This is a genomic window from Sulfitobacter sp. M39 (genome assembly GCF_021735935.1).
GTDB lineage: Bacteria > Pseudomonadota > Alphaproteobacteria > Rhodobacterales > Rhodobacteraceae > Sulfitobacter.
On record NZ_WMDZ01000001.1, the window covers coordinates 2836906 to 2947345 of the forward strand.

Genomic DNA, 110440 nt, shown 5'->3' on the forward strand with positions numbered 1-110440 from the left:
TGTGCCCCGGGCCCTTCCAAATGGATTAAATCCCGGGGGGCCCGTAAGGGCGGGGCAGCGCCCCAAACCACGCCTCAAAACAAGGCCCCGCTCGCATCTCTGCGGCGGGGCTTTTGCGTATTTAATCGTAACAGCAACGCCCGTCAGACGTAGCCGCGCCACCACAGAAATGTGATGAACGCCACCGCAACGCAAATCAGGTTGAACGCCACGCTGGCCGCAAGACCAAGCCAGCGGTCCTTGCGCCGTTCGGCCACGTCGATCCCGGCAAGATGGTCCATCACGCGGTCATAGGCGGTCTGCACCGTCGCGCCCTCGAGCCTGCGTGCCATCTTGGGGTTGCGCGCCATAAACGCCGCCTGTGCAAAGACCCTGCCCTCACGCCGCACCCGCGCGGGCAGACGTCGCCCTGCGCGCGCCAGCGCATGAGAGACATCGCGCCCCTGCACACCCAGCTTTGCCTGCAAGCCGCGCTGCATGTCACGTGCCTTGGTCTCTAGGTCTTTTTGATCCAGCATATTTCAACCCTAAACGGTCTGGCACATCGACTGCAATGGCCCTACATCTTGGGCATGTTGAATTACACTGAATATGGCACCAAAGGCGACGCGCCTGCCCTGCTGATCGTGCACGGACTTTTCGGGTCAGGCCGCAATTGGGGCGTGATCGCCAAACGGATGTCCGACCAGCGCCGCGTGGTGACCGTCGATATGCGCAACCACGGGGACAGCCCGCGCGCGCAGACGCAAAGCTACCCCGAGATGGCCGCCGATCTGGCAGAGGTCATCACCCATCTTGGCGCGCCAATGGATGTCTGCGGGCATTCGATGGGCGGTAAGGCGGCGATGATGCTGGCGCTGAACCATCCCGAACTGGTGAACCGTCTGGTGGTCGCCGATATCGCTCCTGTCGCTTATGGCCACAGCCAGCAAGAGTTTATCGATGCGATGCGCAGGGTTGATCTGGGCACGCTCACCCGCCGCTCTGACGCCTCTGACCAATTGGCGGCTGCGGGGGTCGAGCCTGCGTTGCAAAGCTTTTTCACCCAGTCTCTGGATGTGCCCAACAAGACCTGGAAGCTGAACCTTGATGTGCTTGAGGCAGAGATGTCCAAGATCGTCGGCTGGCCCGATGGGGTCGATGGGCAATACGAGAGGGAGGTGCTGTTCCTGTCCGGCGGCAACTCCACCTATGTCAAACCCGAAGACCGCCCCGTGATCAAGGCGCTGTTCCCGCAGGCGCGCTTTGCCAAGCTGCCGGACACGGGCCATTGGCTGCATGCAGAAAAGCCGCGCGACTTTGAGGCGTCTTTGCGGGCCTTCCTGACGCTCGGGTAAGGCAAAGCGGCACCGCATCGGGCGGTGCTGCGCCCCTGCCACATGGGTGTTGCCTGAAAACACGCCCCATATCCCGACATGCCCCCTTGCACCTCTCCCCCCAAGGCCTATAACGCGGAGAATTTGCAAACATCCGGGGGCCTGAGCCATGCCAAAAAGAACCGATATCCAGTCGATCATGATCATTGGAGCGGGGCCCATTGTCATCGGTCAGGCGTGCGAGTTCGACTACTCCGGCGCGCAGGCCTGTAAGGCCCTGAAAGAGGAAGGCTACCGCGTCATCCTCGTGAACTCCAACCCTGCGACGATCATGACCGATCCGGGGCTGGCGGATGCCACCTACATCGAACCCATCACCCCTGAAATCGTCGCCAAGATCATCGAGAAAGAGCGCCCCGATGCGCTGCTGCCAACGATGGGCGGGCAGACCGGTCTGAACACCTCGCTCGCGCTCGAAGAGATGGGCGTGCTGGAGAAATTCAACGTCGAGATGATCGGCGCGAAACGCGAAGCCATTGAAATGGCAGAAGATCGCAAGCTCTTCCGCGAGGCGATGGACCGTTTGGGCATCGAAAACCCCAAGGCAACCATCGTCACCGCGCCCGTTGCGGCCAGCGGTAAGAAAGACCTTGCGGCGGGCGTTCAGCTTGCGCTCGACGCGCTGGAATATGTCGGCCTGCCGGCGATCATTCGCCCCGCCTTCACCATGGGCGGCACCGGCGGCGGCGTGGCTTATAACCGCGACGATTACGAATTCTACTGCCGTTCGGGGATGGACGCATCGCCGATGGGGCAGATCCTGATCGATGAAAGCCTGCTTGGCTGGAAAGAGTTCGAGATGGAGGTGGTGCGCGACACCGCCGACAACGCGATCATTGTCTGCTCGATCGAGAACGTCGACCCGATGGGCGTGCACACGGGCGATTCGATCACCGTGGCCCCTGCCCTGACGCTGACCGACAAAGAATACCAGATCATGCGCAACCACTCGATCGCCGTGCTGCGTGAAATCGGCGTGGAAACAGGCGGATCGAACGTGCAGTGGGCCGTGAACCCCGAAGATGGCCGCATGGTCGTGATCGAGATGAACCCGCGTGTATCGCGCTCCTCTGCGTTGGCGTCCAAGGCGACGGGTTTCCCCATCGCCAAGATCGCGGCCAAGCTGGCGGTGGGCTTTACCCTTGACGAGCTGGACAACGACATCACCGGTGTGACGCCTGCGTCCTTCGAGCCGACAATCGATTATGTCGTCACCAAGATCCCGAAATTCGCGTTCGAGAAATTCCCCGGCTCCGAACCCTATCTGACGACCGCGATGAAGTCTGTCGGCGAAGCGATGGCGATTGGCCGCACGATCCACGAGTCGCTGCAAAAGGCGCTGGCATCAATGGAATCCGGGCTGACCGGTTTTGACGAAATCGACATCCCCGGTCTGGACAGTGACCTGCCCGCCGACGCGCCACAGAGCGAAGCCGCGCTGATTGCCGCAATCAGCAAGCAAACCCCCGACCGGATGCGTACCATTGCTCAGGCGATGCGTCACGGTATGTCCGATGTGGATATCCACGGTGTGACCATGTTCGACCCGTGGTTCCTTGCCCGCATCCGCGAGATCGTTGACGCCGAAGCGCAGGTCCGCAAAGACGGGCTGCCGCTGACCGAAGACGGGATGCGCAAGCTCAAGATGATGGGCTTTACCGATGCGCGCCTTGGCACGCTGACCGGTCGCGACGAAGACAACGTGCGCCGCGCGCGTCTGAACCTTGGCGTCAAAGCCGTGTTCAAACGGATCGACACATGCGCCGCCGAATTCGAAGCGCAAACGCCCTATATGTATTCTACCTACGAGGCACCCGCCTTTGACGAGGTTGAATGCGAAGCCCGCCCCAGCGACCGTCAGAAAGTCGTCATTCTGGGCGGCGGACCGAACCGGATCGGCCAAGGGATCGAATTTGACTATTGCTGCTGTCACGCCTGCTATGCGCTAACCGACGCGGGCTACGAGACGATCATGGTCAACTGTAACCCCGAAACCGTCTCGACCGACTATGACACCTCGGACCGGCTGTATTTCGAACCCGTCACCTTTGAACACGTGATGGAAATCCTGCGGGTTGAACAGGAAAACGGCACGCTGCACGGCGTCATCGTGCAGTTCGGCGGTCAAACCCCGCTGAAAATCGCGCAAGCGCTGCAAGAGGCGGGCATCCCGATCCTTGGCACCACGCCCGACATGATCGACCTTGCCGAAGACCGCGAACGCTTCCAGCAGCTGGTGCAATCGCTGGGCCTGAAGCAGCCGCATAACGGTATCGCCCACTCCGACGCCGAAGCGCTTGAGATCGCAGCAGACATCGGCTTTCCGCTGGTGATCCGCCCGTCCTACGTTCTGGGCGGTCGCGCGATGGAGATCGTGCGCGATCAGGCCAGCCTTGAACGCTATATCCGCGACGCGGTGGTCGTATCGGGCAAAAGCCCCGTGCTGCTGGATCACTACCTCTCGGGCGCGGTAGAGCTGGACGTTGACGCGCTGTCAGACGGCACGGATGTCCACGTTGCGGGTATCATGCAGCACATCGAAGAGGCCGGTGTTCATTCGGGCGACAGCGCCTGTTCGCTGCCCCCCTATTCGCTGAGCCGCGACATCATTGCCGAGGTCGAAAAACAGACCAAGGCGCTGGCGCTGGCGCTGAACGTTGTGGGCCTGATGAACATCCAGTTCGCGGTCAAGGACGGTGAGATCTACCTGATCGAAGTCAACCCCCGCGCCTCGCGCACCGTGCCCTTTGTCGCCAAAGCGACGGACAGCGCGATTGCGTCGATCGCTGCGCGGATCATGGCGGGCGAAAAGCTTTCGGCCTTCCCGCAACGCGCGCCCTACCGCGACGACGCCGCCTATGACGACGTGCTGCCTTTGGGTGATCCAATGACGCTGGCGGACCCGAATATGCCTTGGTTCTCGGTCAAGGAAGCCGTGTTGCCCTTTGCCCGCTTTCCCGGCGTCGACACGCTGCTTGGGCCGGAAATGCGGTCAACGGGCGAGGTTATGGGCTGGGACCGCGACTTCCCCCGTGCCTTCCTCAAGGCGCAGATGGGCGCGGGCAACCCGCTGCCGCGTAAGGGCTGTGTGTTCTTCTCGATCAAGGATATGGACAAGTCGGATGACATGCTGACCGCCGCGCGTATCCTGCTTGAGCAAGGGTTCACCCTGCGCGCCACCCGTGGCACCGCCGCCTGGCTGACAGAGCATGACATCGCCTGCGAGATCGTGAACAAGGTCTACGAGGGTCGCCCGAACATCACCGACATGATGAAGGACGAAGCGATCCAACTGGTGATGAACACCACCGAAGGCGCGCAGGCGGTCGAGGATAGCAAATCCATCCGCTCTATCGCGCTGTATGACAAGATCCCGTATTTCACCACGGCCGCCGGTGCCTATGCCGCAGCGCTGGCCATCAAGGCGCAAGCCGAAGACGAGATCGGCGTTAAATCGCTTCAGGGCTAAACTGCCCTATATGACCTGCGCCGCACCTATGATGCGTGGCGCAGGTCTTTCCCCATCCTCCCCCTCTCATTGTCCGTCGCCCTTGCATGCCAGCCCCCGCTGGACTTGACCCCGCAGCCGTTTCTTGGCCTACTCGGACAACGCTGAAAAAGGTTTACCCATGTACACACCCGCCATTACTGGTAGCGGCATCTTTACGCCGGAACAGGTCATCACCAACGCCGAGCTGGTCAAGGCGTTCAACGCCTATGCCGATCTGTACAACGCCGAACACGCCGCCGAGATCGACGCTGGGGAATTGCCCGCCAAGGAACACTCCTCGGAGGAGTTCATCGTCAAGGCGTCGGGGATCGAACAGCGCTATGTCATGGATAAGACGGGTATTCTGGACCCCAAAGTGATGCACCCCCTGCTGCGCCAACGGTCCGACGAAGAACCCGGCCTGATGGCCGAGATGGCCCTGGATGCGGCGCAAAAGGCGTTGCAGGCGGCGGGGAAAACCGCGGCTGACGTTGATGCCGTCATCTGCGCGGCGTCGAACCTTGAACGCGCCTATCCGGCGGTGGCGATCGAAATCCAGCAGTTGCTGGATATCAACGGCTTTGCCTTTGACATGAACGTCGCCTGTTCCTCCGCGACCTTCGGCATCCAAGCGGCGGCGGATATGATCCGCTCCGGCTCGATCCGCTCGGCGCTGGTGGTCTGCCCCGAAATATGCTCGGCCCATCTGGAATGGCGCGACCGTGACTGCCACTTTATCTTTGGGGACGTGGCCACCGCCGTGCTGATCGAACGCGCCGAAGACGCAGCCGGTGCTTATTTCGAGATCAAGTCGACCCGTTGCGCGACCGAGTTCTCGAACAACATCCGCAACAACAATGGCTTTTTACGCCGGTCCCGCCCCGATGGCGTCGCGGACCGCCGCGACATGCAGTTCATGCAGAACGGGCGCAAGGTGTTCAAAGAAGTGCTGCCAATGGTTGCCGAACACATCGCGGGCCACATGGCTGACGAAGGCGTTGAGGCCGCTGATCTGAAGCGTCTGTGGCTGCATCAGGCGAATAAATCGATGAATGACTTCATCGGTCGCAAAGTGCTGGGTCGCGTGCCCGAAGCGGGCGAGCAGCCCAATATCTTGCAAGACTACGCCAACACCTCCTCTGCCGGGTCAATCATCGCGTTTTCGAAATACTCCGACGATCTGACCGATGGGGACACCGGGCTGATCTGTTCCTTCGGGGCCGGATATTCCGTGGGTTCTGTGCTGGTGCAGCGCCACGGCTAAGCCCACTGGCACAGAGCCACCTCAACACCTGTGACATGTGGGGCGCGGTCTGCGACAGACGCGCCCCCGCTGCCCTCCCCCCACCTTGAACGCCAAGGACGCCTGACGCTAAAGAGGGCCATGGCAAAGCTTTACTTTCATTATTCGACCATGAACGCGGGCAAATCGACCGTGCTTCTGCAGGCGGCTCATAACTATGTCGAACGCGGCATGGTCCCCTATCTGATGACCGCGAAATTCGACAACCGCGCCGGTCACGGGCGGATCGCATCGCGTATCGGGATCGGGCACGAGGCCGATACTTTCGAGACGGACGAAGACCTTTTGGCGAAGATCGAAAAGCGTTTGGCTGAAGGCCCTTGCGCCTGCATCTTCATCGACGAGGCGCAGTTCCTCAGCCCTGATCAGGTCTGGCAATTGGCCCGTGCGGTGGATGACCTGCGGGTGCCTATCATGTGCTATGGGCTGCGCGTGGACTTCCGTGGTCTGCTCTTCCCCGGCTCTGCGACGCTGCTCGCCCTTGCCGATGAGATGCGCGAGGTTCGCACGATCTGCCACTGCGGCAAGAAGGCGACGATGGTGGTGCGGCAGGATGCCGAAGGCAAAGCGATCCGCGAAGGGGCGCAGGTGCAGATCGGCGGCAACGAGACCTATATCTCATTGTGCCGCCGACATTGGCGCGAGGCCGTGGGCCGTTAAACGAGGTTCGGGGGCGTTTCGCCCGCGACGCCCGCTTTCAAATTCTCGACCGCCATCATCCACATATCCACACGCACCCCCCGGGAGGACGTGCCTAGATGCGGTAATAGTACCACGTTATCCAGATCCCGCAGGGCTTGCGGCACCTCTGGTTCGAACTCATAAACATCCAGCCCTGCGCCGCCGATGGTGCCCGCTTGTAGAGCCTCGATCAAAGCGGCTTCCTCGACGATATTGCCGCGAGCGATGTTGATCAGGAAGGCATGAGGCTGCATCGCCGCCAGCACATCCGCGTTGATCAGATGCTGCGTGTCGTCCCCGCCCGGCACCGCGATAACGACCACATCAACAGCGGCGACCAACTGTTTGAGATCACTGATATGTTCCGCAGGATAGGCGACGCTTTTCGCGCTGCGGCTAAAGTATTTCACATCCATCGAAAAGCCGTAGTGACAGCGCCGCGCGACGGCTTGACCGATCCGACCCATCCCGACGATACCGACAGTCTTGCCCGTCAGATGCATGCCCAAAAGCTGCGAAGGTTCCCATCCGGACCATTGACCTGACCGCACCAGCCGTTCGCCTTCTCCCGCACGCCGTGCGGCCATTAGCATCAGCGTTATGGCGATATCAGCGGTGGCATCGGTCACGGCACCGGGCGTGTTGGAAACCTGAAGCCCCGTCGCCTTTGCCGCTTCGACATCGATGTGGTTATAGCCCACCCCGAAATTGGCAAGCATCTTGCACCGTGGCATGCCGACCTTGCCGAAGACATCCGCGGTAAAGCGGTCGCCCAAGGTGGCCAGCACCCCGTCATAGTCGCGCAGGGCGTCCTGCATCTCGTCCTCGGACAAGGGCGCGCTGTCCTCGCGATAGGTCACGTCAAAGCCTTCCAAGGCCTCGTGCACTTCGGGGGGCGCAGGGCGGGCGATCAGTAGTTTCGTCAATGCAGACGTCCTCCGTTCGGGGTGGGTTGCGTGGGGCGCATCAGCACAATCGCCCCGTCCTCGTCCGGCACCCCAAGCACCAGAACTTCGGACATGAACGGCCCGATCTGACGCGGCGGGAAGTTGACCACCCCCATCACCTGCGTGCCGATCAGCGTCTCGGGCGTGTAATGCACCGTCACCTGGGCCGAGGTTTTACGCTCACCGATCTCGGGACCAAAGTCGATCCACATCTTGATCGCGGGCTTGCGCGCCTCGGGGAAGGGTTCGGCACGGGTGACCGTCCCGACCCTGATGTCGACTTTCATGAAGTCGTCAAAGCTGATCTCAGCCATTCGAAAGCTCGCGCGAACGATCGGCGGCTGCCGCCACAGCGCGTTTGAGCAGGACCGGAAAGCCGTCTTGCTCGTTCATCAGAACGTCCAGCGCGGCCTGTGTGGTCCCATTAGGGCTGGTAACGTTGACGCGCAGCTGGTCCGGGCCTTCGTCCGCGGATTTCGCCAGCGCCCCGGCCCCTGCCACCGTCGCCGTGGCGAGCTTTAGCGCAAGCTCGGGGCTGAGCCCCTGCGCGATCCCGCCCGCGGCCATGGTTTCGATCATGTGGAAGACATAGGCCGGCCCCGAGCCGCTGACCCCTGTGACCGCGTCGATCTGGGATTCCTCCTCCAGCCGGACAACGTCGCCGACGGCGGACAGCAGCTCTTCAGCTTCGTCCATGCCTTTCGCGTCGACGTGGTCGTTGCCGACGATGGCGGTGATGCCCTGGCTAATGGCAGCGGGTGTGTTGGGCATGGCGCGCACGATCGGCGTCTGTTCCCCCAGCGTTTTCTCAAAAGTGGCGATGGTGGTGCCGGCGGCGACGCTGACAAACACCGTCTTGCCGTTGCCCATGGCCTGCAACGTGGGCAGCGCGTCACCCATCATCTGCGGCTTCACCGCCACAAGAACCACAGCGGGCTCCTTGGGCAGATCGACGTTCAACTGCACGCCCTGCTCTTTCAACCAATCAGAGGGTTTCGGATCGATGACATATACCGAAGATGTCGGAAGCCCGCGTGCCAGCCAGCCCGCCAGCATCGCGGATCCCATCTTGCCACAGCCCAGTAGAACCAAACCGTCTTTGGCGATGCGCGTCTCTTTCATATCTGTACCCCTAAATTAACATTCGGGGATACACCTATGCGTGGCCGTACGCCTCTGCAATGGCAACCTGAAGGGCTTGTCGGGGCGTCTGGTCGCCCCAAACCGCCAGTTGCACCGCGGGATAATACCGCTCTGCGTTGCTCACAGCGGCGTTGATCATGGTATCGATCTGCTGCGCAGAGGCATCCTGCCCCCCGGCAAGAACCAGCCCATAGCGATAAACCATCAGCTTTTGTTCCGGCCAATAGGTGAAGGCACCAGTCCAGCATTGATCGTTCACATCGTTGAGCAAGTGATAGAGCACCGGCAGTTTTTCTGCGGGCGGATCCATCTCGAAGGTGCAGACAAGGCGCAGGGTTTCGTCAAAGGGCGACCACGCGAGGGTGATGGAATAGGTCCGCCACTGCCCTTCGACGGCCATCGCGATCTGTTCGTCCGATATACGGTCGAAGTCCCAGTCGTGATACGCCGCAAGATTTTCTACGATGTCGATGGGGTGAATGTCTTCTTCAAGATACTGCTCTGTCAGGGCCATGTGGTCACCTCTTTGGATCCGGGTATTCATATGCGCAGGCACATCAATACATGGGTGCATCTACCATAAATCGCCGAAGCTCTTAGCGACCTATACCAAATATGGTGCGCGCATCGCGGCCCTGAGGCAAGTCTTTTTCTGGGGGTAACCACGAAAGATAGGGGATAACCTCAGTATCTTGTGGATAAAAGCAGCATAACCCCCAATCTATAGGGCGCATGCCACGAAAGACAGCATTCGAAGCGGAGGTGCCACCCCGAAAATGAACACACCCGCCAAAAGGCGGGTGCGGATCACATCGTTCAACGTAGGCCGAGGGTAAGCGCGGCGATCAGCCCTTGCTGTCCATCGCATCAATCCGCGCTTTTAGCGCCTCGTTCTCTTCGCGGGCTTTTTGCGCCATGGCGCGAACCGCGTCGAATTCTTCGCGTGTCACGAAATCACGGTCTGCCAGCCAACGGTCCAGCATTCCCTTCATCGCGGTCTCTGCTTCGGTCTTGGCCCCTTGGGCCACGCCCATGGCATTGGTCATCATCTGCGAGATGTCGTCGAAAATCTTGTTGCGCGTTTGCATGGTCATTCTCTCCTGATCGGCTGTTGCTCACTATATGGTGTGCAAAGCGGGTTCTCGCAAGGTTGACTTCCGTTTGCGGTCAGGCTCAATCAGCGCATGAATGCAATGCTCCCCTTCCCCGACCTGTCGCCCGAGATTTTCTCGTTCACCTTATTTGGCATGACCGTGGCCCTGCGCTGGTATGCGCTGGCCTATATCGTCGGCATCCTCGTTGGCTGGCGCATCGTTGTGCGCGCTGTTGAACGGCCCCGGCTTTGGGCGGGCAATAGCCCCGTCATGACCAAACAGCAGGTCGAGGATCTGCTGTTCTGGGTCATTCTCGGCGTCATTCTGGGCGGGCGTCTGGGATATGTACTGTTCTATCAACCGGGCTATTACCTCAGCAATCCCGCGCAGATCCTGCGGATCTGGGAGGGTGGCATGTCGTTCCACGGCGGCGCGCTTGGGGTGATCTTTGCGGGCATCGCCTATACCAAGCGTCATGGCATCAGCACGATCTCTACCGGTGATGTCGTCTGTCTGGGGCTGGCGCCCGGCCTGTTTCTGGGGCGTCTGGCGAATTTCATCAATGCAGAGCTTTGGGGCCGCCCCACCGATCTGCCCTGGGGCGTGGCCTTTCCCACGGTGGCCGCACAGGACTGCCCAGACATTGCGACGATCTGTGCGCGGCATCCCTCGCAGCTATACGAGGCGCTGCTTGAGGGGCTGATCCTTGGGGCCCTGCTGATCTATCTGGCATGGCGGCGCGGCGGGCTGAAATCCGAGGGGCTGATCGGCGGCGTCTTTCTGGCCGGCTACGGGGCCGCTCGTTTCATCGTCGAATTCGTACGCCAACCTGATGCGCAATTTGTCAGCGCCGACAACCCGCTGGGGCTGGCGTGGCATGTGAACGGCTGGGGGCTGACCATGGGCCAACTGCTGAGCCTGCCGATGATTGCCATCGGGGTGCTCCTGATCTTGCGGGCGACGCGCAAGGCATGACCACACTGCGCGACATTCTACACAGCCGCATCGCGTCCAACGGGCCGATGCGGATCGACGAATATATGGTCACCTGCCTGCTGCACCCGACGCAGGGCTATTACACCACCCGTGACCCCTTTGGCACCCAAGGCGATTTCACCACCGCCCCCGAGATCAGCCAGATGTTCGGAGAGCTGTTGGGCCTGTGTCTCGCGCAAAGCTGGATCGCCCAAGGCGCGCCCTCGGCCTTCACCTTGGCCGAGCTTGGCCCCGGCCGCGGCACCTTGATGGCCGATATCCTGCGCGCGACCCGTAACGTGCCCGGCTTTATCGAGGCGGCGCAAATTACTCTGGTAGAGGCGTCCCCGACGCTGCGCGATGTGCAGGCCAAGACCCTCGCGGGGCATCAGGTCACTTGGTCCGACGGGACCGACGACCTGCCCGACCAGCCGCTTTATCTGGTGGCGAATGAATTTTTCGACGCGCTGCCCATCCGCCAGTTCGTCCGTGGTGAAACATCGTGGCGCGAACGGCAAGTTGGGTTGGCCGACGGCGCGTTGAGCTTTGGGCTGGGGCCCGAACTGCCGCAACCCGCGCTGACCGACCGGCTGGCCGATACCACGCCTGGCGATATGGTCGAGGATTGCACCCAGCTTGCGCCGATCCTCCACCCCGTGTCGGAACGGATCGCGACCCACGGCGGCACCGCGCTGATCGTGGATTATGGCGACTGGCACAGTCTGGGCGAAACCTTGCAGGCGCTGCAAGGGCATGAAAAAGCCGATCCGCTGGCCGCCCCCGGCCAAGCCGATTTGACAGCACACGTCGATTTTGAAAAGCTTGCACTCGCAGCCGCACCGGCCAGCCACACTCGCATCACCCCGCAGGGCGTCTTTCTTGAACGCCTCGGGATCACACAACGCGCACAGTCGCTTGCCAAGGGGATGACCGAGGATGCGCTGAACGTCCATGTCGCCGCACATAGACGCTTGACGCATCCGTCAGAAATGGGAAATTTGTTTAAGGTGATGGGGATTTATCCTCCGCACCACAGCCCGCCCCCAGGATTGGAACCATGACGCTGGAAATACTCACCTCCGATAGTCTTGGCGACGTGCGCCACGGGTTCTTTACGCGCCGCGGCGGTGCCTCCTCTGGCGTGTTTGCCGGGCTGAATTGCGGGGTCGGCAGTTCGGACCAGCGCGAAGTCGTAGAGATCAATCGTGCCCGTGTCGCCGATGCAATGGACGTAGCACCGAACCATCTGGTCGGCGTGCATCAGATTCATTCCGCCACCGTGATCAGCGTCGATGGCCCCCTGAACGAGAAACCCCGCGCCGATGCACTGGTCACCGCGACACCGGGGCTGGCCTTGTCGATCCTGACCGCTGACTGCCAACCTGTGCTGTTCCACGACGCAGAGGCCGGCGTGATCGGGGCGGCGCATGCTGGTTGGCGCGGCGCGCTTGACGGGGTGCTGACCGCCACGGTCCAGGCGATGGAAGGCCTTGGAGCCACACGCGACAATATCACAGCGGTGATCGGCCCCTGCATCAGCCAGCGCGCCTATGAGGTCGGGCCAGAGTTCATCGACGCATTCCTAGCAGAAGATCCGACATTCGCCCGCTATTTCGCAAATGGTGCCGATGACCGGATGCAGTTCGACCTTGCGGGCTTTGGCCTAAACCGCCTGCGCGCGGCGGGTGTGGGCCATGCGGAATGGACGCGCCACTGCACCTATAGCGATGCCGATCGTTTCTATAGCTACCGCCGCAGCACCCACGCGAAAGAGGCTGACTATGGCCGGCTGATCGCGGCGATTGTGCTGTAGTAGCGTGAATTTAGGCAGAAATGCGACAGGCACCTGCCCAAATTTCGCCCCATAACCGGCCGGCAGGCTGTTTGAATGGCGGTGTATTTTCTACCACAGGTCATAAATTCAAGGACATTCAACGTTTTCGAGCGGGTGCCACAAATCGCGCCGAGGCCTTCTCAAATTATCTGTATTTTTTCCCGAAATGCCCAATCGGTGCCCGAAAGCATTTGCATAGTGATCCTCGACGAAAGGGCATTGCCCATAGACAATAGGATACAGAGCATGAAAACCAACGCACGCTTCATCAAATCGGTTATCGACGCTTCCAACAAGGAAGGCGTGAACCTGCCTTGGTCCCGTGGCACACGCCGCGCCGCATTTATCGCGAAACGCGCTGCCCTGACATCCCAGCAAAAAGCCGCCTGAACAGGGTCGGCTTACGGCCTGGGGGATTAACAGGCCAGCTGGTGACCCTGCACGCGACGGGCGGGTGCCCGTCTGCACAGACGGTTTTTGTTACCGATCACAAACACACTATGCGCGCGGGTATCTCTCGCGCGGATTAATCTGGATCGCAGGTGTTTCAGCGGGGGCTAGGCACTTGGGATCGACCAAATAAAGGTCACGTTATGACATTGCATACTGCCCCTGATTTCATCCCCTCCCCTACACATACGGCGCAATCAGCAGCCTCCCGCTCGGTTCTGCGGGAGGCGCGTGCCCGATCCACCGGACGCACCCGCGCGTATGAGATTGCGGTGCTGCGTCAGGACGGCTCCGTCTTTGTGACCGAAGGCTACGCCCCTGCCACACCGTTGTTCGAAGAACCGTTTTCCGCTTTCGCCCACGGCACGTTGATCCGCACGACCCAAGGGGAAGTCCCGGTCGAAGACCTTTGCCCCGGTGACCGGATCGTACAAGCCGACGGGCAGCAAGCCCCGCTTCTTTGGGTTGGATCAAGCAAGTTCGTCCCTGCGGATATCGGCCATCGCACGCCGCTTGTACGGGTCATGGCCGATAGTCTGGGGCTGGCGCGCCCCTCTGGTTTCCTGACCTTCGGCCCCGCTGCGCGCATCCTGCATACGCCACAAAGCCTTCGCGGCGCAGAGCGGACGCGCAAGGTCTTTACCCTGATGCGAGATCTGGTGGACGGGGTGAATATAATCGAAATTCAGCCTCCGACGCCGGTACGGCTGTATCACTTGGGTCTTGCCCGTCATGCCGCGATCAGCGTCAGCGGCTTGGAGATGGAGACATTTCACCCCGGACCGTCGACAATCGCCGCCCTACCGCTACATCAGCGTGACGCGTTTTTATCAATGTTTCCGCATATCAGTGGTGCCAAAGATTTTGGCCCGCTGTGTCACCCCCGTGCGTCAGAACGGTCAGACCCGATCTACGCTGCGCAATAGCCCTTAGGGTTCGCTTTTCAGACGGCTTTCCAGCACATCAAAAGGCACGCCCGGTTCGTCTTTGGCCGGGCGGATCACAAGGCTGGTTTTGACGCTTTCCACATTGGGCGTCGTCAGCAGTTGTCCGGTCAGAAAGCTCTGGAAGCTCGACAGATCGGGGGCGACGCATTTCAGCAGGAAATCCACCTCGCCGTTGAGCATGTGACATTCGCGGACCAGCGGCCAACTGCGGCACTTCTCTTCAAAGGCGGTGAGGTCGGATTCAGCCTGGCTGGCCAGACCGACCATCGCAAAGACCTGTACCTCGAACCCCAGCTCGCGCGCGTTAACATTCGCGTGGTAGCCGCGGATATATCCGCTTTCCTCAAGGGTTCGGACCCGGCGCAGGCACGGCGGTGCAGAGATGCCTACACGTTTGGCCAACTCAACGTTGGTCATGCGCCCGTCCGCCTGCAATTCGGCTAAAATTTTCCGATCAATCGGATCAAGCCGCGTCCCTGCCATAATACCCCCATAGGATTTTCAATTGTTATAGCACCAACATCGTTGGACGCAATAATCTTTCGCCGGTGCGCAATGTTCTGAATTCAAGCAAAAATCAACCGCATTTTCGATGACGGCGATCTTTGCAGGGCGGATATGCAAACTTGGGGTTTAAGGCAACCCGAGGGGCGTCTATATCGGTTGGAACGCAACAAATGATACATTCTGGGGTTCTTTATCATGGCCGAAACTCGCGAAACCAAGCTTTTGATCATCGGCTCCGGCCCTGCTGGATATACTGCCGGTGTCTATGCCAGCCGCGCGATGCTGAACCCGATCCTTGTACAAGGCATCGAACCGGGCGGGCAGTTGACCACCACGACCGAGGTTGAAAACTGGCCCGGCGACAGCGAGGTCCAGGGCCCCGATCTGATGATCCGCATGCAGGACCACGCCAAGGCGATGGGGACCGAGATCATCGGCGACATCATCACCGATCTGGACCTCTCCAGCCGCCCCTTCCACGCCAAGGGCGACAGCGGCACGACCTATGTGGCCGACGCGGTGATCCTTGCAACAGGCGCACGGGCAAAATGGCTGGGGCTTGAGACCGAAGAGAAGTTCAAAGGCTTCGGCGTTTCGGCCTGTGCCACCTGCGACGGCTTCTTCTATCGCAATCAGGAAATCGTGGTCATCGGGGGGGGCAACACCGCCGTGGAAGAAGCGCTGTTCCTGACCAACTTCGCCTCCAAGGTCACCTTGATCCACCGCCGAGACGAGCTGCGCGCCGAGAAGATCCTGATCGACCGACTGATGAAGAACCCCAAGATCGAACCACTGTGGTTCCACCAACTGGATGAGGTCTATGGCACCGATGCGCCACTTGGTGTCGAAGGGGTCAAGGTCAAGCACGTCGAAACCGGCGAAATCACCGATATCCCGTGCAAAGGTGTCTTCGTCGCCATCGGCCACGCGCCCGCGAATGAACTGGTCAAGGATACGCTGGAAACGCATATGGGTGGCTATGTCGTCACCAAGCCGGACAGCACCGAAACCTCTGTCCCCGGGGTATTCGCGGCGGGCGACCTGACCGACCACAAATACCGTCAGGCCGTGACCAGCGCCGGCATGGGCTGCATGGCCGCGCTAGAGGCCGAACGATTCCTTGCAGAGGTTGGCGATGACGAAGGCAAAGACACCTCGCTGCCGCTTGGCTATGGGGCCGAGGTAAAGGACGACGCATAACGTTCGCCTAGGATGGCATTTGCTGGGATAAGATTGCCTTTTCCCAGCAAAAAACACGTCGCTGTCCGTAATTCGCCGCAAAGCGGCTACAAAGGTTGCCTAGCCCAATCGGTGCGGTCTATCAGCCCGAATATTCGAATTTGAACCTAAAATATTGCGAGACGCCCATGCAAACGCCCAACCTTGCTCCAATCCCTGAACTCTATGTCTCTTACGACTCGGCGCAGAAGCTGAAGGTGGAAGCTGGCGACCTGGTCAGCCATGACCTGACGCCGCGCCAGATCTGCGATCTAGAGCTGCTGATGAACGGTGGCTTCAACCCTCTTAAGGGTTTCTTGACCGAAGAAGACTATGACGGTGTTGTCGAAAACATGCGTCTGGCAGATGGGTCGCTGTGGCCGATGCCGATCAACCTTGATGTGTCCGAGAAGTTTGCCGAAGGGCTCGAGATCGGGCAGGACATTGCGCTGCGCGATCAGGAAGGCGTGATTTTGGCGGTCATGACCGTCACCGACCGCTGGGTCCCGAACAAGGCCCGCGAAGCCGAGAAAGTCTTTGGCGCGGACGACAGCGCGCATCCGGCGGTGAACTATCTGCACAACACCGCGGGCAACGTCTATCTGGGCGGCCCTGTGACCGGCATCCAGCAGCCCGTCCACTATGATTTCAAGGCGCGTCGCGACACGCCGAACGAGCTGCGTGCCTATTTCCGCAAGATGGGCTGGCGCAAGGTTGTGGCCTTCCAGACCCGCAACCCCCTGCACCGCGCGCACCAGGAACTGACCTTCCGCGCCGCGCGTGAAGCGCAGGCGAACCTCCTGATCCACCCCGTTGTCGGCCTGACCAAGCCGGGCGATGTGGACCACTTTACCCGCGTGCGCTGCTACGAGGCCGTGCTGAACAAATACCCCGCCGCCACCACCGCGATGAGCCTGCTGAACCTTGCAATGCGCATGGCCGGCCCCCGAGAGGCCGTGTGGCACGGTCTGATCCGCAAGAACCACGGCTGCACCCATTTTATCGTGGGCCGCGACCATGCGGGCCCCGGCAAGAACTCTGCCGGTGAGGATTTCTATGGCCCCTATGACGCACAGGATCTATTCCGCGCCCATGAGGACGAAATGGGCATCGAAATGGTTGACTTCAAACATATGGTTTGGGTCGCCGAGCGCGCGCAATACGAGGCGATTGACGAGATTGAAGACAAGGATGACATCACCATCCTCAACATCTCGGGCACCGAGTTGCGCCGCCGTCTGCAAGAAGGGCTGGAAATCCCCGAATGGTTCTCCTTCCCCGAGGTGGTTGAAGAGCTGCGCCGCACCAAGCCGCCGCGCAACAAGCAGGGCTTTACCGTCTTCTTCACCGGTTTCTCCGGCTCGGGGAAATCGACAATCGCCAATGCTTTGATGGTCAAACTGATGGAGATGGGCGGCCGTCCCGTCACGCTGCTGGATGGCGATATCGTCCGCAAGAACCTGTCGTCGGAACTGGGCTTTAGCAAAGAGCACCGCGATCTGAACATCCGCCGCATCGGCTATGTCGCTTCCGAGATCACCAAGAACGGTGGCATCGCCATCTGCGCGCCGATTGCGCCCTACGCCACCACCCGCCGCGCCGTGCGCGAAGACGTGGAAAGCTTTGGTGCCTTCGTCGAGGTGCATGTCGCCACCTCCATCGAGGAATGCGAACGCCGCGACCGTAAGGGTTTGTACAAGCTGGCCCGTGAAGGTAAAATCAAGGAATTCACAGGGATCTCAGACCCCTATGACGTTCCCGCCGACCCCGAGCTGCGCGTCGAGACAGAAAATGTCGACGTCGACAATTGCGCGCATCAGGTGCTGCTCAAGCTGGAAAGCATGGGGCTGATTAAGGGGTAACCCTTTCACCAAGTCGAACACAGAAAGGCCAGCCTTCATGGGCTGGCCTTTTTCGTGCGTGCTGTTGGACGTCATGCAAAAAAAGGGCCGCATAAACAGCGACCCTTTTTGTTTAATTTTATACCTTAAGACTTAATGCACCATCACCGGTGCATAGTCGTGATCGCGCGCGAGGCTAAAGGCGAGCTTGCGGTCGCCGACCAAGGCCAGCTGCTGCCCTTCGGCGTCGTGCACGGCATATAGCTGCTTCAGCCCTTCCGCCTGCTCGCGCACTTCAAGGGGAAGGTCGGACACGGCGATCATCTTGACGTAGACGGTACGGTCCTGAACATGCGTTTCTTCGTTATGCATTTTATTCCCCTTTTCTGATCTTGATGGTCTGAACGACTTTTTCGGGCTTAGCGCGGGTTAGATCGACGTGAAGCAGGCCGTTTTCAATCAGCGCTTCGCCAACGTCGACACCGTCGGCCAGTACAAATGACCGTTGGAACTGGCGTGCGGCGATCCCACGATGCAAAAAGATTCGGTCTTCTTGCGTGTCGACCTGACGGCCACGGATCACAAGCTGTCTATCCTCAACGGTTATAGAGAGATCTTGTTCCGCAAAACCTGCAACCGCAAGCGTAATGCGGTAGCTATAGTCCGATGTTTGTTCAATGTTGAACGGTGGATAGCCTTCGTTTCCGGCCTTCGCCGTACGTTCCATCACCCGTTCCAACTGCTCGAAACCCAGCATATGCGGGTAGGAAGCCAGCGTTAATTTCGTCATAAGACACGTCCTTCAAGATAAGCGACAGTCAGTCATCCGGCCCCGTATTCGGCGACCTGCATCAAATATGGGGGCCATGGGGGCAGGACGCAAGGGCTATGCCTTTGAATTGCAACCGCCTATATTCGCAGGCCTAGATATAGCAAGAATCAGCCAAACCTATGAATCCTCCCTCCGACCTGTCGATGAAGAATGACGATGTCCTGCGTGTCGAGCTTGAGGTGTTTCGCCGCGAGCATCGCGATCTGGACGATGCCATTCAGGCGCTGGTCGACAAGGGGACGGGCGATCAGCTGACGCTGCAGCGGCTGAAAAAACGCAAGTTGCGCCTGAAAGACCTGATTGCCCAGATCGAAGACCGGCTGACCCCCGATATTACCGCCTGACAGCGCCCGCCAGCGGATTGCCACGCGGGCGATCATGGCTATAGTGCGCGCTTCTTATACGCTCTAGCAAAGGCCCTTTTTCATGGAAAATCCACCTGTCGGCATCATCATGGGCTCGCAGTCCGATTGGGCCACGATGCGCGAGGCAGCGACGCTGCTGGATGAACTTGGCATCGCTTACGAGGCCAAGATCGTATCAGCACACCGCACCCCTGACCGGTTGTGGAATTATGGTAAAACCGCCGCCGACCGTGGCCTTCAGGTGATCATCGCTGGTGCGGGCGGTGCTGCACATTTGCCCGGTATGATGGCGTCGAAGACCCGCGTGCCGGTAATCGGCGTGCCGGTGCAGACCAAAGCGCTGTCGGGTGTGGATTCGCTTTATTCTATCGTGCAGATGCCTCGGGGCTTTCCGGTGGCGACGATGGCGATTGGTGCGGCAGGTGCCGCGAATGCCGCGTTGATGGCGGCGGGCATTCTGGCCCTCCAAGACCCTGCCCTTGCCGCCCGTCTTGACGCTTGGCGCGATGCGCTCAGCGCCTCCATCCCAGAGGAGCCTTCGGATGACTGAAGCATTGAAGACAGGGGCCACCATCGGCATTTTAGGCGGCGGGCAATTGGGGCGCATGCTGGCCGTTGCCGCCGCACGTTTGGGGTTTCGCACGCATATCTTTGAACCCGGTGCCAACCCGCCTGCAGGTGATGTCGCCCATGCGCTGACCACCGCTGGCTATGATGACGTCGACGCGCTGACCGCCTTTGCCAAATCGGTTGATATTGTCACCTTCGAGTTTGAAAACATCCCGACAGATGCGCTGGATGTGATCGAAAACATCACGCCCATCCGTCCCAACCGCGAGGCGCTGCGCACCAGTCAGGACCGTCTGGTGGAGAAACAGTTCCTCGAAGGTTTGGGCCTGACTGTCGCCCCCTTTGCCGATATCGCCAATGCCGCCGATCTGGAGGCCGCGATGACGACCATTGGCGCGCCGTCGATCCTGAAAACCCGTCGCTTCGGCTATGACGGCAAGGGCCAGTCGCGTCTGCGCAGCGCGGATGATGCGGCGGGTGCCTTGGCGGATATGGCTGGTAATCCTGCGGTGCTGGAAGGCTTTGTGAACTTCACCGCCGAAGTGTCCGTGATCGCCGCGCGCAGCCCCTCGGGCGAGGTTGCCTGTTTCGATCCCGGTGAGAATGTGCACCGCGATGGCATCCTGCACACCACCACCGTCCCTGCCCGGCTGAGCGCCGCACAGCGCATGGATGCGGTCCTGCTGGCCGCCAAGATCCTGAATGCACTGGATTATGTCGGCGTGCTGGGGGTCGAGCTTTTCGTCACGCCGCAAGGATTCATCGTCAACGAGATCGCGCCACGGGTGCACAATTCGGGCCATTGGACGCAGAACGGCTGTGCGGTGGACCAGTTCGAACAGCACATCCGTGCCGTGGCGGGATGGCCCTTGGGCGACGGCAGCCGCTATGCAGATGTGGTGATGGAGAACTTGATTGGCGACGATATGGACCGCGTGCCCGAGCTGGCGAAACAGCGCGACACGGCGCTGCATCTGTACGGCAAGGCCGAAGTCAAACCGGGCCGAAAGATGGGCCATGTGAACATCGTCAAACGGCCCAGCTGAAAAGCAACGGTCGCGCGGGTCTAGCCCAGGAACCGCGCGGCAATATCACCGGACATATAGCTGACGCGCCCGCCCGACATCGTCAGGGCCACACGGCGCGTCTGCGCGTCCAGCACTAGCAGATCAGCCCGCTTTCCGGTGGCGATCACGCCCCGATCCAACAGCCCCAGCACCGCCGCAGGCCCTGCCGACACCAAGTGCCACGCCTGCGCCAAGGGCAATACGCCACGATCCGCCAGCATAAAGGCCGCGCGGCGTGGCGACGGGTAATGGTAGTCAGAGGCAAGCGCCCCGCCGATCCCCATCGAAATCAGGTCAAGCGCGGAAACATTACCGTTGTGCGACCCGCCGCGTACCACATTGGGCGACCCCAGCACCACATGATCCCCCGCAGCCGCTGCGGCTTCGGCTGCCTCCAACGTTTCGGGAAACTCGGCGACGCGCACGCCACGATTGCGCCATAGGGCACGCCCTTCGGCGGTGGTATCATCATGGCTGCCCATCTGGATGCCCCGCGCCGCCAGCACCTTGCACAGCCAGTCGAGCGCCCCGGGGACATCTGCGCTTTGGGCGTGCAGGTCTTGCATCATCCGCAGATGGTCGTCCGGATTGCGCCCTGCCTTCAGCGCTTGCCCTACCATGCGTTTGGGCACCTGCCCCTTTGCCAGCCGGTCGTGCGGCAGATGGTCGTTGAACACGACATAGGACAGCCCCCAGTCCTGCATGCGCTGCGGCAGATCGGCGTAGAGGTCCAGCAGATGCGTCTCGAGCCGGAGCTGTCCGCGCAGGTCCGTAACCAACGTATCCGACACCTGCTGGATCGCGCCAAAGACCTGTTCGGCAAATTCATAGCCGCGCAAGCCGCCTTCCCAGCTGATGAACTGCGCCAGCACGGCGGTCGTGATGCCATTGGCGGCCAGCTCTGCCTCGGCGGCGACCAGACCCTCTTGCATGGTTTTCATCGCACCGCGACGGGGGGCGAGATGCCGTTCGAACCCGTCCCCATGCACATCGACGATCCCTGGCAAGATCATGTAACCGTCAAGATCAACGCGCGTGGTTTGCGCCTCATCAGAAATCAGCCCCTGCGCAACCGCCAGCGGACGGGGCTCAAGCGCATCTGCGCCCAAGACGTGCGCCCCCGTAAGTTCAACGTTCAGCATCGTTAGCCTTTTGTCCCGGCAAGCAGGCCCCATCGGGGCAGCCGATTGAATCAAGCACCGCATCCACGAACCCCAACGACCGGTCGAATCTCCCTGTGTCCAGATAGGTCATCGTCTGCGCAATCACCGTCGGGTTCATCATCATGAACGTATGCGTCACCGGCAGCATCAGAAAATCGCGCATCCCGTCGACCCGCGCGGATTGGACGGACACTTTGCCATCATCGCGCCCCGGCAGCAGCGACGAGAAATAGGGGTTCAGCGATTGCGTCCCCGCGATCACGCCCAGATCAAAGGTAACGGTCGGCAAACGCAGTGGGAGGGAGTTTTCACCCGTCCCCATCTGCGCCCCTGCGGGACCGTTCATCCAGTCAAAGGCGGCAAGATCACCCAGCGTGTCCACGACCTCGCTGCCGTGATTGGGCGGGGCCAGCATGACGACGCGGCCGATACGCGCGTCCCCCGTTTCGGCGACCCATTGCCGCAGAAGGATACCGCCCATCGAATGGGTCACAAAATCCACCTTTTCCGTCCCGCAGGCCGCGACTGCGTCGGGTAAGGTGCGGCGGGTCAGCTCTTCAACGGGGGCGGTGGTCGACGGGTAGCCGGGGCGCACCACGGTGTAGCCCTCGGTCTCTAGCGCGGCCTCCATCACGGCAAAGGAGGTCTCTGTCCGGGCGAGCCCGTGCAACAGCACCACGCAACGCCCCTTACCGGCTGTGGAAAGCGACGCTTGCGCCTGGGCCATGCCCGACAGCACGCCAAGCGAGAAAGTGATTGTGACCAGTGTTTTCATAGCTAGGGTCAAATAGACTGAAAACGCCGCATGTGAAATGCTTTGACGCATACACCGCGAGATTGAGGGTAAGATGGCGGAAAATAGCCCGCGTTTGGCGGTTCGTGCCGTGTTGGTCCATGAAGACCGCTTGCTGCTGGTCAACGCCTATCCCGATGGCAAAAGCGACCTGATGTGCGCGCCCGGTGGCGGGGTAGAACGCGGCAGCGCCCTGCCCGACAATCTGATCCGCGAGGTTTTCGAGGAAACCGGCCTGCAGATCGCCGTGGGGGCTCCCTGTCTGGTGAATGAATTCCACGACCCTGAGGGGGACTTCCATCAGGTGGATATCTACTTTCGCTGCACGGTGACCGGCTCTGCCGATATGGACCCCGCGTGGCAGGACGCCGAAAGGATCGTGACCGACCGCCGCTGGGTCACCCCCGACGAGATGCGCGGCCTGCGGGTCAAGCCGGACAGTCTGGCGCAGGTCGCCTTTGGCAACGACCCGATCAGCTACGACCCGCTGGAGCCGATCGTGCGCTGACGGCCAGCCCGATCCCGCCAAGCACCAGCGCAGTGGCAATGATCACCTTTGCGCCCAAAGGCTCTGCCAGCAAAAGCGCACCGGCAAGAATAGCGATGACCGGCACTGACAGTTGCACCACCGCCGCCGTCGCCTGCGCCAGCCTTGGCAGCACCGCATACCACAGCGCGTATCCGAGGCCCGAGGTCACGGCCCCGCAGACCACGCCAAGAGCAATGCCCGTGGGGGTGTAGAATGTCGGCTGCACCAGCAGCAGGATAGCGACCAAGGGCGTACAGATCACAAAGTTCCCCGCGCTGCCTGCCAGCGGGTCAGACGCACCACGGCCAATGATCGTATAGGCGGCCCAGCCGAGCCCTGCGGCGATCATCAACGCGGCACCCAATGGGTCAACCGCCACGCCTTGCGACGGCCAGAGCACCAGCACCAATCCGGCAAAGGCCACCCCCGCCCCTAACAGCTTGCGCGGTGTCGGTGTCACGCCGAACAGCGCACCATGGGCGAACATGGCGATCTGAACCACACCGAACAGGATCAACGCGCCCAAGCCTGCGTCCAGCGTGAGATAGGCGAGCGAGAAACCGATGATATAGATGGCCAGCGTGACCGCCCCCAGCCCCTGTTGACGTCGCAGCAAGGGCACCCGCCCGCCGCGCAGCACGACCAGCAGCGCCAAGAGCACCGCCCCTGACAACACCCGCACAACGGCAAATCCGGTGGGGTCAATATGCCCGCCCGCAATGGCGAAACGGGTCAGAACCGAATTGGCCGCGAAGGCGACCATCACAAGGGCGGTGAGGAAGAAAATACGCATGGCGACTGCTTAGGCTACACTCGCGCGACGTACCACGAAAAAGGGGCGCATCTGGTGATGCGCCCCTTCATTCTGTCAGCACAAGGGCGTGATCGCCCCTGCGGCGTGATTTACATCATGCCGCCCATGCCGCCCATGCCACCCATGTCGGGCATGCCGCCGCCTGCGCCGCCGTCTTTCGACGGTTTGTCGGCAACCATGGCTTCGGTTGTGATCAGCAGACCGGCAACGGATGCCGCGTCTTGCAGAGCTGTACGCACAACTTTGGCAGGGTCGATAACACCGAATTTGAACATGTCGCCATATTCTTCGGTCTGAGCGTTAAAGCCGAACTTCAGGTCGTCGCTTTCGCGGATTTTGCCGGCCACTACGGAACCGTCAACACCAGCGTTTTCAGCGATCTGACGCAGAGGCGCTTCGAGCGCTTTGCGGACGATGCCGATACCAACATTCTGGTCTGCGTTGTCGCCTGTCAGCCCTTCGAGCTTTTTGCCCGCTTGGACCAGTGCAACACCACCACCAACAACGATACCTTCTTGAACAGCAGCACGTGTCGCGTTCAGGGCATCATCAACGCGGTCTTTGCGCTCTTTAACTTCAACTTCGGACATGCCGCCGACGCGGATCACGGCAACACCGCCTGCCAGTTTGGCAACGCGCTCTTGCAGCTTTTCTTTGTCGTAGTCGGATGTGGTTTCTTCGATCTGGTTACGGATCTGAGCAACACGTGCTTCGATCTCTGCCTTCTCGCCAGCGCCGTCAACGATTGTTGTTTCGTCTTTGGTGATGGTGACTTTCTTGGCCGAACCCAGCATGTCCATTGTAACGGACTCGAGCTTCATGCCCAGATCTTCGGAGATCACTTGACCGCCTGTCAGGATTGCAAGGTCTTGCAGCATGGCTTTGCGGCGATCGCCGAAACCGGGTGCTTTGACCGCTGCGATTTTCAGGCCGCCGCGCAGTTTGTTGACAACCAGAGTTGCCAGCGCTTCGCCTTCAACATCTTCCGAGATGATCAGCAGTGGTTTTTGCGACTGGATCACTTGCTCCAGCAGGGGAACCATTGGCTGCAGCGAGGACAGTTTTTTCTCGTGCAGCAGGATGATCGCGTCTTCCAGCTCGACAGTCATCTTGTCGGAGTTGGTGACGAAGTAAGGGGACAGGTAACCGCGGTCGAACTGCATGCCTTCAACAACATCGGTCTCTGTTTCCAGACCTTTGTTCTCTTCGACGGTGATCACACCTTCGTTGCCGACTTTCTGCATCGCGTCTGCGATCTGACGGCCGATTTCTTTCTCGCCGTTTGCAGAGATGGTGCCGACTTGGGCAACTTCGTCACTGTCGTTGACAGGGCGCGCTGCTGCTTTGATCGCTTCGACGACAGTGGTGGTCGCCATGTCGATGCCGCGCTTCAGGTCCATCGGGTTCATGCCAGCGGCAACCGATTTCATGCCTTCTTTAACGATGGCTTGGGCCAGAACGGTTGCAGTTGTTGTACCGTCACCCGCTTCGTCGTTGGTCCGGGAAGCAACTTCCTTGACCATCTGTGCGCCCATGTTTTCGAACTTGTCTTCCAGTTCGATTTCTTTCGCTACGGATACACCGTCTTTGGTGATGCGAGGCGCGCCAAAGGATTTGTCCAGCACAACGTTACGGCCTTTGGGGCCCAGTGTGACTTTGACGGCATCGGCAAGGATGTTCACACCCTTAAGCATCTTGTTACGGGCGTCGGTCCCGAATTTTACGTCCTTAGCAGACATAGTGTCTCTCCTAAAATCTTGGGTTGATGTCAGCGTATCTTGGGTGAGGCGCTAGGCCCCGGTCTGCCTGAGCTCAGGACAGGATCCCCATGATGTCGCTTTCTTTCATCATCAGCAGTTCTTCGCCGTCCAGGGTGACTTCTGTGCCGGACCATTTGCCGAACAGAACCTTGTCGCCGGCTTTTACAGCCATTGCGATCAGTTCACCGCTGTCCTTGCGCGCGCCTTCGCCACAAGAAACAACTTCGCCCTCGGAGGGTTTTTCTTTCGCGGAATCAGGGATGATCAAGCCACCCTTGGTTTTTTCTTCGCTTTCGGTGCGGCGCACCAGCACACGGTCATGCAGCGGTTTAAATGCCATCTTTCAGCTCCTTAAGGCTCAAAGTTATTCTCCCAAGCCGCCCCTCCGGTCGAGGGGTGCAGCCATTAGCACTCAGCCCTGCCGAGTGCTAACGAGGGATAGCTAAGGATGTGCACGGCCCTAGTCAACCACGGTAATTTGAAAAATTTTAGCCAACTTGCCCCGTGGCCCAAGCAGGCTAGTCCGACCCGAGCACCCGCCCCGCAGCGGAAACGGCTTCGGCACCTGTCGGGGTCAGGCCGTATATGCCTGTTTCGATCTTTTCAAACCATCCGTAGTGATTGTCGCGCATCATGGCGGTTGCCCGCTGAACCTGGGTTTCGCGCGCGACATGGGCACCTTTACTGGCCCCTGCCTCGAACAGGTACATCGCGAGCTTCAGCGCATCCTGCCGATAGGCGGTGACCAGCCCTGCCCGCGTTTGCCCGCCGTCATTCGGGTCACCCTGACGCCGTGCGAATTCACGCAGCAACCGCGCCTGCCGTTTGGCGCTTTTGCGCGGCGCATAGGGGCCCGGATCGCAATGCACCTCAACCAGACCATCCTTCAGCCGCACGGTGATCAACCCCAACCCCAAACGCCGCGCCAGCGCTGTGTTATCCTTGACCGCCTTGGCAAAACGTTTGCCCGGCTGACGTGCGACCGCCAGATAGACATCATCGCTGACCGACAGACGCGCGATACATTGGTGAAACAGCGCGAGGCTAAAGCCCAGCTTCAGCTCTACCACCACCGGCGGCTCTGCCCCGCGAACAGCCACGACATCGGCCGCCCCCACCTCTGACTTCACGACATAGCCCTGATCCTCGAGAAAGGATTTGATCGGCGGGTAAAGGTCGGTTTCGCGCGGATTTGTCATGGGTGCAGTGCTACCAGCTTTGCCCCGCTGCTGAGAACCCCAAAGCCGCGGCTATCAGGCAGGTGGTGACAACTGCGCCAACCAACCATATAAGGCGCGCAAATCAACACTCTCCCACTGCAGGACATTCCTATGACAACGCTTGTTTTTGGCCATAAATCCCCCGACACCGACAGCACCGGCAGCCCGATCATCTGGGCATGGTACCTGAATGAAATCAAAGGCGTCGACGCCGCCCCCGCCCTGTTGGGCGAGCCTAACACCGAAGCGCTGTTCATGCTGGACCACTGGAAGCTGGACAAGCCGCAGATCATCGACGACGTGCAAGCCGACCAGCCCGTTGTGATCGTTGACACCAACAACCCTGCCGAGCTGCCCGCCAGCATCAATGACGCGGACATCACCGCCATCATCGACCACCACCGTCTGGTGGGCGGGCTTGAAACCAAAGGCCCCGTCAACATCGTGATGGAGACGCTCGCTTGCACCGCGACGATCATGTACAAGATGATCGGTGATGACATGGCGCAGATGCCCACCAATATCAAAGGCGCGATGCTGACCTGCATCCTGTCCGACACGCTGGAATTCCGCAGCCCGACCACAACGCAAGAAGACACCGCCATCGCCCACGCGCTGGCCAAGGATCTGGGTGTCGACATCGCTGAATACGCGGCGCAGATGTTTGCGGCGAAATCCGACGTTTCGTCTTTCTCCGAGGCAGAACTGCTGCGCATGGATTCGAAAGAGTACGAAGTCGACGGCAAGAAATTCCGCGTTTCCGTTCTGGAAACTACATCGCCCGCAGCCGTGCTGGACCGCAAAGACGCGCTGATGGCCGCAATGCCCGGCGTTGCCACAGACGACGGGGCCGATCAGGTATTGCTCTTCGTTGTCGACATCCTGAACGAAGAAGCCACCATGCTGATCCCCAACGACTTTACCAAGTCTGTGGCAGAGAAAAGCTTTGGCGCGACCGTCACCGGTGACAGCGTTGTCCTGCCCGGTGTGATGAGCCGTAAAAAGCAGATCATCCCGAACATCAAAGTCTAATCAGACCTATCTGGCTCCCCCGCTTGGCGGGGGGCATAAACGCAAAAGGCCCCCTGAGATCAGGGGGCCTTTTGTCATTTCAGCGCAGCGCCGAAGCGCGAAGGGCTTATACCTTCAATGGGGTATCGCCGCGCTCCCAAGCCAGCGGCTTGAATACTTCGTCGACGGGCGTCTGCGCGACGTGGTTCACGTAGTTGGAAATGGTTTTCTGCGCCATCCCAAGGATCACATCCAGCACCGCACGGTGGCCATAGCCCGCGTCAAAGAACGCTTTCATCTGATCGTCAGACACGTTGCCGCGCTGGCGGAACATTTGGACGGTAAAGGTGCGCAGCGCTTCCAGCTTGGGTGTCGGCAGCGCGGTTTCGTTGCGCAGCGCGTCAGAGATTTCGTCCGATACCTTCATCATCTTGGCGATACCTGTGTGCGCGGGCACGCAGTAGTGGCATTCGTTCTCGACGTTGATCGCCTGCCAGACAACGGTCAGCTCTTCCGCGTCAAAATCAGTTTCGGTGAACAGCTTGTGCAGCACCTGATAGCCTTCGTAAGCCTGTGGGCTTTCGGCCAGAACCTTGTGCAAACCGGGCAGACGGCCAAAGGCCTTTTGCGACTGCTCAAGCAGCGGCTTGGAGGCTTCGGGTGCGGTATCAAGATCGTGAGATGGGAAGGACATGGAAAAGCTCCTGTGAATGTTTCGCTAAAGTACATTTAGGGTTTATTGAGCGATCACTCAAGTATATAATTGAGCAATCATTCAAGAAAAGGTGATCCCATGCCCCGCAAACCCAGCTATGACCGTGAAGATCTGATCGAACGCGCCCGCGATCTGTTCTGGCAACGCGGTTGGGCGGGCACGTCGCTGAAGGACCTGGAGGCGAGCTTGCAGATGAAACCGGGCAGCTTTTATGCAGCGTTCGGGTCAAAGGATGCGCTGTTCGAACTGGCGCTTGATCGCTACGCCGCCGACGGGTCAGAGCGGATGAAGACCCTTGCCCGCGACGAAGGCCCCCTGCCCGCGCTACAAAAATTCCCCTGCATGGTTATCTCGAATGACACCGCACCGGCCAAAGCCTGCATGCTGTCGAAAACCCTGCTTGAACTACAAGCCCACCGTCATCCGCTGGCGCAAAAGGCAAACGCCCATCTGCTGAAGATGGAGCAGATGTTCGCAGAGCTGTTTTCCCAAGCCCAAGCAGTCGGTGACATCAGCACCGAACACGATCCGCGCAGTCTGGCGCGGCGCTACCAGTCCGATGTGCTGGGGCTGCGCGTCTCTGCGGAACGTGAGGGGGTGGATGCCGCCGCCATCGCGGGCGAAATCGCGGACGGGTTGGCGCGGCTCTGACGCGCATCACGGCGCGGGCCTGTTGCGCTGCCCAGTTGCCCCGCGGGGGGATGTGTGCTTTCTGCGGTGCAAAGCTCTTGCAGATTGGAAAGCGGCCCATGACCCAGATTATCAGTAACCTTTTCGAAATCTCTGACCGCTATGACGCCTTATTCGTCGACCTTTGGGGCTGCGTCCACGACGGGGTCAAGGCGCTGCCGGATGCCGTCACCGCGCTGCAAGCCTATCGCAACGGCGGCGGCAAGGTGGTGCTGGTCACAAATTCCCCCCGCCCCCGCGACGGCGTGATCAAACAGCTGGCGCAATTCGGCGTACCGGATGATGCGTGGGACGATATTGCCACCTCGGGCGATTCTGCGCGCACGGCGATGTATCGCGGCATGGTGGGCACGCAGGTCTGGCACCTTGGCCCGCCCACGGACAAACACTTCTTTGATCCCAGCGACGTGCTTGATGATCCTGTCGATATCCAGCGCGTTGATCTGGAAGACGCGGAAGGCATCGTTTGCACCGGCCCGTTCGATCCCTCCGAAGACCCCTCCGTGCTGCGCCCGCAACTGCTTTATGCCAAGCAAAAGGGGCTCAAGCTGCTTTGCGCGAACCCTGATATTGTGGTCGACCGTGGCGATGTGCGCGAATGGTGCGCCGGTGCCATCGCGGCGCTTTATACCGAGATGGGCGGGGAAAGCCTGTATTTTGGCAAGCCGCACCCGCCGATCTATGATCTGGCCCGCCGCAAGCTCTATGCGTTGGACAAGGACATCACCGATAGTGGCATTCTCGCCATCGGCGACGGCATCCATACCGATGTCAAAGGGGCCATGGGCGAGGATATCGATTCGCTTTTCATCTCTGGCGGTCTGGCCGCGCGGGAAACCGAAACGCAGACCCAGCCCGATCCCGAGGCGCTAACCCGTTATCTGGAAAAGGAAACATCGGCTCCGACCTACACAATTGGACACCTACGCTGACCTACTTTTTCCTTGCGTTTCTGCGCCTGCAAAGTAATTAAGTTTCACACCAGATAAAACTGGCGTCACTTTATTACTGAAAGGGCTGGCATGTTGGATAATCTGCCCCGTGGAACGATCTGTATTGAAGATATCGAAATGGGCATGACGCGCTATCTGCGCAAGGTCATCACCGACGAAGACATCGAGATGTTCGCGCAAGTGTCCACTGATCGTAATCCGGTCCATCTGGATGACGCCTATGCGCAGGACACGATCTTTGAGGGACGGATTGCCCACGGCATGCTGACTGCTGGCCTGATCTCTGCCGTGATCGGAGAGCAGCTGCCGGGGCATGGCACCGTCTACATGGCGCAGTCGCTCAAGTTTCTGGCCCCCGTGCGCCCCGGCGATCTGGTCTATGCCGAGGTGAAGGTCACCAATATCGAATTCGACAAGCGCCGTGTAAAACTGGATTGCCACTGTGCGATTGATGGCAAAAAGGTCCTAATTGGCGAAGCAACCGTTCTGGCCCCGTCGCGCAAGTTCGACTGACGACACCCCTGCGACCAGCCCCCGCCCCACGACGCTGCGGTTTTTCGGTACCGTGACCCGCCCCGCTGCTTGTCAGCACCTGCAGAGGGGGCTACCACCAAGCGCATGGAAATCATTCGCGACTATCAATTTGTATCCGCTTCCGATCAGGGGGCGACCGCCGCTATTGGCAATTTCGACGGCGTGCATCTGGGGCATCGGTCGGTCATCGATATGGCCCGTGCCGCCCTGCCCGACGCGCCCTTGGGCGTAGTCACATTCGAGCCACACCCCCGCGAATATTTCGCCCCCGACGCCCCGCCCTTCCGCCTGATGGGCGCAGAGGCGCGCGCGCACCAGCTGCAAAAGATCGGCGTCGATAAGCTTTATGAGCTGGGGTTCGATGCCGCGCTGTCTGGCCTCAGCCCCCACGCCTTTGCGCAAGAAGTGATCGTTGATGGTCTGGGCCTGCGCCATGTGGTCGTGGGCGCGGACTTCCGCTTTGGCAAGGCGCGCGCGGGCACGGCTGAACAGTTGCAGGCCTTCGGTGCCGAGATGGGGTTCGGCGTGACCATCGCGCCGCTGATGGCGAAGGGCCCTGATACCGTGTCTTCGACCGCGATCCGCAACGCACTGTCAGAGGCACGCCCCCGCGACGCCGCCGCGATGCTGGGCCATTGGCACCGCGTTGAAGGCCCGATCCTACACGGTGAAAAGCGCGGCCGTGAACTGGGCTACCCGACGGCGAATATGTCGATCGACGGGCTGCACCCGCCAGCCTTTGGCGTATATGCGGTGCTTGTCGATGTGCTTGAAGGGCCGCAGGCAGGGCGCTACCACGGCGTCGCCAGCCTTGGCGTGCGCCCGATGTTCGGCGAGAACAAGGCCAACCTCGAGACATTCATCTTCGACTTCAAAGGCGATCTTTACGGCAAGCATGTCTCGGTCGCGCTGGTCGACCACCTGCGCGGCGAAGAGAAATTCGACAGTCTTGAAGCGTTGATCACCCAGATGGATGCGGACAGCGCGCACGCCCGCAGCATTCTGGCCGCGCTATGACCGATCCGATTGCCGCCAAAGGTCTTGCCAAACGGTTCTGGGAAAAGAAGCCGCTCACCAAGATGTCGCAAGACGAATGGGAAGCGCTGTGTGACGGTTGCGGAAAATGCTGCCTAAACAAGCTTGAAGACGAAGACACCGAAGAAGTCGCCCTGACCCGCGTGGCCTGCCGCCTGCTGGATGATGCGACCTGCCGGTGCAGCCACTACGAAAACCGGCACCAGTTCGTGCCCGACTGCATCGTTCTGAAGCCCGACAATCTGGATACCCACGCCTATTGGATGCCGCTGACCTGCGCCTATCGGCTGCTGTGGCAGGGCAAGCCGCTGTATGACTGGCACCCGCTGATCAGCGGTGACCCTGATAGCGTACACCGCGCGGGGATTTCGGTGCAGAATAACACCGTCTCGGAATTCGACACCCCGTTCGAGGAATGGGAAGACCACATCATCGAGGAGCCAACCTGATGTTTTTTGCCTCTGACAACGCGGGCCCTGTTCACCCTCAGATCATGAACCGTCTGGCACAGGCAAACACCGGACACGCGATGCCCTATGGCAACGATCCCATCATGGACGAAGTCCGCGACGCGATCCGCTCCGCGTTCGAGGCACCCGAGGCCGCGGTCTATCTGGTCGCAACCGGCACCGCTGCCAATGCGCTCGCGCTGGCGTGCTATACCCAGCCGTGGCAGACGATCTTTTGCTCGGTCACCTCGCATATCCACGAAGACGAATGCAACGCGCCCGAGTTCTATGCAGGTGCCGCCAAACTGACCGTGGTTGAGACAGAAGACAAGATGACGCCCGCGGCGCTGACAAAGGCGATCGAGAAACACCCCGAGGGCAATGTACATGGCGCGCAGCGCGGGCCGGTGTCGATCACGCAGGTGACCGAACGCGGCTCTGTCCACTCGCTAAAAGAGCTGAACGCCCTTACCGCCGTTGCCAAACGCTATGACCTGCCGGTGCATCTGGACGGAGCGCGCTTTGCCAATGCGCTGGTTGCCTTGGGCTGCACGCCCGCAGAAATGACGTGGAAAGCGGGCGTTGATGTTGTCAGCTTTGGCGGCACCAAAAACGGCTGTATGGGTGTCGAGGCGGTGATCTTCTTTGACCCCGCCAAGGCTTGGGAGTTCGAGCTGCGGCGCAAACGCGGGGCGCATCTGTTTTCCAAACACCGGTTCCTGTCTGCGCAGATGGCGGGCTATATGCAGGGTGATTTGTGGAAGACGACTGCCGCCCGGGCCAATGACAACGCGCGCCATCTGACGGATGGGCTGCGCGCTGCGGGCGCGACAATGCTGCATAAACCCGACGCCAATATGATCTTTGCCAAATGGCCCCGCCGCATCCACCAGAAGCTGCATGATGCGGGGGCGAAATACTATGTCATGGATGGCCCGTTAGAGGGCGACGACCCCAATGAGCCCTTATCGGCGCGGTTGGTCTGTGACTGGTCGATCGGCACAGAGGCAATCGACCAGTTCCTATCGTATTTCTGACGGCTATACCGCTTCGAGAAAGTTGCGGATTTCAGCGGCAACGGCCTGCGGGTGCGTGATCGGAGCCATGTGCCCCGCCCCCTCGATCGCCTTGCGTGTCACGTTCGGCAAACGGCGGGCGATGGACGTGCTGATCGCATCCACCATATCCGCCGATGTGCCCCCCTCCATCAACAGCACGGGCATCGCGGCGCGGGCGAATTTGCCCGGCTCTAGCAGCCCGGCATTGTCGTCCCGCAAGAACGGCTGGCTGGCGGGCACATAATGGATCCGGTCGGCCATGTACTGGCGCAGCTTTTCCGGCGTCTGTTCCCATCCGCTACCGTCGCCCCAGCCGGTGTTGAAGATGCGCGCAGCCTCCATCCGGTCGCCCGCGTCAAAAGCCGCATCGAACCCGCCGGAGTTGCGATCCGCGGCCGCCACCCGCTCCGGATCGTCAGCCAGGGCGGCCGCGAAATAGACCGGTTCGATCATCGTCAGGCTGCGCACCAGTTCGGGGTTCTCGATGGCAATCCGCAAGCCGATCGTCGCGCCAAAAGAATGGCCGATAATATCAATCGGTTCGGTCACCAGGTCCCGCACCAGATCGGTCGCCTGGGCATGGAGATCCCCCTGCCCGTCCCAATCGGCGGATTTACCATGAGAGGGCAGATCGGGGCAAAGCAGCGTTAGTTCATCCGCCAACACCTCGCCCACGCCGCGCCACGCGCCGGAATGGGCAAGCGTGCAGTGAACAGCCAACGCGTGCCGCGGGCCATGCCCGAATTGCCGTGTATATAAACCTGAACTCACAGTTTACCTGCCATCACGAGGTCAAGATCTTCAAGCCGGTCCTGGCCCCAGAACTTGTGGGCGTCGTCCAGAATATAGAATGGCGCGCCAAAGACGCCCTTTTCGACCGCCTCTTCCAGATTGCGCGCGTAGGTATCAGCCCCCTGCAGCAAGCCTTTGTCGGCCAGCGCGGGGTCAAAGCCCGCTTTTTCAAGACAGTCGCGCACGACCGCATCTTCGGCAATATCGCGTTCCTCGGCCCAGACGGCTTTCATGATCAGCTGGCACAGCTTGCCCACATCGCCGCCTTCGTTCTGCGCTGCGATAATGGCATAAGAAGACGGCGCGCCGTTGGTGGGCCAATGCGCGGGTTTGAGGTTGAACGGCATCCCCAGCTTCTTGGCCTGACGCGGCAGTTCAATCGCGCGATACTCTTGCCGCGACGGATGCCGATCTTTCGGAGGCTGCCCGCCCGTGCGCCCAAAAGCGGTAATCAGATCGAAAGGTTTATAGGTGATCGTCGCCCCGTGTTTGGCGGCGATTTCCTCAAGCCGGTTTCCCGCCAGATAGGCATATGGTGAAAGTGTCGCAAAAAAATAGTCGATATGGGGCATTTGGGTCTCCGATCAGGGCTGTGCAGCTTTGCCAGACCGTAAGGCCATGCTAAGCGGTGTCAACGTCACGATTCTGTCACATGTTCTGCATTCAGGGACCCTTTGCACATGGCTCAAACCACCGAACCCAAACTGATCTCAGGTAACGCGAACATGCCGTTGGCCAAAGCCATCGCACGGCGGATGTCGCTGCATCGGGGGGTCAACGTAGGGCTGGTCGACGCACGGGTCGAACGGTTCAATGACGGCGAAATCTTTGTGGAGGTTTACGAAAACGTCCGCGGCGAGGATATGTTCATCATCCAGCCAACGTCGAACCCCGCCAATGACAACCTGATGGAATTGCTGGTCATGGCCGACGCGCTGCGCCGGTCCTCTGCGGCGCGTGTTACGGCTGTCCTGCCCTATTTCGGCTATGCCCGTCAGGACCGCCGCACCAAGGCACGCACGCCGATCACAGCCAAGATGGTCGCGAATATGATGGTCGGCAGCGGTATTGAGCGTATCCTGACCATGGACCTGCACGCCGCACAGATCCAGGGTTTCTTTGATATCCCTGTCGACAACCTTTATGCCTCCCCCGTTTTTGCGCTGGATATCCAGAACGAGTTCAAGGGCCGCATGGACGAGCTGATGGTTATCTCTCCGGATGTAGGCGGCGTGGCCCGCGCACGCGAACTGGCTAAGCGCATCAACTCCCCCCTCGCCATCGTGGACAAGCGCCGCGAAAAGCCCGGCGAGATTGCAGAGATGACCGTGATCGGCGATGTGACCGACAAGGTCTGTCTGATCGTGGACGACATCTGTGACACCGCCGGCACCCTGTGCAAAGCGGCCGAAGTGCTGATGGAAAACGGCGCGAAGGAGGTCCACTCCTACATCAGCCACGGCGTTATGTCCGGCCCTGCGGTCGAACGCGTTAGCAATTCGGTGATGAAATCGCTGGTCATCACGGACAGCATCGCGCCGACGCCCGCCGTCAAGCAAGCAACAAACATCCGGATCGTGCCTACAGCGCCGATCTTTGCGCAGGCGATCCTGAACATCTGGAACGGCACCTCGGTCTCGTCCCTGTTTGACGCCGACACGCTGGAGCCGATCTACGACGGCATGTACAAGCCCGGCTAAGCGCCCCTGAAACAACGGCTGGGGGCGCTGATTACAGCTCCCAGTCGTCTTGCTGCGGCAAAGGCCCGATGGCCATCCAAGACGCCCTGACGCGCGCGATACGCGTATCGCCCCAGGTGCGGAACACCAGCTCAAATCCCTCTTTCGTGACATTCTCTGATCGTAGATCCGCGCGCATGACCGTGGCGTTATCCACATCCCACAGCGCAAGCGAGGCGTGTACCGTGGGGATATCGCGGTACGGCGCGGAAAAGGTGATATGGTTGCGCCGCTCACGCTGGCCCTTCCCCGTCCACATCTCGCCACCATCCTGAAAATCGGAGAACAACACTGTCTCTCCGCTATCGATACCAACGCTGTTTGCGTTCATTCTTTTCATCGTGATGGCCTGCCCCAACCTGTCCTACCCCTGCGATCTGACAACCATAAGTTAAGGGTAACAAATAGAAAAGGCCCCGCGATTGCAGGGCCTTTTCATCAAAACGGGCAAGGAAACGTCAGAGGCTGGGTTGCTTGCTCGACAAGCCGATTTCGTCCCCCATGGCAACCATGTCGGACAGCAGCTTGGCTGCGTCGTCTACGGGGCCAGGTTCATTCACGAAACCCTCTTTTGCCGTTGTGTACATGGCTTTGGCTTCGGCGATCATTTCGTCCAGATGCTCTTGGGTCATATCACCCTTGGACACCGCGCGTTCGGCCAGAACCGATACGCCTTCGGATGAAATCTCGGCAAAGCCGCCGGTTACCACATACTCAGCAGTGCCTTCCGGGCCTTCAACACGCAGCACACCGGGGCGCAGCGTGGTGATGGTGGGGGCATGATCAGGCATTGCTGTCATGTCCCCGTCCGCACCCGGAATCTGAACGGCCGTCACCTGCATCGAGGCCAGCCGCCGCTCGGGCGAAACGAGGTCGAATTGCATTGTGTCTGCCATTTTCAGCGCTCCTTAAGCGGCGTCTGCCGCCATTTTTTCAGCTTTCGCTTTCACTTCTTCGATGCCGCCAACCATGTAGAAGGCACCTTCGGGCAGGTGATCGTATTCACCGGCCACAACCGCCTTGAAGGAGGTGATTGTCTCTTCCAGTGGAACCTGCTTACCGTCGGAGCCGGTGAACACTTTCGCAACGTCGAAAGGCTGGCTCAGGAAGCGTTCGATCTTACGCGCACGGGCAACGGTCAGTTTGTCGTCTTCCGACAGTTCGTCCATGCCGAGGATCGCGATGATGTCCTGCAGCGACTTGTAGCGTTGCAGGATACCCTGAACGTCACGTGCCACGTTGTAGTGCTCTTCGCCAACGATGGACGGGTCCATCAGACGCGATGTGGAGCCGAGCGGATCAACAGCAGGGTAGATACCCTTTTCCGAGATCGAACGATCCAGAACGGTTGTCGCGTCAAGGTGCGCAAAGGATGTCGCAGGCGCAGGGTCGGTAAGGTCATCCGCGGGAACGTAAACGGCCTGAACCGATGTAATCGAACCGGATTTGGTCGATGTAATACGTTCTTGCATCGCACCCATATCGGTCGCCAGTGTGGGCTGGTAGCCCACGGCAGAAGGAATACGACCCAGCAGAGCCGAAACCTCGGAACCGGCTTGGGTAAAGCGGAAGATGTTGTCGACGAAGAACAGAACATCGGTACCGGATTGGTCGCGGAACTGTTCGGCCAGTGTCAGACCGGTCAGAGCAACACGCATACGCGCTCCGGGAGGCTCGTTCATCTGGCCGTACACCAGCGCAACCTGCGATTTTTCCAGATCATCAGGGTTGATAACGTTGGATTCGATCATCTCGTGGTACAGGTCGTTCCCTTCACGGGTACGTTCACCAACGCCCGCGAAAACCGAATAACCGGAGTGTACTTTGGCGATGTTGTTGATCAGTTCCATGATCAGAACGGTTTTACCAACACCGGCACCACCGAACAGACCAATTTTACCACCCTTGGCGTAAGGCGCCAGAAGATCGATAACCTTGATGCCTGTTTCCAGCACTTCGGATGTTGTCGACTGTTCCGCGAACTCGGGCGCATCCGCGTGGATCGAGCGACGCTCGGCCGATTGGATGTCGCCTTTTTCGTCGATGGCTTCGCCAACAACGTTCATGATGCGGCCCAATGTGGCGTTGCCCACTGGGATCGAGATTGGCGCATCTGTGTCTTCGACGCGCTGGCCGCGAACCAGACCTTCGGTCGCGTCCATCGCGATGGTACGCACGGTGTTTTCGCCAAGGTGCTGAGCCACTTCGAGGATCAGTTTCTTGCCGTGGTTTTCAGTTACAACAGCGTTGAGGATCTCTGGCAGGTGATCCTCGAACTGCACATCGACGACGGCGCCGATGACTTGTGTGATTTTGCCGACTGCATTTGCCATGTCGTTTCTCCGATTTGTCCTACAGCGCTTCCGCGCCGGAAATGATTTCGATCAGCTCGTTGGTGATGACGGCCTGACGCGAACGGTTATACTCGATGGTTAGATCTTCGATCATGTCACCGGCGTTCCGTGTTGCGTTGTCCATTGCCGACATCCGGGCACCCTGTTCAGAGGCCGCGTTTTCCAGCAGAGCCGAGAAGATCGCCGTTGCAACGCCGCGCGGCAGCAGGTCGGCCAGGATGGCCTCTTCGCTGGGCTCGTAGTCGAACAATGTCGTCGCCTCGTCCGCGCCTTCGGTTTCTTCGAAGGTCGCCGGGATGATCTGCTGTGCCGTCGGGATCTGGCTGACGACGTTCACGAACTTCGAATAGAATATCGTGGCGATGTCATATTCACCCGCGTCAAAACGGCCAAGTACGTCCTTGGCGATCCCCTGCGCATCGGCATAGCCAAGGCGCTTGACGTCGCTGAGGTCAACGTGACCGACCAAAAGGTCGCCAAAGTCACGACGGATGCTGTCGCGGCCTTTCTTGCCAACGGTCAAAATCTTGACCTCCTTACCCTTGGCGATAAGGCCACGGGCATGGGCTTTGGCAAGCTTGGCGATGTTGGCGTTAAAGCCACCGCACAGGCCACGTTCAGCGGTCATGACAACCAACAGGTGAACCTGATCCGACCCTGTGCCGCTCAGCAGCTTGGGGGCGGTGTCAGACCCACCCACCGATGCAGCCAACCGCGACATCACAGCGTTAAAACGCTCTGTGTAGGGGCGGGACTGCTCGGCAGCTTCCTGCGCGCGGCGAAGCTTCGCCGCGGCAACCATTTGCATGGCTTTCGTGATCTTGCGGGTCGATTTGACCGACGCGATCCGGTTTTTTAGGTCCTTGAGGTTTGGCATGTGCCCTCCCTCCCTTAAGCGAAGTCAGCGGCGAAAGAATCGATGGCAGCTTTGATCTTGTCTTCCAGCTCACCCTTCACCTTGCGGTCGTTGTTGGTGATGTCAGCCATCAGGTCGGCGTGCTTGCTGCGCAAATGCGCCAGCAGGCCCGCTTCAAAGCGGCCGACTTCTTTGACGTCGATCTTGTCGAGGTAGCCGTTTGTACCCGCGTAGATCACGCAGACGATTTCTGCGTTGGTCAGGGGGGAGTACTGAGGCTGCTTCATCAGCTCTGTCAGGCGCGCACCACGGTTCAGCAGCTGCTGAGTGGAGGCATCAAGGTCGGAACCGAACTGAGCAAAGGCCGCCATTTCGCGGTACTGAGCCAAGGACAGTTTAACCGGACCAGCAACAGAAGACATCGCTTTGGTCTGAGCCGAGGACCCAACGCGCGAAACCGACAGACCGGTGTTCACAGCAGGACGGATACCTTGGTAGAACAATTCGGTTTCCAAGAAGATCTGACCATCGGTGATCGAGATCACGTTGGTTGGAATAAACGCGGAAACGTCACCACCTTGGGTTTCGATGATCGGCAGAGCTGTCAAAGAGCCGTTGCCTGCGTCATCACCCAATTTCGCCGAACGCTCGAGCAGACGGGAGTGGAGATAGAAAACGTCACCTGGGTAAGCTTCACGCCCGGGCGGACGACGCAGCAGCAGGGACATCTGGCGGTAGGACACGGCTTGCTTGGAAAGGTCATCATAGATGATCAGCGCGTGACGGCCGTTGTCGCGGAAGAATTCCGCCATAGCTGTTGCGGAGTATGGTGCGAGGTACTGCATAGGAGCAGGCTCGGACGCGGTGGCGGCAACAACGATGGAATAGTCAATCGCGCCTGTTTCTTCGAGCTTTTTAACCAGCTGGGCAACAGTCGAACGTTTTTGGCCGATCGCAACGTACACGCAGTACATTTTCTTGCTCTCGTCGTCGCCTGCGGCGTCGTTGATCTGCTGTTGGTTCAGGATCGCGTCCAGAGCAACGGCAGTTTTACCGGTCTGACGGTCACCAATGATCAGCTCACGCTGGCCACGACCAACGGGGATCATCGCGTCAACGGATTTCAGGCCAGTCGCCATTGGCTCGTGTACCGATTTCCGTGGGATAATGCCCGGGGCTTTAACGTCCGCGAGGCCACGCTCGGTGGATTCGATGGGGCCTTTGCCGTCGATGGGGTTACCCAGACCGTCAACAACACGACCCAGCAGACCGTTGCCGATTGGCACGTCCACGATGGAGTTGGTGCGCTTGACAGTGTCGCCTTCTTTGATGTCGCGGTCGGAACCGAAGATAACAACACCGACGTTGTCAGTCTCGAGGTTCAGGGCCATGCCCATGATGCCGCCGGGGAATTCGACCATCTCGCCAGCCTGGACGTTGTCCAGACCATACACGCGAGCGATACCATCACCAACGGACAGAACGCGGCCAACTTCGGCAACTTCTGCTTCTTGACCAAAGTTCTTGATCTGGTCCTTCAGGATCGCAGAAATCTCTGCAGCTTGGATACCCATTTATCCGACCTCTTTCATTACATTCTGGAGGGAATTGAGCTTTGCGCGGATCGACGTGTCGATCATCTTAGAGCCCACTTTTACGATAAGACCGCCAATGAGGGAGTCATCAACGGTCGCATTCAACGTTACTTTTTTGCCTGTGGTCGCGGCGAGCGACTTGGACAGTTTTTCGGACTGCGCTTTGGTCAGCGCCTTGGCCGAAATCACATCAGCAGTCACTTCGCCTTTTTCAACGGCGATGATGTCACGCAGGTTCTGGACCAGCTGCGGCAGGACGAACAGACGGCGCTTGTTTGCCATCAGTTCCAGCGTGCTGGCGAGCGTCTGGGACAGGTCCATCTTTTTGGCGATGGCACTGATCGACGCGGCTTGCTGTTCGCGCGTGTAGATCGGCGAATGGATCAGATCGCGGAAATCTTCGCTTTCGGCCAATGCGGCTTGCAGCGCATCAAGATCTTTCTCGATCTGGGGAAGGGCTTTGGCCTCTTGGGCCAGCTCGTACACGGCGGTCGCATAGCGTTGTGCGATACCTGTAGAGATTGATGCTGTTTCGGACACGTCCATCCTCTCATACGTCAGGGCCGGATAAGCGAATACATCGCGTCACCGGGGTGTTGGCGCGACTTGAAATTACCCAAGACGTCTAAATCAGGGCGGATGTAGCAGACGGACCCGCATCCCGCAACACAGTATAGTGAGGTTGCCACACGAAAGCGCCCCTTATTCTTAGCGCAATGCACCCCTGCGACGCTTTGACCTGATCAACCTGCCTAAAAATCAATAGACATCCGGCAATTTCGGGTGTGCCAGCGATTCTTGCCGCCGTGGCGCGGGGGTCACATAGGCTGCGGCAGGACTGTCTAAACCGCCGATGGCGTCACCGCACCGACCCCTTCCAAAACGCGGATCGACCGGCGCGCTGGCGTGCGTGCAACCTTGCCCTTGGGCGGGTACACCAGCTTGGTCACCTCGACCATAAACGCGCCGCCCGCCATGATCGTCGGCATATGCCGCCCGACCTTTTCAAACAGCGGCCCCGCGCGCCGGAACGTCCGTCTCGTCGAGGGCATCAGATACAGCGCGCCCAACTGGCGCTCGGGCAGGAACTGGTGTTTGCGCAGCTGCGTTTCGAGCTGCCCCAGTGAATAGGGTCGCCCGTATCCGAAGGGCGTGATATCGCTACGCGCCCAGAACCCCGCACGGTTCGGCACGATGAACAGCGCTTTACCCCCCGGCCCTAACACGCGCCAACATTCCTCTAGCAGGTCGCCCTGCCGGTCAGAGGTCTCAAGCCCGTGCATCAGAACCAGCCGGTCGACATGTCCGGTTTCGATCGGCCAGAGCGTTTCTTCGGTCAGCACAGAGGTATTGGGCATGCCCGCGGGCCAAGGCATGACCCCCTGCGGCCCCGGCATCAGCGTCATCACCCGCCGCGCATCCGCCAGATAGGGGCGCAGCAAGGGGGCCGCGAAACCAAAGCCCACAACGGTCTGCCCCTTGGCCTCGGGCCAAAGCTCAAGCATGCGGGTACGCAAGGAATGCTGCGCCGCGCGGCCAAGGGCACTGCGATAGTAAAAGTTGCGCAGGTCTTGGACATCAAGGTGCATGGGAAAGGGCCTTGTTGGGTGGATCGCCCCGACCCTAGACCAAAGCCACGCGCCGCAAAAGAGCGGACTGCGCGAAACCCGTTTGCAGCACCGCCCCGCCCGCGCTAGCGTGGTGATCCGCATCCCGAAACACTGACCGGAGCCGCTGCCATGTCCTTTGATCTTGTGACCATCCCCTGCCTGTCCGACAACTACGCATTCCTGCTACGCGACCAGACCAGCGGCAAGGTCGCCTTGATCGACGTGCCCGAGGCCGCGCCGATCGCTGCCAAGCTGGACGAACTGGGCTGGACCCTGACAGAGATCTGGCTGACCCATCACCACCCCGACCACATTCAGGGCGTGCCCGCGCTGATTGCCGACCACCCTGCCCGCGTGATCGGTGCCAAGGCTGATGCCGAACGCCTGCCCCCGCTAGACGTGGCCTATGACGACGGGCAATCATTTAGCTTCGGCGCGCACACGGTCGATGTGATCGATGTGTCGGGCCATACCGTCGGGCATATCGCCTTTCACGTACCCGCGGCCAAATGCGTCTTTACCGCCGACAGCCTGATGGCGCTTGGCTGTGGTCGCCTGTTCGAAGGCACGCCCGCGCAGATGTGGGACAGCTTGCAAAAGCTGATGCGCCTGCCCGCCGATACCACCGTATGTTCGGGCCACGAGTACACCCAGTCGAACGCAAAATTCGCCCTGACGGTTGATCCGGAAAACGCGGCACTTATATCTCGTGCAAGAGAGATCGATCAGGCCCGTGCTGATGGCGAGCCGACAGTTCCCTCGACGCTTTCAACGGAACTTGAAACCAACCCCTTCCTGCGCCCGTCCGATCCGGGCATCCGTGCGCAACTGGGGATGGTCAACGCCACCGACACCGATGTGTTTGCCGAAATTCGCGCGCGCAAAGACCGTTTCTGACCGCCGCAATCATGGTCTAAAATCGACGTTCACGATAAATGTGACAGCGATATTGCAGAAAAACCTTGAAGCTGCGCCGTGATCAACCAAACTCTAATACTATGAGGCCATGCTCGGTTGCGGCGCGTCCTGTTTCTGACGCCCCCTCCGACACAGATCGAAAAGGAGCACGCCTGTGCCTTCATTCTCGTCTACCCTAGAACAAGCCATTCACGCGGCGCTGGCCCTTGCCAATGCGCGCAAACATGAATTCGCTACGCTTGAACATCTTCTTTTGGCCCTGATCGACGAACCCGACGCCGTGCAGGTGATGAAAGCCTGTTCTGTCGATATGACCGAACTGCGCGAAACGCTGGTCGAATTTGTCGATGAAGACCTGAACAATCTGGTCACCGATGTTGACGGCTCCGAAGCGGTGCCAACGGCAGCGTTCCAGCGGGTGATCCAGCGCGCGGCGATCCATGTGCAATCCTCTGGCCGGACCGAAGTGACCGGCGCGAACGTGCTGGTCGCGATCTTTGCCGAACGCGAAAGCAACGCCGCCTACTTCCTGCAAGAACAGGACATGACGCGCTATGATGCGGTCAATTACATCGCGCATGGCGTTGCCAAAGACCCGGCTTTCGGTGAACCACGCCCCGTGTCCGGTGCGCCGGATCACGAGGAAGAAGTCCAAGGCGTCACCGATGGCGACAAGAAAGAATCCGCGCTGGCGAAATACACCGTTGATCTGAACGCGAAATCCCGCGAAGGCGACGTTGATCCGCTGATCGGCCGGTCGGACGAGGTGGAACGCTGCATCCAGGTGCTGTGCCGCCGCCGTAAGAACAACCCGCTGCTGGTGGGTGACCCCGGCGTCGGGAAAACCGCCATCGCCGAAGGGCTGGCGCGCAAGATCGTTGCTGGTGAAACGCCCGAGGTCTTGGCCGAAACCACGATCTATTCGCTCGACATGGGCGCGCTGCTGGCCGGCACCCGCTACCGCGGTGATTTCGAAGAACGTCTGAAGGCCGTCGTGACCGAGCTGGAAGAACATGACAACGCCGTCTTGTTCATTGACGAGATCCACACCGTTATCGGTGCCGGTGCCACATCCGGCGGCGCGATGGATGCCTCCAACCTGCTGAAACCCGCGCTTGCGGGCGGCAAGCTGCGCACCATGGGGTCGACCACCTACAAGGAATTCCGCCAGCATTTCGAAAAAGACCGTGCCCTTGCGCGTCGTTTCCAAAAGATCGACGTGAACGAGCCTTCGGTCGAGGATGCGGTGAAAATCCTGCGAGGCATCAAACCCTATTTCGAGGATCACCACTCGGTCAAATATACCTCTGACGCGATCCGGACCTCGGTTGAACTGGCGCACCGCTATATCAACGACCGCAAACTGCCCGACTCCGCCATCGATGTGATCGACGAAGCGGGCGCGGCGCAGCATCTGCTGGCGGCCTCGAAACGGCGCAAGACCATCGGCACCAAAGAGGTCGAAGCCGTGGTGGCCAAGATCGCGCGCATCCCGCCCAAGAACGTGTCCAAGGATGACGTGATTGTGCTCAAGGATCTTGAGGCATCGCTGAAACGCGTCGTCTTTGGTCAGGACAAGGCGATCGAAGCCCTGTCGTCGGCGATCAAACTGGCCCGTGCCGGCCTGCGCGAGCCCGAAAAACCCATCGGCAACTACCTGTTCGCAGGGCCGACAGGTGTAGGTAAGACCGAGGTGGCGAAACAGCTGGCCGACACGCTTGGTGTGGAACTGCTGCGTTTCGACATGTCTGAGTACATGGAGAAACACGCCGTGTCCCGCCTGATCGGTGCCCCTCCCGGCTATGTCGGGTTTGATCAGGGCGGCATGTTGACCGATGGCGTTGACCAGCACCCGCACTGCGTTCTGCTGCTCGACGAGATGGAGAAAGCTCACCCAGACGTCTACAACATCCTGTTGCAGGTGATGGATCACGGAAAGCTCACCGACCATAATGGCCGGACAGTGGACTTCCGCAATGTCGTGCTGATCATGACGTCGAACGCCGGCGCGTCCGAGCAGGCGAAAGAAGCGATCGGCTTTGGCCGTGACCGTCGCACCGGCGAGGATACCGCCGCGATCGAACGGACCTTCACGCCCGAATTCCGCAACCGTCTTGACGCGGTGATCAGCTTTGCGCCGCTTCCGAAAGAGGTGATCTTGCGGGTGGTCGAGAAGTTCGTGCTGCAGCTTGAAGCTCAGCTGATGGACCGCAACGTGACGATTGAACTGTCCACCAAAGCCGCCGAATGGTTGGGCGACAAAGGCTATGATGCACGAATGGGAGCGCGCCCCCTTGGACGCGTCATCCAAGAGCACATCAAAAAGCCCCTCGCCGAAGAGCTGCTGTTCGGCAAGCTGGCGAAAGGTGGTGTGGTCAAGGTCAATGTCAAGAAGGGCGAGCTGGACCTGACGATCCTCGGGTCGGAAAACCCCAAGCTGACAGGCAACAAGCCACCGTTGCTGACAGCTGAATGATACCACGCAGCGCCGTATTTGCGCTTGCCCTGCCCTTTGCCAGCCCCGTGCTGGCAGAGGGTTTTCTTATCTCCCCGCCCCTTGACTGCGACCTCGGCACAGACTGCTTTATCCAGCAGTATGTCGATAGCGACCCGTCGTCTGATGCGATGGATTTCACCTGTGCCGCGTTAAGCTATGACGGGCACAAAGGCACGGATTTCGCGCTGCCCAGCCAGGCCCGTATCGCCGACAACATCCCCGTCCTTGCCAGCGCCGCAGGCCGTGTCACCGGTATGCGCGACGGTATGGCTGACAGTGGCTATACCAGCGAAAACGCCGCCGAAATCGACGGGAAGGAATGTGGCAACGGCGTCGTGCTTGACCACGGAAACGGTTGGGAAACCCAGTACTGCCACCTCAAACAAGGCTCCGTCAGCGTTACCACGGGGCAAGAGGTCGCTTCGGGCGACACCATCGGCTTTGTCGGGCAGTCGGGAAAGGCCGCCTTCCCCCATGTGCATCTGTCGGTGCGCAAAGACGGAGCGGTCGTTGATCCCTTCGACCCCGATGGGACCACCAGCTGCGACGCCCCCGGTGATAGCAATCTTTGGGCCGAACGGCCCGACTACCGCGCCGGTGGGCTGATCAGCATTGGTTTTGCCGATGCCGTCCCCGCCTATGACGCCATCAAACAAGGCGATACGGCCGCTGCGTCCTTGCCCGTGGATGCGGATGCACTGGTTGTCTGGGGCTACATGTTTGGCACGCGGGCAGATGACATCGTGAACATGTCCATCAGCGGGCCGGACGGCATGGTGATCGCGGATGATGTGACGCTGACCAAAACCCAGGCCCAGGCCTTTCGCGCCATCGGCAAACGTGGCCGCGTGGACTGGCCCGCGGGCACCTATACCGGCACGGTGACGATGATCCGCGGCCTGCAGATCATCAGCCAACGCAGCACGGAAATCGAGGTTAAATAGCGCTACTTCTCGGTCAGCTTCAGCTCGATCCGGCGGTTTTGCGCGCGGGCGGATTCCGTGTTGCCACTGGCAACGGGCTGATATTGACCAAATCCGTTCGCGGCCAGCCGTTCCGGTGCGATCCCGAGGAAGTTGATCATATATTTGACCACCGACAGGGCGCGCGCCTGACTAAGCTCCCAGTTATCCGCAAATTCGCCCAACCCCGACAGCGGCTGGTTGTCGGTATGCCCGTCTACGCGAATGACCCAGTCGATTTCAGGCGGGATATCGGCTGCGATGTTGCGCAGGATACCGGCGACCTTGGCGATCTCTCCACGACCATCGGCGGAGAGCGTGGCGGCCCCCGGGGGGAACAACACCTCGGAAGAGAAGACGAAACGGTCCCCCTCGATGCGCACACCCTCCTGATTGCCCAGAAGCGCGCGCAAGCGACCAAAGAACTCGGACCGGTATTGTTCGAGGTTCTTCGTCTCGGCCTCAAGCCGCGCACGTTCAGCCGCTTCAAGCTCGGCGCGGCGGCGTTCTTCGGCGGCGACCCGTGCGAGGGCGGTGTTCAGGTCTGACCCCAGCGACTGCAACTGCACCTCTTTCGCGGCATCGCGTGCAACGGCGTCATCCAGCAGGGATTGCAGCTCCCCCAACTGGCCGCGCAGGGCGGCAACCTGCTGGTTCAACAACTCTGTCTGGCGCTGCGCGGCGGCGGTGGCCGCTTCTTCCTGCGCCAGCTCGGACCGGGCAGCATCCAGCAACGCGGCCTGTTTCTCTGCATCCGACAGCTCTGCGTCGGCGCGGTTCTCAGCGGCCAGCTTTGCCGCAAGCGCATCCGCCAATTTAGCGCGCAGCTCTGCCCGATCGGCCTGTGTTGCCTCAAGAGTTTCGGTTTCCGCCAGCGCAGCGGCAAGTTCGGCATCCAGCGTTTCCTTGGCAGCGCGGGCAGCGGCGAGCAGGGTCAGCGTATCCTCGGCCTCTTGGCGTTGCGTCTCAAGCGCCAGCGTCATTGCGGTCAGCTCTGCATCGGCGTTTTCCAGCTTTTCGCGCAAGCGTTCGGCGGCGGCAGCTTCGGCCAGACGAGCGGCTTCGGCCTCTGACAGCGCGGCGGCGTTCTGCGCCGCGGCGGTTTCCAATGCGGCCTGCGCATCCTGATTTTGCGCCCGCAGATCATCCACCAGCGCCGTGAGCGCATCACGGCGGGCTGCGGCAAGGCGGGCGGCTTCGGCCTGGGCATCCGTTTCTGACCGCGCCTGCGCCAAGGCAAGGTTCAACGCCTCTTGCGCGCTCAGCAGTTCTTCTTGTCGTGTCTCAAGCGCCTCTCCACGGGCGACTGCCGCATCCCGCTGGGACAACAGACTTGCAACCTGAGCTTCGAAACCGGTGATCTTGGCCTCTGCCGCATCAAGCTGTGCGGCCTGCGCATCGCGTGTCGCGGTCAAGGAGGCGATCATCGCCGCCTGCTCTGCCGCCTGATCGCGGGCAGCGGTGAGGGATGTGTTCAGCGTCCCCAGTTCTGCCTCAAGCTCGGCCGTGGTTTGCCGTTCCATCCCAAGCGCTTGCGCCAGCGCCGCGACTTCACCCGACAGTGAATTCAGCTCGTTCTCTTGGCCGTTGATCCGCTGGGTCTGTACGGCTTGCAGCACCATAAAGATGGTCAGCACGAACATCAGCACCAACAATAGACCCGTCATCGCATCAACGAATCCCGGCCAGATCGAGCCCTGAAACCGTGCCCCAGTGCGTCGGGAAAGCGCCATGATCAGCTGCCCTCGGTGTCGGTACGGTCAGGGGTGCGCAAGCGGCGCGGCTCAGCGCCACGCGGGGCCGACAGCGCCTTGGCCAGCAAGGATATATCCTTGCGCAACTCGGCCATAGTTTCCTGCCGTCCGGCTGAAATCTCTTCGAGAATACGCAGCATCTGCACGTCGATCGACCGCAGGCGCATCCGGCTTTCCGCATCCGCGCGTTCGTGTTCACCCTGCCCTTCAAGCACGGCCACCATACGCTCCTGCCCTTTGGCGATCCGGTCAAAGCTTTCGGCCGGCGTATCGGTCTGTGCGGCCCGCGCGGACAGTTCCTCCATCGTGACGGCCAGCGCACCGATCTTGCTGTTCAGTGCGGTCTGGCTTTCCGCCGATTGTCCGATCAGCTGACGCAGGCTGTCCATCTGTTCGGCCATGTGATCCAGCACACCTGCCACCGCGTTTTGATCCGACGCGCCATCCTCTCCCGAGGAAAAACCGACGCGGGTGATCGAGCTGAGCCAATCTTCAAGCTCTTGATAAAAGCGGTTCTGCCCGTGACCGGCAAAGAGTTCAAGCAAGCCAACCACCAGCGACCCCGCCAGCCCCAAAAGGGACGATCCGAACGCCACGCCCATACCGCCAAGCTGCGATTCTAGCCCCGTCATCAGCCGCGCGAACATGTCGGTGCTGCCGTCCCCTTCTTGCGGGGCGAGGCTGCGGATGGTTTCAACCACCGCCGGTACGGTCGTCGCCAAGCCGTAGAACGTGCCCAAAAGCCCAAGGAAGATCAGCATGTTGACGATATAGCGCGTGATCTCGCGCGCTTCGTCGATGCGGGTGGCGACGGAATCGAGGATAGATCGGGTAGAGGTCGCGTTCACCTGCATCCGCGCGCCGCGTGTGCGCAGCAGCGATGCCAGCGGTGCCAGCAGCTGCGGGGCGACGGCATCGGCATTGGGCGCGTCAGAGGCGAAATTCTCGATCCAGCGGACAGAGCCGATCAGCTGCACCACCTGGTAAAAGCAGGCGATCACACCGATGAAGAAGACGACAATAATGACCCCGTTCAAATAGGGGTTCGCAGCAAAAATAGGCAGAACGCTTGGCAGCGCCAGAAAAGCCCCGATGCAAGTCAGCCCGAGGGCGATCAGCATCAGCGTGATCTGCCGCACCGGCTGGGAAAACTGTGGTTTGGATTCGCGATCTGACTGCGCCATGCCTCGTGGCTCCTGACACTTTTGTGCTTCTGTTGCCGCAGCCTACACTTAATCCCGACGGTTATGCCACGGATTTATGCGCATAAAGTCTTTACGCGGTCGTGCAGCCACGCCAGCGACGGATCATGCAGCCCGATCTGCGTCAGATGCGCTGCGGTGTTGAATAGATATTCGGTATTCGGCCCCATGCCGCCAACCGCGCCCGAGATGATCTGCGCCTGCTCTTCCAGCGGCAAGCCGCCGCAGTATTGGTCATGTTCTGCGTCAATCACGTAGACCAAAGCCGCAACCGTGCGCCCGTCCTCTAGCTGCACATCCAGCGTTTTCTCTACATAAGCCGACGACACAAGCTCGCGTTCGCGCAAATAGGCCAGCGTCGCCTCTTCGGCGCCCGGTGCCACGCGCAGCGCCATGCCATCGCAGGCCGTGCCCGTATCCGCATCCAGCGCCAGCACAAGCCCCGGACGTTCGACAGAGCCACGGTGGTGGATGGAGCGCATGCAGAAAGACCGCGCATATCCGGGCAACCGCCCGATCACGCTTTCCGCGACGTCAAACCCCGGTTTCCACAATAAGCTGCCGTAACCGAACACCCACATTGCCATGTCTCTGGTCCTTTATCATTGGCTTGTTTAAAGCTGCGCTATCGCAGGCGTTAATAAGGTGTTGGGTAAAATGGGCAAGGTCGTGTTGGTTATTGTCGTTCTGGCGGCGGTTTGGTGCGGATGGTGGGTCGCGGCCTCCTCTGGATTGCAGCGGGGCATCGCGAAACTGATCGAAACGCGCCGCGCAGCCGGGTGGCAGGCAGACGTGGGCGAAATGAAAAAGCAAGGTTTCCCCACGCGGTTGCAAACCCGCCTGACCGATGTGTCCTTGACCCCGCCGGCCCAAAGTGCCGGGCGCGGGATCGCCAGCGCCGTCGCGGCAAAGCGCATCGACATCTCTACCCCCGCATACTGGCCCGGATATGTCACCGTTGCCTCGCCCTATATCGAGCTTGGCCTGTCCGGCCCCAACCTGCGCGCCATGTTGTCGGCCGAGGACGTGACAACCGATTTGCGCCTACGGCCCAGTGTTTCCGGCCAGCTGGACCGGTTGACGCTGGACGGCGGTGCCTGGGTGCTTGACCTGCCCGTCACCGGCCCTGTCGAGGGGCACGGATTGAACGTGAGCGCTGTGCAACAGACCGTCGGCCAGCCGATCTATGATCTGGCGCTGGACGCGCAGAATGTCACCCCCAGTGCCGCGCTGCGCGGCCTGTTCGGCCTGCCTGACGATTGGGCAGAGGCATTTGACACCGTCACCGCCAAAGCGACCATCACCTTTGACCGGCTGTGGGACCGTAAGGCCCTTGGCCGGACCCGCCCCCAGCCCCGTGTGATCGACCTGCGTCACGCCGAGCTTGCCTGGGGCGACATTGCCCTGTCCCTGAATGGCACGATTGCCGTTGCCGAAGATGGTCTGGCAACAGGGACATTGTCGGTCGCGGCACAGGACTGGCCGACGATGCTGATCATGGCTGAGAGCGCGGGATACATCCCCCCCAACTTCCGCCCCCAAGCGGAACAAATGTTGAAGGGGTTGGCGCAAATGTCGGGGAACACCGATGCGCTGGATCTGGACATCACCGTGAAGGACGGAAAAATGTCTGTGGGTTTCATCCCCTTGGGCCGAGCACCCAAGATTATCTTGCGCTGAATTGCGTTAAATCAACGGCAATAGGTCCCCTTGCGATACCGCGCCGTGTCGAAATGGAAGTGATCCAGATGGAAGCGGTTCGCTTTCGGGCCAAGCACGGTACCAAACGGCCCGCAGGCCCCCTTGTGCACCCGCCGCATGGCCTTACGGCTCGCGGGGGCATTCCAGCCCTTCAACACGCTGACCTCAGCGCCGCTGTGCATCTGGAAACCCGAGATATCGATCGCCCGCCCGCGCCCGTGTTCTGATATCTTGCCACCCGGCTGGTTGTTGCGCGTCCGGCAGGCGTAATGGGCGGCGACACGCAGCCCGCGCAGGCCACCCTGACCGGCAAAAGCGGGCTTTGCCGATTGATCAATCCATGTTTTCAATGCTTTGGCAGTCTTGCAGTCCATCACCGCCGCTTGGCTCAACCGCACGCCCGACACCGACTGGATCTGCACCGCATCGCTGACGCCGCAGCCCTTGAGCTTGGGTTGCAAGCGCCCGATCGCTTTGCCCTGAATGGAATTATCCCCGCATACCGCGCCCTTGGCCAGCAGGCGGAGTTTGGCCTTGGCCGCTTGTTCTAGCTTACGGCTGCGCAGGCTGGGCCGTAGCGAGGAGGCGATCCCGCCCGTGGCCGCTATCGCGCGTTTGGCCCCCACATTGCGCGGCTGCGTGGCGATCGCCCCTTGAGGTGTCAGCGCAGGACCCCCGGCCAAAGCCGGCGGGCGCAAAGAGGTATCGGGCCCGGCCAGTGCGGCACCGGAAAGCAGCGCGTATATCAGCGCCGCCCGGATCATTTATTGCCGGGTTGGCGACCAAAGTTCGGCGCGTCCGTATCCTGCCCCGCTTCGATAATCCCGCGACGGATCGCGCGGGTACGGGTGAAGTAATCATGTAGATGATCTCCGTCCCCCATACGGATCGCGCGCTGCAATGCGAAAAGCTCTTCCGTAAAGCGGCCCAGAATCTCTAGCGTGGCATCCTTATTGGTCAGAAACACATCGCGCCACATGGTCGGATCGCTTGCCGCGATGCGGGTAAAGTCGCGAAAGCCCGCGGCGGAATATTTGATCACTTCGCTATCGGTCACGCGGCGCAGATCATCGGCCACGCCCACCATCGTATACGCGATCAAGTGCGGCGCATGGCTGGTCACCGCAAGCACCAGATCGTGATGCTCCGCATCCATTTCCTCGACATTGGCACCCATACCATCCCAGAGGTTCCGCAACCTTGAGACCGCATTGGCGTTGGTATCGGGCACAGGCACCAGCAGGCACCAGCGGTTGTCAAAAAGCTCTGCAAAGCCGCTGCGCGGGCCGGAGTGTTCGGTCCCCGCCAAAGGGTGTGCGGGGATGAAATGCACCCCGTCGGGCAGCAGTGGGCCCACTTGCGCGATCACATCCGCCTTGACCGACCCCACATCCGTCACCGTGCAGCCGGGTTTGAGATGCCCAGCCATCTCGGCTGCGACCGATCCCATGACGCCGACGGGCACACAAAGCACCACCAGATCCGCGTCTTTCACGGTCTTGGCGATGGAATCGCAGACCTCGTCGCACAGGCCAATCTCGCGGGCTGTGTCGCGGGTTTCGGCGCTGCGTGCAAAGCCCGACACATGGCCCGCAAGCCCGCCGCGCTTCATCGCCCAGAACATCGAAGAGGCGATCAGCCCCAAGCCGATCAGCGCGACTTTCTCATAGATTACGGGCATATCAGTCGCCTTTAAACTGTCGGATCGCATGCACCACACGGCGGCATGCGCTTTCATCGCCCACGGTGATCCGCAAGCAGGTCGGCAGCTGGTAGCCCGCCACGCGCCGCACGATCAATCCTTGGGTCTTGAGGTATTCATCACAGGCCTCGGCCTCGTCCTGCGACTTGAACCGCGCGAGGATGAAGTTCGCGCAAGACACATCAGACGGCACGCCGATCTCTGCCAGCGCGTCAGCCATCCAAGTACGCCATTTGGCGTTCTCGCTCCGGCAATGGGCGGCGTAGCCGGTATCCTTGATCGCCGCCGTCGCCGCATTCAGCGCGGCTTGCGACAGGTTGAACGGCCCGCGCACACGATTCAGCACATCGATAATATGCGCCGGTGCATAGCCCCAACCGATCCGCAGCCCTCCCAGGCCGTAAAGCTTGGAGAACGTCCGCGTCATCACGATATTATCGTGGCTATCGACCAAAGCCGCGCCGCCGTCATAGCCTTCGACATATTCGGCATAGGCCCCGTCGAGCACCAGAATAGCCTGTTTGGGGATACCGGCGGCAAGACGTTCAATTTCGCTCAGCCCGATCATGGTGCCGGTGGGGTTGTTCGGATTCGCAATGAAGACCAGCCGCGTTTTGTCGGTGCAACCCGCGAGCAGCGCATCCACATCCGTCACCCGTTCGTTTTCTGGCACCTCGACCGGGGTCGCGCCGTTGGCCAGCGCGGAGATCCGGTACATGCCAAAGCCGTGCACCGTGTGCAGCACCTCTGCCCCCTCACCCGAGAACGCTTGGCACAAAAACGCAATGATCTCGTCCGAGCCGGCCCCGCAAATGATGCGGTCAGCGTCCAGCCCGTGCACCTGCGCGATGGCCTGACGCAGCGCGGTATGATCAGAGGACGGATAGCGATGCAGATCATAGGACGCATCGCGGAACGCTTTGACGGCCGCGTCGGACGGGCCAAGCGGGTTCTCGTTCGAGCTGAGCTTGATCACATTATCAAGCCCCGCCACATGGGACGCCCCGCCTTGATACAGCGCGATGTCCATAATGCCGGGTTGCGGGCGAATAGCGGTTGTCATCTGTCATGTCTCCTGTCGGGCGGACCATAAACGCGCGCCGTCGCCAGCGCCACTACGATCTTGTCCCAGCGTCATATGGCCCCACGCTAAAGGCGCGTCACCAAACGCAAAAAGGGCCACGCCGGTCTTTCCAGCGTGGCCCCTTCGGCATTGATATGCGAGGAACCTTAGTTCTTCGCGTAGAATTCGACCACGAGGTTCGGTTCCATCATGACAGGGTATGGCACATCGCCCAAAGCAGGGGTGCGTACGAATGTCGCTGTCATCTTGGAGTGATCCGCCTCGATGTAGTCAGGCACGTCACGCTCTGCCAGTTGCGTCGCTTCGAGCAGGGCAACCATTTGCTTGGAACGGTCACGCACTTCGATCACGTCGCCTTCTTTGACGCGGTAGGAAGGAATGTTAACCTTCTTGCCGTTCACTTTGACGTGGCCGTGGTTCACGAACTGGCGCGCAGCGAAAACGGTCGCTACGAATTTGGCGCGGTATACAACGGCGTCCAGACGACGCTCCAGCAGACCGATCAGGTTTTCACCTGTGTCGCCTTTTACACGCTCGGCTTCGCCGTAGATGCGGCGGAATTGCTTTTCGGTCAGATCGCCGTAGTAGCCTTTCAGCTTCTGCTTGGCGCGCAGCTGAATGCCGAAGTCGGACATTTTGCCCTTGCGGCGCTGACCGTGCTGGCCGGGGCCGTATTCACGACGGTTCACTGGGGACTTGGGACGGCCCCAGATGTTTTCGCCCATACGGCGGTCAATTTTGTGCTTGGCAGCTGTACGCTTAGTCACGGCTGTTCTCCTTTTTGAGGCCCCCGCAGGATTGCGACGGGCGGTAAAGGGCGTTGTCCTCTGGCCGAAGCCTGACAGGGTTCCCCTTGCGGGGTCCACCAACACCAATCAAGCGGCGCTTATACGGGGCTGCGGGTGGGAGTCAATGCAGGAACTTGGCCCAATTAGCTTCAAATCGTAGCTTTTCCCGAGCAACACCCGCCAGCACCCGCATATTGTCCTGTCTTTGACGATCTATCTAGCCGCCCCGCACCCCCTGCTTCACCCGTTACTGCCTTAGAACTGCCAAAATCGTTAACAAAAGGTTAAAAATGGCACTTTTAAGTTGAAATTTTAACGATTGTCACGCAGCATCAATGTGTTGAACGGTTTGAGGGGGCTAGTGTGACGCATAACATGGGCTATCGCGACGGATACCGTCGGCATCCTATGCACTTCATCGGAACTCATAACGCAGTTGTGGTGCATAGTGTCGAAAGACCACGCACATGAGAATCTTAGCCGTCGAGGACAACCAAGATCTGCGCAATTTGCTAGAAGAATATCTTCGGACGCAAGATCACGAATATGTCCGCACGGCCGCCTCCGGCAAGGAAGCGCTTGAAATCATCCACAGCGCGCCGGTTGTTTTCGACTGCCTACTGCTCGACATCCAGATGCCGGAAATGTCCGGCGTAGAGCTGATCCCTCACATCCGACAAATCGACGGGTACGAGTTCGTGCCCATCATTATGCTCACCGGCGTTAAGAACAGCGAAAGCATCGCGAAATCCTTCGTGGCGGGCGCGTGGGACTATATCGTCAAACCGTTCGAGTTCTTCGACCTTGAGGCACGCATTCATGGTGCGGAAATGCGCAATGCCGAATTTGTCCGGCACCTGAAACGCCCGCATGAATCCCCCAACCAAGAGAATTTCGACGTTCTGAAAGAGCTTGCGCTCGACCGTCCGATGTCGCCGTCCGAGCTTTCCGAGAGCGGCCTTGTCCCGCAGGACGCTTTTGAAAACTGCATTATGCGCATGCAATCCGAGTTTGGTGGCGGCATGCAGATCGCTGTGATCGTGCTGCAGAACTTTGCGGATGTGCTTGCGCAGGTTCCGCAAGACCAGCGCGTCGAATTTTCCGTCGGACTGGCACGCAGGCTGACTGATGCGCTCAGCAGCCTGAACCTTATCGTGACCTATCGATCAAACGGCACCTTCGCCGCGCTCTCGCCCGCGCTTAAAACGCAATCCACGCTCAACATCGCTGACGTGGTAAAGAACGCGGTCCAGACTTCGCCAGAGGCAGCATGTCATCGCGATATCGTGGTCAACGTCGACTACTGCCGCACCAAGGCATTCTCGACCAGCGGCGACACGATTGTGATGCTCGACCAACTCGCAAAGCGCCTAAGTACCGTTACCGCTTAACACGGTGACGGTGGCCTAGCCGGCGTCCCAGTCATGTTTGGGCATTTGCGCCACAGCCTGATGACGGGGACAGCACGTCAAATGGTCATTCACCATGCCCACAGCCTCCATAAACGCATAGACGATTGTCGGGCCGCAGAACTTAAACCCCCGTTTTTTCAAGTCAGCCGATATCTGCTTTGAAAGCGGCGTCCATGCGGGAACATCCGACTGACGCTCAAACCGGTTTTGCAGTGGCTCGAACTCCACGTATTTCCATAAGTACCGATCAAATCCCTCCTTCTTTTCAATCTCTTGCCAAACGCGTGCATTTGTAATCGCCGCCTCTATCTTTCCGCGGTGGCGGATAATGCCGGGGTTGGTGAGCAAGCGTTCAACCTCGGCGTCACCCCATGTGGCAATGACATTAGGGTCAAATCCGGCAAAAGCCTCGCGGAAATTCTCTCGCTTTTTAAGTATCGTGATCCAACTCAGCCCTGCCTGGAAGCCATCAAGGATCAGTTTTTCCCAAAGCGCGCGGCTGTCATATTCCGGCACACCCCAGTCAGTGTCATGATAATCCAGATAAATTTTCTCTGGCCCAGCCCAGTCACACCGCTGCATCCGCATCCCCTTCTCCGACGGATCTGGCCGGATGGCTAAAATTTGTACTGCATTGCCGCGTTAACCCGGCGTTACAAGTTTGCGCGCCAAGGTGACATGAGAACAGCGATAAATGGAAGCGTCACTTTGGAAGATATATCACCACACCCGCTCGCCGATCTGCCCGAGGGGTCGAACAACCCGCTCGACTACGCGCTGACCCAACGCGACGGCAGCACACTGGCCATGGTCAGGGCTGCTGTCGCGCATAATCAGACATTGATGGCATACCAGCCTGTCATGCGTGACGCGGACGACCCCAAAATCGCCTTTTACGAGGGGTTTATTCGCATTCTGGATCCCACCGGTCGCGTCATTCCCGCCCGCGAATTCATGCCCGTGGTAGAGAAGACGCAGCTTGGCCGCGAGATTGATGTGCTGTCGCTTAATGCTGGACTTGCCGCGCTGAGCGAAAACAAAGGGTTGCGCCTTTCGATCAACATGTCCGCGCGCTCTATCGGGTATGCGGGATGGACGAACCTCCTGAACCGGTGGCTGTCGCGCGACGGCACCATTGGCGAACGTCTCATTCTGGAAATCAGCGAAAAATCGGCGATGCAGATGCCAGAGCTCGTCTCCAGCTTTATGGACCAGCTCCAGACACGGGGCGTTTGCTTTGCATTGGATAATTTTGGCTCTGACTACATCGCCATCCGCTATTTGAAGGAGATGTTCTTCGACATTCTGAAGATCGACGGACAGTTCGCCCGCGGGGTGAGCGACCACCCCGACAATCGTGCAATCGTGTCAATCATGGTGTCGATCGCGCGGAACTTCGACATGATTACTGTCGCGGAACAGGTGGAAAATCAAGACGATGCATCCCTGCTTCTTGCGCTTGGGGTCGATTGCCAACAGGGCTTTCTTTATGGCGCACCAACTACCCAACCCTACTGGCAGAGCACGCCGGAAGAGCGCAAAAATGCGTAAGAGAACATGGCGCGATTGCCGCATGTGCAGCAATGGGATATGTCCAAACCATAGAAGACGGGGGAACGGGAAAACGCCGTATTATATTACCCCACGTCAGTAGTTCAGGGGAAGAACACATATGACCAACGTTGTCATCGCATCCGCAGCGCGCACGCCTGTCGGCAGCTTCAGCGGATCCTTTGCAAATACACCCGCGCACGATCTGGGTGCCGCGGTGCTGAAAGAGATCGTCGCCCGCGCAGGCATCGACCCTTCCGAGGTCAATGAAACAATTCTGGGTCAGGTTCTGACCGCCGCTCAGGGGCAAAACCCTGCCCGTCAGGCACATGTAAATGCGGGCCTGCCCATCGAAAGTCCGGCATGGTCAATCAACCAGGTCTGCGGTTCCGGTCTGCGCGCGGTCGCTTTGGCAGCGCAGCACATCCAATTGGGCGACGCCGATATTGTGGCAGCCGGTGGTCAGGAAAACATGTCGATGAGCCCCCACGCACAAAATCTGCGTCCGGGTCAGAAAATGGGCGACATGCAACTTATCGACACGATGATCCGCGACGGTCTGTGGGATGCGTTCCACGGGTACCATATGGGTCAAACAGCTGAAAACGTTGCCGCTAAATGGGACATCAGCCGCGATGCCCAAGACGCATTCGCGGTTGCCTCGCAGAACAAAGCCGAAGCCGCCCAGAAGGCCGGTAAATTCCAAGACGAAATCGTGCCTTTCACCATCAAAACCCGCAAGGGCGAGGTGGTTGTCGATCAAGATGAATACATCCGTCACGGCGCCACGATGGAGGCGATGCAGAAACTGCGCCCCGCCTTCACCAAAGACGGTTCCGTCACTGCAGCCAATGCGTCCGGCCTGAACGACGGGGCCGCTGGCGCATTGCTGATGTCCGCGGATAATGCCGAAAAGCGCGGGATCACACCGCTGGCGCGCATCGCATCCTACGCCACCGTTGGCCTGGACCCGACGATCATGGGTGCCGGCCCGATCTATGCGTCGCGTAAAGCGCTTGAGAAAGCGGGCTGGAAGGCCGAGGATCTAGACCTTGTCGAAGCTAACGAGGCGTTCGCGGCGCAGGCCTGCGCGGTTAACAAGGACATGGGGTGGGATCCATCGATCGTGAACGTGAACGGCGGTGCCATCGCAATCGGCCACCCCATCGGAGCCTCCGGCGCGCGCATCCTGAACACGCTTTTGTTCGAGATGCAGCGACGCGGCGCGAAAAAAGGTCTCGCGACTCTGTGCATCGGCGGCGGCATGGGCGTGGCCATGTGTCTTGAGCGTCCATAACCCTTAATCAACGGCTTCCGGTGGCGTGCATTCGACGATAATCCGCGCCACCGGAAAAACATCTGCTATTTCCCTGCGTAAACTGTTGCAATGAAACCTAAGCCTGACTACAAATTCCCCACGTAATTTAATTACGAATTTAGTAAGGCAAACGAAACAACATTGCCTTTAGGGGAGAGATTTATGTCACGTGTTGCACTTGTAACAGGGGGAAGCCGCGGGATCGGGGCGGCTATTTCCACAGCTTTAAAAGACGCCGGATACACCGTCGCGGCAACATACGCCGGAAACGACGAGGCCGCCGCGCAGTTTACAGAAACCACGGGCATCAAAACCTACAAATGGAACGTCGCCGACTATGACGTTTCCAAAGCCGGGATTGCCAAAGTCGAAGAAGATTTAGGGCCAGTTGATGTGGTCGTAGCGAACGCAGGTATCACCCGCGACGCGCCTTTCCACAAGATGACGCCCGACCAGTGGAACGAAGTGGTTGGCACCAATTTGACGGGTGTTTTCAATACGATCCACCCGGTTTGGCCTGGCATGCGCGAGCGCAAGTTCGGTCGGATCGTCGTCATCAGCTCGATCAACGGGCAGAAAGGTCAGTTCGCCCAGGTGAACTATGCCGCGACCAAAGCAGGCGATCTGGGCATTGTGAAATCACTCGCTCAGGAAGGCGCGCGCGCCAATATTACCGCGAATGCGATCTGCCCCGGCTATATCGCGACGGATATGGTGATGGCGGTGCCTGAGAAGGTGCGCGACTCTATCGTGGCGCAAATCCCGACCGGCCGCCTAGGCGAACCCGAAGAAATCGCCCGCGCGGTTGTATTCCTTGTCAGCGATGATGCGGGCTTTATCAACGGGTCCACGATCACCGCGAATGGTGCGCAGCATCTGGTCTAAACGGCCGACATGAACGCAAAAGGCCAGCGCATTTCGCGCTGGCCTTTTTGTCGGCGGCCCAATGGGCACGCCAACGGAATTATAATCTGTCAGGCGGAAAGCCGGGTAATTTCCTCTTTCAAGCGCAGCTTCTCCTTTTTCATATTCGCAACCTTTAGCCCGTCCATACTCGGCGATCGTTGGGCCTGTTCTACAGCGTCACTCATTGCCAAATGCTTCCGTTTCAGAGCATCCAGATGTGCGTCAAAAGCCATGTAACTCTCCTTAGGTTATGTTGCGTAGAATGATTGAAGCACGAAATATTCCACCTGTCACGCGGCAGCGCAGCAAAACTATCGACAAGTTGAGATATCGGCGAGAGGCTGCTTAGAATGGCAGCGCTGCGCCCTCGCGCAGGACCGCTCGTATTTCGGGCACATAGCTGTCGCCGTCGCTCAAATGTTGTGCGCCTTCGTGCATGATAAGGGGCGCGTTGAGGCGAAACGCCCCCCGCCCGCTTTTGCGCGCGCGCAGGATGACCAGTTCAGCCATGCGACCGATGCGCGGTGCGATTGGCAGCACCTCTATGCTGCCCATATCATGGGGTAGCGCGCGGATCAGATCGGGCAGGCGTTCCGCCCGATGGATAAAATGCGCCTGCCCTTTCGGGGCAAGGCGTTTGGCCGCGATCTTGACCCAGGTTTCCAAGGGGGTCGCTTCACCCAAGGCGGTTTCACGACCGCTGTTCGTCGCAGCGACAGAGGCATGCCGATCGAAATACGGCGGGTTGGCAAGAACGTGGTCAAATTGTCGCTGCCGTAGGGCCAGCGGCATGGCATCAATGTCGGCCTCGACCACTTCAAATGCTGGATTATTGCGCCGTGCAAGTGCGGCATATGCAGGCTGGATCTCGACCCCCGTCAGCTGCAAGCCCGGCACCCGCGCGCCCAGACAAAGCGACGCCGCCCCTACCCCGCAGCCCAGCTCTAGCACGCGCTGACCGGCCTGCGCCGGAACCGTTGCAGCCAATAAAACAGGGTCGACGCCCGCACGGTAGCCTTTACGCGGCTGCCACAAATGCAGCTTGCCGCCCAGAAACGCATCCCGCGTGAGCGCGTCGGGGTCAAAGACGTCCACAGCGGTTATTTGGGCAACCCGGTGGGGATATCGTTGTCGCGCAGGACCCGCGTTGCGGCGGTGTAATCGTCGTCGTGCACCATCAAGCGGCGGGGGAAAATGCCGATCCCGCCTTCAAGCACGCTCATGTTTACGTCCAGCGGAAAGCAGTCTATATCCTCGCCCTGAAGAAGGGCGCTGGCAAAGGCGATTATCGTCGGGTCGGTTGTGCGCAAAAGTTCCTTCATAACAGAGATGTAAGGGCAATCGACGTTGATTGTCGAGCCTTCCAATTAAGGTCGTGTAAATGACGAGCGAAAACACCCAGAAACCACATGACCGGATGGCGGCCTATCTCAGCGCGGATATGACCGCGGTGAACGATCTGATCCTCGACCGCATGGCGTCAGAACATGCGCCGCGCATCCCCGAGGTCACGGCCCATCTGGTAGAGGCAGGCGGCAAGCGGCTGCGCCCGATGCTGACCCTCGCTGCGGCGCGTCTGTGCGGCTATGACGGCCCCTACCACGTGCACCTTGCCGCCACAGTCGAATTCATTCACACCGCGACCCTGCTGCACGACGATGTGGTCGATGAAAGCGCGCAGCGTCGTGGACGGCCGACGGCCAACTTGTTGTGGGACAACAAATCTTCGGTGCTGGTGGGCGATTACCTTTTCGCGCGCAGCTTCCAGCTGATGACCGAGACGAATAACATGCGCGTGCTGGCGATCCTGGCCAATGCCTCCGCCACGATTGCCGAGGGCGAGGTGCTGCAACTGACCGCCGCGCAGAATCTGGCCACGGACGAAGGCATCTACCTACAGGTCGTGCGCGGGAAGACGGCGGCGTTGTTTTCGGCGGCGACGCAGGTGGGCGGGGTGATTGCCACGGCCCCTGACGCACAGGTTCAGGCGCTTTTCGACTATGGCGATGCTTTGGGCATCGCGTTCCAGATTGTTGACGATCTGCTGGACTATCAGGGCGACCCGAATGCCACCGGCAAGAACATCGGCGATGACTTCCGCGAGCGTAAGCTGACCCTGCCGGTGATCAAGGCGATCGCCAAGGGCGACGCAGCCGAACGTGCCTTCTGGACCCGCACCATCGAGAAGGGCAAGCAGGAGGACGGCGATCTTGAACACGCTCTGTCGCTGCTGAAAGCACATGGCACTCTGGATGGAACCAAGGCAGAGGCGCTGGCATGGGCGGAACAGGCCAAGACTGCGCTGAACACCCTGCCGGATCACGAGCTGACGCAGATGCTGCACGATCTGGCCGATTACGTCGTCGCGCGTATTAGCTAGTCGTCCCCCACTGGGGCGCGCCGAAGCTATCCCAGCATTGGTGCGGCGGTGACCCACCAGCCGGGCTGTGCCGCGGCAATACGCGTGACGGCGCGCTGCGCCAGTGCCTCGGTCTCGTAAAGGCCAAAGCAGGTCGCACCAGAACCCGACATACGCGCCAGCAGCGCGTCCTTTAGGCTGCCCAGACAATCTGCCACCTCTGGCACCACCTCGATCGCCGGTGCCTCCAGATCGTTGCGCTGTGTGGCCAGCCAGGCGGCGAACGCAGGCGCGCTGGTGAATGCGGGTAGTTCTTTGGGCATGGGCGCGTTGGCGCGGGAATCGAGCTGCGAGAAGACCTCGGGCGTGGCGGCGGATTTGTTCGGGTTGATCAGCACCAGCCAGCATGGCGGCAGCTTGGGCGCGGGCGTCAAACGCTCGCCGATCCCCTCCATCCGCTGGGGGGTGTCATGCAGACAAACCGGAACATCGGCACCCAGTCGCGCCACATCGTCGGGCACCGGCAGCCCCCAATGCGCCGAGAGCAAGCGCAGCGCCGTGGCCGCATCCGCTGATCCTCCGCCGATCCCTGCCGCGGCGGGAAGGTTTTTCGTCAGATGCAGCCGTGCCCCCCTGCCCGCGCCCGCGTCCAGCAGCCGCGCCGCACGCACCACGAGGTTGCGGTCATCATGGGGGGCGGCACCGCCATAGGGACCATCGATAAACAGCTCAAGCTGGTCAGAGGGGGATACCGCGATCCGGTCGCCCACGGCGGCGCGCACCACAAGACTATCCAGCAGATGGTAGCCGTCGCTGCGCTGCCCGGTGACATGCAGGGTCAGGTTTACCTTGGCCCAGGCGAAACCCGCGTTGGCAACACCGAGGGCAGCGGCTTGGGTCGTCATTTCTCGGCAGAGGCTTTGCTGAGAGGTTCGGCCCCTTCTTCGGCCAATACCGCGTCCAGCCCCACCTCGAGCTTGCGGCGCATGCGGTCGGGATCGGCCTCGCTGTCTGTGTCTTCGGGATCCACAAACGATAGCGCCCGACGCCATTGGAATTCTGCCTCACGTTGACGGCCAACGGACCAGTAAACGTCGCCCAGATGGTCGTTGACCACCGGATCAACGGCAACCAGTTCAACGGCCCGCTCCATCTGGTCGACGGCCTCTTCGTAGCGGCCCAAACGGTACAAGACCCAACCCAGTGAATCGACGATATAGCCCGAGTCAGGGCTCGCCGCGACAGCGCGTTCGATCATGTTCAACGCTTCGTCCAGATTGCGCCCCTGTTCCACCAGCGAATAGCCGAGGTAGTTCAGCACCTGAGGCTGATCGGGGTTGATCTTGAGAGCGGCGCGAAAATCGCGTTCGGATGCCTCGCCATTGCCAGAGCGTTCTTCGGCAATGCCGCGGGCGTAATACAGAACCCAGCGTTGCGGATTGCTTTCGGGTGTCAGCTCTATCGCGCGATCATAGGATTTGATTGCGGCCTTGAAGTTGTCTTGCGCCCGCAGCGCATCGCCCAAGGCGGAGTGGACCGATGGCAATGTGCCATGGCTGCGGGTCAGCTGTTGCAGAACCTCGATCGCCTGCTCTGGTTTGTTCGACCGGCGCAATGCGGCCGCGCGCCCCAGCTCGGCTGCGTGATAGGCGGGGTTGTCGGCGGGTACGTCCTGCAGCTCCTCGATCGCAAGCTCGTACTGGCCGATGTTTTCCAGCAGATCGGCGGTCAGCAACAGGTCGTCGATATGATCGGGGCGCAGGTAACGCGCGATGCGCGAATAAAGCAGCACATAGTAGTCACCGGCACTTTCATTGCGCAGCACGGCGGCGAAGGTAAAGAAGACTTCGGCAATGCCTGCCTTGGCATCGGGGATCTGGGTAAAGGCGACCTGCCCCTCCCCCTGCAAGGCGGCGACCAACCCGTCAAGTTCAGGGTCGCTGCTGGCCCCGAAACTATCGGTCAGCAGCGCAAGCGCCTGTTCATTGCGCCCTAGTTGGCCAAGGATTTCCGCCCGCGCGATCACACCGCGCCGTGTCTGCCCTGCCGATCCCGCCTGGTTCGAAGCAAAAATCGCCTCCGCCCCTTCGTAGTCTCCGACCGACGCCAGTGCCAAAGCCTTGTGATACAGCACGAACCCCTGCATGCCGGCTTCTTTGCTCAGATCGTCGAACTGGGTGATGGCGGCGGTCATGTCGCCCACGCCCACATGCGCCCAAGCCTTGACCAAACCGTCCACCCAAGGGCCGATCCCGCCCTCGTCTGCGGATTGTTCGATCAGACCCGCATAGTTTTCTTCCTGTGCCATGCCAGCGGTTGTCACCAGATAGGCGATCTGCCCGGGCTGGTCCGACGCGGCCATGATGCGCGCCAAAGGCAGGGCGCGATCGATATCCCCCAGCGAGAGCAGCGCCAGAACCGTGCTTTCAAGGAATTCGGGGTTCTTGGGATCAAGCGCCAGCGCCTCGCCATAATATTTGGCAGATTCCGCAAAATCACTGCGCACCGCAGCATGCCGACCGGCAAGATAGGCCCCCGCCGCCGATTGCGCCTGTACGGGCATTGCAACGGCTCCGGTCAGCGCCAAGACGCTTGCGGTCAACAGAAGGTTACGGATCATACTGGCACGCCTCATTTGTATTTGCGCGCAAGGCTAACAGGTTCACGACCAAGCGCAATGCCGCCTATCCAAAGGGACATCCCGCTTATCCTATATCGGCGGAACCTTGCATGAAAAAAGGCGCGCCGCAGCACGCCTTTGATCGATTTCATCCAGTAAGTGATGCTTACACGTCAGGCCCGCAAGCGACGCTTACATATTAGGATAGTTCGGGCCATCGCCACCCTGCGGCGTGGTCCAGACGATATTCTGCGTCGGGTCTTTGATGTCGCAGGTCTTGCAGTGCACGCAGTTCTGGAAGTTGATGACAAAGCGCGGGTCCTTGCCGTCTTCCTCGACGAATTCATACACGCCAGCGGGGCAATACCGCGCCGAGGGGCCAGCGTATTCCGGCAGGTTGATGTTCACCGGCACCGATGGATCCTTCAGCGTCAAATGCGCGGGCTGGCTTTCGTCGTGGTTGGTGAACGAAAACGCCACGTTGGTCAGACGGTCAAAGCTGAGCTTGCCATCGGGCTTGGGGTAGTCGATCTTCTTGTGCTTGTCGGCTTTTTCGGTCGCTTCGGCATCGGATTTACCATGCCCCAGCGTCCCCAGCAGCGAGAAGCCGAAAGTATTGGTCCACATGTCGAACCCACCCACGGCGAGCGAGGTCACAAGGCCGTACTTGCTCCACAACGGCTTGACGTTGCGCACTTTTTTCAGATCTTTGCCGATCTCGCCGCTGCGGACATCTTCCTCGTAGGCGGTCAGCTCGTCACCGGCGCGGCCTGCCTGGATCGCGTCATAGGCCGCTTCGGCGGCAGCTTTGCCCGACAGCATCGCGTTGTGGTTACCCTTGATGCGCGGCACGTTGACCATGCCCACGGAACAGCCCAGCAACGCCACACCGGGTGCGACCATCTTGGGCATCGACTGGTAGCCGCCTTCGGTGATGGCGCGCGCGCCGTAGGCCACGCGCTTGCCGCCTTTCAGCAGCTCGGCAACCATCGGGTGGTGCTTGAAGCGCTGGAATTCCATGTAGGGGAAGACATGCGGGTTCTTGTAGCCAAGGTGGACAACGAAACCGACGTAGACCTGGTTGTTTTCGATGTGATAGATGAACGACCCGCCGCCCGCATTGCTGTTCAAAGGCCAGCCCATCGTGTGGGTCACGGTGCCCTCTTTGTGCTTGGCGGGGTCGATCTCCCAGATTTCTTTCATGCCAAGGCCGTATTTCTGCGGCTCTTTACCGGCGTCCAGATCGTATTTCGCAATCACCTGCTTGGACAGGCTGCCGCGCACGCCTTCGGACAGGAAGACGTATTTGCCGTGCAGTTCCATACCGGGCTCATAGCCGTCGCCCTTGGTGCCATCGGCGCTGATGCCGAATTCACCGGCCACAACGCCTTTGATCTCGCCATTGTCGCCATAGACCAATTCGGAGCACGCCATACCGGGGAAAATCTCGACCCCCAGCTCTTCGGCCTGTTCTGCCATCCAGCGGCAGACATTGGCCATGGAAACGATGTAGTTCCCGTGGTTGTTCATCAGCGGCGGCATGGGGAAGTTCGGCACCCGGATTTTACCCGCCTCGCCCAGCATGTAAAAGTTGTCTTCCTCGACCTTGGTCTTGATCGGCGCGCCTTTTTCTTTCCAGTCGGGCATCAGGGCGTCCAGACCGATCGGGTCCAGAACCGCACCCGACAGGATATGCGCCCCCACCTCGGAGCCCTTTTCCAGCACGACCACATTGCAGTCGGCGTCGAGTTGTTTCAGACGGATCGCGGCGGACAGACCGGCAGGGCCCGCACCGACGATAACGACGTCATATTCCATTGCTTCGCGTTCAACTTCGGCCATTTGGGGCTCCTCTTCGGGCAGAAAACGGTTTGGATTTCGCTAAACCAGCACGGTCGCTATTGCAATCGCAACACAGCGTAAATTAGCGCACCCACGACAGTTTGCATCTTAAATGTTGCAGGTGCAGCAATATTGTTTCGCACCGTAAAATGCTAGCTGCGCGGATCTCCCATCAGATAGCGCGGCCCCTGCCCTTTTTCCCCCGCGCGGTCTTGGGGGTTATAAAGCGCACAGGCCTGTAGGCTCAGGCATCCGCATCCGATACACCCATCTAGGTCGTCGCGTAGACGGGTCAATGTCGCGATCCGGTCGTCCAGCGTTGTACGAAACGCTTGGCTGATACGCGCCCAGTCCTGTTTGGTTGGGGTGCGCCCATCTGGCAGGCGGTCCAGCTCTTGCTTGATCTGCGGCAAGGTAAAGCCGAACTGCTGCGCGATCATCACAAAGCTAAGCCGCCGCAGATCGGCACGCTCGAACCGTCGCTGCCCGCCGCTGTTGCGCCACGGTTTAATCAACCCTTGCGCCTCGTAATAGCGGATGGCGGACACCGCCAAGCCTGTGCGCCGCGCCAAAGCGCCAATCGACAACCCGTCATTCACCGCCATAGACATTCCCCGAAATAATCCTTGACCTAAAGTTAGGTTTAGAAATTACACACCATAGGGTCAACGTCACAAACACGGAAGGAAGACAGAGCAATGCCAGCACAATTGGAACATGCCAACATCACCGTAACCGACCCGCAAGCCACCGCAGCCTGGATGGCGCAGATCTTTGGCTGGCGTATCCGCTGGCAAGGCGATGCGATTGCGGGCGGACATACTATACATATCGGGACCGACAGCTCATACGTGGCGCTCTACACACCGAAGATGACGCCGGCCACGGGCACCAGCAGCTATGACACCACCGGCGCGCTGAACCATATCGGGGTGACCGTCGATGATCTGGACGCCGCCGAAACCTTGGTCAAAGCGCAGGGGTTCACGCCGGTGAACCACGCCGATTACGAACCCGGGCGGCGCTTCTATTTTCGCGACCATGACGGTGTCGAATACGAGCTGGTCCAATACGATGACTAAGCGCGGATTGCCGCGGACGGGCTGACTCTGCTCTTGCAATCGCGGGGCAGTTTGGGTCAGGTAAGGATCAATTCAAATCGGTTGCACCCTCGGACGACAGTTCGGGGGCTGTGACCCTCATTGCGTGGACGCCCCCTGATGGAAAAAATCCCCATGACCCGCGCCGGTCACACGGCTTTGGAAACCGAACTCAAGCATCTGAAGTCGGTTGAACGCCCTGCCATCATCAAAGCCATCGCCGAGGCCCGCGAACACGGTGACCTGTCCGAGAACGCCGAATACCATTCCGCCAAGGAAAAGCAGTCCTTCATCGAAGGCCGCATCAAAGAGCTTGAAGGCGTGATCTCCCTTGCGGATGTGATTGACCCGGCCAAGATGTCCGGCGCGATCAAGTTCGGCGCGACCGTGACCCTCGTGGACGAGGACACCGACGAAGAGAAGACCTACCAGATTGTTGGTGAATACGAGGCCAACATCGAAAAAGGCCTGCTGAACATCAAATCCCCTATCGCCCGCGCCCTGATCGGCAAGGAAGAAGGCGACAGCGTCGAGGTGCGGACACCCGGGGGGGACAAATCCTATGAGGTTCTCAAAATCGTCTACGCATAAGCCGGGGACAAAGAGATGACCGACAAACCGCAGCTGACACCGAACGCGCCGCGCCAATCCGCGCGGTCCACCCCCTTTGGCGTCTATTCGCGCCCGAATGACGGCGGGATTTCGAACATTGAACTCATCGCCGCAGCGCTAAGCGCTGTGTGGTTGCTGGGGTCCGCGATCTTTTTCTTGATGCTGCCGTCGGATCAGCAACCCGATACGGGCGGCGCCGGCTTGCGGTTCCTGATGACCATGCTGGCGATCTTCATGCCCGTTGGCATGATCTGGGTCGCCGCCACAGCAGCCCGCGCCAGCCGTGTCATGCGCGAGGAAAGCAAACGCTTGCAGGCCGCGATCGACGCGATCCGGCAGGCGTATATCGCGCAACAGCAGGGGCAGAACCTTGGCGCAGACGCGACCGTCGCGCGCAAGCTGGATGAAATTGCCGCCGCCGCCCGCAAGACCGAAAGCACGCTGGCCACCTTCCAAAGCCGCCGCGACGCCAGCACCCGCCTTGCGCCTCTCAAGCCTGCGGTGGTCGATGACCAGCCCGCGCTGGCGCTTGGCACCTCGGCCGCGGATATGACCCCACCGCTGTCGCATGAAGATTTCATTCGCGCGTTGAACTTCCCCGAAACGGCAGAGGATGCCGAAGGCTTTTCGGCGCTGCGCAAGGCGTTGAAAGACCGCAACGCATCCCAGCTGGTGCAGGCATCGCAGGACGTGCTGACGCTACTCAGCCAGGACGGCATCTACATGGATGACCTGCGCCCCGACCGTGCACGCCCCGAAATCTGGCGCCAATTCGCCCAAGGGGCCCGAGGCCGTCCGATCGCAGCTTTGGGCGGCATCCGTGACCGGTCCTCGCTGGCGCTGACCAGTGCCCGGATGAAGCAAGACCCGATCTTCCGCGATGCAGCACACCACTTCCTGCGCCGTTTCGACCGCGCCTTTGCCGCCTTTGAAGCCGAGGCCTCTGACGCCGACATCTCGGCACTGACCGACACGCGCACCGTGCGGGCCTTCATGTTGCTGGGCCGCGTGGCAGGGACGTTCGACTAGCGGTCAGGTGATCCCGAAAGACCCATAGGGGATATAGCGCACCAGATCGCCCGGCTTGATGTCGGCCGCGGCGTCCGGGAGTTCCACCAATCCTTCGGCCCAAGCCAGTCCGCTGATCCGCCCCGACCCTTCCGATGCAAAGACCTGCACCCGCCCGTCGCGCATCCGCGCGCGCAGATACTCGCGCCGCCCAGGTTTCTTGCGTTTGCTGAAATCTGCGGGCACGTCGAACCCCTGCGGTTCAGGCCAGTCCTGCCCCGCCAGTCTCGCCAACGCAGGGCGCGCGAAAATCAGGGTGCAGACCATAGCCGCCACGGGGTTGCCCGGCAGACCAAAAACCGGCGCGCCTTGCCACATGCCAAGCGCTAAAGGCCGCCCCGGTTTGACCGCAATGCGCCACAGATCAAGCGCCCCTGCCTCGGACAAAAGGGCCGACACGTGGTCTTCATCCCCCGCTGACGCACCGCCGCTGGTGAGGATTGCGTCGACACGGCCTTGCGTCTCATCTAGCCGCGTGCGCAAAGCCGCGCGGTCGTCGCCCACATGCCCCAGATCCACGCCCTGATGTCCGAACTGCGATATTAACCCCAGCAACATTGGGCGGTTCGCATCAAATATCTGCCCGTCAGCCGCGGTCCGACCGGCCTCGACGATCTCGTCCCCTGTCGATAGCACGCCAACGCGCAAGCGCCGATGGGTCGCCACAGACGCCGTCCCCGTGGCCGCGAGCAAAGCGATATCCGCCGCTGTAATCCGTCGTCCTGCGCGCAGTGTCACGGCACCCGCTGTCACATCCTCCCCCGCTTTGCGGGTATTGGCACCCTGTTTCACCGGCCCGTTAAAACGCACGGTGCGTCCGTCGATGGTCACGTCCTCTTGCAGCACCACGGTATCGACGCCTTCGGGCAACGCGGCCCCTGTCAGCACGCGGATCGCCTGCCCTTCGACAAGCGCCCCCGGCGCGTCCCCTGCCGCAGCGCGCCCCTCGGCCAGCGGCATCGCATGGGCACCGGCCTCGCGCCCGCCGGCAAAGCCATAGCCATCAACAGCCGTATTGGGCAGCGGCGGATTGGCGCGGCGTGCCAGCACATCCGCCGCGGCGATACGCCCCAAGGTGGCAGCCAAAGGCACGTCTTCGACAGGGGTCACCGGATGCAGCCGCGCCCGCAACTGCGCCAGCGCCTCGTCCACCGGCGTCCAATGCACGCCCGGCGGCAGGGCAAAACAATCGTTGCGCAGGGGGGGCGGGGCCTTGAGCAGATGTTCGAACCCCAGTCCGAAAATCCACCCCTCCTCCGCTGCCTCAACATCCAGCATCTGCGCCAGATCGGCGGCAGGGACGGCGGCCAGCTGCCGTGCAAGCTCCTCAACCTGCCACGCATCCTTGATCATCTCGTCAGGGGCAGGCCCCACGGTGAGCGACGGCCAGATCTCGGCCAAGACCACCTGCGCATCCGGCTTTTCAAACGGCCAGACGGCGACATGACCGGCAAAACGAGCACGCAGGCGTGACAGCACAGGCAGCCCCATGACCACCTGCGATCCGACAGCCCCTGCCCCCGCCATTTGCCAGCAAGTGAAACTGCCCTTGGCACGCTGTTCCGCCGCGCGCTTGTCGGGGAAAGGGTTGGCGTAGCCCGCCTTGGTGCGCGGCAGCCCTGCGATATCGCGGTTGGGCAGGCCGTTGGCCCAGAAAGGGCCGCTGCCATCGCCCAGACCCAGATTGATCTCTGCCACCAGATCGAAACGGTTGTTACGGTCTGGCGCGTCTTCGACCCGCGCCTCGAACCACTCCCACAGGGCGAAGGGATCGTCGCTGTCAGTCAGAGCCTCGGCAAAACCGCTGGGGTAGGCAAAGGGGAAATCGAAGCCGATGAACAGGCGGCGATCCTGCGCCAGTTCCGCCTCAATCAACGCGGCGATCCAAGCCTCTGCCTCGGACCGGTTGCGCAGATAGACAGGTTTGTCCGAGACGCCCCCCCGCGACACCCCCGCCCAAATCGCATCTTTGCGCGGGGTCGGTCCGGTGTCATTACCACCCGACCAATCGGCCACAACAAACGTGTCGAAATGGCTCACAAGCCCACCTCGGCCAGAATGAAATCGGCGATGGCGCTGGTATCATTCAGATCGAACACGGGGCGATCCAACGTCATGGGGGTGTCGCTGGCAATCGCTTTGATCGTCGGATCCTCCGGCGCGATCAGCGCATTGCCGGTTTCGGCCCGATGCGCTTCGACCTTGGCGTGACCGTCGCGTTTATAGCCTTCGACCAGCACCAGATCGACGGGTGCGAGTTTGGCCAGCAGCGCGTCGAGCGTGGGTTCATCCTCGCCCTGCAGCTCATGCATCAGGGCAAATCGGTTGCGCGAGGCCAGTAGCACCTCGCGCGCGCCTGCGACGCGGTGGCGGTAGCTGTCCTTGCCCGGGTGATCCACATCAAAGCTGTGGTGCGCATGTTTCACGGTAGACACTGAAAACCCGCGGCCCGTAATTTCGGTCACAAGGCGTTCCATCAGCCCCGTTTTGCCTGCGTTCTTCCAGCCGACGACGCCGTAAACTCTCATAGCATCTCCTGTGCGCGGGCCAGATCTTCGGGTGTGTTGATGTTAAAGAACGCGTCCTCATGGGGGAACAGCGCTTCGCGACCCTCATGCGTTTGGGTCCACATCACGACCTTGCGCAGCCCCCCCTGCAAGGCGGCGCGCAGATCGTCGCGTAAGGCTACGGGCCAAAGGCCAAAGGTCGGGTGCCGCGCGGTGCCGCGTTTGGCATCCGGCGTAGCTGCGAGCACCAGCGGATGGGTCATCCCCTCGCTTGCCAGCAACAGCTGCGGGACCAGATCACCGGGGAAAAACGGCGTGTCCGCCGCCGCCGTGACGATGGTATCCGCGCCCTGTTCAGCGGCCCAATCCAGCCCGGCCAGCACGCCCGCAAGGGGACCGGCGAATCCATCGATACTATCGGGCAACACCGGCAGCTTCAGCCCCGCAAACCGCGCGGCATCGCCATTGGCATTCAACGCAACGCGATCCACCTGCGGGGTCAGCCGTTCAATCACATGACCCAGCAAGCTTTGACCGCCAAGCTGCAACAGCCCCTTGTCGCCGCCGCCCATCCGCGTCGCCTGCCCACCGGCAAGGATCACCCCAAGTGGCTGTTTCATGCGCTGCCCTTTCGCCCAGATCGTTTCGGTTCATCCGCGATTCCGTCGGGGTCCGCGTCACGGATCAACCGGTCTTCGCCCGCCAGACACATAAAGCGTTTGCCCTTCATCCGTCCGATCAGCGTCAGCCCCACCTGCTGCGCGATCTCTACCCCCCAGGCGGTAAAGCCGGAACGCGAGACCAGCGCGGGGATGCCCATCATCGCGGTCTTGATCACCATCTCGGACGTCAGTCGCCCCGTGGTATAGAGTATCTTATCCTCGGCCGAGACATTTTCAGAGAGCATCCAGCCCGCGATCTTGTCGACCGCGTTGTGGCGGCCCACGTCCTCCATATAGACCAGCGGGCGATTGCCCTGACACAGCACCGTGCCGTGAATCGCCCCGGCTTCCAGGTACAGGCTCGGCGTGCGGTTGATCTGCGCGCTAAGGTCATACAGCCACGATGTCCGCAGCGGGGTCGTGGGCAGAGACACATCCTCCAGCCCCTCCATCATATCGCCGAAAACCGTACCGACCGCACAGCCGGAGGTACGGGTCTTCTTGCGCATCTTGTCTTCGTAATCGGTTTTGCGGGCGGTGCGGACCACGACGACCTCAAGCTCTTCGTCGTAGTCGACGCTGGTGATATCCTCGCCGTCGCGCAGCATGCCCTGATTGCGCAAGAACCCAAGCGCGAGGTATTCGGGGTAATCGCCAATCGTCATCGCGGTGACAATTTCCTGCGCGTTCAGATAGATCGTCAGCGGGCGTTCCTCGACCACATTGATGGTTGTTTCCGCCCCTGTGTGATCCCGCCCGGTCACAGCGCGGGTCAGCCGCGCCAAACCCGGTTGCGGTGCGATCAAATAAGCATCGGTGTCTGTCTTGACGGACAATTGCATCCCCCCAAAGCGGCAGTTAAGCATGTCCCGGCAATCTAGGGGGAACGCATGGCCATCACCACCACGAAATCGGCCTTTCGAAAAGGTCTTGCCGACGCCGCACCCTTTGTTCTGGTGATCATCCCCTTTGCGTCCCTGTTTGGCATCCTCGCCACCGAGGCAGGATTGAACGTATTCGAAACGCTCGCCTTTTCGGTTGTGGTCATTGCGGGGGCAGCACAGTTCACCGCGTTGCAACTGATGCAGGAACATGCCCCGACGGCGATCGTGCTGGCCTCTGCGCTGGCGGTGAACCTGCGGATGGCGATGTATTCCGCGTCGCTGACCCCTTACATCGGCTCCGCCCCGTTGTGGCAGCGCGCGCTGGCGGCCTATCTGACGGTCGATCAATCCTATGTCTGCGCGATGGCGCAGTACGAGAAACAGCCCGATATGACGATCCCGCAGCGGATGGCGTATTTCTTTGGCTGTGTGACCCCGATTGTGCCGCTGTGGTATCTGTTCACGCTGGTGGGGGCGATGGTAGGCGCGCAGATCCCCGAAAGCTGGGCGCTGGACTTTGCGCTGCCGATCACCTTTCTGGCCATGATCGCGCCGATGTTCCGCACGCCGGCCCATGTGGTCGCGGCGCTGGTCGCCTCTGTCGCGGGGCTGTTGACGGCGGGTGTGCCCTATTCGCTGGGGCTGATCATCGCGGGGCTTGCGGGGATGATGGCCGGTGCGCAGACAGAGCTTTGGCTGGAACGGCGCCAGCCCCAACACCCTGAACAGGACGCGGTATAATGGATCATATCAACACCGGCACACTTTGGTTCGTGATCATCGCCCTTGGCATCGGCAGCTTCGGGCTGCGCTTTGTCTTTACCGGATTGGTTGGCGACCGCGAGATGCCCGCATGGCTGCTACGGCACCTGCGCTATACGGCGGTGGCGATCCTGCCCGCGCTGGTGGCTCCGCAGGTGATCTGGCCCGCAGCCACGGACGGGCAGCTTGATCTGCCGCGCATGGCGGCAGCAGCTGCGGCCCTGACAATCGGGGTGATCACCAAGAACGTGCTGCTCGCCATCATCAGCGGTGCAGCCACGCTTTACAGTCTGCTTTGGTTACTGGGCTAGAAGCGACGCCTGCACCGCGTCGATCACATCGCCTTCGTCATTCTCGTAGTATTTTGTCGTCGTGACACCGGGCAAGCTGGCGAACTGTTCGCTGAGCTTGGCAGGATAGAAGGTCTTGGAGATGCTTTCGAACCCTTGGACCTGCGACAGAATGCCCGAGGTCGCATTGGCGCAGAACGCCCCTGCTACCGTGCCGTTCGACATCACAAGCTGCAAGATCTGTTCCGCCTGCGCGTCCGTCACCTGAAGTTCCTGACTGACAACATGGTAGGTGCTGCGTGCGTGCGAGGATTTGTAGCCTTGAATCCACTTGGGCGTCATACCGTAAAGCACGTCGCCGCGTTCAATCACGCGCGGATCGCGGAAGGAACCGGCGGGGTCAAAGATCACCTGCTGCGAGCCATTGACCACCAGCGCCGTATGGCCGCCGCTGCCGGTGCGGTTGTTGATCATCGTCATCAACGTGATGGATCGTGGCCCCGGTGCCACATAGGCGGCCGCCGCGACTTCTGCCGGTGTGTTATCAATCCCGGTATCATTCGCACAGGCCGCAAGCAGCCCGACGCAGGCCAAAGCCATCCAAACACGCATAGAAATATCCCGTAGGTTAGGTTTGCCCGCCTTAGCGCGCGAAGATCGCCATAAAGACCAGAATGGCAATAATCACGATGCTCGACCATTTGACGAAGTTCATGAAGCTGTCAAAAGTCTTCTCGTGCGTGCTGGTATCCATAGAGCCGTGTTCATGTTTGGCCATTTGCGCGATCCTTGTCTTAACGTGCGTATGATTTGAACTGGGGAATACTGTATTCATCTGCCTATGTCACGGCATCAAAACGTGCGGGATCAGGTGTTTTCGCCTGTCTGTGCCGGCTCTTGCGTCTCGAGGTCTTCTGCAAGGCGGAAACCGATACGATTCGCGGGGGCTTCCTGCACCGCTTTGGGCAGCGCACGCAGGGCGACATTCAACTGGGTGACATGCTGCACCAGCTGCATCCGCCCGCCAGCATTATCCTTGCCATAAAAGGTCACGATGTCCGGATCGAAATAGCCCATACCCTCGATCCGCAGCACACCGGCGTCACCGCCTGCGAACCCCATTGCGACCTCGTGATCGCCATCCAGCTGCTCTTCGAAATTCTTGAGGTAAAGCACGACCCGCTCGTAGGCCCATTGCGCCGGTGATTTCTGCGCGGCGGGCTTTTGGGTCATCCCCTTGGGCACCGGCTGGTCAGAGGCGTTGCGGCTGTCGGGGTCTGAATGCACCTCGTAGAGGCGCGGCAGCGCGTCGGCCTCGATCGCTTCGGCCGCTGTCTTGATCTCGTTATCCATCGGTCAGCCCTTTGATTGATACACCCAAGCCCCGTCCTGCGCCCGCAAACTGCGTGTGGCACGGCCCGTTTGGTAAAGATGGCTGAGATGCGCGACCGCTTCAACCAGCGCCAGACCGTATTCGCCTTCGCCGATGTTGCGCTTGAACAGGGTCGAGAAACATTCGGACGCCGATTTCGGCTCTGCGATCGCCTTTTCCAGACGGCGCAGGGCGCTGTGGTGATTCTCGATCAACTGGCGCATGCGGGTGGGTAGACCGGTGAACGGCAGCTTGTGCCCGCCAAGCACCAGATGATCCTCGCGCGCCAGCAACGACAGACGCTCACAGGCCTCGATCCATTCGCCAATAGGGTCGGCCATGGGTTCGGTGGCATAGACCCCGACGTTGGGACTGATGGACGACAGGATCTGATCGCCTGCTATCACCAGATTGTCATCACGGCTCCAGAAGGTGGCGTGTTCGGGGGCGTGACCATTGCCCATATGGACGTCAAACACGCGTCCCCCGATGGTGATCTCGTCGCCCTGTTTGATCCGCGTAAAGCCAAGCGGCAGAGGCGAGACGATGTCGGCAAAGTTGAATGGCCGCTCGGAGGCGCGTTTCTCGTACAGCGCGGTATCCATCCCCGAAAGTTTATAGAAAGCCAGCGTCTCGGCTGGCGGTGCCTCTTGCGGGTCGAGGGTCAGCATCCGCGCGGTCAACCACGCGGTGCGCGTCGTCACCAGCTCTGCCCCGTGTTCGGTCTGGAACCAGCCCGCCAGCCCGATGTGATCAGGGTGGTGGTGGGTCACGATCACCCGCGACACCGGCTTGCCGTCCAAAGGCCCCGCGATCAGCTCCGTCCACAGCGCCTTGGACTTTTTCGACGCGAAGCCCGTGTCGATGATCGTCCAGCTGTCGCCTTCGTCAAAGGCATAGACGTTGACGTGATCCAGCTTCATCGGCAGCGGCAGACGCAGCCAAAGCACGCCGGGCGCGACCTCTATCGCGGCATCATGGGCGGGTGGCGTCTCCCAGGGGAAACGCAAACCGGTGGGCGCGGTATCAGGCATCAGGCGGCCAGTTCGTCAGCGGAAAGCGCGAAAAGATCAGCCTCGCCCGCTTGGGCATGGGCCAGCAGGCCAACGTGTTCCGGCAACAGACGCAGGATGTAGAACCGCGCCAGCTTTTCGCGTGGCCCGCCCTTGTCGGCCAACGCCGCCTTGAGGTGCATATGCGCGCCAAGCACCCGTGCAAAGGCCCGCAGGTACGGCACCGCCCCAGCAAAACGCGTGTCCATGTTCGATTGCTCGGTCAGCCAGTCGGTCGCCTCGCGCAGGGTTTCCGATGCTTGCCACAGGGCATCCGTCATATTCGGAAAAACGTCGCGGGCGGCTTCGGCGTCTGCCTCGATCTCGTCCAGCAAACGGTTCGCGGCCTCGCCCCCGTCCATCATCTTGCGCGCGACCAGATCCATCGCCTGAATGCCATTGGTGCCTTCGTAAATGGCGGTCACCCGCACGTCACGGCTGTACTGCGCGGCTCCTGTTTCTTCGATAAAGCCCATGCCACCGTGGACCTGAACGCCCATTTCAGCGACGGCCATGCCGGTGTCGGTGCCAAAGGCTTTGGCGATCGGGGTCAGGAAGGCTGCGCGGGCTTTCCATTCGGCCTGTCCGGTCGCGTTCGTCATGTCGATGGCCTTGGCACAGCACAGCGCAATGGCGCGGGCGGCAAAGGTTTCGGCCTTCATCGTCATCAGCATGCGGCGGACATCGGCGTGGTCCACGATGGTGCCAGTGCCGTCGGGGCGCGATGTCTTGCCCTGTTTGCGGTCCAGCGCATAGGCCAGCGCGTGCTGATAGGCCGCTTCGGCGATGCCGATGCCCTGCCCGCCAACGCCAAGCCGCGCGTTGTTCATCATCGTGAACATCGCCGCCATACCGCCTTGTTCGGCCCCGACCAGCCAGCCGGTCGCCTTGTCATATTGCATCACACATGTCGGAGACCCGTGAATCCCCAGCTTATGCTCAAGGCTCACCACCTTGAGGCTATTGGCATTGCCGAGGCTGCCGTCGTCATTGGGTAGATATTTCGGCACGAGGAACAGGCTGATGCCTTTGGTGCCCGCAGGCGCACCGGGCAGACGCGCTAGGACGAGGTGGCAGATGTTACCGCCAAAGTCGTTATCGCCCCAGGTGATATAGACCTTCTGACCCGAGATCGCATAGGTGCCGTCGCCATTGTCTTCGGCCTTGGTCGCCAGTGCCCCCACGTCCGACCCCGCTTGCGGTTCGGTCAGGTTCATCGTGCCGGTCCATTCGCCGCTGATCAGCTTGGGCAGGTACAGCTCCTTGATCGCGTCGCTGGCGTGATGCTCAAGCGCTTCGATCTGGCCCTGGCTCATCAAGGGGGCAAGTTGCAGGGACAGGCAGGCGCCGCTCATCATTTCGTTAACGGCGGTCGTCAGGGTCATGGGCAGGCCCATGCCGCCGAATTCGGGGTCGGCCGACATGCCGATCCAGCCGCCTTCGGCCACGGCCTTGAACCCGTCGGCAAAACCGGGCGAGGTGCGCACGACGCCGTTTTCAAGCTTGGCGGGGGTCTGGTCGCCGGCGCGTTGCAGCGGGGCCAGAACGTCATTGGTCATCTTGCCCGCCTCTTCGAGGATCGCGCGGGTGACGTCTTCGCTGGCGTCCTCGAAGCGTTCGGTCTGACGCACAGCGTCCAGCCCTACGACATGATCAAACAGAAAGGCAAAATCTTCGACAGGGGCGCGATAGGGCATAGTTTTCCTCCATTAACGCGTTCGTCTGCTTGGCAAACCGAACAGCGACCTGATAAGCCCAAGGCGATACTCCGGGCTGTTGCGGCGAGAATGTCGCTCAAGCCTGCGCACCGCAACCCAAAACGCGGCGTCATCCCCCGTGAGAGAAGCCAATGACCGAGATTCTTCCAGCCGACCCTTCCGGCATTTCCCGCGCCGCCACCCTGCTGCAGCAAGGCGCATTGGTCGCGCTGCCGACTGAAACGGTCTATGGCTTGGGGGCGGATGCGCGTAACGGGACGGCAGTGGCGGGCATCTACGAGGCCAAGGGGCGGCCCAGCTTCAACCCGCTGATCATCCATGTCGCCGATGTGGACCAAGCGCGGCGCTACGGGCGCTGGTCCGACACCGCCGAGGTTTTGGCGAGCGCCTTCTGGCCCGGTCCGATGACTCTCGTGCTGCCTCTGGCCGACGGGCACGGGCACGGGCTATCGTCGCTGGTGACGGCGGGGCTGGACAGCGTCGGCATCCGCGTGCCCGCGCACCCCACGGCCCGCGCCATTCTGCGTGCGCTTGGCGGTCCGGTGGCGGCACCCTCGGCCAACCCCTCGGGCAAGATCAGCGCCACGACGGCGCAACATGTCCTGTCTGGGCTGGAGGGTCGGATCGCCGCTGTGGTTGATGACGGCCCCTGCACGGTGGGCCTGGAAAGCACCATTATCGGTCTGAACCAGCCCCGCCCCACGTTGCTGCGCGCAGGCGGGCTGCCGTCGGAGGCGATAGAGGCCGCTCTTGGCGCACCGCTGGATGTGGCCGACGGGGCAGAGATTATCGCCCCTGGTCAGCTCGCCTCTCACTACGCGCCCCATGCCAGCGTACGTCTGAACGCCCAAGCGGCGACGGATGGAGAGGTTTACCTTGGCTTTGGCGCGGCAAGCGGAAGCGGGCCGGATGACCTGACCTTATCGGCCAGTGGCGATCTGGTGGAAGCGGCGGCGCATCTGTTTGACCGGCTGCACGCGCTTGACCGGCTGCGCAAACCGATCGCGGTGGCCTCGATCCCTGAAACCGGTCTGGGCCGTGCCATCAATGACCGGTTGCGCCGTGCGGCGGCACCGCGTTAGGGCTTTTGCCCCGCAAATCGTGGCAGTTCAGGCGCGCCCTGCTGTCGCGCTGAGCCCCAAAGGGTCCACCCCGATAGAGCTCAGCGCCGCTTCCCATTTGCGCGCATCGGGCAGGTCGAACAGGATAGCGCTATCGCCTTGGCAGGTCAGCCAGCCGTTCTGGGCGATCTCAGCCTCTAGCTGGCCGGCCGCCCAACCGGCATAACCCAGCATCAACATCGCCCGACGCGGCCCCTTGCCGCGGGCGATGTCTTCGAGGATGTCCAGCGTCGCGGTCATCGCCACCCCATCCGCGATATCCGTCGTCTGCATCACGGACCGGTATTCGGCGCTGTGCAGGACAAAGCCGCGCTCTGTCTCGACGGGGCCGCCCACATGCACCCCCAGACCGGACACATCGTCCATGTCCACATCGCTGAGCCGATCAAGCACATCGCCAAGCTTCAGATCAGCGGCGGGCTTATTGACGATCAACCCCATCGCGCCGTCGTCATCATGCGAGCAGATAAAGATCACCGAATGATCGAACCGAGGATCCCCCATGCCGGGCATCGCCACCAAAAGCTGGCCGGTCAGATCCATTTTCATGCTGTCGTCCTTATGCGTCATTACAATAGCATGGCCTGCGCCCCTGCGGCTTTCAACCCCTGCGACTGCAACACATCATAATGCAAACGTGACTTGGCAAATGGGGGGCAGATGGCCCATGAAAGCGCCATGACCAGAAAACTTCTTGGCCTAATGGCCGCTGCCCTTATCGCCCCGCTGCCCGCTTCTGCGATGGACGTGATCCACGGGGAAATTCTGCAAGGCTGGGTGCTGCCCGATGGCAACCGCATGGCCGCGATCCGCATGACGGTGGAGCCGGGCTGGAAGACCTACTGGCGCGCGCCCGGTGATATGGGTATCCCGCCCAGCTTCGACTGGTCCGGCTCGCGTAACCTGTCGGCGGTGGCCGTGGAATGGCCCGCGCCCACGGTGTTCCGCGAACCCAACCTGACCACCATCGGATATAAGGATCAGGTCGTGTTGCCGCTGCGGATCAGCGTACCAGACAAAGGGGCCCCCGTCACGGTCCAGACCACCATTGATCTGGGCGTGTGCAGCGACATCTGTGTGCCCGCCTCGCTTGAGCTGAGCGGCGTGATCGACACCAGCACAACCCGCGCCGATCCAGCGATTGCCGCCTCATTGGCGCAGCGCCCGTTTTCGGCGAAAGAGGCCCTCGTGAAAGACGTGACCTGCACCATCGGTATGGCAGGCGCGGACCTGACACTGGACGCCGCGATCACCCTACCCCCCGCGGGCGGGCAAGAGCTGGTGGTGATCGAAACCGGCAACCCAGATCTTTGGGTCAGCGAGGCAGATACCACCCGCAAAGGCAACGTCCTGCATGCGCGGGTGGACGTGGGTCACGTCAGCGGCGGCCCCGTGGCGCTGAACCGGTCGCATATCCGCATGACGGTATTGGGCAGCAAGCAGGCCGTCGACATTGTGGGATGCAATGCGGGCTGATCACACGGCCCGTTTGCGACGCGACAGCAGCAACGCCACCGCCCCGACGATATAGCCCGAGAGCGCGATCAAAGTTGTCCCGGCCAGGAACAGCAGCAGCGCCGCGCTTCGCGGGGCCATCGCCCCCAGCTTAGGCAGCAGCTCGACCAGTGCGGGATGTAAGTCGCCCGTCACCGCGACCCACCCCAGCGTGGACCCGCCCCACAGCACCACCAGCGTCCAAAGCGCCAGAATGCCGAGGCGCAGACCCCCTGCCCGTGCCCGCATGGCCCGACGCATCGCCCGAATCTGGCGACCGATATCATGCTGCGCCGCGACCAGCGCAGGCACGACCAGCAACACCAGAAGCATGCCAAAACCCAAACCATAGACCAGCGTGATCACCGTGGGCTTCAGGAACTGCGCCTGCTGGCTTTGCTCATAAAGCAGCGGAGCCATGCCTAGGACCGTTGTCAGCGTGGTCAACATCACCGGCCGCAACCGGTCCGCCGCGCCATCGATGATCGACGGGATCACCCCGCGGGTGGCTCCGTATTCGTCAATCGTGCCCACCAGAACAATGGAATCGTTGATGATGATCCCTGTCATCCCCAACAGGCCCACGACCGTGAACATGCTAAGCGGGACCTCCCACAGGGCGTGCCCGTAGATTGTGCCGACCAGACCAAAGGGGATCACCGCCATTACCACCATGGGTCGGGTCCAACTGCCAAAAACCCAGGCGAGAACAAGGTAGATGCCCGTCAGCACAAGGATCAGTCCGGTCAGCGCATCCGACAGGAACGTGCCTTCCTGCTCGCTCAACCCGCCGATGCGGAAATCCACCTGCCGTTCAGAAGCGATGCGCGGCAGGATATCCTCGCGCAGGGCCGTCGTGATCTCGCTCGCGCGGGCGGGGTCATCCTCTGATATGTCGCCCGTGACTGAGATGAGCCGGATGCCATTCTCGCGCCGCACCGTGCTGAAACCGGTGCGCCGGTCCACGCTGACGATATCGGCCAGCGGCACATACTGCCCGTCCGGTGTGCGCATCTGCGTCCGTTCAAGGAAATCCGCGGTCAGCTCTCCCTCGGGCAGTTCAACCCGGATTGTCGCCGATCGTGGGCCGTCGGGATAGGTCGCCGCCTCGATCCCGCCCAGACGGTGGCGCAGCACCCGCCCCAATGTATCAATCGTGAACCCAAGCGCCTGTCCTTGCGGCGTCAGATCAAGAATCAGCTCTTCCTTGTCGTAGGCCAGATTGTCCTGCACCGCGCTGACTTCGGGATATTGCCGCAGCGCATCCTGCAAGTCCTGCGATGCGGCTTTCAACACCTGCGTGTCGGCCCCGTAGAACTGCACATCCAGCACGTCCCCCCCGGGACCCGACCGCCAGCCGCGAAAGCTGACGGTTTCGGCAAGGGGGTGATTGACCACCGCGTCTTGCAGTTCAGCGACAAAGGCGAAGCTGGAATAGGGGCGCAGATCGGCGTCGATCAGCTCAATCGAGATGCCGCCCAGCAGATCGACGTCCTTGGTGTCGGCCCCATCCAGCCCGCGCCCCGCATTGCCCCCGATCTGCGCGATGACATAATCGATGGGGTTGGTGCCGTATTCCTCGGCGTATTGCGCGCCCAGCGCTTCTGTCGCGCGTTGCATTTCGCGCATCATCGCCAGCGTATCGGCACGGGTGGCCCCTTCGGCCATGGCAAAATTCCCCGTCACCGACCCGCGTTCCGGCGCGTTGAAGAACCGCCATTGCACGTCACCCTGGATAAACAGCGCCACCTGCGAGGCAAGCACAGCGACCACACCGGCAAGCACCACATAGCGCGCGCGGATCACCCCCGCCATGAAGGGGCGGAACAGCCGTTCGCGCACCCAAAGAAACCCGCGATTGACCACTCGGCTGGGCAGGTCATACCACCGTTGCTTGGCCCCAGCTGCCATCGCATGGGCCATATGGTTCGGCAGGATCAGAAAGCATTCAACCAGTGACGCGGCCAGCACAGCAATTACTGTCAGCGGGATATCCCCGATCAGACTGCCAAAGCGCCCCCCGACGGCAAGCAAACCGAAAAAAGCAATGATCGTTGTCATCGTTGCGGCAAAGACCGGCATCGCCATCCGCCGCGCGGCATTCTCTGCCGCCTGCATTGGGGGCTCGCCCAGCTCTTTGTGGCGATAGTCCGCGTGTTCGCCCACAACGATCGCATCATCAACCACGATGCCAAGCGTGATGATCAACCCGAACAAAGAGATCATATTGATCGTGATCCCCCCCGCGTACATCAGCGCAATCGCCGCGGCCATCGACGCAGGTATGCCCGCGGCGACCCAGAAGGCCGTGCGCGCATTAAGAAAGAGGAACAGCAACCCCACCACCAGTGCGAGCCCCATCAGCCCGTTATCTATCAGCAGGTCCAACCGCCCGGTGATCGCCTCGGCCCGCGTGCGGATCAGCTCTATCGTTACGCCCTTGGGCAGCATCACAGCCATATCCGCCGCGACGCTTTCGACGCTTTGCTGGATACCGATGGCATCCCCCCCGTCAGAGCGGTCAATACGTACAGAGATCGCGGGATCATCCCCGACGAAATACCCTACCTCGCGGTCGGAGCCCTGTTCGATCACCCGTGCCACGTCTGCGACCAGCAATGACGACCCGTCCGCATTGCTGCGCAACACGACGCGAGACAGGGCATCCGCGCTACGCTTCGCGGTGCCGGTTCGCACGCGCGCATTGGCACCTGTCACATCACCGGCGGGGTTGGCGTCCACCTCTGCCGCGATCACGGCGGCGATTTCGGCCATGGTGATGTCGTGGCGGATCAATCTGGTCGACGGCACCTCGATCAGGGTTTGCGGTGCCGCGACCCCCTGAATGGTGCTGCGCGTCACACCCGCCGCGAACAGCCGCGTGACGAATTCATCCGCGAAACGCCCTAGCTGTTCCGCGCTGATCGGGCCGGTGATCACCACATCGGTCACACGGTCGCGCCAGATACCACGCCGGACCACCGGATCCTCGGCATCTTCTGGCAGTGTGGTAACCGAATCCACCGCCGTTTGCACATCCGTCGCGGCGCGGGCCATGTCCCAATTGGGCTCGAACTCAAGCGAGACGGTCCCGCTCCCCTCGCGCGAGGCGGCGGTGGAGCTTTCGACCCCTTCGACCGCCAGCAAGACCGGTTCAAGCACCTGCACGATGGCGCTGTCCACATCGTCGGCCCCCGCCCCCTCCCAAACGGTAGAGACCGACACGCTGTCGATGATCACATCGGGAAAGAACTGCGCCCGCATATTCGGCGCAGCGGCCGCCCCGCAGACCAGCAGCACCACAAGCAGCAGGTTGGCTGCCGTCCGGTGACGGGTGAAATACGACAGGATCCCCCCTGCACGACCGGACATGCTGCGTGCCATCTCCCTAGCCTCCCATCCGGCTTTCAAGGCGTTCGATCATGCGCGCCGGCACCTGCGGCTCGGCCAGCTGCGCCAGCACGCGCGCCTTCGCCTCTTGGGGCATTCGGCTGTTCCCCTCGATAAAGGCCACAAGCTTTGCGCGACGCTCCTCTGTCAGGGCGATCATGCTGGAGGCCTCTCCCTGCGCTGTCTCATCCGTCCCCGGACGCAACGGTTTTACCGCGATACCGGCCCCCAGCAGGGGCGACCGCGCCTCGACCACGTCGCGACCTTCGACCGGACCACGGACCAACACGTCGTCGCCCACGCGGCGCAAAACAGAGACCTGAATGCTTTGCAATCGGTTGTCCGGATCCAGCACCAAGACCGCCCCCGTGGCATCAAGGGCCGAGCTCGGCAGGCGGATCACATCGTCTAGGGCAGGTTCGCGCACATGCACCGTCGCGAAATCGCCCGGTTTGAACCCGGGGGCCTGCATCAGCGTGGCAAAGATCAACCGGCCGCTGGCCCCCTCGCCCGCGGCGGCCCCTGCTCGGGTGATCTGGCCGCGGGCCTCAAGGTCCACGCCCGCGACATCAAGGCGCGCGGTAACCTCTGCCTTGATCAACCGGCCCTGCGCATCCAGCAGCCGCGCGTATTGCGCGGTCGAGATACGAAAGGAAATCTCAAGATCATCCGGCGCGATCAGCTCTGCCAGCCTCTCGTTCGCAGAGACCAAGCGCCCCTCTACGACCGAAGTTTCGCTCAGCGCCCCATCGAACGGCGCGGTGATCGTGGTTTCCTTTAACGCACGCTGCGCATCCTCCAACGCAATTTGAGCGTTGGACAACAAGCGCACCGCGTTATCCACGCGCGCTTCTGTTTGGGTCACCACCTGTCGACGCGCAAGAACGGCCTGTCGCGCGCTTGAGGCAGCCAGCTCTGCCGTTTCTGTCGCCGTCGCGGTGCCGACACCGCGTTCGCCCAGATCACGCTGTCGGTCGAAAGCGCGGGTGCGCAGCGCGGCCTGCTCTTCGGCGGCGGCAAGCTCGTCCAGTCCCAAAGCCAACGCGCGGTCCGCATCGCGTCCCTCTGCCTCTGCATCGCGTACGGCACTTTGCGCCCGCGCGACCTCGGCCAAAGCGTCAGAACGGCCAAGGCGCACCAGAACCTGTCCCGCCGTAACCTGCCCGCCCTCTTCGAACTCCGGTGCAAGCTCGACCACGCGCCCGCCATCGGCCGCACGCAGCTCTAGCGTGCGGCGGCTTTGCACCGCGCCAAAGCTTTGCAGCACCGGCACTTCGGTCCCAGACTGCGCACGCACCACATTGACCGAGAATACCCGCTCACGCGGGGCGCGCTCGGGCGGCGTGTCGGTCAGACGCTGCTGGACCGCCCCACCAATGAGGTCCGCCGCAAGCACCAGAAACCCCAATGTGGCGGCTGCCAGAAACAACCCGATCATGCTTTGCCGTAGAAAACGCATCTTGCCCCGATCCTATTTCGTCAGTGCCAGCTTACCCCGCTGGCCTGCAGAACAAAATCACAGTTGTGACAGCCACGCACGGCTTATCAGGCGCATCGCAAAGCAGCGCGGGAGAATTGGGTTAAATTCATCGCCGCAGCCGCTATTTCCGGCGCTGGTGTTCATCCAGACGCGGCATGATCTCAACGAAGTTGCAGGGCTTGTGCCGGTAGTCGAGCTGCTTGATCAAAATCTCGTCCCATGCATCCTTGCACGCCCCCGGAGACCCGGGCAGCGCAAAGAGATACGTTCCCTGGGCAACGCCAGCGGTCGCCCGGCTTTGCACCGCCGAGGTGCCGATCTTTTGCATGGATACGATCGTGAACACGGTCCCGAAGGCGTCGATCTCTTTCTCGTAGACATCGCGATGTGCCTCGACCGTCACATCGCGCCCCGTCAGCCCTGTGCCCCCCGTGCTGATCACCACGTCAATCTCAGGGTCGGCACACCAGTCGCGCAACTGGTCGGCAATCTCGCCGCGCTCATCGCGGATAATGCTGCGTGCCGCGAGGAAATGCCCCGCTTCGGCGATGCGCGCGACCAAGACATCGCCTGAACTGTCTTCGGCCAAGCCGCGGGTATCGGATACTGTCAGCACCGCGATGCGCACGGGGATAAAGTCTATCGTCTCGTCAATCCGGCTCATGTCCGCTCCAATACTGCAAGGCGTGCGGCGAGGGCCACGAAAATACCGCTGCTGATCCAGCGCAGCGCCTGCCCACCCCCGACCATCCGGCGGCCCAGGCCACCGGCAAACACACCGACCAAGGCGTTGATGATCAACCCGCCAAGCGACAGCACCGACCCCAGCATCAGAAACTGCAGCAAAACCGGCCCGGCGTCTGGCACGACGAACTGCGGGACAAAGGCCAGCACGAAAAGGATCACCTTGGGGTTCGTCAGGTTCACGATCAAACCGCTGCGAAACGCGGATTTCGGGGCGGGTACGGGAGTTGTAGCCACCCCGCTGCTACGCCAAGTCTGCACGGCCAGCCACAAAAGATAGGCAACCCCGATCCAGCGGATCACATCAAAGGCCCACGGCAGGGCCGCCACCACCGCACCAAGACCAAGCCCCGCCAAGGTCACATGCACCATACCGCCAAGGGCGACCCCCGCACTGGCCGCAACCGAGGCGCGCGGACCAAAGCGCATGCCCTGCCCCAGACAAAACATCATATCCGCGCCCGGTGTCAGGTTCAGCGCCAGGGCGGCGGGCACAAAGGCCAGCAATGTGAGGGGATCAACCATGCGTCAATTTTGCCTTCAGTGACAGTAAATCGGCCCAAGCCTCGCGTTTGAATTCGGGGCTGCGCAGCAGATAGGCGGGGTGGAACATGGGCAATGCGGGCAACCCCTCGGCTTGCGTCCACTGACCGCGCAAGCGGGTGATGCCGCGTTTGCCCAGCAATGCCTGCGCGGACCAATTGCCAACGATGACCAACACCTCGGGCTTGGCCAAAGCGATATGCCGCGCCAGAAACGGCTTCATCATCGCGATTTCATCCGGTTTCGGATCGCGGTTCTGCGGCGGCCGCCAGGGCAAGACATTGGTGATATAGACAGGCGACGTCTGGTGATGACGCCCCATGTCGATGGCCGCGAGCATCTTGTCCAGCAACACGCCAGCACGCCCGACAAAGGGCCGGCCCTCGCGGTCTTCGTCCCGCCCTGGCGCCTCGCCCACGATCATCACCCGTGCCCCCGGCGTCCCGTCCGAGAACACCATTTTGCGCGCGCCGCGTTTTAGCTCGCAATGCTCGAAGGCGGCCATGGCGGCGCGCAATTCATCCAGCGTCGCAGCCCCTGCGGCGGCTTGCGTCGCCTCTGCCACCACGTCCGGCCCTTGGGAGGCCAAAGGCACCGGTCCGCTCTTGCCCTTTTGCGCCTTCGGCTTCTCGACCGCGGCGGGCACCTCGTAGCGGTTCACCGGCGCATCGCAAATCGCCTCGGTCGCGCCAAGTTCGATCTGCCAATGCAAAAGCGCAAGCGCCTGATGATAATCCACTGATTCCATGCGCCCAACTTACGCGCTGGTGTCGGCAATAAAAATGCCAACTTCCAAATGGTCTTAAATCCAACGCGGCCCCCACAGCCGGATGACCCCGCCCGACGACTTGCCCCGCCCCGCGCCGCCGCCTATAACGCCAAAAATAACGTGGGGTCCCCCGTCATGAGTTTCGCACACCGCCATCTTCTGGGCATTGAACACCTGTCCCAGGATGACATCACCACCCTGCTTGATCTGGCCGACAGCTATGCCGATCTGAACCGCCAGCCCCATAAACACAGCGACGCGCTGAGCGGGCTGACACAGATCAATATGTTCTTCGAAAACTCCACCCGGACGCAGGCGAGCTTCGAGATCGCGGGCAAGCGGTTGGGTGCGGATGTGATGAATATGGCGATGCAGGCGTCCTCGATCAAAAAGGGCGAAACCCTGATTGATACGGCGATGACGCTGAACGCCATGCACCCCGATCTGCTGGTGGTCCGCCATCCGCAATCCGGTGCCGTCGATCTGCTGGCGCAGAAGGTGAACTGCGCGGTGCTCAATGCGGGTGACGGGCGACATGAACACCCTACGCAAGCACTGCTGGACGCGCTGACGATCCGCCGCGCCAAGGGCCGCTTGCATCGCCTGTCCATCGCCATCTGCGGCGACATTGCCCATAGTCGCGTGGCACGGTCCAACATCATGCTGCTTGGCAAGATGGAGAACCGCATCCGCCTTATCGCGCCGCCGACGCTGATGCCAGCGCAAATCGGTGAATTCGGCGTCGAAGTCTTCGATGACATGGAAGAAGGACTGAAAGACGTTGATGTGGTGATGATGCTCCGCTTACAAAAAGAACGCATGGATGGCGGCTTTATCCCCAGCGAACGCGAGTATTATCACAGATATGGGCTGGACGCCGAAAAGCTGGCCCATGCCAAGCCTGATGCCATCGTGATGCACCCCGGCCCGATGAACCGCGGCGTAGAGATCGACGGAACGCTCGCCGATGACATCAACCGCAGCGTCATTCAGGATCAGGTAGAGATGGGCGTCGCAGTGCGCATGGCCGCGATGGACCTGCTGGCGCGCAACCTTGTCGACAGCCGCAAGGCCACCGCATGACCGCAGCCCCGCCCGAAGAACAGGACCTGCTGCACTGGCGTATCTCGCCGCGGGCGTTCTTTTGGCGGTGCGTGGCGCTGGCGGTGCTGACCATGTTGTTCACGCTGCCCTTGCTCATCTGGCTGGACCCGTTCACGTGGCTGCTGGTCTCGGTTCTGATTGCGGTGTTCTACATGTGGGTGTTTGAGGAATTCCAGATCTGGTACAGCAACCGCAATACCGTCTGGCGGCTGACCAACCGTGCGCTTTACATCAACGCCCCCGATACGGCAGAGCCGCTGGTCCTGCCGTTGACCGACATCCGGTCGATCGGGAAACTGTCCTTGTGGTCGATCAGTCTTGGCCTGCCTGACGGCCAGCGGATCACCTTGCCGCTGGTGCCGAACCGGGCAGAGACCAAGGCCCGCCTTGCCCAAGCGATAGAGGCTGCATCATGAGCGATCGTTTTTGGCAAGACCTGCTTGAACCCGAGGAAGAGCTGCTCTGGACAGGTCGCCCCCGCCCCAAGCTGTCGCTGCGCAATTTTCAGCTGTTCGGCCCCTTTGTCGGGGCCATTGGCACCGTGATCGCGGGGGCATTTGTGCTGCGGGGTAACACCCTGCCCGTGTCACAATCGGTCGTGGTGGCGGTGATCGTCGCACTGGTGGCGCTGTCGTTGCTGCGCGGGATGAAACGGCTGACCGACCTGCGCCGCACCCGCTATGCGCTGACCAACCACCGCGCCCTGTTTTTCAAACTGACCCGCGACGGCACCCGTGCCAAAGCTTTCCCCCGCAGCGCCGAGACGAAACCCGATCTGCGCCCGACCAGCCCGCCGTCTGTCTTCTTTATCCGGCATGAACAGCCGGACAATCCGGCACGCGCCGCGCATCTAGGATTTGAATATGTCGAAGACAGCGACAGATTAAGTGCATTGATGGTAACCCCGTACAAAGGTGCAACACGATGACACAACTCAAAATCCCCAAGGGCGAGATCGGCCAGATCCGCCTGTTTGCCGTGAACCGCCCGATTGACGAATTGGCCCGCGACCTGCGCAACGACAGTAAAGAGGCGCTGATTGCTGATCTGCTGGGCCGCCCTATGCCCGAAGGCGCGGCCGAACTGTTCCCCGTGTCTGATCTGACTGGCGTAGGTCTCGCCTCCTATCTGGGTGATGGCTATGCGGTGCCGCGTGAACAGATCAGCCGCGACCGTGCGCGATTGGATGCGCTGGACGGCTATGTATTGCTGCTGTTCTCCTCGGCCTTTGACGGGCAAGAAGCGACGCTGGACCTTGGCCCCGAACTGACGATGATCGGCACCTATGGCGAGGCGCAGCCCGATATGTCCGTCACCCCGCTTGAGGCTGAATCCGCACAACCCTACACCGGTGCCGCGGATATGACCCCGAAATCCCCGCCCAAGGGCGGTGCCGGCGGTATGATCCTGCTTTTGGCGGTGATCGTGCTGATCGGTCTTATTCTCTGGTGGCTGCTGTGAAAGAACCCAAACCCGATCCCAAGATGTCCGGCCGTATCGCCATGATTGCCCTGCTTGTCGCCTTTGGCGTGGCGGGCATGATGGTGTGGATCGGGTCCTGACCTTTCTGACCGCCCCCGCGGCACCCCTGTTTTCCTAACGACGAAGGCCCCTCCATGACCCTGCATTTTATCAACGCGCAGCTGATCGACCCCGAAGCAGGCACCGTCACCCGCGGCACGCTTCGGGTCGAGGATGGCAAGATCGCGGCGGTAATGGACGATACCGCACCGATCCCCGGGGATGCGCAGGTCGTGGATTGCCGAGGGAAATACCTGGCCCCCGGTATCGTCGATCTGGGCGTCAAAGTCTGTGAACCCGGCGAGCGGCACAAGGAAAGCTTCCGCTCTGCAGGGTTGGCAGCGGCTGCAGGTGGGGTCACGACAATGGTCACCCGCCCCGACACCGACCCCACCATCGACAGCCCCGAAGTGCTTGAATTCGTTACCCGCCGTGCGAACGAGGCCGCCCCGGTCAACGTCGTGCCCATGGCTGCGCTGACCAAGGGCCGCGAAGGCCGCGAGATGACGGAGATCGGGTTTCTCATGGATGCCGGTGCCGTGGGCTTTACCGATTGTGACCGCGTGGTGACGGATACCAAAGTGTTCTCCCGCGCGCTGACCTATGCCCGTAGCATTGGCGCGCTTGTCATCGCTCACCCGCAGGAACCCATCCTGAGCAAGGGGGCGGCGGTGACCTCTGGTAAATTCGCGTCGCTGCGCGGGCTGCCTGCCGTCTCGCCCATGGCTGAACGCATGGGGCTGGACCGCGACATCGCCCTGATCGAAATGACCGGTGCCCGCTATCACGCCGACCAGATCACAACCGCCCGCGCCCTGCCCGCGCTGGAGCGTGCAAAGAAGAACGGCCTGGATATCACCGCCGGGGTCGGCATCCACCACCTGACGCTGAACGCGCTGGATGTGGCCGACTACCGCACCTTCTTCAAGCTCAAGCCCCCCCTGCGCGACGAAGAGGATCGCATCGCCGTGGTAGAGGCCGTGGCCTCTGGCCTGATCGATATCATCTGCTCCATGCACACCCCGCAGGACGAGGAATCCAAACGGCTCCCGTTCGAGGAAGCCGCATCGGGGGCCGTCGCATTGGAAACCCTGCTGCCCGCAGCCTTGCGACTGGTCCACTCCGAGATGATCGATATCGCCACGTTGTGGCGTGCGCTGTCGTTCAACCCTGCAAAACGTCTGGGGTTGCCCGGGGGGCGGATGTCCGTCGGTGCCCCCGCCGATCTGGTGCTGTTTGATGATGGCGCGCCTTTCGTGATGGACCGCGAGGTTTTGCGGTCGAAATCGCGCAACACCCCCTTTGACGGGATGCGCATGCAAGGTAAGGTCTTGGAAACTTACGTTTCCGGCACCTGCATCTATAAGGCCTCCTGAATATGCCCCTGATCGACTCTTCCCTATTCGTGCTCCTGTTCTGGGCCGTTGCGGCCTATCTGATCGGGTCGGTCCCCTTTGGCATGGTGCTGACGCGCGCAATGAATCTGGGCGATCTGCGCAGCATCGGGTCGGGCAATATCGGTGCCACCAATGTGCTGCGCACAGGTTCCAAAAAAGCGGCGGCGCTGACGTTGATCCTGGATGGGGGCAAAGGGGCCGTTGCGGTGCTGCTGGCACGGCTCTTCGCGGGCGAGGACGCCGCCCAAATTGCCGCATTGGCCGCGATGCTGGGCCATTGCTATCCGGTCTGGCTGGGGTTCAAGGGCGGCAAGGGTGTCGCGACATTCCTTGGTGTGTTGCTGGCCCTTGCATGGCCCGTCGGCCTGGCCTGCTGTCTGGCGTGGCTGATCGCCATGGCCGTCACCCGCACCTCGTCCATCGGGGGGCTGGCATCCGCCGCGGCATCGACCTTCTTTATGATCTTCCTGGGCTATGGCAGCGCCTTGTTTCTGGGCATCCTGCTGACCCTGCTGGTGTTCTGGCGCCACCGCGAGAACATCAAACGTATCCGCGCGGGTACAGAACCCAAAATTGGTGCCAAAAAAGACTGACCCCCTGCCCGTGCCCGAAGGTCCTTCCGTCGACGCTGGCTTTCTGACGGCCTTCCACGCGCTGCCCGACGGCACCCATAAGGGCCGCTATGCCGGACGGCGTTATGTCTGGTCAAAAACCGCGTTCAGGAATGGCAAAAGCTGGAAATTGGTGGCCGATGAATTGGGCGGTACGGACTATATCAGCCTGAACCTCTACGCGCTGGCCAGCGGCGCACGTCTTTATCCCTGCGAAATGCCCGCGGCCAAGGTCATCGCCTTTGTCCGCGAGCTAGTGATCGATCAATAGGAATAGTCGGCGTAGATTCGGCTGAGGTTGCCGTTCCACTTACCGTTATAATCCTCCAGAAGCTCATCCGCAGGGACCTTGCCGGTCTCGATGCTTTCCTTCAGCGCGTTCAGGAAATGCGTCTCGTCCGGGACCATACCGCCCGCACCGCTGCGCGCCCTTGCTTTCAGCCCTTGTTCGGACAGGGCCACAGCCTCGCGCGCGATATCATGCATGCGCACGCCGCCCACCCTGGCCTGCAACCCATCGACAGAGCCCGCGACCCGCAGCGCCTCGCGCGTTTCGGCATCCCAGTCTTTCACCAGATCCCACGCACCATCCAGCGCCTGTTGGTCATAGGTCAACCCGACCCAAAACGCGGGCAAAGCACATAGACGACGCCAGGGTCCACCGTCGGCACCGCGCATTTCGATGAATTTCTTGATCCGCGCCTCGGGGAAGGCGGTGGTCAGGTGATCCGCCCAATCGCTCAGCGTCGGAATTTCCCCGGGCAGCCCAGGCAGCTTGCCTTTCAGGAAGTCGCGGAAAGACTGCCCCAGGGCATCGATATATATTCCATCGCGGTAGACAAAATACATCGGCACATCGAGCGCATATTCCACCCAACGTTCAAAGCCCATGCCGTCTTCGAATACCCAAGGCAACATGCCCGTACGCGCCGCATCCAGATCACGCCACACCCGGCTGCGCCATGATTTGTGGCCGTTGGGTTTGCCTTCGAAAAAGGGCGAATTCGCAAACAGCGCAGTCGCGACAGGTTGCAAGGCCAGCGCCACGCGCAGCTTTTGCACCATGTCCGCCTCGGACCCGAAATCAAGGTTCACCTGCACCGTGCAGGTCCGGCGCATCATGACCCGGCCCATAGTGCCGACCTTGGTCATATATTCGTTCATCAGCTTGTACCGGCCCTTGGGCATCAGATCCATCTGGTCGTGGGACCATTCCGGTGCCGCACCCAAGCCAATGAACCCCGCGCCGATCCGGTCCGCCACATCGCGCACTTCGCGCAGGTGGGTGTTCACCTCGTCGCAAGTCTCGTGGATGGTTTCGACGGGCGCGCCTGATAGCTCCAACTGACCGCCCGGCTCGAGCGATATATTGGCCCCGTCCTTGACCAACCCGATCAGCTTGCCGCCCTCTTCTACAGAGGCCCAACCGTGGCCGTCGCGCAGCCCCTCCAACATCGCGCGGATCGAACAGTCGCCCTCATAGGGCAAGGGCAGCAGCGTCTCTTTGTTGTAGCCGAATTTCTCGTGCTCGGTGCCGATGCGCCAATCTTCCTTGGGCTTGCACCCGTCCGCGAGGTAGTTGACCAGCTGGTCGTAACTTTCGATCGGGCCGCCGCCGGATTGAGGGATAGACATGTGGGGTGGCTCCGAGTTCAATTTCTGTGGTCTAAGGGATGGTGCGATTTGGGCGGGGTGTCAATGCAACAGGGTCGATGCCGGCCGCATCGAACGCCGCTCCCAAATCACGACGGACAGGGTCTTGTCATCCGCCAATTCGGCCAACATTCTTTCGGTACGTAGCCCCGGAAGTGCGGCAAAAGCGTCAAAAAGCGCGTCCGCCCCCGCGGCATCCACGGGGATCATCACGGGATTTTGTCCAGGCTGTTCCAGTTTCCAATGGGCCGGATAGGCCCCGCGCTCAAGGCTCAGACGCTCCATCTCGCGTAGGGCGATGACGCCGCCGGTCAGGGGACCGAAATAGGCGATCTGCCCCTCATCCACCTGCACCGCCCCCGCCCCGAGGCCGGTCTTGCGAAACCGCACCCGCTGTCCGCCGATCCAGACAAAGATCACCCCCGCAAGGATCAGCGCATAGCCCGGTATCGCCAACAGCAACCCCGGCCCCGCCACCAGCCAAAGCCCGATCAAAGCGACCGCGATGCCGCCTAGAACCTCGCGCCAACGCCACAGTTCGGCCTTCGCCTCAGGTCGCAGAAAACTCATCGTGCTCTCCTACTGCCGGCTTCATTTTGCCAGATAAACTCCACGGGGGCGTGGGGGTGTGAAACCCCCACTCCGACGCGCGTGCCGGAAACCGCACTCACGCCCAATCTCCCAACGTCTTTTGCCACAGGGTCATGGCCGCCACTGCTGCCGTATCCGCCCGCAAGATGCGCGGCCCCAAGGCGACGGGGCGCGACCAGTCCAACCCGCGCAAACGTGTGCGTTCACTGTCCGAAAACCCGCCCTCTGGTCCAATCAGGATGGCCCAAGGACCGGGTCGCGCGGACGCGAGCCCCTCTTCCTCGCCCGCCAGCGCCTCGTCGCAGAACATCAAGGACCGCTCGGGCTCCCAACGATCGATCAGACGGTCCAGCCGGATCATATCGGCCACCTCCGGAACGAAAGTCCCGCCGCATTGCTCTGCAGCCTCGACCGCGTGGGCTTGCAGGCGATCGCGCTGCACGCGGCCGGCGTTGGTAAATTCACTTTGCACCGGCACAATGCGCCGCGCACCCATTTCGGCAGCTTTCTCGACAATGAAATCCGTGCGCGCCTTTTTGATCGGCGCGAAGATCAGCCACAGGTCGGGCGGCATGTGCAGCGGTTTCGTCGGCTCGGCACAGACCAGCACACCGCCGCGTTTGCCCGCCTCGGCGACCTCGGCGCGCCATTCGCCATCGATGCCATTAAACAACAGGACCGACGCGCCCACCGATTGACGCATCACGCCAAAGAGATAATGCGCCTGCGCCTTATCCAAAGGAACGGATTGCCCCTGCCCCAGTGGATGATCTACATAAAGTCTGATTTTCGCGTTCATGGGCACAGATATATGCACGACACCTCGCCGACACCAGATGGCAATGATGCGACACGTGTGGTCGATGCCCCTGCGGATAATTGGGTCGACCGTTCAGCCCCGCGTTTCACCCGCCCCTACCTGCGGCTCAGCCGCGCCGACCGCCCTATTGGCACTTGGCTTTTGCTGCTGCCCTGTTGGTGGGGGCTGACGCTTGCGATGTTGTTTGACCAGCAACCGCGCTGGTTTGACCTATGGATCTTCATCGGCTGCGGTGCTGGTGCCTGGCTGATGCGCGGCGCGGGTTGCACGTGGAACGACATCACCGACCGGCATATCGATGGCAAGGTCGCCCGCACACGGTCGCGGCCCATCCCCTCGGGTCAGGTCAGCGTCAAAGGTGCGCTGGCATGGATGATCGCACAGATGCTGATCGCGCTTGGCATTTTGCTGACTTTCAACGGGGCCGCCATCGCCCTTGGGGTGCTGGCCCTGCTGCCCGTCGCCGTTTACCCTTTCGCCAAACGTTTCACGTGGTGGCCGCAGGTCTTCCTGGGCATCGCATTCAACTGGGGCGCGCTGCTGGCCTGGACCGCCCATACCGGCAGCCTCGGCGCGCCTGCGGTGGTGCTCTATGCCGCGGGCATCGCGTGGACGCTTTTTTATGACACGATCTATGCCCATCAGGACAAGGAAGATGACGCCCTGATCGGGGTCAAATCCACAGCCCGCCTGTTCGGGGACAACACCGCGCAATGGTTGCGCCGTTTCCTGATTGCCACCGTGGGCCTGATGGGGCTGGCGGTGATCTTTGCCCTGCGCGATTCCGCATCCTTTCTGGCGATGGTCATCGCCCTTGGCGGGCCTTGGGCAATGGGCTGGCATATGGCGTGGCAGTTGCGTGGCATTGACATCAACGACAACGACAAGCTTCTGCGTCTGTTTCGTGTGAACCGCGATACCGGCATGATCCCGCTGGTGTTTTTTGCCGCAGCCCTGCTGGCGTGATTGCACCCCTGTCCCCTCGGGCGTATCAAAGGCTCCAACGTTAACGGTTTCAGAAACGAGCTTATGCGCCTATCCGCACTCCTGATCATCGCGATGACCTTTACCGCCGCTGCGACCGTCTCATTGGTGGCTGCGAATTTTTCGGTAACCCTGATCGAGGAAAACTCCGAGATCGGCGTGCGTGATGCGCTTGATGCAAAAGAGATGACATGGGCCGAAGTGCAGGCAGACGGGCTGCAGGTCACCCTGTCGGGCACTGCGCCAGACGAGGTCGCACGGTTCAATGCGCTGAGCACCGCAGGCACCATCGTCGATGCCGCCCGCGTGATTGACCAGATGGATGTGACCGCGCAGGCCGCAATCGCCGCGCCGAAGTTCTCGGTCGAGATCTTGCGCAATGATTCCGGCGTTTCGATCATCGGGCTGATTCCCACGACCACCGACCGCGATGCGGCCATCGACCGTTTCCAGTCCATCGCCGGTCAAGATCATGTCGCCGATCTATTGGAATCAGCGAATTACCCTGCCCCCGACGGATGGGAAGACGCCTTTGGTTTCGCCATTTCCGCGATGGAGAGACTGCCCCGTGCCAAAGTTTCTGCCGAAGCGGGGCGTGTGGCGATCACCGCCATTTCCGACAGCGCAGAAGCCAAGGCACGGCTGGAAAACCAGTTGAAACGTGCAGCCCCTCCCGGGCTGGTGGTGACACTAGAGATCGCCGCGCCGCGCCCGGTGATCACGCCCTTTACCCTGCGCTTCCAGATCGAGGAAGACAGCACCGGCTTTGACGCCTGCAGCGCGGATACCGAACAGGCCAGCGCCCGAATCCTCAAGGCGGCCGTTGCGGCTGGCGCACCGGGGTCGGCACGCTGCACGGTGGGTCTTGGCGTGCCAAGCCCGCGGTGGTCGGAAGCCGTGGAGAAAGCCATCGGCGCGCTGTCCAAGATCGGTGGCGGCTCCGTCAGCTTTGCCGATGCCGATATCAGCCTGATCGCCGCCGAAGGCACAGAGCAAGAGGTATTCGACCGCGTTGTCGGTGAATTGGAAAACGCCCTGCCGGATGTTTTCGCGCTGAATGCGAGGCTACCCAAGACGGTAGACCCCGATGCCGGCCCGCCCGAATTTGTCGCCACGCTCTCGCCCGAAGGCCAGGTGCAGCTGCGCGGCCGTCTAACCGACGACGCGCTGCGCGAATTGGCCGACAGCTACGCCAAGGCGAGCTTTGGCTCGGACAAGGTCTATACCGCTGCACGCATTGTCGATGACCTGCCCGCCGATTGGCCAACCCGCGTGCTATCGGCGCTCGACGCGCTGTCCAAGCTGGCCAATGGCACCGTCATCGTGACCCCCGATAGTGTCAGCGTCGCGGGTAACACTGGGAACCCCGACGCCAGCACGCAGATCGCAACCTTGCTGGCAGGCAAACTGGGCGAAGGCAAAGACTATGAGGTCAAAGTCGCCTATCAAGAAAAGCTCGACCCCGTTCTGGGCCTGCCCACCCCGCAGGAATGCGAAGCCGAGATCGGCAAAGTTGTGGCCAAGGGCAAGATCAACTTTGAACCCGGCAGCGCCACCATTGACGCCTCCGCGCTTGGCACGATGGACCAAATCGCCGAAATCCTGCAAGACTGCCGCGACATAGCACTTGAGGTACAGGGCTATACCGACAGTCAGGGCCGCGAGGAAATGAACCTCGCGCTCAGCCAGTCGCGGGCCCAATCGGTGCTGAACGAATTGCGCGCCCGCCGCGTGATCACCGGCTCTTTCGTCGCCAAGGGCTATGGCGAAGAATCGCCCGTTGCCTCCAACGACACCGAAGAAGGCCGCGAGGCGAACCGCCGGATCGAATTTAAGCTGATCGAAGAAGAGACAGCGGAAGATTCTGACGAAACAGCGCTGGAAAATGGCGCGGATACAGGCGATACAGACACACCATCCGACCAGACCCAAGAAGGCAACTAACATGAGCAGAACCGAATTTGTCATCGCGACAGCGATTATCCTATTCGTCGCCTTCTGCCTTGGATGGTTTGCCAACTGGCTGCTGCACCGATTTACCCGCGTGGCAGCCGACGATGTCGCCCAACTTGACCGGATGAGCCAGGAATTGCACGAAGCGGAAGAAACCCGCGATCAGGCGATCACCTATCTGCAACAGCGCGAGGCAGAGCTGACGAACCAGCTCAACCAGACCGAGGCAGAGCTGCGCGCAGCGATGGACGGGTTGCGCGATGCACGCCATGAAGCGGAAGAAATGCGCGCCTACATCGATCGTCAACAGGCCAGCTAAAGGGCCGACGTGCCGCTTACCACCGGGCCAGCGCGTCTTCGTCTTCTGCCTTTGATGCAACCCAATCCGCCCCTTTGGCAGTGATCTCGCGCTTCCAGAAGGGCGCGCGCGACTTCAGGTAATCCATAAGGAATTCAGCCGCTTCAAACGCATCCTTGCGGTGGCGCGCGGCGGTGGCGACCATCATGATCATCTCGCCCGGCAGCAGTCGGCCGAAGCGGTGAATGACCAGAGCATCCCCCAGTGAAAACCGCGCCATCGCGGTTTCGGCCATCTCGGTCAGGGCAGATTCGGTCATGCCGGGGTAGTGTTCAATCTCCATCGCCTGCAACGGATCATCGGGCAGATCGCGCACGATGCCGGTGAAGGTCACGATGGCGCCCATATCCCGATGACCGGCAGCAAAATCCTGGCTTTCCTGCCCCAGATCAAAACCCGCTTCCTGAACCGAGATCTTCATCTCAACCCCCTGTCATCGGCGGGAAAAACGCCACTTCGCGCACCCCTTCCAACGAGGCATCGAAATCGGCAAGTTCCTGATCCACGGCGACACGCAGGCCGGACAGATCGGAAAAGGCGACAGCATAGCGCTCTTCGCGCCCGCGCAATTCCTCTACAAGGTCCAGGACAGTGCGGGCGGACGTATCGACCTTCTCACGAGGCAGCCCGATACGTTCGCGAACCCATGCAAAATACAGGATATTCATCAGCGTGGCTCCACCAGATGGGGCATGGATTTGCGCAGATAATCATAGCCGGTGATCGCCGTCAGCGCCGCCGCAATCCAAAGCAGCACCAACCCGATCCGGCCGGCCCAGATCATCCCGTGGAACTTCCAGGTAAGCCCCAGAACGTCCTCTTCCTCACCAGACAGAATGGCACCGACCAAGGCGTTATCCATGCCGAAAATCGACATGCCAAAGTAATGTTCAAACAGCCCCTGCCCGAACAGCACGGCAATCGCGACCATCTGCGCGGTTGTCTTCCACTTGGCCAGCGCCGTGACCTTCAAGGTGCCGGACACATCTCCCAGAAACTCCCGCAGGCCTGAAACAAAGACTTCGCGAAACAGGATCACGGTGGCAGGAAGCACCAGCCACGGCGACCAGCTTGAAAACGCGACGATCACCATCAGCGCAATCACCACCATCGCCTTGTCGGCAATCGGGTCCAGCATGGTCCCCAGCTTGGTTTCCTGCCCCCACGCGCGCGCAAGATAGCCGTCAAACCAATCGGTGACCGCTGCGGCGATGAACAGGAACATCGCCAAAGCGTCCGCATAGGGACGCGTAAAATACAAGAACATCACAGCCACACCCGGGGCCGCGACAAGACGCAGGAGCGTCAGGATATTGGGGATATTCCACTTCATAGCGTCACCCTACAGTGGCAAGACGACAGGGGAAAGTGCCAAGACATCGCCTTCATTTTGCAAAATAAACTCCCCGCGGAGCGTCCTGCCCCGACCACGTGCCCAAAGGCTGAAATTTTGGGCTATCCGCGTTCATGGAAAAATGCATAAATCCGTTCGGCCAAAGCAACCGACACCCCGTCGACCGCCTTCAAGTCGCTCAAGTTCGCGCGACCAACGGCCTTGGCTGACCCGAAATGGGCCAGCAGCGCGCGTTTGCGGGCGGCACCGACGCCGGGCACGTCATCAAGGGGCGTCGCCCCCACGGCCTTGGCACGTTTGGCGCGGTGGGTGCCGATGGCGAAACGGTGGGCTTCGTCGCGCAAACGCTGGATGAAATACAAAACCGGATCATTATGCCGCAAGGCCATCGGGCGCTTGCCGACGCGGTAAAATTCCTCTTTGCCCGCATCACGATCCACACCTTTGGCCACGCCGACCATCGGAATACCCTCAACCCCGTATTCGCGCATGATGGACGCCACAGCACTCACCTGCCCTGCACCACCGTCGATCAACAGCAGGTCAGGCCACATGCCAAGCTTGCGGTCCGGATCTTCCTTGAGCAACCGTTTGAAACGGCGGGTCAGCACCTCTTTCATCATGCCAAAGTCATCCCCCGGCGTCAGGTCATCGCCGCGAATGTTGAACTTACGGTACTGGTTTTTCATCATTCCTTCGGGGCCGGCGACAATCATACCGCCAACCGCGTTCGTCCCTTGGATGTGGGAGTTATCGTAGACCTCGATCCGTTGCGGCGGCGCAGGCAGATCAAAGGCGTCAGCGATACCTTTAAGAAGGTTCGTCTGGGTCGCTGTCTCTGCCAGTTTACGCGCCAGAGATTCGCGTGCATTGCGCAGCGCCCCATCGACCAGCTCTGCTTTTTCGCCACGTTTGGGGACCACAATATCAACTTTGCGCCCCAGCTTGCCTGACAGCGCCTCAACCATCAGATCGGGGCTTTCGATGTCGTTCGACAGGATCAACTGGCGCGGTGGTTCGCGGGTGTCATAGAACTGACCGATAAAGGCCTCCAGCACCTCGGCGGCATCCACATCGGGGCCCACACGGGGGTAGTAGTCGCGGTTCCCCCAGTTCTGATTGGCGCGGATAAAGAAGACCTGCACGCAAGCCTGACCCTGATCCATGTGCAGCGCGATAATATCCGCTTCGGCAACGCCTTGCGGGTTGATCCCCTGTGCCGTTTGCACCTGCGTCAGCGCCTTGATCCGGTCGCGCAGGGCGGCGGCGCGTTCAAACTCCATCGCCTCTGACGCCTCGGCCATCTCGGTCGCCAGCCTGCCCTGAATATCGGTGGACTTACCGTTGAGGAATTTCTCCGCGTCCTGCACCGTCTTGCGATATTCTTCGGGTGAGATCTTACCCACACAGGGGGCAGAGCAGCGCTTGATCTGATGCTGCAAACAGGGGCGCGAGCGGCTTTCGAACATCGCGTCAGAGCAATCGCGCAGCAGGAACACCCGTTGCAGTTGGTTCAGCGTGCGGTTCACCGCACCGGCGCTAGCGAAGGGCCCATAGTAATTGCCCTTTTCCTTTTTGGCCCCACGGTGCTTTTTGATCTGCGGATAATCATGCGTCGCCGTTACCAGAATATTGGGAAAGCTCTTGTCATCGCGCAGCAGCACGTTGAATTTCGGCTTGAGCTGTTTGATCAGGTTCTGTTCAAGCAGCAGCGCCTCGGTCTCTGTCTTCGTGGTCAGAAACATCATCGACGCGGTGTTTGATATCATTCGCGCGATCCGGCCCGAATGACCCGACGGCCGCGCGTAGTTGCTCACCCGCGCCCGCAGATTCCGCGCCTTGCCCACGTACAGGACACGGCTTTCCGAATCGAGCATCCGGTACACACCAGGAGAGCCATCAATCGTTTTCAGGTACGATTGAATCACCTCATGGCCAGTTTTCGGTTTTTCGTTAGCGTCTGACATTGATTCGAGCGTTCGGACCTTTTGGCTGCAACAGTGTTAGCGGCAGGACAAGATTAAACATACCCACGACTCTTGTGGATAACCTTGCAGATAACTTTCAAACAGCGAGGATTTTCCCATGTATTAATGGGGTTTCCGGTGTTTGCCTATTTTTTAGGCAGTTACTCAAGGCACTGATTTTAAATAGTATTTTTATTAACTCTTTCCAACCCACTGATAACACGCTCCTTTTTGTAACGGTTTTGTTACCGATGTGCTCACAGTGCACAACTTGCGTGGAAACCCTATTCTAGCCCTTGCGCGTCGGGGGTTTTCCAGCCTAGGTGCTGCCCCCCGTCAGTGCAGATCAACTGCCCTGTGACCGACGGCGCATCAAGGAAATAGCCCAATGCAGCGGTAATATCGCTGGGATTCGCACCGCGTTCGAGAATCACCTTGGACCGCTGCCGCGCAAAGTGTTCGTCGGTCTGCTTGGCCCCCTTCAACGTCGGACCCGGACCGATTGCATTGACCCGTATCGCCGGTGCCAACGCTTGGGAAGATGTCTGCGTCAGCGCCCACAACCCCATTTTGCCGATGGTATATGTCATGAACTCGGGCGTAAGCTTGCGCACCCGTTGGTCTAGCATATTGATGATCAGCCCCACGGCAACGGGTTCGCCCTGTTCGTCCGTGTCAGGCTCCAACTCTTGCGCGGCCATTGCCTGCGTCAGAATGAAGGGCGCGCGCAGATTGCTGCCAATATGGCGGTTCCAGCTTTCCTCGGTTGCGGTAGAGATATTGTCGTATTCAAAGATCGACGCGTTGTTTACAAGGCAGGTGATCGGCCCGCCAAGCGCCTCTGCCGCACGCGACAGCAGGTCATGCGTCGCGGTCTCGTCCAGCAGATCGGCTTGCAGGGCGACAGCCTGCCGCCCCTTTGCCTTCAACTCGGACACAACCTCGTCGGCACCGTCGGACGAGCTGTTGTAATGCACCGCAACGTCATACCCGCGATCCCCGAGATACAGCGCCATCGCACGCCCCAAGCGGGCTCCGGCTCCGGTTACCAACGCGTGTTTCATACCGCACCTCTCTTAGATCAGAACAGCCGCCATATAGCCCGCATAGATGGCGCACAGCAGGATGCCCCAGATGCGGTTGATATCGCGCCCCAGATACACAAAGGGGATCAACAGCAGCGACGCCCCCAGCATGACCCACAGATCGAACCGCAGGAATTCTGGATCGACAGTGATCGGCCCGACAAGGCTCGCGATACCGATAATGCCCAGCAAGTTGAACAGGTTGGACCCGATCACGTTACCCAAGGCGACATCTGCCTGACGACGCAGCGCCGCCATAACAGTTGTGGCAAGTTCGGGCATCGAGGTCCCGATCGCCACCAGCGTCAGCCCGATGACAGTGTCGCTTACCCCATAGGCGCGCGCGATCATGGACGCATTATCCACCAGCAGCCCCGCCCCAAGGGGCAAACCCACCAGCCCGAGGACAAGGAATACCGCGATGCGCCAGCCCGGCATATCGGGATCGGCCCCTTCGGGCTCTTCCAGATCAGCGGCGGCAGCGTCTTTACATTCGCGGCGATGCTCTTTGCTGTCGCGATACATGTCGTACAGCACATAGGCCAAGGCCCCCAACAACACGAAACCCGCCCAGAAATCGAAAACACCACGATACGCCAGCCCGATGAACAGCACCGAGGCGGCGATCATCATGTTGAACGTCTTGCGCGTGCTACACTCTGACGTGTGCATCGTCGCCAGTAAGGCAGGCACCCCGAGCACCAGCAGGATGTTCGCGGTGTTCGACCCCACGACATTGCCCAATGCGATCCCCGGTGAATCGTCCAACACCGCTTTGATCGACACCAGCAATTCCGGCGCAGACGTCCCGAACGCCACAATCGTCAGGCTGACGATCAAAGCGGGCACGCCGAGGCGCAGGGACAGGTTAACCGCCCCCTTAACCAACGCATCCCCGGCCAGCAACAAAATCACCAGCCCCAAAACACTTAGAACCCAAGGCATAATCATCCGCGTTTACCCCCGCATCCGCAGGGAGATTTCCCAATGCGATAGCGTCCACAATTATTACATTTCTTCTGGCTCAGGCGCTTACCGCCCAACCAGTGCATCTTTCCAAACCATGCGAGCGTGCCCATGGCGACCAGAAACAATAAGACAATCTTAAAGACCATGCGTCAGAGCCCGAACCGCGCATAGGCCGCGCGCTCTTCAATACTGTCGACCGCGTCGCCGATGATCTGCGCACCAAAACGGGACAGCAGCCCTTTTTTGGTGCCGTAGCGGTTGAACTTCACCTTGTCGCCAAAGCGTTGCTTGATCATCGGGCGCAGGTGGCCGATGCCGTCGATCAGCCCCAGCTCGGTGGCGCGTTTCGCCAGCCAGACCTCTCCGGTGAACAGGTCAGTATCAGAGGATAGCTTGCTCCCGCGGCGTGATGTGACGTGATCGATAAAGTTCCCGTGGATATCCTCCAGCAGTTGCTTCAACCGCGCGACATCTTCGGGCTTTTCAGGGCGGAACGGGTCGAGCATGGATTTGGACTGGCCCGCAGTATAAACCCGCCGCTCTACCCCGTGGCGTTGGATAAATTCATCCGCACCAAAAGACGCCGAAATCACACCGATGGACCCCAGAACGGAACTGGGATCGGCATAGATTTCATCCGCAGCCGCGGCCAGCCAATATCCGCCAGAGGCCGCGACATCTTCGACAAAGGCGATGACGCGGATGTTCTTTTCCTCGGCCAGACGCCGGATGCGCGCGCCGATCAACGACGATTGCACCGGGCTACCGCCGGGGCTGCTGATTTCCAGAACCACAGCCGCAGGTTTGCCGCGGTTGAATGCTTTGTCGATGGCGGGGCCAATGCCGCTGTCGTTCAGGCCGCCACGCGTACGGCCCCCGATCACGCCGGACAGTCGAACCACGGAAACCGTCGGACGGGAGGCCAAAAAGGGAAGGTATTTTCTCATACCTTCCCATGTAGAGTGCGCCATACCTGCAAACAAGGAGGGCACCCGATACTTACTGCCTAATCCGCCAGCCGGTACGGAAAATCCAACCGATCACCGCAAGACACAGCGCCGTAAAGCCCGCGATGGCCAAAAGGCTTGTCACAATCGGCACATCCGCCGATCCGAAGAAGGCCCAGCGGAAGCCCGAGATCAGATACACCACCGGGTTAAAGTGAGAGATCACCTGCCACACCGGCGGCAGCATAGAGATCGAATAGAACGATCCCCCAAGGAAGACCAAGGGTGTCACAATCAACAGCGGAACAAGCTGCAACTGTTCAAAGTTGCCCGCCCAAATCCCGATGATGAAGCCCATCAGCGAAAAGCTGATGCAGGTCAGCACCAGAAAGGCCACCATCCAGATCGGATGCTGAATGGTGATGTCCACAAAGAAGAACGCCGTGAGCAGGATGATCACCCCGATAAACAGTGCCTTGGTCGCCGCAGCCCCGACATAGCCGCAGACAATTTCGATAAAGTTAACCGGCGCGGATAAGAGTTCGAACACGGTGCCGATGAACTTGGGGAAATAGATGCCAAAGGACGCGTTCGAGATCGATTGCGTGATCACGCTAAGCATGATCAGCCCCGGTACAATGAACGCGCCATAACTGATACCTTCGACCTCTTGGATGCGGCTGCCGATGGCCGCGCCGAACACCACGAAATACAGCGACGTGGACAACACCGGAGAGATCAGACTTTGCGTGATGGTGCGAAAGAAGCGCGCCATTTCAAAAGTGTAGATAGATTTGACAGCGATCCAGTTCATGCCGCGTCCTCCTTGACCAGATCGACAAAAATATCCTCAAGACTGCTTTGCGACGTCTCAAGATCAGACAGCACAAGCCCCGCAGCCGCGACATCGGACAACAGCTTGGTGATGCCTGTCCGGTCGGCCCGCGTGTCATAGGTATAGATCAGCGCGTGCCCGTCGTCGGACAGGGTCAGCGCGTCAGAGGCAAGACTATCGGGGATCGCGTCAATCGGCTGGGTCAGTTGCACCACCAATTGCTTTTTCCCCATGCGTGACATCAACGTGTCTTTATCCTCGACCAGCAGCAGCTCGCCGTGGGCGATCACACCGATCCGATCGGCGATCGCCTCGGCTTCCTCGATATAGTGGGTGGTGAGGATGATGGTCACGCCGCTGGCCTTCAGGTCCGCGACGATGTTCCACATATCGCGGCGCAGCTCTACGTCGACGCCGGCGGTGGGTTCGTCCAAGAACAGGACGCGGGGCTCATGCGCCAATGCCTTGGCGATCAAGACACGACGTTTCATCCCGCCCGACAAGGCGCGGATCTGGCTGTCTTTCTTGTCCCACAGCGATAGCTGGCGCAGGATCTTTTCAACTGCCGCATCATCCTTGGGTTTCCCAAACAACCCGCGCGAGAAACGCACAGTGCTGATGACTTTTTCAAAGGGTTCAAGGTTGATCTCTTGCGGTACCAGCCCGATCATCGACCGCGCACCACGGTAGTCGTTTACCGTGTCGAAACCGCCCACAGTGACGCTGCCGCCTGTGCCGGTCGTGATCCCGCAAATAGTTGAAATAAGTGTTGTTTTCCCTGCGCCATTGGGGCCAAGCAGGGCAAGGATTTCGCCCTCTCGGATGTTCAGCGAGACGCCTTTCAGCGCCTCGAACCCATCTGCATAGGCCTTGCGCAGGTCGGTGATCTTTACGATGTCAGGCATGGGCGTCTCCGGTGTTGTTGGCCGGAAACTAGACTGATTATCCAAAAGTGAACAGGCCCTACCCGTCAGCTTTTGCTGCGGCCGAACCAGCCCTTTTTCTCGGCCGGTGCATCCGTTGCCTCTGCCGCTTCCGCCTGAGCATCCTCGGCTGGCCCCTCAAGCGTTTCTTGGAGGTTATTAAAGAACTGGTCCGCCATCTTTTTGGCAAACCCGTCAATGATCCGGCTGCCAAGCTGTGCCAGCTTGCCGCCGACCTTGGCCTCGACATCATAGGAAAGCTCGGTCCCGCCATCGACAGCAGCTAGCGTCACGTCCGCCTCGCCCTTGGCAAAACCCGCAGCACCGCCTTTCCCTTCGCCGCTGATCTTGATTGACTGGTCGGGCACCATATCGGTCATGGTGACCTGTCCCTTGAACGTGGCTTTGACGGGGCCGACCTTCTGCACCACCGTCGCCTCGAACCCGTCTTCCGGCGAACCGGTCACCTCGGTTGCGCCGGGGACGCATTTGATCAGCATGTCAGGGTCCAGCAGCGCGGCATATACCTCTGCCGGGCTGGCGGCGATCTGGCGGGTCTCTGACATTTTCATGGGGGGCTCTCCGTTGATGGCTTTGCGACAACCTAGCGCACATCAATTGGCAACGCCAAGGTCAAACGCGCGGGTCCGGCTATGGCGATATGGCCGCTCAGGATCTCAACAGTCGCCAAATCTCCAATAAAACGCAGACATTAACTGACCCGTACGATGACCTTGCCCGTCGCCTTGCGCGTGCGCAGCAGTTCCAGTGCGTCATTCGCCTGATCCAACGGTAGGACGTGGCTCACATGGGGTTTCAGCTTGCCCGCGCTATACCAGTCGATCAGCACCTTGAAGCTGTCTGTCAGCACCTGCGGTTTGAAATTCTTGTACCCGCCCCAGAAAAAACCCAGCACGTCTATGTTCTTGACCAGCAGGATATTGGCAGGGATTTGCGGCACCTCGCCCGAGGCAAACCCAAGCGGCAGGATGCGGGCCTCGGGGTTGCAGGCGCGCAGTGCCGCCTTGAACTGGTCGCCGCCGATCGGGTCATAGACCACATCCGCCCCGCCCAAGGATTTCACCACTTCGCGGATGTCATCGGTTTCGGAATCGATCAGATGGTCGGCCCCGGCAGCGCGGCAGATCTCGAGCTTGGCCGCGCCACGGGCGCAGGCGATGACCTCTGCCCCCATGAGCTTGCCCAGCTCCACGGCTGTCAACCCGACCCCGCCCGAGGCCCCAAGGACCAGCAGACGTTCCCCCGGTTGCAGCCGCGCCTTGTAGTCCAGCGCCACATGGCTAGTGCCATAAGCCACAAGAAACGCCGCGGCATCCTCGGCCGGCATATCGTCGGGGATCGGCACGCAGACATTGGCGGGAATGGCGGCATATTCGGCCAGCCCCAGCAGGCCGCTATAAGCTGCAATACGTTGACCGACGGCCAGATCGGTCACGCCCTCCCCCACGGCGGCGACGCTGCCCGAAAGCTCCATCCCCAGCGTGAAGGGCAGATCCGGCTTTTGCTGATAGGTCCCCTTGATCATCAGCAGGTCACCAAAGTTCAACCCGCAGGCATCGACCTTGATCAACACTTCGCCAGCGGCGGGGACGGGCATTTCCAGCTCTTGCTCGGACAGGGGCTGGTCATAGGCGGTGACTTGCATGGCGCGCATCGGGGGATCCTCTTGCTATTTCACGCAAAAGGGCCAGAGCATTGGCGGCTTTGCAACCCCCTTGCCCCGGCCCTTGTGAAATTACCCAACGGCAGATGCCCGACCCCGCCATGCCCCCTTAGGGCATGATCATCAGCCGGATCCCATAAGCCACCAGCCCAAGCGCTGCGACGCTCAGCACCCAGATCAGGACAAACCATCCCGTGCGTGTCATCCAGTTGCGTCGCATCAGTGGTAACCCTCTTCGGGGTCGATCTTCCCTCGGAACACCCAGTAGGTATAGATCGTGTAGGACAGGATCATCGGCAGCAGCACCAAGGTGCCGACCAAGGCGAACTTGAGGCTGCTGTCAGGTGCCGCGGCCTCGACGATGGTGAGCGACGAGGGCACGATATAGGGGTAGAAGCTGATCCCGATCCCGATAAAGCCCAGCACGAACAGCGCCAGCGCGCAGAGGAACGGCGTCACATCCCAGTGGCGTTGCAGCCCGTGGAACAGCCCATAGACGGCCGCGGCCACCAATGCAGGCACCAGAAAGCTGAAAATCGCGGTCGGAAAGGCGAACCAACGGCCAAAGAAGGCGTCATTCAGGAAGGGCGTCCAAAGGCTGACGAGCCCCATGAACACCAGTGTCGCAATGGCAAAGGGCCAGGCCAGTCGCCGCATATGCGCCTGAATACGGCCCTCGAGCTTCATGTTCAGCCAGGTCGCGCCCAGCATCGCATAGCCGACGGTCACCGCAAAACCGGTCAGGAGAGAGAAGGGCGTCAGCCAGTCCCACCAGCCGCCGGCATAGGCGCGGTTCTCGATCTCGATCCCTTGCACCAGCGCGCCAAGCGCGATCCCCTGACACATGGACGCCACCAGCGACCCCCCGAAGAACGAGATATCCCACAGCTGTTTGCCCCGCACCGTCCGCCAGCGGTATTCAAAGGCGACGCCGCGAAAGACCAACCCCAGCAGCATCAGGATGATCGGCATGTAAAGTGCGGGCATCACCGTGGCATAGGCCAGCGGGAAGACGGCGAACAGACCGCCCCCGCCTAGAACCAGCCAAGTTTCATTCCCGTCCCAGATCGGCGCGACAGAGTTCATCATCACGTCACGTTCGCCTTCGTCCTTGGACAGCGGGAACAGCAGCCCGACCCCAAGGTCGAAGCCGTCGAGGATGACATAGATCAGCACCGCAAGCGCGATGA

Annotated in this window: 120 protein-coding genes (1 of these 120 cut by a window edge); 49 read left to right on the forward strand and 71 right to left on the reverse strand. The window is 60.7% G+C overall.

Annotated features, from left to right (window positions below; all coding sequences use genetic code 11):
• Window positions 1-143: 143 nt before the first annotated feature.
• On the reverse strand, window positions 144-518 hold the full coding sequence (locus GLP43_RS13690) for a hypothetical protein (RefSeq protein WP_237279739.1): 375 nt from the start codon (window positions 516-518) through the stop codon (window positions 144-146).
• Window positions 519-572: 54 nt separating this feature from the next.
• Here GLP43_RS13690 and GLP43_RS13695 point away from each other — a divergent pair, with 54 nt between their 5' ends.
• The 4 genes from GLP43_RS13695 to GLP43_RS13710 all read left to right on the forward strand — a co-directional run bounded on the left by GLP43_RS13695 (window position 573) and on the right by GLP43_RS13710 (window position 6829).
• Window positions 573-1337, forward strand: coding sequence for an alpha/beta fold hydrolase (locus GLP43_RS13695; RefSeq protein WP_237279740.1), 765 nt, complete (start codon window positions 573-575; stop codon window positions 1335-1337).
• Between the two features lie 148 nt (window positions 1338-1485).
• Window positions 1486-4845, forward strand: a complete 3360-nt coding sequence (gene carB, locus GLP43_RS13700; RefSeq protein ID WP_237279741.1) for a carbamoyl-phosphate synthase large subunit — start codon at window positions 1486-1488, stop codon at window positions 4843-4845.
• A gap of 160 nt (window positions 4846-5005) precedes the next feature.
• Window positions 5006-6130, forward strand: a complete 1125-nt coding sequence (locus GLP43_RS13705) for a beta-ketoacyl-ACP synthase III (RefSeq protein ID WP_237279742.1) — start codon at window positions 5006-5008, stop codon at window positions 6128-6130.
• 120 nt (window positions 6131-6250) lie between these two features.
• Window positions 6251-6829 carry a thymidine kinase gene (locus GLP43_RS13710; protein ID WP_064217121.1) on the forward strand — a complete coding sequence of 193 codons (579 nt, stop codon included), beginning with the start codon at window positions 6251-6253 and terminating at the stop codon, window positions 6827-6829.
• On the opposite strand, the gene GLP43_RS13715 is transcribed toward GLP43_RS13710, so the two are convergent.
• The 5 genes from GLP43_RS13715 to GLP43_RS13735 all read right to left on the reverse strand — a co-directional run bounded on the left by GLP43_RS13715 (window position 6826) and on the right by GLP43_RS13735 (window position 10028).
• On the reverse strand, window positions 6826-7776 hold the full coding sequence (locus GLP43_RS13715; protein WP_237279743.1) for a 2-hydroxyacid dehydrogenase: 951 nt from the start codon (window positions 7774-7776) through the stop codon (window positions 6826-6828). The two genes, GLP43_RS13710 and GLP43_RS13715, sit on opposite strands and share 4 nt — an antisense overlap.
• Complete coding sequence (locus tag GLP43_RS13720) at window positions 7773-8111, reverse strand: tRNA-binding protein (protein ID WP_037944743.1); 339 nt, start codon at window positions 8109-8111, stop codon at window positions 7773-7775. The genes GLP43_RS13715 and GLP43_RS13720 overlap by 4 nt, the downstream gene beginning before the upstream one ends.
• Window positions 8104-8919, reverse strand: coding sequence for a pyrroline-5-carboxylate reductase (gene proC, locus GLP43_RS13725; protein ID WP_237279744.1), 816 nt, complete (start codon window positions 8917-8919; stop codon window positions 8104-8106). The genes GLP43_RS13720 and proC overlap by 8 nt, the downstream gene beginning before the upstream one ends.
• Window positions 8920-8953: 34 nt before the next feature.
• Entirely contained in the window at window positions 8954-9454 is a 501-nt protein-coding gene (locus GLP43_RS13730) for a YbjN domain-containing protein (protein ID WP_005849506.1), read from the reverse strand.
• A gap of 331 nt (window positions 9455-9785) precedes the next feature.
• Complete coding sequence (locus tag GLP43_RS13735) at window positions 9786-10028, reverse strand: accessory factor UbiK family protein (RefSeq protein WP_237279745.1); 243 nt, start codon at window positions 10026-10028, stop codon at window positions 9786-9788.
• 96 nt (window positions 10029-10124) lie between these two features.
• Here GLP43_RS13735 and lgt point away from each other — a divergent pair, with 96 nt between their 5' ends.
• The 5 genes from lgt (at window position 10125) to GLP43_RS13760 (ending at window position 14219) form a co-directional block, all read left to right on the forward strand.
• Window positions 10125-11009: a prolipoprotein diacylglyceryl transferase gene (lgt, locus tag GLP43_RS13740; protein ID WP_237279746.1), complete on the forward strand. Its 885-nt coding sequence runs from the start codon at window positions 10125-10127 to the stop codon at window positions 11007-11009.
• Window positions 11006-12070, forward strand: coding sequence for a class I SAM-dependent methyltransferase (locus GLP43_RS13745; RefSeq protein ID WP_237279747.1), 1065 nt, complete (start codon window positions 11006-11008; stop codon window positions 12068-12070). Before lgt ends, GLP43_RS13745 begins: the two co-directional genes overlap by 4 nt.
• Window positions 12067-12822, forward strand: coding sequence for a peptidoglycan editing factor PgeF (pgeF, locus tag GLP43_RS13750; RefSeq protein ID WP_237279748.1), 756 nt, complete (start codon window positions 12067-12069; stop codon window positions 12820-12822). Before GLP43_RS13745 ends, pgeF begins: the two co-directional genes overlap by 4 nt.
• Before the next feature lie 267 nt (window positions 12823-13089).
• Window positions 13090-13233, forward strand: a complete 144-nt coding sequence (locus GLP43_RS13755) for a hypothetical protein (protein ID WP_005849514.1) — start codon at window positions 13090-13092, stop codon at window positions 13231-13233.
• Between the two features lie 203 nt (window positions 13234-13436).
• Window positions 13437-14219: a Hint domain-containing protein gene (locus tag GLP43_RS13760; protein WP_237279749.1), complete on the forward strand. Its 783-nt coding sequence runs from the start codon at window positions 13437-13439 to the stop codon at window positions 14217-14219.
• Between the two features lie 3 nt (window positions 14220-14222).
• Here the strand turns inward: GLP43_RS13760 and GLP43_RS13765 are convergent, their stop codons facing one another.
• Window positions 14223-14723, reverse strand: coding sequence for an Lrp/AsnC family transcriptional regulator (locus GLP43_RS13765; RefSeq protein ID WP_237279750.1), 501 nt, complete (start codon window positions 14721-14723; stop codon window positions 14223-14225).
• A 219-nt stretch (window positions 14724-14942) separates the two neighbouring features.
• Between GLP43_RS13765 and trxB the strand changes: the two genes are divergently transcribed.
• On the forward strand, window positions 14943-15947 hold the full coding sequence (gene trxB, locus GLP43_RS13770) for a thioredoxin-disulfide reductase (RefSeq protein ID WP_005849520.1): 1005 nt from the start codon (window positions 14943-14945) through the stop codon (window positions 15945-15947).
• A 167-nt stretch (window positions 15948-16114) separates the two neighbouring features.
• The gene (locus tag GLP43_RS13775) at window positions 16115-17827 is read left to right on the forward strand and encodes a bifunctional sulfate adenylyltransferase/adenylylsulfate kinase (RefSeq protein ID WP_237279751.1); all 1713 of its coding nucleotides are present in this window, start codon (window positions 16115-16117) and stop codon (window positions 17825-17827) included.
• 132 nt (window positions 17828-17959) lie between these two features.
• Here the strand turns inward: GLP43_RS13775 and GLP43_RS13780 are convergent, their stop codons facing one another.
• Both GLP43_RS13780 and GLP43_RS13785 read right to left on the reverse strand, forming a co-directional pair.
• On the reverse strand, window positions 17960-18178 hold the full coding sequence (locus tag GLP43_RS13780) for a DUF1150 family protein (RefSeq protein WP_009825186.1): 219 nt from the start codon (window positions 18176-18178) through the stop codon (window positions 17960-17962).
• Between the two features lies 1 nt (window position 18179).
• Entirely contained in the window at window positions 18180-18596 is a 417-nt protein-coding gene (locus GLP43_RS13785) for an Hsp20 family protein (RefSeq protein ID WP_005849527.1), read from the reverse strand.
• 161 nt (window positions 18597-18757) lie between these two features.
• Between GLP43_RS13785 and GLP43_RS13790 the strand changes: the two genes are divergently transcribed.
• The 3 genes from GLP43_RS13790 (at window position 18758) to GLP43_RS13800 (ending at window position 20619) form a co-directional block, all read left to right on the forward strand.
• Window positions 18758-18982, forward strand: a complete 225-nt coding sequence (locus GLP43_RS13790) for a YdcH family protein (protein WP_005849528.1) — start codon at window positions 18758-18760, stop codon at window positions 18980-18982.
• Window positions 18983-19064: 82 nt separating this feature from the next.
• Entirely contained in the window at window positions 19065-19553 is a 489-nt protein-coding gene (gene purE / locus GLP43_RS13795) for a 5-(carboxyamino)imidazole ribonucleotide mutase (RefSeq protein ID WP_237279752.1), read from the forward strand.
• Complete coding sequence (locus GLP43_RS13800) at window positions 19546-20619, forward strand: 5-(carboxyamino)imidazole ribonucleotide synthase (RefSeq protein WP_237279753.1); 1074 nt, start codon at window positions 19546-19548, stop codon at window positions 20617-20619. Before purE ends, GLP43_RS13800 begins: the two co-directional genes overlap by 8 nt.
• A gap of 20 nt (window positions 20620-20639) precedes the next feature.
• On the opposite strand, the gene GLP43_RS13805 is transcribed toward GLP43_RS13800, so the two are convergent.
• Entirely contained in the window at window positions 20640-21782 is a 1143-nt protein-coding gene (locus GLP43_RS13805; protein ID WP_237279754.1) for an alpha-D-ribose 1-methylphosphonate 5-triphosphate diphosphatase, read from the reverse strand.
• Window positions 21769-22578: an esterase/lipase family protein gene (locus tag GLP43_RS13810; protein ID WP_237279755.1), complete on the reverse strand. Its 810-nt coding sequence runs from the start codon at window positions 22576-22578 to the stop codon at window positions 21769-21771. Before GLP43_RS13810 ends, GLP43_RS13805 begins: the two co-directional genes overlap by 14 nt.
• Window positions 22579-22651: 73 nt before the next feature.
• Between GLP43_RS13810 and GLP43_RS13815 the strand changes: the two genes are divergently transcribed.
• Window positions 22652-23104, forward strand: a complete 453-nt coding sequence (locus GLP43_RS13815; protein ID WP_237279756.1) for an NUDIX domain-containing protein — start codon at window positions 22652-22654, stop codon at window positions 23102-23104.
• Here the strand turns inward: GLP43_RS13815 and GLP43_RS13820 are convergent.
• The 4 genes from GLP43_RS13820 to GLP43_RS13835 all read right to left on the reverse strand — a co-directional run bounded on the left by GLP43_RS13820 (window position 23070) and on the right by GLP43_RS13835 (window position 26898).
• The gene (locus GLP43_RS13820; protein WP_237279757.1) at window positions 23070-23918 is read right to left on the reverse strand and encodes a DMT family transporter; all 849 of its coding nucleotides are present in this window, start codon (window positions 23916-23918) and stop codon (window positions 23070-23072) included. The two genes, GLP43_RS13815 and GLP43_RS13820, sit on opposite strands and share 35 nt — an antisense overlap.
• 110 nt (window positions 23919-24028) lie before the next feature.
• Window positions 24029-25678: a chaperonin GroEL gene (groL, locus tag GLP43_RS13825; RefSeq protein ID WP_180828021.1), complete on the reverse strand. Its 1650-nt coding sequence runs from the start codon at window positions 25676-25678 to the stop codon at window positions 24029-24031.
• 73 nt (window positions 25679-25751) lie between these two features.
• On the reverse strand, window positions 25752-26039 hold the full coding sequence (locus GLP43_RS13830; protein WP_005849542.1) for a co-chaperone GroES: 288 nt from the start codon (window positions 26037-26039) through the stop codon (window positions 25752-25754).
• A gap of 178 nt (window positions 26040-26217) precedes the next feature.
• Complete coding sequence (locus GLP43_RS13835; RefSeq protein ID WP_037944755.1) at window positions 26218-26898, reverse strand: DUF2161 domain-containing phosphodiesterase; 681 nt, start codon at window positions 26896-26898, stop codon at window positions 26218-26220.
• Window positions 26899-27030: 132 nt separating this feature from the next.
• Between GLP43_RS13835 and GLP43_RS13840 the strand changes: the two genes are divergently transcribed.
• Entirely contained in the window at window positions 27031-27951 is a 921-nt protein-coding gene (locus tag GLP43_RS13840; protein ID WP_237279758.1) for a manganese-dependent inorganic pyrophosphatase, read from the forward strand.
• Window positions 27952-28057: 106 nt separating this feature from the next.
• Here GLP43_RS13840 and GLP43_RS13845 read toward each other — a convergent pair whose 3' ends face one another.
• Window positions 28058-28624: a carboxymuconolactone decarboxylase family protein gene (locus GLP43_RS13845; RefSeq protein ID WP_237279759.1), complete on the reverse strand. Its 567-nt coding sequence runs from the start codon at window positions 28622-28624 to the stop codon at window positions 28058-28060.
• A gap of 99 nt (window positions 28625-28723) precedes the next feature.
• Here GLP43_RS13845 and GLP43_RS13850 point away from each other — a divergent pair, with 99 nt between their 5' ends.
• The 6 genes from GLP43_RS13850 to GLP43_RS13875 all read left to right on the forward strand — a co-directional run bounded on the left by GLP43_RS13850 (window position 28724) and on the right by GLP43_RS13875 (window position 33343).
• Window positions 28724-29296 (forward strand): TetR/AcrR family transcriptional regulator, encoded by a 573-nt coding sequence (locus GLP43_RS13850; RefSeq protein ID WP_237279760.1) that lies wholly within the window; start codon window positions 28724-28726, stop codon window positions 29294-29296.
• A gap of 98 nt (window positions 29297-29394) precedes the next feature.
• Complete coding sequence (locus GLP43_RS13855) at window positions 29395-30267, forward strand: TIGR01459 family HAD-type hydrolase (protein WP_237279761.1); 873 nt, start codon at window positions 29395-29397, stop codon at window positions 30265-30267.
• Between the two features lie 90 nt (window positions 30268-30357).
• Window positions 30358-30801, forward strand: coding sequence for a MaoC family dehydratase (locus GLP43_RS13860; RefSeq protein WP_237279762.1), 444 nt, complete (start codon window positions 30358-30360; stop codon window positions 30799-30801).
• A gap of 105 nt (window positions 30802-30906) precedes the next feature.
• A complete protein-coding gene (locus GLP43_RS13865; protein WP_237279763.1) occupies window positions 30907-31839 on the forward strand; it encodes a bifunctional riboflavin kinase/FAD synthetase in 933 nt (310 codons plus the stop codon).
• Entirely contained in the window at window positions 31836-32306 is a 471-nt protein-coding gene (locus GLP43_RS13870) for a YcgN family cysteine cluster protein (RefSeq protein ID WP_237279764.1), read from the forward strand. Before GLP43_RS13865 ends, GLP43_RS13870 begins: the two co-directional genes overlap by 4 nt.
• The gene (locus tag GLP43_RS13875; RefSeq protein ID WP_237279765.1) at window positions 32306-33343 is read left to right on the forward strand and encodes a threonine aldolase family protein; all 1038 of its coding nucleotides are present in this window, start codon (window positions 32306-32308) and stop codon (window positions 33341-33343) included. The genes GLP43_RS13870 and GLP43_RS13875 overlap by 1 nt, the downstream gene beginning before the upstream one ends.
• Before the next feature lie 3 nt (window positions 33344-33346).
• Here the strand turns inward: GLP43_RS13875 and GLP43_RS13880 are convergent, their stop codons facing one another.
• Window positions 33347-34084 (reverse strand): alpha/beta fold hydrolase, encoded by a 738-nt coding sequence (locus GLP43_RS13880; RefSeq protein ID WP_237279766.1) that lies wholly within the window; start codon window positions 34082-34084, stop codon window positions 33347-33349.
• A gap of 47 nt (window positions 34085-34131) precedes the next feature.
• A complete protein-coding gene (locus GLP43_RS13885) occupies window positions 34132-34728 on the reverse strand; it encodes a 2-hydroxychromene-2-carboxylate isomerase (protein WP_009825204.1) in 597 nt (198 codons plus the stop codon).
• A 108-nt stretch (window positions 34729-34836) separates the two neighbouring features.
• Between GLP43_RS13885 and GLP43_RS13890 the strand changes: the two genes are divergently transcribed.
• The gene (locus tag GLP43_RS13890; protein ID WP_005849565.1) at window positions 34837-35856 is read left to right on the forward strand and encodes a ribose-phosphate pyrophosphokinase; all 1020 of its coding nucleotides are present in this window, start codon (window positions 34837-34839) and stop codon (window positions 35854-35856) included.
• A gap of 31 nt (window positions 35857-35887) precedes the next feature.
• Here GLP43_RS13890 and GLP43_RS13895 read toward each other — a convergent pair whose 3' ends face one another.
• The 7 genes from GLP43_RS13895 to GLP43_RS13925 form a co-directional block, all read right to left on the reverse strand.
• The gene (locus tag GLP43_RS13895; RefSeq protein ID WP_237279977.1) at window positions 35888-36226 is read right to left on the reverse strand and encodes an H-type lectin domain-containing protein; all 339 of its coding nucleotides are present in this window, start codon (window positions 36224-36226) and stop codon (window positions 35888-35890) included.
• Between the two features lie 127 nt (window positions 36227-36353).
• A complete protein-coding gene (locus GLP43_RS13900) occupies window positions 36354-36791 on the reverse strand; it encodes a F0F1 ATP synthase subunit epsilon (protein ID WP_005849569.1) in 438 nt (145 codons plus the stop codon).
• Between the two features lie 12 nt (window positions 36792-36803).
• Complete coding sequence (gene atpD / locus GLP43_RS13905) at window positions 36804-38228, reverse strand: F0F1 ATP synthase subunit beta (RefSeq protein WP_009825206.1); 1425 nt, start codon at window positions 38226-38228, stop codon at window positions 36804-36806.
• 19 nt (window positions 38229-38247) lie between these two features.
• Window positions 38248-39126, reverse strand: coding sequence for a F0F1 ATP synthase subunit gamma (locus GLP43_RS13910; protein ID WP_009825207.1), 879 nt, complete (start codon window positions 39124-39126; stop codon window positions 38248-38250).
• A gap of 14 nt (window positions 39127-39140) precedes the next feature.
• Window positions 39141-40679 (reverse strand): F0F1 ATP synthase subunit alpha, encoded by a 1539-nt coding sequence (atpA, locus tag GLP43_RS13915; protein ID WP_005849573.1) that lies wholly within the window; start codon window positions 40677-40679, stop codon window positions 39141-39143.
• Complete coding sequence (locus GLP43_RS13920) at window positions 40680-41240, reverse strand: F0F1 ATP synthase subunit delta (RefSeq protein ID WP_208596008.1); 561 nt, start codon at window positions 41238-41240, stop codon at window positions 40680-40682.
• Between the two features lie 302 nt (window positions 41241-41542).
• Window positions 41543-42289, reverse strand: a complete 747-nt coding sequence (locus GLP43_RS13925; RefSeq protein WP_237279767.1) for a class I SAM-dependent methyltransferase — start codon at window positions 42287-42289, stop codon at window positions 41543-41545.
• 150 nt (window positions 42290-42439) lie between these two features.
• Between GLP43_RS13925 and gloB the strand changes: the two genes are divergently transcribed.
• The 3 genes from gloB (at window position 42440) to GLP43_RS13940 (ending at window position 46669) form a co-directional block, all read left to right on the forward strand.
• On the forward strand, window positions 42440-43207 hold the full coding sequence (gene gloB, locus GLP43_RS13930) for a hydroxyacylglutathione hydrolase (RefSeq protein WP_237279768.1): 768 nt from the start codon (window positions 42440-42442) through the stop codon (window positions 43205-43207).
• 175 nt (window positions 43208-43382) lie between these two features.
• Window positions 43383-45704: an ATP-dependent Clp protease ATP-binding subunit ClpA gene (gene clpA, locus GLP43_RS13935; protein ID WP_237279769.1), complete on the forward strand. Its 2322-nt coding sequence runs from the start codon at window positions 43383-43385 to the stop codon at window positions 45702-45704.
• On the forward strand, window positions 45701-46669 hold the full coding sequence (locus GLP43_RS13940) for a M23 family metallopeptidase (protein WP_237279770.1): 969 nt from the start codon (window positions 45701-45703) through the stop codon (window positions 46667-46669). Before clpA ends, GLP43_RS13940 begins: the two co-directional genes overlap by 4 nt.
• 2 nt (window positions 46670-46671) lie before the next feature.
• Here GLP43_RS13940 and GLP43_RS13945 read toward each other — a convergent pair whose 3' ends face one another.
• The 3 genes from GLP43_RS13945 to GLP43_RS13955 form a co-directional block, all read right to left on the reverse strand.
• Window positions 46672-48420: a peptidoglycan -binding protein gene (locus GLP43_RS13945; protein WP_237279771.1), complete on the reverse strand. Its 1749-nt coding sequence runs from the start codon at window positions 48418-48420 to the stop codon at window positions 46672-46674.
• A 2-nt stretch (window positions 48421-48422) separates the two neighbouring features.
• Window positions 48423-49625, reverse strand: coding sequence for a biopolymer transporter ExbB (locus GLP43_RS13950; RefSeq protein ID WP_237279772.1), 1203 nt, complete (start codon window positions 49623-49625; stop codon window positions 48423-48425).
• A 74-nt stretch (window positions 49626-49699) separates the two neighbouring features.
• Window positions 49700-50230 carry a gamma-glutamylcyclotransferase gene (locus GLP43_RS13955; RefSeq protein ID WP_237279773.1) on the reverse strand — a complete coding sequence of 177 codons (531 nt, stop codon included), beginning with the start codon at window positions 50228-50230 and terminating at the stop codon, window positions 49700-49702.
• A 58-nt stretch (window positions 50231-50288) separates the two neighbouring features.
• Between GLP43_RS13955 and GLP43_RS13960 the strand changes: the two genes are divergently transcribed.
• Window positions 50289-51323: a DUF2125 domain-containing protein gene (locus tag GLP43_RS13960; RefSeq protein WP_237279774.1), complete on the forward strand. Its 1035-nt coding sequence runs from the start codon at window positions 50289-50291 to the stop codon at window positions 51321-51323.
• An 11-nt stretch (window positions 51324-51334) separates the two neighbouring features.
• On the opposite strand, the gene GLP43_RS13965 is transcribed toward GLP43_RS13960, so the two are convergent.
• From GLP43_RS13965 to rpsD, 4 genes are all read right to left on the reverse strand, one after another.
• Window positions 51335-52108, reverse strand: coding sequence for an extensin-like domain-containing protein (locus GLP43_RS13965; RefSeq protein ID WP_237279775.1), 774 nt, complete (start codon window positions 52106-52108; stop codon window positions 51335-51337).
• On the reverse strand, window positions 52105-53025 hold the full coding sequence (locus GLP43_RS13970; RefSeq protein WP_237279776.1) for a prephenate/arogenate dehydrogenase family protein: 921 nt from the start codon (window positions 53023-53025) through the stop codon (window positions 52105-52107). The genes GLP43_RS13965 and GLP43_RS13970 overlap by 4 nt, the downstream gene beginning before the upstream one ends.
• A gap of 1 nt (window position 53026) precedes the next feature.
• Window positions 53027-54109, reverse strand: coding sequence for a histidinol-phosphate transaminase (gene hisC / locus GLP43_RS13975; protein WP_237279777.1), 1083 nt, complete (start codon window positions 54107-54109; stop codon window positions 53027-53029).
• Window positions 54110-54276: 167 nt separating this feature from the next.
• Window positions 54277-54897 carry a 30S ribosomal protein S4 gene (rpsD, locus tag GLP43_RS13980; protein ID WP_005849596.1) on the reverse strand — a complete coding sequence of 207 codons (621 nt, stop codon included), beginning with the start codon at window positions 54895-54897 and terminating at the stop codon, window positions 54277-54279.
• A 488-nt stretch (window positions 54898-55385) separates the two neighbouring features.
• On the opposite strand from rpsD, the gene GLP43_RS13985 reads away from it, so the two are divergent.
• On the forward strand, window positions 55386-56309 hold the full coding sequence (locus GLP43_RS13985) for a response regulator (protein WP_237279778.1): 924 nt from the start codon (window positions 55386-55388) through the stop codon (window positions 56307-56309).
• A gap of 15 nt (window positions 56310-56324) precedes the next feature.
• Here the strand turns inward: GLP43_RS13985 and GLP43_RS13990 are convergent, their stop codons facing one another.
• Window positions 56325-56912 carry a DNA-3-methyladenine glycosylase I gene (locus GLP43_RS13990; protein ID WP_237279779.1) on the reverse strand — a complete coding sequence of 196 codons (588 nt, stop codon included), beginning with the start codon at window positions 56910-56912 and terminating at the stop codon, window positions 56325-56327.
• A 126-nt stretch (window positions 56913-57038) separates the two neighbouring features.
• Between GLP43_RS13990 and GLP43_RS13995 the strand changes: the two genes are divergently transcribed.
• From GLP43_RS13995 to phbB, 3 genes are all read left to right on the forward strand, one after another.
• Window positions 57039-57881, forward strand: a complete 843-nt coding sequence (locus GLP43_RS13995) for an EAL domain-containing protein (RefSeq protein ID WP_237279780.1) — start codon at window positions 57039-57041, stop codon at window positions 57879-57881.
• A gap of 121 nt (window positions 57882-58002) precedes the next feature.
• The gene (locus GLP43_RS14000) at window positions 58003-59178 is read left to right on the forward strand and encodes an acetyl-CoA C-acetyltransferase (RefSeq protein WP_237279781.1); all 1176 of its coding nucleotides are present in this window, start codon (window positions 58003-58005) and stop codon (window positions 59176-59178) included.
• A 183-nt stretch (window positions 59179-59361) separates the two neighbouring features.
• Complete coding sequence (phbB, locus tag GLP43_RS14005; RefSeq protein ID WP_237279782.1) at window positions 59362-60084, forward strand: acetoacetyl-CoA reductase; 723 nt, start codon at window positions 59362-59364, stop codon at window positions 60082-60084.
• Window positions 60085-60173: 89 nt separating this feature from the next.
• On the opposite strand, the gene GLP43_RS14010 is transcribed toward phbB, so the two are convergent.
• The 3 genes from GLP43_RS14010 to GLP43_RS14020 form a co-directional block, all read right to left on the reverse strand.
• On the reverse strand, window positions 60174-60338 hold the full coding sequence (locus GLP43_RS14010; RefSeq protein ID WP_005849604.1) for a YdcH family protein: 165 nt from the start codon (window positions 60336-60338) through the stop codon (window positions 60174-60176).
• A 112-nt stretch (window positions 60339-60450) separates the two neighbouring features.
• Complete coding sequence (locus GLP43_RS14015; protein ID WP_009825220.1) at window positions 60451-61200, reverse strand: tRNA1(Val) (adenine(37)-N6)-methyltransferase; 750 nt, start codon at window positions 61198-61200, stop codon at window positions 60451-60453.
• Between the two features lie 5 nt (window positions 61201-61205).
• A complete protein-coding gene (locus GLP43_RS14020) occupies window positions 61206-61427 on the reverse strand; it encodes a putative signal transducing protein (RefSeq protein WP_074634802.1) in 222 nt (73 codons plus the stop codon).
• Window positions 61428-61486: 59 nt separating this feature from the next.
• Here GLP43_RS14020 and GLP43_RS14025 point away from each other — a divergent pair, with 59 nt between their 5' ends.
• Window positions 61487-62485, forward strand: coding sequence for a polyprenyl synthetase family protein (locus tag GLP43_RS14025; protein ID WP_237279783.1), 999 nt, complete (start codon window positions 61487-61489; stop codon window positions 62483-62485).
• Window positions 62486-62511: 26 nt separating this feature from the next.
• Here the strand turns inward: GLP43_RS14025 and GLP43_RS14030 are convergent, their stop codons facing one another.
• The 4 genes from GLP43_RS14030 to soxR all read right to left on the reverse strand — a co-directional run bounded on the left by GLP43_RS14030 (window position 62512) and on the right by soxR (window position 67531).
• Window positions 62512-63369 carry a 4-(cytidine 5'-diphospho)-2-C-methyl-D-erythritol kinase gene (locus GLP43_RS14030; protein ID WP_237279784.1) on the reverse strand — a complete coding sequence of 286 codons (858 nt, stop codon included), beginning with the start codon at window positions 63367-63369 and terminating at the stop codon, window positions 62512-62514.
• On the reverse strand, window positions 63366-65084 hold the full coding sequence (locus GLP43_RS14035) for a tetratricopeptide repeat protein (RefSeq protein ID WP_237279785.1): 1719 nt from the start codon (window positions 65082-65084) through the stop codon (window positions 63366-63368). The genes GLP43_RS14030 and GLP43_RS14035 overlap by 4 nt, the downstream gene beginning before the upstream one ends.
• A 192-nt stretch (window positions 65085-65276) precedes the next feature.
• Window positions 65277-66926, reverse strand: coding sequence for an electron transfer flavoprotein-ubiquinone oxidoreductase (locus tag GLP43_RS14040; protein WP_005849615.1), 1650 nt, complete (start codon window positions 66924-66926; stop codon window positions 65277-65279).
• Between the two features lie 152 nt (window positions 66927-67078).
• Complete coding sequence (soxR, locus tag GLP43_RS14045; RefSeq protein WP_237279978.1) at window positions 67079-67531, reverse strand: redox-sensitive transcriptional activator SoxR; 453 nt, start codon at window positions 67529-67531, stop codon at window positions 67079-67081.
• 93 nt (window positions 67532-67624) lie between these two features.
• Between soxR and GLP43_RS14050 the strand changes: the two genes are divergently transcribed.
• The 3 genes from GLP43_RS14050 (at window position 67625) to GLP43_RS14060 (ending at window position 69667) form a co-directional block, all read left to right on the forward strand.
• Entirely contained in the window at window positions 67625-68008 is a 384-nt protein-coding gene (locus GLP43_RS14050; RefSeq protein ID WP_237279786.1) for a VOC family protein, read from the forward strand.
• 138 nt (window positions 68009-68146) lie between these two features.
• Window positions 68147-68617 carry a transcription elongation factor GreA gene (gene greA / locus GLP43_RS14055; protein ID WP_005849618.1) on the forward strand — a complete coding sequence of 157 codons (471 nt, stop codon included), beginning with the start codon at window positions 68147-68149 and terminating at the stop codon, window positions 68615-68617.
• 15 nt (window positions 68618-68632) lie between these two features.
• Window positions 68633-69667 carry a hypothetical protein gene (locus GLP43_RS14060; protein ID WP_237279787.1) on the forward strand — a complete coding sequence of 345 codons (1035 nt, stop codon included), beginning with the start codon at window positions 68633-68635 and terminating at the stop codon, window positions 69665-69667.
• Window positions 69668-69670: 3 nt separating this feature from the next.
• Here GLP43_RS14060 and GLP43_RS14065 read toward each other — a convergent pair whose 3' ends face one another.
• From GLP43_RS14065 to GLP43_RS14080, 4 genes are read right to left on the reverse strand one after another with little or no spacing between them, the layout of a single operon-like run.
• A complete protein-coding gene (locus GLP43_RS14065; RefSeq protein ID WP_237279788.1) occupies window positions 69671-71746 on the reverse strand; it encodes a molybdopterin-binding protein in 2076 nt (691 codons plus the stop codon).
• Window positions 71743-72234 carry a molybdopterin-guanine dinucleotide biosynthesis protein B gene (gene mobB, locus GLP43_RS14070; protein ID WP_237279789.1) on the reverse strand — a complete coding sequence of 164 codons (492 nt, stop codon included), beginning with the start codon at window positions 72232-72234 and terminating at the stop codon, window positions 71743-71745. Before mobB ends, GLP43_RS14065 begins: the two co-directional genes overlap by 4 nt.
• The gene (gene mobA / locus GLP43_RS14075; RefSeq protein ID WP_237279790.1) at window positions 72231-72833 is read right to left on the reverse strand and encodes a molybdenum cofactor guanylyltransferase MobA; all 603 of its coding nucleotides are present in this window, start codon (window positions 72831-72833) and stop codon (window positions 72231-72233) included. The genes mobB and mobA overlap by 4 nt, the downstream gene beginning before the upstream one ends.
• Window positions 72830-73717 (reverse strand): formate dehydrogenase accessory sulfurtransferase FdhD, encoded by an 888-nt coding sequence (locus tag GLP43_RS14080; protein ID WP_237279791.1) that lies wholly within the window; start codon window positions 73715-73717, stop codon window positions 72830-72832. Before GLP43_RS14080 ends, mobA begins: the two co-directional genes overlap by 4 nt.
• 48 nt (window positions 73718-73765) lie before the next feature.
• Here GLP43_RS14080 and GLP43_RS14085 point away from each other — a divergent pair, with 48 nt between their 5' ends.
• Complete coding sequence (locus GLP43_RS14085; protein WP_005849629.1) at window positions 73766-74500, forward strand: AzlC family ABC transporter permease; 735 nt, start codon at window positions 73766-73768, stop codon at window positions 74498-74500.
• Window positions 74500-74832 (forward strand): AzlD domain-containing protein, encoded by a 333-nt coding sequence (locus tag GLP43_RS14090; protein WP_009825231.1) that lies wholly within the window; start codon window positions 74500-74502, stop codon window positions 74830-74832. The genes GLP43_RS14085 and GLP43_RS14090 overlap by 1 nt, the downstream gene beginning before the upstream one ends.
• Here the strand turns inward: GLP43_RS14090 and GLP43_RS14095 are convergent.
• From GLP43_RS14095 to GLP43_RS14115, 5 genes are all read right to left on the reverse strand, one after another.
• Window positions 74821-75423, reverse strand: coding sequence for a hypothetical protein (locus GLP43_RS14095; RefSeq protein WP_037966046.1), 603 nt, complete (start codon window positions 75421-75423; stop codon window positions 74821-74823). The two genes, GLP43_RS14090 and GLP43_RS14095, sit on opposite strands and share 12 nt — an antisense overlap.
• A 31-nt stretch (window positions 75424-75454) precedes the next feature.
• Complete coding sequence (locus tag GLP43_RS14100) at window positions 75455-75589, reverse strand: aa3-type cytochrome c oxidase subunit IV (protein ID WP_009825233.1); 135 nt, start codon at window positions 75587-75589, stop codon at window positions 75455-75457.
• Window positions 75590-75678: 89 nt separating this feature from the next.
• Window positions 75679-76164 (reverse strand): DUF6173 family protein, encoded by a 486-nt coding sequence (locus GLP43_RS14105; protein WP_237279792.1) that lies wholly within the window; start codon window positions 76162-76164, stop codon window positions 75679-75681.
• 3 nt (window positions 76165-76167) lie between these two features.
• Window positions 76168-77217, reverse strand: coding sequence for an MBL fold metallo-hydrolase (locus tag GLP43_RS14110; RefSeq protein WP_237279793.1), 1050 nt, complete (start codon window positions 77215-77217; stop codon window positions 76168-76170).
• Window positions 77217-78932: an acyl-CoA dehydrogenase gene (locus GLP43_RS14115; RefSeq protein ID WP_237279794.1), complete on the reverse strand. Its 1716-nt coding sequence runs from the start codon at window positions 78930-78932 to the stop codon at window positions 77217-77219. The genes GLP43_RS14110 and GLP43_RS14115 overlap by 1 nt, the downstream gene beginning before the upstream one ends.
• 152 nt (window positions 78933-79084) lie before the next feature.
• On the opposite strand from GLP43_RS14115, the gene GLP43_RS14120 reads away from it, so the two are divergent.
• Window positions 79085-80035: an L-threonylcarbamoyladenylate synthase gene (locus tag GLP43_RS14120; RefSeq protein ID WP_237279795.1), complete on the forward strand. Its 951-nt coding sequence runs from the start codon at window positions 79085-79087 to the stop codon at window positions 80033-80035.
• Between the two features lie 27 nt (window positions 80036-80062).
• On the opposite strand, the gene GLP43_RS14125 is transcribed toward GLP43_RS14120, so the two are convergent.
• Window positions 80063-80623 (reverse strand): YqgE/AlgH family protein, encoded by a 561-nt coding sequence (locus GLP43_RS14125; protein WP_237279796.1) that lies wholly within the window; start codon window positions 80621-80623, stop codon window positions 80063-80065.
• Between the two features lie 129 nt (window positions 80624-80752).
• On the opposite strand from GLP43_RS14125, the gene GLP43_RS14130 reads away from it, so the two are divergent.
• Window positions 80753-81550, forward strand: coding sequence for a protein-disulfide reductase DsbD domain-containing protein (locus GLP43_RS14130; protein WP_237279797.1), 798 nt, complete (start codon window positions 80753-80755; stop codon window positions 81548-81550).
• Here GLP43_RS14130 and GLP43_RS14135 read toward each other — a convergent pair whose 3' ends face one another.
• The 5 genes from GLP43_RS14135 to GLP43_RS14155 all read right to left on the reverse strand — a co-directional run bounded on the left by GLP43_RS14135 (window position 81551) and on the right by GLP43_RS14155 (window position 88473).
• Window positions 81551-84952, reverse strand: a complete 3402-nt coding sequence (locus tag GLP43_RS14135) for an efflux RND transporter permease subunit (RefSeq protein WP_237279798.1) — start codon at window positions 84950-84952, stop codon at window positions 81551-81553.
• 4 nt (window positions 84953-84956) lie between these two features.
• On the reverse strand, window positions 84957-86417 hold the full coding sequence (locus GLP43_RS14140; protein ID WP_237279799.1) for an efflux RND transporter periplasmic adaptor subunit: 1461 nt from the start codon (window positions 86415-86417) through the stop codon (window positions 84957-84959).
• A gap of 142 nt (window positions 86418-86559) precedes the next feature.
• A complete protein-coding gene (gene moaB / locus GLP43_RS14145; RefSeq protein ID WP_237279800.1) occupies window positions 86560-87102 on the reverse strand; it encodes a molybdenum cofactor biosynthesis protein B in 543 nt (180 codons plus the stop codon).
• Window positions 87099-87707 (reverse strand): LysE family translocator, encoded by a 609-nt coding sequence (locus GLP43_RS14150; RefSeq protein WP_237279801.1) that lies wholly within the window; start codon window positions 87705-87707, stop codon window positions 87099-87101. The genes moaB and GLP43_RS14150 overlap by 4 nt, the downstream gene beginning before the upstream one ends.
• A complete protein-coding gene (locus tag GLP43_RS14155) occupies window positions 87700-88473 on the reverse strand; it encodes a uracil-DNA glycosylase (protein ID WP_237279802.1) in 774 nt (257 codons plus the stop codon). The genes GLP43_RS14150 and GLP43_RS14155 overlap by 8 nt, the downstream gene beginning before the upstream one ends.
• Before the next feature lie 156 nt (window positions 88474-88629).
• Here GLP43_RS14155 and GLP43_RS14160 point away from each other — a divergent pair, with 156 nt between their 5' ends.
• From GLP43_RS14160 to GLP43_RS14190, 7 genes are all read left to right on the forward strand, one after another.
• Window positions 88630-89577 carry an aspartate carbamoyltransferase catalytic subunit gene (locus GLP43_RS14160; protein ID WP_009825243.1) on the forward strand — a complete coding sequence of 316 codons (948 nt, stop codon included), beginning with the start codon at window positions 88630-88632 and terminating at the stop codon, window positions 89575-89577.
• Window positions 89574-90014 (forward strand): hypothetical protein, encoded by a 441-nt coding sequence (locus GLP43_RS14165; RefSeq protein ID WP_237279803.1) that lies wholly within the window; start codon window positions 89574-89576, stop codon window positions 90012-90014. Before GLP43_RS14160 ends, GLP43_RS14165 begins: the two co-directional genes overlap by 4 nt.
• Window positions 90011-90526 carry a hypothetical protein gene (locus GLP43_RS14170; protein WP_237279804.1) on the forward strand — a complete coding sequence of 172 codons (516 nt, stop codon included), beginning with the start codon at window positions 90011-90013 and terminating at the stop codon, window positions 90524-90526. Before GLP43_RS14165 ends, GLP43_RS14170 begins: the two co-directional genes overlap by 4 nt.
• Window positions 90523-91059, forward strand: coding sequence for a hypothetical protein (locus GLP43_RS14175; protein WP_237279805.1), 537 nt, complete (start codon window positions 90523-90525; stop codon window positions 91057-91059). The genes GLP43_RS14170 and GLP43_RS14175 overlap by 4 nt, the downstream gene beginning before the upstream one ends.
• Window positions 91060-91214: 155 nt before the next feature.
• Window positions 91215-92495 (forward strand): dihydroorotase, encoded by a 1281-nt coding sequence (gene pyrC / locus GLP43_RS14180; protein ID WP_237279806.1) that lies wholly within the window; start codon window positions 91215-91217, stop codon window positions 92493-92495.
• Window positions 92496-92497: 2 nt separating this feature from the next.
• The gene (plsY, locus tag GLP43_RS14185) at window positions 92498-93109 is read left to right on the forward strand and encodes a glycerol-3-phosphate 1-O-acyltransferase PlsY (RefSeq protein ID WP_005849669.1); all 612 of its coding nucleotides are present in this window, start codon (window positions 92498-92500) and stop codon (window positions 93107-93109) included.
• A complete protein-coding gene (locus GLP43_RS14190; RefSeq protein ID WP_237279807.1) occupies window positions 93093-93398 on the forward strand; it encodes a hypothetical protein in 306 nt (101 codons plus the stop codon). Before plsY ends, GLP43_RS14190 begins: the two co-directional genes overlap by 17 nt.
• Here GLP43_RS14190 and GLP43_RS14195 read toward each other — a convergent pair.
• The 3 genes from GLP43_RS14195 to GLP43_RS14205 all read right to left on the reverse strand — a co-directional run bounded on the left by GLP43_RS14195 (window position 93392) and on the right by GLP43_RS14205 (window position 96170).
• Entirely contained in the window at window positions 93392-94762 is a 1371-nt protein-coding gene (locus tag GLP43_RS14195) for a glutamate--cysteine ligase (RefSeq protein WP_237279808.1), read from the reverse strand. The genes GLP43_RS14190 and GLP43_RS14195 overlap by 7 nt on opposite strands.
• A gap of 60 nt (window positions 94763-94822) precedes the next feature.
• Window positions 94823-95350, reverse strand: coding sequence for a hypothetical protein (locus tag GLP43_RS14200; RefSeq protein WP_005849675.1), 528 nt, complete (start codon window positions 95348-95350; stop codon window positions 94823-94825).
• Window positions 95351-95447: 97 nt separating this feature from the next.
• Complete coding sequence (locus GLP43_RS14205; RefSeq protein WP_237279809.1) at window positions 95448-96170, reverse strand: 16S rRNA (uracil(1498)-N(3))-methyltransferase; 723 nt, start codon at window positions 96168-96170, stop codon at window positions 95448-95450.
• A 12-nt stretch (window positions 96171-96182) separates the two neighbouring features.
• Between GLP43_RS14205 and ubiA the strand changes: the two genes are divergently transcribed.
• From ubiA to GLP43_RS14220, 3 genes are all read left to right on the forward strand, one after another.
• Window positions 96183-97157 carry a 4-hydroxybenzoate octaprenyltransferase gene (ubiA, locus tag GLP43_RS14210; protein ID WP_237279810.1) on the forward strand — a complete coding sequence of 325 codons (975 nt, stop codon included), beginning with the start codon at window positions 96183-96185 and terminating at the stop codon, window positions 97155-97157.
• A 63-nt stretch (window positions 97158-97220) separates the two neighbouring features.
• The gene (locus GLP43_RS14215; protein ID WP_237279811.1) at window positions 97221-99119 is read left to right on the forward strand and encodes an OmpA family protein; all 1899 of its coding nucleotides are present in this window, start codon (window positions 97221-97223) and stop codon (window positions 99117-99119) included.
• Window position 99120: 1 nt separating this feature from the next.
• A complete protein-coding gene (locus GLP43_RS14220; RefSeq protein WP_005849689.1) occupies window positions 99121-99447 on the forward strand; it encodes a hypothetical protein in 327 nt (108 codons plus the stop codon).
• Between the two features lie 16 nt (window positions 99448-99463).
• On the opposite strand, the gene GLP43_RS14225 is transcribed toward GLP43_RS14220, so the two are convergent.
• From GLP43_RS14225 to cydB, 13 genes are all read right to left on the reverse strand, one after another.
• A complete protein-coding gene (locus GLP43_RS14225; protein ID WP_009825254.1) occupies window positions 99464-99907 on the reverse strand; it encodes a molybdenum cofactor biosynthesis protein MoaE in 444 nt (147 codons plus the stop codon).
• A gap of 1 nt (window position 99908) precedes the next feature.
• Entirely contained in the window at window positions 99909-100154 is a 246-nt protein-coding gene (gene moaD / locus GLP43_RS14230) for a molybdopterin converting factor subunit 1 (RefSeq protein WP_237279812.1), read from the reverse strand.
• Entirely contained in the window at window positions 100154-100819 is a 666-nt protein-coding gene (gene pgsA, locus GLP43_RS14235; protein ID WP_005849692.1) for a CDP-diacylglycerol--glycerol-3-phosphate 3-phosphatidyltransferase, read from the reverse strand. The genes moaD and pgsA overlap by 1 nt, the downstream gene beginning before the upstream one ends.
• Window positions 100820-100941: 122 nt before the next feature.
• On the reverse strand, window positions 100942-102807 hold the full coding sequence (uvrC, locus tag GLP43_RS14240; RefSeq protein ID WP_237279813.1) for an excinuclease ABC subunit UvrC: 1866 nt from the start codon (window positions 102805-102807) through the stop codon (window positions 100942-100944).
• 284 nt (window positions 102808-103091) lie between these two features.
• Complete coding sequence (locus GLP43_RS14245; RefSeq protein WP_237279814.1) at window positions 103092-103871, reverse strand: SDR family oxidoreductase; 780 nt, start codon at window positions 103869-103871, stop codon at window positions 103092-103094.
• A 12-nt stretch (window positions 103872-103883) separates the two neighbouring features.
• Entirely contained in the window at window positions 103884-104837 is a 954-nt protein-coding gene (locus tag GLP43_RS14250; protein ID WP_237279979.1) for a calcium/sodium antiporter, read from the reverse strand.
• Window positions 104838-105010: 173 nt separating this feature from the next.
• Window positions 105011-105808 carry a S49 family peptidase gene (locus GLP43_RS14255; RefSeq protein ID WP_237279815.1) on the reverse strand — a complete coding sequence of 266 codons (798 nt, stop codon included), beginning with the start codon at window positions 105806-105808 and terminating at the stop codon, window positions 105011-105013.
• 52 nt (window positions 105809-105860) lie between these two features.
• Complete coding sequence (locus GLP43_RS14260) at window positions 105861-106622, reverse strand: ABC transporter permease (protein WP_005849702.1); 762 nt, start codon at window positions 106620-106622, stop codon at window positions 105861-105863.
• Entirely contained in the window at window positions 106619-107548 is a 930-nt protein-coding gene (locus tag GLP43_RS14265; protein WP_237279816.1) for an ABC transporter ATP-binding protein, read from the reverse strand. The genes GLP43_RS14260 and GLP43_RS14265 overlap by 4 nt, the downstream gene beginning before the upstream one ends.
• A gap of 65 nt (window positions 107549-107613) precedes the next feature.
• A complete protein-coding gene (locus GLP43_RS14270; protein WP_237279817.1) occupies window positions 107614-108138 on the reverse strand; it encodes a CoxG family protein in 525 nt (174 codons plus the stop codon).
• A gap of 140 nt (window positions 108139-108278) precedes the next feature.
• Window positions 108279-109241 carry an NADPH:quinone oxidoreductase family protein gene (locus GLP43_RS14275; RefSeq protein WP_237279818.1) on the reverse strand — a complete coding sequence of 321 codons (963 nt, stop codon included), beginning with the start codon at window positions 109239-109241 and terminating at the stop codon, window positions 108279-108281.
• Between the two features lie 118 nt (window positions 109242-109359).
• Window positions 109360-109470 (reverse strand): DUF2474 family protein, encoded by a 111-nt coding sequence (locus GLP43_RS14280; protein ID WP_005849709.1) that lies wholly within the window; start codon window positions 109468-109470, stop codon window positions 109360-109362.
• On the reverse strand, window positions 109470-110440 hold the 3' portion of the coding sequence (gene cydB, locus GLP43_RS14285) for a cytochrome d ubiquinol oxidase subunit II (protein WP_237279819.1). Its footprint extends 37 nt past the window's final position; the window shows 971 of its 1008 coding nt (coding positions 38-1008); its start codon lies beyond the right edge, outside the window; it ends in the stop codon at window positions 109470-109472. Before cydB ends, GLP43_RS14280 begins: the two co-directional genes overlap by 1 nt.

Excerpts from the sequence above, each read along its gene's own strand:
- GLP43_RS13690 (WP_237279739.1), bottom strand. The coding sequence starts at position 518 with ATGCTGGATCAAAAAGACCTAGAGACCAAGGCACGTGACATGCAGCGC.
- GLP43_RS13695 (WP_237279740.1), top strand. The coding sequence starts at position 573 with ATGTTGAATTACACTGAATATGGCACCAAAGGCGACGCGCCTGCCCTG.
- carB (WP_237279741.1), top strand. The coding sequence starts at position 1,486 with ATGCCAAAAAGAACCGATATCCAGTCGATCATGATCATTGGAGCGGGG.
- GLP43_RS13705 (WP_237279742.1), top strand. The coding sequence starts at position 5,006 with ATGTACACACCCGCCATTACTGGTAGCGGCATCTTTACGCCGGAACAG.
- GLP43_RS13710 (WP_064217121.1), top strand. The coding sequence starts at position 6,251 with ATGGCAAAGCTTTACTTTCATTATTCGACCATGAACGCGGGCAAATCG.
- GLP43_RS13720 (WP_037944743.1), bottom strand. The coding sequence starts at position 8,111 with ATGGCTGAGATCAGCTTTGACGACTTCATGAAAGTCGACATCAGGGTC.
- proC (WP_237279744.1), bottom strand. The coding sequence starts at position 8,919 with ATGAAAGAGACGCGCATCGCCAAAGACGGTTTGGTTCTACTGGGCTGT.
- GLP43_RS13730 (WP_005849506.1), bottom strand. The coding sequence starts at position 9,454 with ATGGCCCTGACAGAGCAGTATCTTGAAGAAGACATTCACCCCATCGAC.
- GLP43_RS13735 (WP_237279745.1), bottom strand. The coding sequence starts at position 10,028 with ATGCAAACGCGCAACAAGATTTTCGACGACATCTCGCAGATGATGACC.
- lgt (WP_237279746.1), top strand. The coding sequence starts at position 10,125 with ATGAATGCAATGCTCCCCTTCCCCGACCTGTCGCCCGAGATTTTCTCG.
- GLP43_RS13745 (WP_237279747.1), top strand. The coding sequence starts at position 11,006 with ATGACCACACTGCGCGACATTCTACACAGCCGCATCGCGTCCAACGGG.
- pgeF (WP_237279748.1), top strand. The coding sequence starts at position 12,067 with ATGACGCTGGAAATACTCACCTCCGATAGTCTTGGCGACGTGCGCCAC.
- GLP43_RS13755 (WP_005849514.1), top strand. The coding sequence starts at position 13,090 with ATGAAAACCAACGCACGCTTCATCAAATCGGTTATCGACGCTTCCAAC.
- GLP43_RS13760 (WP_237279749.1), top strand. The coding sequence starts at position 13,437 with ATGACATTGCATACTGCCCCTGATTTCATCCCCTCCCCTACACATACG.
- GLP43_RS13765 (WP_237279750.1), bottom strand. The coding sequence starts at position 14,723 with ATGGCAGGGACGCGGCTTGATCCGATTGATCGGAAAATTTTAGCCGAA.
- trxB (WP_005849520.1), top strand. The coding sequence starts at position 14,943 with ATGGCCGAAACTCGCGAAACCAAGCTTTTGATCATCGGCTCCGGCCCT.
- GLP43_RS13775 (WP_237279751.1), top strand. The coding sequence starts at position 16,115 with ATGCAAACGCCCAACCTTGCTCCAATCCCTGAACTCTATGTCTCTTAC.
- GLP43_RS13780 (WP_009825186.1), bottom strand. The coding sequence starts at position 18,178 with ATGCATAACGAAGAAACGCATGTTCAGGACCGTACCGTCTACGTCAAG.
- GLP43_RS13785 (WP_005849527.1), bottom strand. The coding sequence starts at position 18,596 with ATGACGAAATTAACGCTGGCTTCCTACCCGCATATGCTGGGTTTCGAG.
- GLP43_RS13790 (WP_005849528.1), top strand. The coding sequence starts at position 18,758 with ATGAATCCTCCCTCCGACCTGTCGATGAAGAATGACGATGTCCTGCGT.
- purE (WP_237279752.1), top strand. The coding sequence starts at position 19,065 with ATGGAAAATCCACCTGTCGGCATCATCATGGGCTCGCAGTCCGATTGG.
- GLP43_RS13800 (WP_237279753.1), top strand. The coding sequence starts at position 19,546 with ATGACTGAAGCATTGAAGACAGGGGCCACCATCGGCATTTTAGGCGGC.
- GLP43_RS13805 (WP_237279754.1), bottom strand. The coding sequence starts at position 21,782 with ATGCTGAACGTTGAACTTACGGGGGCGCACGTCTTGGGCGCAGATGCG.
- GLP43_RS13810 (WP_237279755.1), bottom strand. The coding sequence starts at position 22,578 with ATGAAAACACTGGTCACAATCACTTTCTCGCTTGGCGTGCTGTCGGGC.
- GLP43_RS13815 (WP_237279756.1), top strand. The coding sequence starts at position 22,652 with ATGGCGGAAAATAGCCCGCGTTTGGCGGTTCGTGCCGTGTTGGTCCAT.
- GLP43_RS13820 (WP_237279757.1), bottom strand. The coding sequence starts at position 23,918 with ATGCGTATTTTCTTCCTCACCGCCCTTGTGATGGTCGCCTTCGCGGCC.
- groL (WP_180828021.1), bottom strand. The coding sequence starts at position 25,678 with ATGTCTGCTAAGGACGTAAAATTCGGGACCGACGCCCGTAACAAGATG.
- GLP43_RS13830 (WP_005849542.1), bottom strand. The coding sequence starts at position 26,039 with ATGGCATTTAAACCGCTGCATGACCGTGTGCTGGTGCGCCGCACCGAA.
- GLP43_RS13835 (WP_037944755.1), bottom strand. The coding sequence starts at position 26,898 with ATGACAAATCCGCGCGAAACCGACCTTTACCCGCCGATCAAATCCTTT.
- GLP43_RS13840 (WP_237279758.1), top strand. The coding sequence starts at position 27,031 with ATGACAACGCTTGTTTTTGGCCATAAATCCCCCGACACCGACAGCACC.
- GLP43_RS13845 (WP_237279759.1), bottom strand. The coding sequence starts at position 28,624 with ATGTCCTTCCCATCTCACGATCTTGATACCGCACCCGAAGCCTCCAAG.
- GLP43_RS13850 (WP_237279760.1), top strand. The coding sequence starts at position 28,724 with ATGCCCCGCAAACCCAGCTATGACCGTGAAGATCTGATCGAACGCGCC.
- GLP43_RS13855 (WP_237279761.1), top strand. The coding sequence starts at position 29,395 with ATGACCCAGATTATCAGTAACCTTTTCGAAATCTCTGACCGCTATGAC.
- GLP43_RS13860 (WP_237279762.1), top strand. The coding sequence starts at position 30,358 with ATGTTGGATAATCTGCCCCGTGGAACGATCTGTATTGAAGATATCGAA.
- GLP43_RS13865 (WP_237279763.1), top strand. The coding sequence starts at position 30,907 with ATGGAAATCATTCGCGACTATCAATTTGTATCCGCTTCCGATCAGGGG.
- GLP43_RS13870 (WP_237279764.1), top strand. The coding sequence starts at position 31,836 with ATGACCGATCCGATTGCCGCCAAAGGTCTTGCCAAACGGTTCTGGGAA.
- GLP43_RS13875 (WP_237279765.1), top strand. The coding sequence starts at position 32,306 with ATGTTTTTTGCCTCTGACAACGCGGGCCCTGTTCACCCTCAGATCATG.
- GLP43_RS13885 (WP_009825204.1), bottom strand. The coding sequence starts at position 34,728 with ATGCCCCATATCGACTATTTTTTTGCGACACTTTCACCATATGCCTAT.
- GLP43_RS13890 (WP_005849565.1), top strand. The coding sequence starts at position 34,837 with ATGGCTCAAACCACCGAACCCAAACTGATCTCAGGTAACGCGAACATG.
- GLP43_RS13895 (WP_237279977.1), bottom strand. The coding sequence starts at position 36,226 with ATGAACGCAAACAGCGTTGGTATCGATAGCGGAGAGACAGTGTTGTTC.
- GLP43_RS13900 (WP_005849569.1), bottom strand. The coding sequence starts at position 36,791 with ATGGCAGACACAATGCAATTCGACCTCGTTTCGCCCGAGCGGCGGCTG.
- atpD (WP_009825206.1), bottom strand. The coding sequence starts at position 38,228 with ATGGCAAATGCAGTCGGCAAAATCACACAAGTCATCGGCGCCGTCGTC.
- GLP43_RS13910 (WP_009825207.1), bottom strand. The coding sequence starts at position 39,126 with ATGCCAAACCTCAAGGACCTAAAAAACCGGATCGCGTCGGTCAAATCG.
- atpA (WP_005849573.1), bottom strand. The coding sequence starts at position 40,679 with ATGGGTATCCAAGCTGCAGAGATTTCTGCGATCCTGAAGGACCAGATC.
- GLP43_RS13925 (WP_237279767.1), bottom strand. The coding sequence starts at position 42,289 with ATGCACCTTGATGTCCAAGACCTGCGCAACTTTTACTATCGCAGTGCC.
- gloB (WP_237279768.1), top strand. The coding sequence starts at position 42,440 with ATGTCCTTTGATCTTGTGACCATCCCCTGCCTGTCCGACAACTACGCA.
- GLP43_RS13940 (WP_237279770.1), top strand. The coding sequence starts at position 45,701 with ATGATACCACGCAGCGCCGTATTTGCGCTTGCCCTGCCCTTTGCCAGC.
- GLP43_RS13945 (WP_237279771.1), bottom strand. The coding sequence starts at position 48,420 with ATGGCGCTTTCCCGACGCACTGGGGCACGGTTTCAGGGCTCGATCTGG.
- GLP43_RS13950 (WP_237279772.1), bottom strand. The coding sequence starts at position 49,625 with ATGGCGCAGTCAGATCGCGAATCCAAACCACAGTTTTCCCAGCCGGTG.
- GLP43_RS13955 (WP_237279773.1), bottom strand. The coding sequence starts at position 50,230 with ATGGCAATGTGGGTGTTCGGTTACGGCAGCTTATTGTGGAAACCGGGG.
- GLP43_RS13965 (WP_237279775.1), bottom strand. The coding sequence starts at position 52,108 with ATGATCCGGGCGGCGCTGATATACGCGCTGCTTTCCGGTGCCGCACTG.
- GLP43_RS13970 (WP_237279776.1), bottom strand. The coding sequence starts at position 53,025 with ATGCCCGTAATCTATGAGAAAGTCGCGCTGATCGGCTTGGGGCTGATC.
- hisC (WP_237279777.1), bottom strand. The coding sequence starts at position 54,109 with ATGACAACCGCTATTCGCCCGCAACCCGGCATTATGGACATCGCGCTG.
- GLP43_RS13985 (WP_237279778.1), top strand. The coding sequence starts at position 55,386 with ATGAGAATCTTAGCCGTCGAGGACAACCAAGATCTGCGCAATTTGCTA.
- GLP43_RS13990 (WP_237279779.1), bottom strand. The coding sequence starts at position 56,912 with ATGCAGCGGTGTGACTGGGCTGGGCCAGAGAAAATTTATCTGGATTAT.
- GLP43_RS14000 (WP_237279781.1), top strand. The coding sequence starts at position 58,003 with ATGACCAACGTTGTCATCGCATCCGCAGCGCGCACGCCTGTCGGCAGC.
- phbB (WP_237279782.1), top strand. The coding sequence starts at position 59,362 with ATGTCACGTGTTGCACTTGTAACAGGGGGAAGCCGCGGGATCGGGGCG.
- GLP43_RS14010 (WP_005849604.1), bottom strand. The coding sequence starts at position 60,338 with ATGGCTTTTGACGCACATCTGGATGCTCTGAAACGGAAGCATTTGGCA.
- GLP43_RS14020 (WP_074634802.1), bottom strand. The coding sequence starts at position 61,427 with ATGAAGGAACTTTTGCGCACAACCGACCCGACGATAATCGCCTTTGCC.
- GLP43_RS14025 (WP_237279783.1), top strand. The coding sequence starts at position 61,487 with ATGACGAGCGAAAACACCCAGAAACCACATGACCGGATGGCGGCCTAT.
- GLP43_RS14030 (WP_237279784.1), bottom strand. The coding sequence starts at position 63,369 with ATGACGACCCAAGCCGCTGCCCTCGGTGTTGCCAACGCGGGTTTCGCC.
- GLP43_RS14035 (WP_237279785.1), bottom strand. The coding sequence starts at position 65,084 with ATGATCCGTAACCTTCTGTTGACCGCAAGCGTCTTGGCGCTGACCGGA.
- GLP43_RS14040 (WP_005849615.1), bottom strand. The coding sequence starts at position 66,926 with ATGGCCGAAGTTGAACGCGAAGCAATGGAATATGACGTCGTTATCGTC.
- soxR (WP_237279978.1), bottom strand. The coding sequence starts at position 67,531 with ATGGCGGTGAATGACGGGTTGTCGATTGGCGCTTTGGCGCGGCGCACA.
- GLP43_RS14050 (WP_237279786.1), top strand. The coding sequence starts at position 67,625 with ATGCCAGCACAATTGGAACATGCCAACATCACCGTAACCGACCCGCAA.
- greA (WP_005849618.1), top strand. The coding sequence starts at position 68,147 with ATGGAAAAAATCCCCATGACCCGCGCCGGTCACACGGCTTTGGAAACC.
- GLP43_RS14060 (WP_237279787.1), top strand. The coding sequence starts at position 68,633 with ATGACCGACAAACCGCAGCTGACACCGAACGCGCCGCGCCAATCCGCG.
- mobB (WP_237279789.1), bottom strand. The coding sequence starts at position 72,234 with ATGAGAGTTTACGGCGTCGTCGGCTGGAAGAACGCAGGCAAAACGGGG.
- mobA (WP_237279790.1), bottom strand. The coding sequence starts at position 72,833 with ATGAAACAGCCACTTGGGGTGATCCTTGCCGGTGGGCAGGCGACGCGG.
- GLP43_RS14080 (WP_237279791.1), bottom strand. The coding sequence starts at position 73,717 with ATGCAATTGTCCGTCAAGACAGACACCGATGCTTATTTGATCGCACCG.
- GLP43_RS14085 (WP_005849629.1), top strand. The coding sequence starts at position 73,766 with ATGGCCATCACCACCACGAAATCGGCCTTTCGAAAAGGTCTTGCCGAC.
- GLP43_RS14090 (WP_009825231.1), top strand. The coding sequence starts at position 74,500 with ATGGATCATATCAACACCGGCACACTTTGGTTCGTGATCATCGCCCTT.
- GLP43_RS14095 (WP_037966046.1), bottom strand. The coding sequence starts at position 75,423 with ATGCGTGTTTGGATGGCTTTGGCCTGCGTCGGGCTGCTTGCGGCCTGT.
- GLP43_RS14100 (WP_009825233.1), bottom strand. The coding sequence starts at position 75,589 with ATGGCCAAACATGAACACGGCTCTATGGATACCAGCACGCACGAGAAG.
- GLP43_RS14105 (WP_237279792.1), bottom strand. The coding sequence starts at position 76,164 with ATGGATAACGAGATCAAGACAGCGGCCGAAGCGATCGAGGCCGACGCG.
- GLP43_RS14110 (WP_237279793.1), bottom strand. The coding sequence starts at position 77,217 with ATGCCTGATACCGCGCCCACCGGTTTGCGTTTCCCCTGGGAGACGCCA.
- GLP43_RS14115 (WP_237279794.1), bottom strand. The coding sequence starts at position 78,932 with ATGCCCTATCGCGCCCCTGTCGAAGATTTTGCCTTTCTGTTTGATCAT.
- GLP43_RS14120 (WP_237279795.1), top strand. The coding sequence starts at position 79,085 with ATGACCGAGATTCTTCCAGCCGACCCTTCCGGCATTTCCCGCGCCGCC.
- GLP43_RS14125 (WP_237279796.1), bottom strand. The coding sequence starts at position 80,623 with ATGAAAATGGATCTGACCGGCCAGCTTTTGGTGGCGATGCCCGGCATG.
- GLP43_RS14130 (WP_237279797.1), top strand. The coding sequence starts at position 80,753 with ATGACCAGAAAACTTCTTGGCCTAATGGCCGCTGCCCTTATCGCCCCG.
- GLP43_RS14135 (WP_237279798.1), bottom strand. The coding sequence starts at position 84,952 with ATGGCACGCAGCATGTCCGGTCGTGCAGGGGGGATCCTGTCGTATTTC.
- GLP43_RS14140 (WP_237279799.1), bottom strand. The coding sequence starts at position 86,417 with ATGCGTTTTCTACGGCAAAGCATGATCGGGTTGTTTCTGGCAGCCGCC.
- moaB (WP_237279800.1), bottom strand. The coding sequence starts at position 87,102 with ATGAGCCGGATTGACGAGACGATAGACTTTATCCCCGTGCGCATCGCG.
- GLP43_RS14150 (WP_237279801.1), bottom strand. The coding sequence starts at position 87,707 with ATGGTTGATCCCCTCACATTGCTGGCCTTTGTGCCCGCCGCCCTGGCG.
- GLP43_RS14155 (WP_237279802.1), bottom strand. The coding sequence starts at position 88,473 with ATGGAATCAGTGGATTATCATCAGGCGCTTGCGCTTTTGCATTGGCAG.
- GLP43_RS14160 (WP_009825243.1), top strand. The coding sequence starts at position 88,630 with ATGAGTTTCGCACACCGCCATCTTCTGGGCATTGAACACCTGTCCCAG.
- GLP43_RS14165 (WP_237279803.1), top strand. The coding sequence starts at position 89,574 with ATGACCGCAGCCCCGCCCGAAGAACAGGACCTGCTGCACTGGCGTATC.
- GLP43_RS14170 (WP_237279804.1), top strand. The coding sequence starts at position 90,011 with ATGAGCGATCGTTTTTGGCAAGACCTGCTTGAACCCGAGGAAGAGCTG.
- GLP43_RS14175 (WP_237279805.1), top strand. The coding sequence starts at position 90,523 with ATGACACAACTCAAAATCCCCAAGGGCGAGATCGGCCAGATCCGCCTG.
- pyrC (WP_237279806.1), top strand. The coding sequence starts at position 91,215 with ATGACCCTGCATTTTATCAACGCGCAGCTGATCGACCCCGAAGCAGGC.
- plsY (WP_005849669.1), top strand. The coding sequence starts at position 92,498 with ATGCCCCTGATCGACTCTTCCCTATTCGTGCTCCTGTTCTGGGCCGTT.
- GLP43_RS14195 (WP_237279808.1), bottom strand. The coding sequence starts at position 94,762 with ATGTCTATCCCTCAATCCGGCGGCGGCCCGATCGAAAGTTACGACCAG.
- GLP43_RS14200 (WP_005849675.1), bottom strand. The coding sequence starts at position 95,350 with ATGAGTTTTCTGCGACCTGAGGCGAAGGCCGAACTGTGGCGTTGGCGC.
- GLP43_RS14205 (WP_237279809.1), bottom strand. The coding sequence starts at position 96,170 with ATGAACGCGAAAATCAGACTTTATGTAGATCATCCACTGGGGCAGGGG.
- ubiA (WP_237279810.1), top strand. The coding sequence starts at position 96,183 with ATGCACGACACCTCGCCGACACCAGATGGCAATGATGCGACACGTGTG.
- GLP43_RS14215 (WP_237279811.1), top strand. The coding sequence starts at position 97,221 with ATGCGCCTATCCGCACTCCTGATCATCGCGATGACCTTTACCGCCGCT.
- GLP43_RS14220 (WP_005849689.1), top strand. The coding sequence starts at position 99,121 with ATGAGCAGAACCGAATTTGTCATCGCGACAGCGATTATCCTATTCGTC.
- GLP43_RS14225 (WP_009825254.1), bottom strand. The coding sequence starts at position 99,907 with ATGAAGATCTCGGTTCAGGAAGCGGGTTTTGATCTGGGGCAGGAAAGC.
- moaD (WP_237279812.1), bottom strand. The coding sequence starts at position 100,154 with ATGAATATCCTGTATTTTGCATGGGTTCGCGAACGTATCGGGCTGCCT.
- pgsA (WP_005849692.1), bottom strand. The coding sequence starts at position 100,819 with ATGAAGTGGAATATCCCCAATATCCTGACGCTCCTGCGTCTTGTCGCG.
- uvrC (WP_237279813.1), bottom strand. The coding sequence starts at position 102,807 with ATGTCAGACGCTAACGAAAAACCGAAAACTGGCCATGAGGTGATTCAA.
- GLP43_RS14245 (WP_237279814.1), bottom strand. The coding sequence starts at position 103,871 with ATGAAACACGCGTTGGTAACCGGAGCCGGAGCCCGCTTGGGGCGTGCG.
- GLP43_RS14250 (WP_237279979.1), bottom strand. The coding sequence starts at position 104,837 with ATGCCTTGGGTTCTAAGTGTTTTGGGGCTGGTGATTTTGTTGCTGGCC.
- GLP43_RS14255 (WP_237279815.1), bottom strand. The coding sequence starts at position 105,808 with ATGAGAAAATACCTTCCCTTTTTGGCCTCCCGTCCGACGGTTTCCGTG.
- GLP43_RS14260 (WP_005849702.1), bottom strand. The coding sequence starts at position 106,622 with ATGAACTGGATCGCTGTCAAATCTATCTACACTTTTGAAATGGCGCGC.
- GLP43_RS14265 (WP_237279816.1), bottom strand. The coding sequence starts at position 107,548 with ATGCCTGACATCGTAAAGATCACCGACCTGCGCAAGGCCTATGCAGAT.
- GLP43_RS14270 (WP_237279817.1), bottom strand. The coding sequence starts at position 108,138 with ATGAAAATGTCAGAGACCCGCCAGATCGCCGCCAGCCCGGCAGAGGTA.
- GLP43_RS14275 (WP_237279818.1), bottom strand. The coding sequence starts at position 109,241 with ATGCGCGCCATGCAAGTCACCGCCTATGACCAGCCCCTGTCCGAGCAA.
- GLP43_RS14280 (WP_005849709.1), bottom strand. The coding sequence starts at position 109,470 with ATGCGACGCAACTGGATGACACGCACGGGATGGTTTGTCCTGATCTGG.